Below are 115,343 nucleotides of genomic sequence, written 5' to 3' on the forward strand. Positions count from 1 at the left end.
CGCAGATCAGGGCGGTCCGCTCCCCGATCGGCAGCACGATCATCTTCTTCAGCCAGTAGGCCACACCCCGGTCGAGCCGCCGCGACAGCGCCAGCACCGACCCGGTGCCCGAGGCCGCGGCCGCCGCCGGGGCCTCGTCCCAGGGCACCGCCATCGAACGCGGGGCCGCCGCCCGCAGGCCCGCCGCCCGCGCCCGGTCGGCCAGCGCCCCGGCGTACGCGAAGTCGACCATGTGCCGGATCGTCTGCAGGACCAGCGCGGCCACGGCCAGGGCCCAGATCCGCCAGGACTCCCCGGGGCCGGACGTGTACCCGAGCACCAGCCCGACGTAGACCACGTACTCCTTGATCCGGTCGCAGATGGCGTCGAGCCAGCCGCCGAGCGGGGAGAACCGGCGCGTGTACCGCGCGACCTGGCCGTCCAGGCAGTCGAGCACGAACGACAGGTAGAGCGCGACCGCCCCCACGACGAGCCCCGCCCGGTGCCCGTCGGAGAACCAGACGGCGGCGATGAGCGCGAACGCGACCGAGATGCCGGTCACCGAGTTGGGCGTCAGGCCGAGCCGTACGGCCGGCCGGATCAGATGGCGGGACCACGAGCTGACGCAGTAGGTCGTGAAGAAGCCGTCTCCGCTCTTCACGGCGGCCTCCAGCCGGGCCCGCGCCTCGTCGACGTCGGCGAGCTCGCGCACCGCCCGCTCGGCGGCCGGGCGGGTCGCGACCCGCCCGCAGTGCAGCGCGCCCAGCGCGACGGCGTGCACCGGGACGCCCGCCCGGGCGAGCCCGGTGAGCAGCAGCTCGGGCACCTCGGTGTCGCCCACCCGCCCGAGGTGGCGGCGCTGGGCGAGGTCGGCCAGCTCCTCGGCCAGGTCGGCGAGACCGGCCAGGTGCGCCTCCCCGACCTGCAGGACGCCGCGGAAGGTGCCGTTGGCCCACTCGACCTCGTGGAAGGAGGTGCCCGCCGACACGACGCGGCCCCACTCCGTACGCACGGGCGGCCGAAGCGGGGCGGGATCGCCGCCGGCGACGATGGCGCCGGTCGGGCGGGCGGGATGTTCGAGCAGCAGGGCCAGCGCGTCGGTGTGCGCGACGACGTCGGCGGCCAGCACGGCGACCGGGGAGGTCGAGGCGCGGGCGGTCTTGGCCACGATCCGCAGGTCCTCGGCGAGGCCGTCGCTCACGCAGATCTGGTGCCGTGGGCCGCTCTCGACCTCCCGCTCCCGCCCGCGCGCCGGATCGGGCGGCCGCCCGCCCGCCGTCTCCGGCCCGGGGCCGCGCGCCGCGATCTGTCTTCGCTCGCCGTCCCAGCCGTCCTGGCTCCGCACCACGATCAGCACCTCGCGAATCGGCAGGGTGAGAAGCTGGGCGACGAGCCGCTCCAGGAGGCTGCCCTCCGACCGGGCGCCGTCGGAGCAGGGCAGCCCGGCGGCCGGCGAGGTCGCGAGGACGACCGCCACCGTCTGTGTGTCCCGTACCGTACCGGGCTTGCTCGGATCCGCCCCCATATGGAAACCCGTTTCACGTCGGCCGCACGTGCTCACCTCGCAAAGTAACCGAGTGATCACTAGGTGGCAATCACCTTCTCCGGCTTCCGGCACGGGTATGGTCTGCTGTCGGGGAGGACATCATGATCGCGGAATCGCGTCTGCGCAGGGTGGGGGTCGTGCTGGCCGGCGGCGTCGGCCAGCGCGTGGGGCTGAACACCCCGAAACAGCTTCTGAAGATCGCCGGAAAGACGATCCTGGAGCACACCCTCGACGTGTTCGACGGCCATCCGGAGATCGACGAGGTGATCGTCCTGATGACCCCCGGCTTCGTCACGGACGCCGAGGAGCTCATCAGGCGGAACGGCTACACGAAGGTCTCCCGGGTGCTCGAAGGAGGCGCGAGCCGTACCGAGACGACCTGGCGGGCCCTGTCCGCGCTGGGCGAGCGGGAGTGCGACGTACTGCTGCACGACGCGGTCCGGCCGCTGATCGAGCCGCGCGTCATCAGCGAGTGCGTGGCCGCCCTCGACCGCTACGAGGCGGTGGAGGTGGCGATCCCGTCCTCTGACACGATCGTCGTGGCCGCGCCCGGCCCGCGCGGCGAGATCATCCGCGACATCCCCGACCGCTCGCGGCTGCGCCGCGGGCAGACCCCGCAGTGCTTCCGGCTGTCGGTGATCCGGGCGGCGTACGAGCGCGCCCTGGCCGACCCCGAGTTCCCCTCCCTTCCCACGACCGACGACTGCGGCGTCGTGCTGCGCTACCTGCCCGACGTGCCGATCTACATCGTGCCCGGCAGCGAGCGCAACATGAAGGTCACCCACCCGGTCGACGTCTACCTGGCCGACAAGCTCTTCCAGCTCGCCGAGAACACCGCGCCCGCGCTCACCGACGAGCAGTACCGCGCCGGGCTGGAGGGCCGCACCGTCGTGGTCTTCGGCGGCAGCTACGGCATCGGCGCGGACGTCGTCGCGCTCGCCCGGGGCTACGGCGCGAGCGTCCACTCCTTCTCCCGCAGCGAGAACGGCGTGCGCGTCGAGGACGCCGCCGCCGTGGAGGACGCCCTCGCCCGTGTGTACGCCGCGACCGGCCGGATCGACCACGTCGTCAACACGGCGGGCGTGCTCCACATGGGCAGGCTCGGCGAGGCCGGCCAGCACACGATCGAGGAGACCATCGGCGTCAACTACCTCGGCCCGGTCAACATCGCCCGCGCGGCGGTGAAGTACCTGATGGAGACCCACGGCCACCTGCTGCTCTACACGTCCTCGTCCCACACCCGCGGCCGGGCCGACTACAGCCTCTACTCCTCCACGAAGGCCGCCGTCGTCAACCTCACCCAGGCGCTCGCCGACGAGTGGGCCTGCCAGGGTGTCCGCGTCAACTGCGTCAACCCCGAGCGCACCGCCACCCCCATGCGGCTGCGCGCGTTCGGCGACGAACCCGCCGGAACGCTTCTCTCCCCCGCCGCCGTCGCCCGCACCAGCCTCGACGTGCTGCTGTCCCGCCTCACGGGACAGGTCGTGGACGTGCGGCTCACCCGATGACCGCAACCATGTACGGAGGGACGGGCGCTCGCCCATGGGGGGAAACATCACGGGGCGCACGGCCCCCGAGGCGCTGCTCACGCTGCTCGCACGGCGCCTGACTCTGATCGCAGGGAACGGCCGGGGCCTGCGGAGGCTGGCCGGGGGACGCCGAGGGGCGCTCGCCGCGCTGACGCTCGCGTCGTACCCGGCCCTGCTCTTGGCGGCCGTCTGGCCGCTGCCCGCGACCTTCGCGGTGCTCGCGCCGCTGTCGTACGCCGCGGAGACGGCGCTGCCCGGCCGGGCGGCGGCGGCGCTGAGCCGGGCCCATCTGGGCGCGACGGTCCGCTTCCTCGCGCGGGAGACCGCCACCGTGGTGCTGCTGGCACGGGTGGCGCCGGGGCGGCCGTGGTGGTACGCCGCGCTGGCGGCCGGGCTGTTCCTGTTCCACGGCGTGCGGGCCGCGCAGACCTGGCTCGCCTGCCGGCTCGACCGCGTCCACCACCAGACGCCGGTGGTGACCCGCAACATCCACCTGGCGGAGCCGCCGATCCCGCCCCCGCCGCCCCGCGCGCTGCTCGCCTGGCGCGGCACCCGCCTGCTCTACCTCGACGCGCTGGCGATCGTGCCGGCGGCGGCCCTGACGCCGTCCGGTCTCGGCTGGACGGGGGCCGCGGGCGCCGCCGCCGCCGTGCTGCTGGAGGTCGCCGCGGCCGCCGCGCTGCTGGTCCACACCCGGCGGGCCGTGCACCTGGGCGACCGGCGGCGCGTCCTGTCGGCCGTGGACGAGTGGGTCGCCGCCTACCGGCCCGAGGTCGTCATGTACTTCTCCGGCCCGGCCACGGCCGCCTACCAGGCCACGATGTGGCTCGGCACGCTGGAGCGGATCACGCCGAGGACGCTGGTGGTGCTGCGCGAGCGGTCGCTCGCCACTGCCCTCGGCCCGACGACGCTGCCGGTGGTGTGCATCCCCTCGTCGGTGGACCTCATGAACTTCCGCGCGCTGGACGGCGCCCGGGTCGCGCTGTTCCCCGCCAACGTCGGCAACAACATCCACATGCTGCGGGTGCCGGGCGTCCGCAGCGTGTTCATCGGCCACGGCGACAGCGACAAGGAGGCGTCGTTCAATCCGTACACGAAGGTGTACGACGAGGTGTGGGTGGCCGGGCCCGCCGGGCGCGACCGCTACCTGCGCGCCCAGGTGGGCGTCCGGGACGAGGCCGTCGAGGAGGTGGGCCGCCCCCAGCTCGCCGGGATCCGGCGCACCAGCCCGTACGCCGAGGGCGTGGCGCCGTACCGGACCATCCTGTACGCGCCGACGTGGGAGGGGTGGAGCGACGACGTGTTCCACAGCTCGCTCGTCGCGATGGGGCCCGCGATCGTGCGCGCCCTGCTGGAGCAGCCGGTGCGGCTGATCTACAAGCCCCACCCGCTGACCGGCCACCGCTCCCCGGCGGCCCGGGCGGCCCACCGGCGGATCATGGCGCTCCTGGACGAGCGGACCGGCATCCCGCACCTGGCCGTGACCGGCCCGGAGCCGTCCCTGTACGACTGCTTCAACGAGGCCGACGTGCTGATCTCCGACATCTCCAGCGTGGTGTCGGACTTCGTCGCCAGCGGCAAGCCGTACGTCGTGACGAACGTGGCCGCCCTGTCAGGGGACCGCTTCCGCGAGCGCTACCCGGCCGCCGGGGCGGCCTACCTGCTCGGCCCCGACCTGGCGGAGCTGCCGGACGTCCTGCGCCGTCTGGACGCCCCGGGAGAGGACGAGATGGCCGGCGCCCGCCGCGCCCTGCGGGGCTACCTGCTCGGCCCCGACCACCGGGACCCGCTGGCCCGCTTCGAGGAGGCCGTACGGCGGGCCGCCGCCCGCGCCGAGGAACGCGCCCGCCTCCTCGGCCTCGAAGCCCTCGCCCCCTCCGCCCGCGACTGAGATACTGGCGATGCCAACTCAGCGTATCGACGCGGACACGAAGGGATGCGAACCCATGGTCGCGACCTCACGCAAGCCACACGGTCCCGGTCTTGCACCCATACCGGACCGGCCGCTCCCCGGCACTCCCCGTGAGCTGTTCGATTCGCTGCCCCCACTTCCGGGTCTGCGGACCGAGATCATCGACGGGAGACTGATAGTGAGCCCCGTGGGCACCCCCGAACACGGCCAAGCCGCCATGCACCTGTTCCGCGCGTTCATCCCTCTGATGGACGAGCGCGGCTGGCGAGCCTGGGCGGGCAACGTCGATGTCTGCATCGACGGCAGCCGGGACCCGGTCGAGCCGGACTTCGTCCTCGCCCCCAGGGACTGCCCGCGCTGGGGGGAACGCGAACTGCTGTCCTCGGGGCTGGTGCTGGTGGCCGAGGTGGTGTCGAAGGGGAGCGCGGAGGACGACCGGGGCAAGAAGCCGGCGATCTACGCCAGGGGTGGGGTCCCGGTGTTCCTGCTCGTGGATCCGCTGACGACGCCGGCGTCGGTCACGGTCTACAGCGACCCGAAGGAGGGCCTTTACCAGGTGACCTCGACGGTGCCGTTCGGGCGGGAGATCCTCATCCCCCACCCGATCGGCTGCACGCTGGACACCTCAGTCTTCGAAGAGGTCGTCTAGGCTTGCCCGCTCGGCACGCGGCTGGGGCTTGCTGAGCTTCGGGGGGCTGGTCAGGAAGCCCGTCCCCCACGAGACGTGCATGGTGGCGTACACCACCGGAAGGCGTACGAGCGCGGCGCCGGGCAGCCCGCGGCCGGTGAGGACCGAGCCCGCGACGATCGCCGCGAGGTAGCCCCCGGGGACGAGCAGGCCGGGCCAGAAGACGGGCGAGACCACCAGGCCCAGCGCCATCGCCGCGACGGCGGCGGGCGGGGCGAGGTAACGCAGGTTGATCGTGCCCTGGTGGGTGCGGGAGACGACCCGCCGCCAGCGGCCGTAGTGGAAGTACTGCTTGGCGAGGGCGCGCACGTTGGGCCGGGGACGGTAGGTGACGCGCATCCTCGGCTGGAACCACACCAGCCCGCCGGTCTCCCGGATGCGGTGGTTCATCTCCCAGTCCTGCGCGCGCAGGAAGTGCTCGTCGTAGCCGCCGACCCGGTCGAGCGCGCTGCGGCGGAAGACGCCCAGGTAGACGGTGTCGGCCGGGCCGGCCTCCCCGCCCGTGTGGAACCGGGCGTTGCCCACGCCGATCTTCGAGGTCATGGCGCAGGCCACCGCCTGCTCGAACGGCGTGATCCCCTCGGCGGCCATGATGCCGCCGACGTTGTCGGCGCCGGTCTGCTCCAGCGTCTCGACCGCCGTACGGAGGTAGTCGCGGGGCAGGATCGCGTGCCCGTCCACCCGCGCGATGATCGGGTTGCGGGACGCGGCGATCGCGGCGTTCAGCGCGTTGGGCGTGCGGCCGGTGGGGTTCGGCACGACGACGACGCGGCGGTCCTCGGCCGCGATGGCGTCGGCCACCTCCTGGGTGCGGTCGTGGGACGGGCCCACGCTGATGACGACCTCGAGAGGGCCCTCGTAGTCCTGTTCGAGGACCTGCCGGACGGCGTCGCGCAGGTGCCGCTCCTCGTTCAGCACCGGCATGATCACCGATACCGGCGGCCAGTTCCGCGCGGGATTCTGGCTCGACTGTCGCGAGTCGGGAAAGGGCTTCATGGCGGCGCTCACGCTACTGTACGGAGGGGTGGAGACGGCAACCGGAGGACGGGAATGCCCGGCGACGATCAGGAGGACTCCGGCGTCCGTATAGGCGGCGACGGGTACGGCGGAGTGCGGCTGACGGCACAGCGCGCCCGCCGCCGCGGGAGCAACCTCCGATCCCTGGTCATCTCGGGCGCGCTCTCCGGGATCGTGCTGGTCGGCTCGGGTGTGCTGTGGGCGGTGCCCAACTTCGCCTCCGACCGCATCCAGTCGGTGGACGCGGGCACGAGCGAAACCTCGTCACGGGGCGCGATGAACATCCTGCTCGTCGGCGTGGACAGGCGCGACAACCTGAGCAGGCGCCAGCAGGTCCAGCTCCACCTCGGCCGCGACGTCGGCGAGCGCACCGACACGATGATGGTGCTCCACCTGTCGGAGGACCACAGCAGAGTGACCGTCGTCAGCCTGCCGAGGGACACCTGGACGACGATCCCCGGCAAGGGCGACCACAAGATCAACTCCGCGTACCAGTTCGGCGGGCCGAAGCTGACCGTCAAGACGGTGGAGCAGGTGACCGGCCTGCGCATCAACCACTACGTCGAGGTGAACGTCCTCGGGTTCATCGGCGTCGTGGAGTCGCTCGGCGGCGTCACCGTCTGCACGCCGGTGGCCATCGACGACTCCAAGACGAAGCTCAACCTGCGGCCGGGGACGTACACCCTGGACGGGGTCAACGCGCTCGCGTACGCCCGCACGAGGGCCACGGCCCGGTCCGACCTCGACCGCATCGACCGGCAGCAGCAGGTCGTCTCGGCGCTGCTCGACAAGGCGCTGAGCGGCGGCACGCTGGCCAACCCGGCCAAGCTCGCCGGGTTCCTCGACTCCACGTTCAAGACGCTCACGGTGGACCCGGCCCTGCAGAAGGACCTGCTCGGCATGGTCAGCCAGTTCAGGGACGTCTCCACCGACGACGTGTCGTTCGCGACCGTGCCGCTGGCCGACGTTAACTACCGCTCGCCCACGGGCGAGTCGGCGGTGCTGTGGGACAAGCCGGCCGCCCGTGAGCTGTTCCGGCGCCTCGACGCCGACCAGCCCCTCGTGGAGCCGTCGGCGAAGGCGTCCGCGTCCGCGAAGCCGTCGGCCTCCCCCACGGCCCCGGCGAGTCCCGCGGCCTCGCCGGGGGCGCTCACCATCCCGCCCGCGCGGATCTCGGTCAAGGTGCTCAACGGCACGCTCGTCACCGGCCTCGGCGCGGCCACGAAGGCCAAGCTCGTCGAGGCGGGGTTCATGGTGCCGTCGCCCCCCGGCGACACGGCCCGGCGCGACTTCGCGAACACGGTCGTGCGCTACCCGCCCGGCCGCGAGGACTCGGCCCGTACGGTGGCCGCCGCCATCCCGGGAGCCGAACTGCGCGAGCAGCCGGACGTGACCGGCATCGAGGTGGTCGTGGGCCAGAAGAACCACGACGTGAAGAAAGTGACCGTGACGGCGGCCCCCACCGCGTCCTCCACCGGGACCCCTGCCTCCACGCCCGTGGCGACCCCCTCGGCCCGCACCGCGACCCAGAACATCTGCAAGAAGTAATCCCCGCCGGCCACGGTGAAAGGCACATCGGAATACCGGTTCGTGGATAACTCATACACCAGACGGCACTGAACGCACCTCCGGGAATTCTCGGAACCCGCATAACGCTCCGCACGTTGAACCAGGCGACCGAACCATGAAGACGACGGAATCGGGGCCGATCGTCCGCATCGAAGGTGACGACCGACGAGTGCGCGGACAACAGATGTCGAACGGCGACGTGACCACGGAGCACTCCCATGTCAGACCCCCTGCGGCTGGCGGTGCGCGTCATCGCGGTACTGATGATCCTCGCGGCCCCCGCCGCCTGCACGGACGAGACCACTGAGATCACTTTTCAACCGACCGTCCTGCCCGTGAAACTGAAATGGTCGGACGGGGACGTCGGCGTGGAGGGCGACGTCGGCCTCGTCACGCCCGTCGGCAAAATCGAACTGAACGCCGGCCTTCCCCTGCCCGACACCGGCGGCAGATCCATCTATGTCATCTTCCGGGACAAGCGCGCCTCGGTCGACGACGTCTACCGGGTCAAGAGTGGCGCCGGAACGTTCCACGCAGTGGTCGACGGCACCGCCGACTTCTCGGTCGACGACCAGCGCGTGGTCATCGAAGTCCTCCGGGGGACCGCCAAGACGATCGAATTCAAGAAAGCGGAACGGGTGCCCGTCCAGAAGGGCACCGGTGTCATCCACAAGTGGACCGAGTACTGGCAGACGACCTTCCACCGCCCGTTCTCGTGGTCACGGTGGGCGTACGACGACTCCACCATGCACGACTGGCCTCCGCTGGGATTCGTGTGGTTCCTGGTCCGCCTCGTCGTCGCGATCGTCCTCGGCGTGATCGACCTGCTTCTGTTCGTCGTGCAGGTCCTGGCCGCGATCGCCTTCGCCCTCGCGGGGACCGTCGCGATGAACGTCGTGTACGGCGTGGCGGCCCTGGTCTTCCTCCTGGTCCTGCTCGGTTTCGTCTCACTGCTGTCCACATCCTTACCCTGAGATCACTGACAGCCGACGTGATCTCCGCACCGCAGCTCTCGACGAGTGGCGGCGCGAGCCCGTCCCGGCCGCCTCGGCGGCGCGGGCGCGGGGGTCCGGCGGGGCCGCGCGGGGCCACGGAGCACGGACAGGGCGAACCGGACCAGCAGGGGCGCGAGCAGCGCCATGAGGAAGAGCCTGAAGCTCTGCACGCCGGAGATCAGGGACACGTCGGCGTCGGTGACGACGGCTGTGGTCAGCACGGCGTTGATCCCGCCGGGCGTGGTGGCCAGGTAGGCGTCGGAGAACGGGATGTCCAGGATCCGCGCCAGGCCGGCCGCCAGCACGGCGCATCCCCCGCTCACCACCGCCGTCAGGGCCAGGAGCACCGGCAGCAGCGAGCGCACCCTGCGCAGCGTGTGCCGGGTGAAACGCAGGCCCACGTCGAGGCCCACCAGGGTGAACAGGGCCGTTCTCAGCGCGCCCGCCGGGGCGTACGCCGGCGGCGCGTCCATCGGGACGATCTCCGTCAGCGTGCCGGTCGACGTGACCAGCGCCGTGCCCACGGCGGTGAGGAGCATCGGGCCGAGCAGCGCCGGGCACGGCAGCCGCGTCTTCCTGCCCAGGAACACGCCGAGGGCCGCGACGGCCGCCAGGAGCAGGAGCCCCACCCCCTGATGGTCGCCCGCGACGAACCGCCCCCACTCACGAGTGGCGACCGGCGCCTCGCGCGCGCTCGTTCCGCCGGCGACCCAGTCGATGATCACCGGAGCGGTGGCCGCGACCAGGCCGACCCGTAAGTACTGCATGAACGCGACGAGCCGGGTGTCCGCGCCGAGCTCCTCGGCGGAGGCGACCACGGCGGTGGAACCCCCCGCCACCATGCCCAGGGTCGCGCTCGCCCGGTCGACCCCGGCGCGGCGGGCGAGGATCGCCGCCGCGCCGACGCCCATGACGACGGCGGCTCCTGTGACGGTGGTGAGCGGGACGACCGCACCGGCGGTGTCACCCAGGGCTTGCGGGTTCAGGTGCGTGCCCAGCAGGACCCCGAGGAGCGCCTGGGCCACCCGGTTCGCCCACCGCGGCGCCTTGTCGGGCATCACGCCGGTGAGGGCCAGGCAGAGGCCCAGCGCCATCGGCACGAGCAGGTGCGGCGCGGGGATCCGCTGTCCCATCGCCTCGGCCGCGAGACCCCCCGCCGCGAGCGCGGCCGGCCAGCGGAGCGCCCGTACGAGACGCGGGCAGGTCCGGACCGTACGGCTCGCCCTCGGGGAGCTCCTGGAGGACGCCCCGGTCGCCGGACAGGCCTGATCACGAGAGCCGTCTGTCCGAATTGGCATGGATTGAGAACCGCTGAGCACTCTCAACGATGCGGCATCGCGGGTAAAGCCACCGCATGACCCGGCAATGCCACGGTGAGAATTGCCCGTTCTTATCGTCATCAGCGGGAGCGGAGAAACGCCGGGGACGCGTGGGAAGGCCGATGGCCCGGACCCGCGAGGACATGGTCCGGTGCCGGACCGTCAGGTGGGGAGGACGTAGCCTCCCACGGAGGACGGGATCACGAAGGAGTCGATCCGCGTCAACCGGTGCGTCGACCGGTTCAACCGGTACCAGGTGTGGAGCCTGCGCTCCTCGCCGCCGACCCGGCGGTCGGAGCGGGTCAGGACGTCGATGTGACCGGCCTTGTCCCAGCGCGCCCGCAGAGCGTCCTCCCCCGTACGGAGCCGGATGGTGATCGTGCTCTTCTTGCCGGTGGCGAGGTTGCGGGTGACTACCATGTTCCGGACGGACTTGCCGGTCTTCGTCCACTTGGTGGCGGCCACGGTGACGCCGTCGGGGCCGAGGTCGCCCCGCATGTAGACGGAGCGCCGCAGCTTCACCGACCACGTGCCGGTCGAGTAGAGCACCGCCGTGCGGTTGTTCCCCGCCATCATCCGTCTGCCGTCGGGGCCGAAGTCCCAGGTCTGGTATCCCCTGGGCAGGGTGAAGACCTTCCCGGTGGTCGTGTCGGCGACCCGGTCGACCTCCCATTCGGAGGCGTCGACGCCGCGCATGCTGACGAACCGCCCACCCGGAGAGAGGGTCAGCGCGTTCATCTGGAGGTCGTCCGGCCAGGTCACCCGGGGGATCTCGCGCGCCCTGCCGGTGGCGGCCGTCCAGATCGTGAGCACGCCGTCCTTCCCCCCGAAGTACGCCGCCTGGGCGCCGTCCTGGGAGACCGCGACGACGGCGGCGGCGACGTACTCGTCGTCGCCCACCGTCCTGCGCGCGCCCGGGAGCGCGACGACGCGGCCGTTGCTCAGCCACAGCTTCAACGGCCCGCACGCGTGCCGGCCGCCGTCGCTCTGCAGGCAGGAACCGAGCCCGGCGTAGCGGATCACCGGCTTGGCCGCTGCGGCCTCGGCATGGGGAGTGATCGTGAGTGGGGCGGCGGTCACGACCGCGGCCAGGAGTACCCGGTACGGCATTCCGGCATCTTCGCACACCGTCACGGACGTTCGGTTGCAGAAAGCAAGAGATGGTTCAGCCGGGGAGAACCCGCACCTCTGCGGCGGGCAGGTCGGCCCACCAGCGGTCGTAGGCGCGGTAGAGCCGGGTGTCCCGGCCGGTCAGCAGCGCCACCAACGCCCGGGCCTCCTCGGCGAGCCCCTCCCACGCCTCGGCCGGCAACGGGTGGAAGGCGGTCGCCTCGATTCCGCCCTCGACCTGGCGCCACACCCCCGCGACGTACCCGTCGACCAGGAGCGTCGGCAGCACGTCACCGTTCGTCCGGATCACGAGCCTGCGGTACTCCGGCGGGAGGACGCGGCTCCGGTCGGCGTACGCCAGCAGGACGCTGTCCCACATGGCCATCAGCCGGGGAGGGGCGGGGGTGTCCGCGGCGGGCCGCGGCGCGCCCGGAACGTCGTACAACTCCGCGCCGCCGGGCCCCTCCACCCGCTCCAGTACGGCGGAGAGGGCGCCCAGCGCGTCGCGGACCCTGGACCGCTGCACCAGGGCGAACTGCGCCACGTCCGCCACGGACGCGGGACCGAAGCCCTCCAGGTAGCGGGTGACCAGCGTCTGCAGGTACTTGTCGGACAGGTCCCTGTCGTACGGCGCCGGCGGCGTCCCCGACGCGATGTACGACGGCCGTGGGCCGAACGACCACGGCCCGCCCATCGGAACGTGCAGCAGCGGCGCGAACGACCGCACCGCCCACCACACGCCCTGCGGCGGGACGGCGAGCCAGGCCTGGACCTCGGCGTTGGTGCGGGGGCGATCCGCGAACTCCAGCAGATCCGGGAGGAGCGCGTCGGCGTCGGCGGCCCCGAGACCGCTCTCCTTGAAGCGGCGGTCGCCGAGCCTCGCGCCGCGCAGCGTCGGCTGCATGGCCGTGTGGATGGCCGGGTGGTCGTCGGCGTGCACCACGTGCAGCGTGATCCGCATCAGCGTCGCCTTGACCAGCGCCCGCCCGGCGAACGCCACGTCGAGGTCGGCCGGGTCGAAGGCGGCGAGCCGGTTCCACAACGCGATGTACGGTGAGGCGGGCTGCTGCGCCTGTAGCGCGACCACACGCCGGACCGCGTCGACGACGCCGACCGGCTCCCGCCGCAGCAGCAGTTGCCGGGCGAGCGTGGCGCGGTTGAGGTCCTGTGCCGTGATTGTCATGGTGCACAAGGACTGTAACGGACCCCGCGCCTTCGCGGATCGGCGCTCTACGAGAGCGCCTCGGCCTCCTCCGGCCGTCCCAGCCTGCGCAGCACGATCGCGAGGTTGCCCCGGGTGATGAGGGTGTCGGGGTGCTCCTCACCCAGAACCCGGCGCTGCGCCTCCAGCACCGCCCGATTCTCGGCCTCGGCCTCCTCCAACCGCCCCCGCTCACACAGCACGGTGGCGAAATTGCCCCGGGCGGCGAGAGCGTCCGGATGCTCCTCACCCAGAACCCGGCGCTGCGCCTCCAGCACCACCCGGTTCTCCGCCTCGGCCTCCTCCAACCGCCCCTGCGTCGAAAGCACGTTCGCGAGGTTGCCCCGGCTCTTCAACGTGTCCGGATGCTCTTCGCCCAGAACCCGGCGGCAGATCTCCAGCTCCGCCCGTTGCTCGGCCTCGGCCTCCTCCAGTCGTCCCAGCCCCCGCAGCACGATCGCGAGAGAGCTCCGGCTGTCCAGCGTGTCCGGGTGCTCCTCGCCCAGAACGCGGCGCTGCGTCTCCAGCGCCGCCCGAAGCTCGGCCTCGGCCTCCTCCAGTCGCCCCAGCTTGCGCAGCACGGTCGCGAGGATGCCTCGGCTCTTCAACGTGTGCGGATGCTCCTCGCCGAGAACCCGGTGGTGTGCCTCCAGCACGGCCCGGCTCTCGGTCTCGGCCTCCTCCAGTCGCCCCAGGCTCATCAGCACCGTCGCGAGGTTGCCCCGGCTGCCCAGCGTGTACGGATGCTCCGCACCCAGGGTCGCCCTGTCGATCGCCAGAGCGTGGGACGCGAAGGTGCGAGCGCGCCGGTAGTTGCCCTCGTCGAGTTCGTGACGGGCGGCTTCGCGGAAGATCTGGTCGTGTTCCCGGGGTTCGCCTCCGATGGAGTGATGACGGACCAGGCTCTCCACGTGAGGGCTCAACACCCGCCGGCGAAGGCGCCTGGCGGAGGGGGACAGCCTCGCCGAAGCCGTCCAGGCGCCGGCCAGCCAGGCCAGCGCGAGGTCCGGGGCGGGCCCCTCCTCAGAGGCCGTCCTCGTCTGGTCCTCGCCCGCGACCACCGCCTGCACGAGCCGGTGGACGGAGACCGTGTCCTCGGTCAGCGTGACGAGGCTGTAGGAGTGCAGCAGCCGCAGCGCGTCCAGCACCATGGGCCTGTCGTCGTCGCCCAGGATGTCACGGGGTATGTCGTCGGGGGCGTAGCAGGCCAGCACCCGCAGCAGACGCACCGCGTAGGGATCGCGCTCGCCGATGGTGTCCAGGTGGACGCGCCAGAGCCGGGCGATGGTCCGCTCGGCCTCTCCTCCCTCGGGAAGTGCGGCGTACATGTGCGCGGGACGAGCCGTCAACAGGGACAGATACCCATCGGGGCTGATGCGGGACTCGCGGATGTATGCGCCGGCCTGTTCCAGCGCCAGCGGCAGATGCCCCAGCTCCGCGGCGATCGCCTCGATCGCGGGCCGATCGCCGGGCCGGTCCCGCTCGCCCACCGCCGCGATCAGCTCGGTCGCCGCGACCTTGTCGAGCACCTCCAGGCGGAGCGGCCGTACGCCGCCGGGCCAGCGCACCAGCCGCCGTGTGGTGACCAGGATGTGCCCGGTGTGGAGCTGGCCCAGCAGGTCTCGCACATGCGCCGGATCCTCGACGTTGTCGAGCACCAGCAGCCAGTCTTCATGGGCCTGCAGCCACCCCCGCGCCCAGTCGGCCGCCTGATCCCTGGTCAGGGCCGACGCCGTCGGCGGGTGCAGCCGTTCGGCCAGCTCGGTCAGACCGGCCTGGATCCGCTCGGGGTTCTCGGCGGTGATCCACCAGGCCAACCGGTAGCGCTCCCGGTTGGCGGCGGCGTACTGGCGGGCCAGTTCGGTCTTGCCGACACCACCCAGGCCGTGGATCACCTGACCGATGACCACCCGCGCCCGGTCCCCGGACAGCTCGTGGTCGAGCAGGGTCAGCGCGCTCTCCCGCCCGACGAACACCGCGGCGGGGCCGTCGGAGACGTTCGTCAGCTTCGCCGGCAGGTCCACCTCGGCCGGAGCGCGCAGCGTCCCCGGCTCCAGCTTGATCGTCCGGTTGTCGACGGGTGAATGATCGCCCGTGGTCACCACTCCGCAGATGTGCTCGGCGGCCACCGCCCTGTCGCCCGATGCCTCGATCTCGGTACGCGCGGGGAGGTCGTGTCCCCCGTGCTCGGCTGCCACGTGGTGGCGCGCGCCGTATCTGGTGGAGGCACTTGCGGCAGCGGTTCGCGCGCCGATCCGCGGCCCGGACGCGGTCACGCGCACTCCTGTGGCCTGACGGTCAGACCGCAGAGCGCGGCGGCTGAGCACCACGCCGTACCCGGAAAGGCCCAGGCCGAGCAGCCCCACGAACACACCGATGACGCTGGCCCATTTGTCGGCGTCGTCAAGACCGGCCCTGAACAGCAGCGCTCCCAGCGCCACCAGGGCGAGGCCCGCGACCGTTCCGCCCGCTATCCGCCACCCGCGCCTCATGGATTCATGATGAACCGCACTCTGAAAACGTGTGGCTACTCATGAGAAATCGCAACGGAGCGCCCTTCTCCGCAATCGGCGGGAATTACTTGCATAACCGCCCGAATCAGCCCGTGGTCACGTTGCGGGGGCTATATCAGGATTCGCGAAGAGGGCGGTGCTCACAGCGGGGCGGCCGGTCAGGCGATGGTGGCCTGCCACCGCCCGCGCTCCAGCCGGATCGCGCCATCAGGGCTGATGGTGGCCCATGCCCCGTACAGGGGCAGGCTGCCGTCGACGAGCCACTGATGGCGGATCTGGTCGAGAATGTCCCAAAGACGCCGCGGCCCGCCCTGGTGGACGAGCGGGGCCTCGTCGCGAACGCCCTCGGCACGCGCCCAGGAGCCGTCCGCGTGGACCATCCACGCCGTCCGCCGGCCGTCGTCACCCGCCTCGAACCAGTGCGAGATGCCGGGAGCGGTCACCTCCAGCATGGACCGGAGCTCCCACGCCTCGATCACCTCGACCATCGGGTACCGGCCGCGTCCGACGTCCTCGCCGTCCTGGTCGCGGATCTCCTCGAACCTAGCGCTGAGCCCGGGCGGGTAGTCCTCGCCGTGCCGGGTCGTCATGAACCCCGCCCGGTCCCACTGCACCCGCCCGAAGGCGCCGCCGTCGTCGGTCCTGTCCGCGACGATGATGATCATCGTGTTCGCGATCGTCGTGACCAGGCGCCCACCGGGACGCAGCGCCGCCAGCCAGCTCGCCGGGACCGGCCGTACGGACACCATGGCCGCGATGCGGTCGAACGTCCCCGGCAGGGGCCCGGTGGCGTCACAGGTGACGACCCGCGGGTGCAGGCCGATCCTGTCGAGCCGCTCGGTCGCGGCCTCGGTCAGGTAGGCGTCCAGGTCCACGCTCGTCACGTGCCGATCGCCGAGCCGCCGGGTGAGCAACGCGGCGCCGTACCCGGAGCCGACACCGACGTCGAGCACGTCGACGCCGTCCTGGATGTCGGCGTGCTGGTACATGCGCACGGCCAGGCCGGGCAGAGTCGAGGACGACGTCGGCAGTCCGGCCGGGTGATCCTCGCCCGTGGCGTGGTCGGCGTGTGACGACCCGACCCGGGTCACGAGCGACACGTCGGAGAAGGCCGCCTTCAGCCATTCCCGCTCGTCGGCCGGCCCGTCCCGCAGCGTCCAGAGTCCGCCGCGGTGTTCCCACCATCTCGGGACGAACAACTGGCGCGGCGTGGTGGCCACCGGGCCGCGCCAGCGCGAGGCGGGCCGGGTGACGTCGGCGGCGAGCCGTGCGGCGTGCTGTTCCCAGGTCATCGTTCCCTCGTCGTGTCCGGGTCGCGGAAGCGCGGGTCACAAGCGGGCCGGTCCGGCGTCACACGGTCCCCGCCCTCCTTCACCGGTCCGGCGCCCTCATTGTCCCTGGCTTGGAGGGGAGCCGTGCGTGAACCGCACGGTGATGGACAGGCCGCCTTCGGGGCGTGCGCGGGCGGCCAGGGTGGCGTGGTGAGCCTGGGTGACGGCGCTGACGATGGCGAGGCCGAGGCCGTACCCGTCGCGGCCGTGCCGTTCTGGCGCCAGTTTCTGGAAGGGTTGGAAAAGGCGCTGGATCTGGTCCTCAGGGACGACCGGCCCGCTGTTGACGACTGTGAGGGCCACCTGCGTGCCGGAGGTCCGCGTCGTGACCTTCACGTGCCCGCCTGCGTGGTTGTGGCGGATGGCGTTGTCGACGAGGTTGGCGACGAGGCTTTCGAGCAGTCCGGGGTCCCCGGCCGTCACCGCGGGCGTCAGGTGGCCGGCGAGGTCGACGCCTCTCCGCGTCGCCTGGTCACGGCGGGAGGCGAGCACTCCTCCGGCGACGTCGGCGAGGTCGAGGGTGTCCCATCGGGTGACACCGCGCTCGCTGGTGGCCAGGGCGAGCAGTGCTTCGACGAGCCGCTCCTGGTATCCGCCCAGAGCGAGGGCCTCCTGGCAGGCCGAGCGCAGGGCGTCGGCGTCGGCGTCGGGGTCGGCGAGGGCGACTTCGAGGAGGGTGCGCAGGCCGGCGAGAGGGGTGCGCAACTCGTGGGAGGCGTTGGCGACGAAGTGGCGCTGGGCGTCGAAGGAGGCTTCGAGCCGGGCGAAAAGGTCGTCCAGGGTGTGACCGAGTTCGGTCAGCTCGTCCGTGGGCTCGCCGAGGTCCAGGCGCCGGTGGAGGTTCCCGGCAGAGATGATCTTGGCCGTGGCGGTGATGGCGCGCAGCGGGTCCAGGAACCGGCCGGCGACGTACCAGCCGAGGGCCAGGGCGACGGGAACCAGGACGACCAGGGCGACGGCGGACCCGGTGAGGAGTTGGGGCAGGCCGATCCCGGACTCCGTCTCGGTGACGGTGCCCGGTTCGGGCAGGCCCGCGGGTCTGGTCTCCTGGATGCCGGCGAGCGGGAGGTCGACGAAGACGAGCACCAGGACTCCGGCGGCGTAGACGCCCGCCGCGTAGACGAGTGCGAGCCGCTTCCGCAGGGACCTTCTGGTGAGTCGCCGGGAGGTCATGCCGGTCCGATGCGGTAGCCGCCTTCGCGGATGGTCTCGATCACGGGCGGGTCGCCGAGCTTGACCCTCAACCGGTGCATGGTGTGCTTGACGGCGCTGCTGAAGGGGTCGGCGGCCTCGTCCCACACGCGTTCGAGCAGTTCCTCGGCAGAGATGACCAGGCCGGGTACGGCGAGCAGGCATTCGAGCAGGGCGAACTCCCTGGGGCTCAGGTCGAGGCGCCGACCGGCCCGGGACGCGACACGGCGGGCCGGATCGAGGGTGATGTCCCCGCATGCCAGGGTGGGCGGCAGCGGCGGGGTGGCGCGGCGGGCCAGGGCGCGGACGCGGGCGACCAGTTCGGCGAACGCGAACGGCTTGGGCAGGTAGTCGTCGGCGCCGAGGCCGAGCCCGTCGACGCGGTCCTCGATCGTGCCGGAGGCGGTGAGCATCAGTACGCGGGTCTCGCAGCGGCCGCCGGCGAGTCGCCGGCAGATCTCGTCCCCGTGGACACCGGGCAGGTCGCGGTCGAGGATCACCACGTCGTAGCGGGTGACGGTCAGGCGGTCGATGGCGGCGGTTCCGTCCAGGACGACGTCGACGGCCATGCCCTCGCGGCGCAGTCCGGTTCCGATGGAGCGGGCGAGGACCTCGAAGTCTTCGACGACGAGGACCCTCACCGCCGCTCACCGCCGGCCGTAGTGCGGGCGGGGCGGCCGGGTCGAGGTGCCATGTCTCCACGATGCCAGTTCCCCGGTCGCAGCCGGGTCGCGGCGGCCGCGACCCGGCTGGAACCGGGCGCCCCGTACAACCGTCGCCATGAATCCACTGAAGCCTCGCCGGCTCGGCCGGCAGGACGGTTTCCCCCGGGCGCTGTACGCGGAGTGGACCAGGTTCCGCACCAGGCGTGGCTGGGTGCTCGCCATGGCGGCCTCCGTGCTGGTCACCGTGTCGCTCGGACTGCTGATCGCCGGGGGCGTCCGCAGCACGTGCGTGACCGGGAAGGGCGAGGGCCCCTGCCCCGCGCCTCTGGTAGGCCCCGATGGCACGGCGGTCAGGGACAAGTACTACTTCGTGCACCAGCCGCTCAGGGGGAACGGCACCATCACCGCCCGAGTGTCGGACCTGACCGGGCAGATGCGGCTGCCGGACGCCGTCCCCGGAGTGCGCAACGTCAAGGAGGGGGTGGTGCCCTGGGCGAAGGCCGGGCTCCTGGTCAGGCAGAGCCTCACGCAGGGCACACCGTACGCCGCCGTGATGCTCACCGGAGAGCACGGCGTACGGATGCAGTACGACTACACCCACGACGTGGCCGGTGATCCTCACGACGGCCCGCGGTGGCTGCGGCTGACCAGGTCGGGCGAGACCGTCACCGGCTACGAGTCGGACGACGGCAGGACGTGGACCGAAATCGGCACGGTCACGCTGACCGGGCTCCCCGAGACGGTCGAGATCGGGCTGTTCGCCACCTCGCCAGGGGTGTTGTGGGAGACGGCAGAGGCCTTCGCCCAGGCCACCGCCACGTTCGACCAGATCACGCTGCGGGGCGCCGACGGTCCGTGGCGCCGCGACGACGTCGGCGTCGTCATGGAGCCCGACGGCAGGACCCCGCACCACCCGGGCGGGGCCGTCGAGTCCGGCGGCAGGTTCGTCGTGACCGGGGGCGGCGACATCGGGCCCGCCACGATGGAGGGCGGCGTACGCGCCGACCTCATGCTGACCGGCGGGGCCCTGGGGCTGATCCCGGTGCTCGTGGCGGCGGTCACGTTCCTCACGGCGGAGCACCGGCGCGCTCAGATCAGGACCCTGCAGCAGCCGGCGCGGCCGCTGGCGGCCAAGGCCATCGTGGTCGGCGCGGTCGCGTTCGCGGCGGGGCTGGTGGCCGCGGGGGTCGTGGTCCCCGTCGGCCTGGCGATACTGCGTGCCCACCAGAACCCGGTCCAGCCGATCCCCCTGAGCACCGAACTCCGGGTGATCGTCGGCTACGCGGCGCTGACCGCGGCCGCCGCCGTACTGGCTCTGGGTCTCGCCGCGCTGGTCAGACGGGCCGTCGTCGCCGTCGGGCTGGCCGTCGCGCTGGTCGTCGTGCCCTACCTGCTGGCCACCGTGGGCCTGCCGTCATGGCTGCTGGCGATCACCCCGGCCGCCGGTTTCGCGATCACGCAGAGCGTCCCCACGTTCGCGCACGTGGACGTGAGCCCTTTACTGCTCGGTGGCTACTACCCGCTTCCGCCATGGGCGGGCTTGGCCGTCACCTGCGGATACGCCGCCCTCGCCCTAGCGGCGGCGACAGCCGTACGCCGCGGAGAAGTGCCTCGTCAGGGCCCGCTCACCTGAGGATGCGAGAAGCGCCGCCACCGGACCGCGGAGCGGGAGAAGCCAGCCCGGAGAAGTCAGCCCAGAGAAGTCAGCTCAGCGCGGCCGCCTTGCGCAGCAGCACCGAGCGTTCGCGCTGGTTGGCGCACAGCCGGGCGGCCAGCTCCAGCTCGGCGCGCGCTTCCGGTCGCCGTCCTAGCCGGGCCAGCAGCTCACCGCGTACGGTCGGGACCAGATGCGAACCGGGGAGCCGGTCGGCGGCGATCAGCTCGTCCACGATGGCCAGGGCCTGCTCCGGGCCCGAGGCCATGGCGACGGCGACGGCCCGGTTGAGCTCGACCACCGGCGAGGGTGCGACCCGGCCGAGTGCCTCGTAGAGCACCACGATCCGGTCCCAGTCGGTCGCCTCCACCGAGGGCGCCGACGCGTGGACGGCGGCGATGGCAGCCTGCAGTCCGTAGGGGCCGAGGCCGCGAGCCGACGCCCTGGCCAGCGCGGCCAGCCCACGGCGGATCGCCGAGAAGTCCCACCGCCGCCGATCCTGCTCGTCGAGCAGGACCGGCGAACCGTCCGGGCCGGTCCGGGCCGGGAAACGCGCGGCCGTCAGCTCGCACAGCGCCAGCAGTCCGTGCACCTCCGGCTCGTCCGGCTGCAGCGCGGCCAGCGTGCGGGCGAGCCGGATCGCCTCGTACGCGACGTCGGGGCGCAGCAGCCGGTCGCCCGACGTGGCCGTCGACCCCTCTGTGAAGATCACGTAGAGGACGCTGAGCACGCCGCCCAGCCGCTCGCGGCGCTCGGCGGCCGGCGGCAGCTCGAACGGCACCCCGGCCGCCGCGATCGTCTTCTTGCCCCGGGTGATGCGGGCCTGCACGGTCGGCACGGATACGAGGAACGCGCGGGCGATCTCCTCGCTGGACAGGCCGCCGACCACGCGCAGGGTCAGCGCCACCCGGGCCTCTGGGGAGAGCACCGGGTGGCAGCTGACGAACATCAGCGCCAGCACGTCGTCGTCGATCCTGTCGGGATCGATCTCCTCGTAAAGCGCTGATTCAGCCGCCGAGTCGGCCGCCAGCAGGGCGTATCGGTCCTGGAGGGCGGTCCGGCGGCGGATCGCGTCGATCGCCCGCCGCCGGGCCGTGGCCATGAGCCAGCCGGCCGGATTCGCCGGAGCGGCGAGCGGCCACGACACCAGCGCCTCGGCCACCGCCTCCTGGGCCGCGTCCTCGGCCAGCCCGAAATCGCCGGTGAACCGGGTCAGCGCGGCGACGATCCGCGCCGACTCAATCCGCCAGACGGCCTCGACATCGGCCGTACCCATCAGATCCGGCCCCTGCTCTTGTTGATCACTCGCTGGCCTGCGGGACCTCGTCGCTCCCGGGCACCCGCCGAATCTCGATCTTGGACCCGGGGGCCGCCGGGACCCGCTTGGCCCACTCGACCGCCTCCTCTTTCGAGGCGACGTCGAGCAGGAAGAAGCCCCCGAACAGTTCCTTGGTCTCGCCGTACGGCCCGTCCGTGACCACCGGGGTCTCGCCGCTGAAGTCGACCACGACGCCCTGGGCCGGATCGTCCAGCCCTTCCGCCGCCAGGAGAACGCCGGCCTTCACCGTCTCCTCGATGAAGCGGTGGGTCCTGGCCATCAACTCCTCGATGTCGGCCATCAGGGCCGCGTTCGACTCGTCGGTGCCCCGCATGATCAACAGGTACTTCGACATCGCGTTCTCCTCGTGTGGCGGGGCCGCCTCTCGGCCCTCGCACCCCTACGTCGAACGAGCGGCCCGCGGATCGACACGACCCCGGAGAAATCTTCCACCCCATCGGCATCACTTCGCCATCTGCCGAGCACGAACGCCGAAACGACGCCGAAGAAGACCGGCACGCTGCCGCGTAGCCGCAAGCGCCGACCCGTCCACAACAACCGGGGCAACGTCAGCCGATAATCCGGCTGTTATGCCACACGAGCGAATCAATTTGTCGACGGCGGCCGAATCCGATAGTGAAATACCCTGCACTTCGGGGGGAACACATCCGCCCGATCGATCGAGTCGGAGCGGTATCGGCGAACCGGAACGGTCGAGTGCCTGTGCTCCACGATGACTCGCTGTGTCCGCGAATGCGAGGGATCTTCTGATCGCAGGAGTCGGCCGACCATCGAACCCCCTCGACGGGCCGGTTGAAAAATGTTCAGTGATGAGGAAATGTTCAGTAGTGACACTGGAGTTGCATGTGGTCGAAGCGGATGTAGGTTCTGACGCCGTTGTTGTTGCCGTAGATGACCTGCAGGTAGATTTCCCCGTAGGATTGTAGATTGAGTCCGGTTATGTAGACCTGCCTGTAGCCGCCTCCGGCGACCCACGGATAGGTTTCCGCGATGACGCGCCACCCGTTCGGGTCCCAGATCTGCAGGCCGACCTGCGCGCCGGAGGCCAGGACGTTGAACCAGACGGCCGCCGAGCAGTTGAAGCGGGGGCTCATACTGGCGAGGGGTTTGCGGATCCGGTTGGCGGCCCAACCGTTGCCCACGTAGAGCCAGCCGTCGTTCAGCCCCGAATAGGCCACCCCTCCGTTGATGTCGTAGCCGGCGACGCCGTCTCCTTGGCCGCCTCCCTCCCATGTGGCCCAGGGGGTCGGTCCTTCGAGGCTGTCGACCCAGTCGATGAGTCCTGCGTGGGCCGGGGAGGCGGTGCCCGCCACCGTTCCGGTCGAGGCGACCACGACGGCGATCAGCAAGGCCAGCGCCCGGCGTAATCGCGTTCTACGGATTAGCGTGTTCAAGATTCCTCCGGAAAGGGCGTTGGGGAGCCCGGACAAGCCGAGTATGAACGCGCCCACGACCGCCGTCTATTTAAGGTCGGGCGAACCATGATTGCGGGCGCCCGAATGTGCCGCCTGGATGAATTCTCGTATCCAGCGGAATGCGGCGGCGCGCGCTTTACCGGGGCACGCCCGGGACCGGCCACCGAGATATGCCCATTCCTCAGCATTTTTCATCCCCGTGCGAGGGCTGGCTGGTCACAGCATGATCGCGGGTTGAGTGTCTGGCCGTAGACGTAGCGAAGCCCCTGGTAGATGGGTTGAACGGCCAAGAACAACCATCTCCACCAAGGGCTTCAAATGCTTTTCCGCCGTGCCGCGGTCGCTTTGTCGCGTTCAACCCTGAACTACGTCGCCGGAGTGATCCGCCGGCACCGCAAGAGCATGGGGGTTCGATCAATGACGAGCGCCTACCGCTCGCGAGCGAGGCGGTTCGATGCGTTCACCGCGGTGGTCTGCCGGCCCGTACCGATGGGAGCGGAGACAAGGTACTCGGTGGTGGTCGCTTGCCGACGTTCGGAGTTGACATCTCCCCGCTACCCCTGGCCGCAGGGCGGAGCGGCCAGGGGTAGCGGTCGACGCCGCGGCAGCAGGCGAGAACCGGGTCGTCCGGTCAGGTCTGGTTAAATTGCCATTGCTGGTTGGCCCCGCCGTTGGCGGCCCACTGCACGACCGGTGCCCCGTCGTTCGTCGCCGCACCGGAGACGTCCGCCACCAGTCCGCTGTTGTGGCTGACGATGGTGTAGTAGCCGTTGCCGGTGGATCGCAGATACCACATCTGGTTGGTGCCGCCGTTGGCCGTCCACTGCTGCAGTTGCAGCCCGGCCGTGCTGCTGCCGGCGTTGACGTCGAGCATCTTTCCACTCGGGACGTACTTGAGGGTGTAGGAGCCGTCGGAGGTTGTGGCGATGGTCCAGGTGGCGGTGCCGCTCTGCTGGACCACCTTGGCACCGTCGGCGGTGGAGTTGCCCGCGACAGCGAGCGGCTTGCCGCTGTTGCGGTTGACGATGCGGTACGTGCCCGGTGCGGGTCCGCTTCCGCTGCTTCCGCCGAGGTTGAAGTACTCCACCGCGTCGGTGAAGACGGGGCTACCGGACTTCGTGGTCGACAGCTGCAGGTACACGCGGTTGCCGGTGGCCGGTGTGGTGAAGGTGACCGGCTGGGTGACCCGCGAGCCGAGCGGGACGGTCAGGGTCGTGCTTCCGGACGCGACGACCGCGCCGTCCGGCGCGTCGAGCCGCGCCGTCCAGGTGAAGCCCACCGAAGTGTCGGCGAAGTCGTCGTTGAAAACGGTGATGTTGCGGGTCACCGAGGCGTTCCGGGCGTAGGTGGGCACGGCCTGCGGCAGCGGGAAGCTGCCGTTCGAGTCCGAGGCGCCAGAGGCGGACCAGTACGGGAGGTCGACCGCTGCCACCGGGTTGAACGCCGCCTGCACGCGCTGGATCTGCGGGTTGCTCCAGGGGTTCGAGAGGTTGTCCTCGCCGTAGATAGGGTGACCGCCCTCCTCCGGGGTGAAGTCCGTGGAACGCACTCCGGGCACGACGCTGGCCCAGGCGGACAGCAGCGTGTACGGACGCAGGTCGGTGGCGTTCTTGCCGCGCTTGGCCAGGGTTGCCGTGGCGAACCACTCGAAGCCCTGCTTGTTGTTGCATGCCGGCCAGATGTACTCGCCCTCGCCGTCGGGCCGCCCGTTCACGGTGATCAGGCCCTCCCCGTACCTGCCGAAGCCATCGACGTAGTGCGAGATCACCGCGAAGTTGGCGTACGTCATCCCGGGATACATGTTGGGATTCGCGCCGACGCCCAGTTCGACAATGATCGGCCGGGTGCCGTCGGCGCCGTTCATCGCCGCGTACAGGTCCTTCTCGAACTGTTCGGAATCCTGGCCGCTCTGGTTCGGCTCGTTGTTCTGACTCCAGCGGATGACCGCGGGGTGGTTGCGGTCGCGCAGGACCAGCGCACGGGCGTGATTGACCATGTTGTCGTGCCCGGAGATCCAATCCTGCCCGGACTGGGAGCCGCGGATCGCGACCTCGTCGATGATCATCAGGCCCATCTCGTCGGCTACATCCAACATGTACGGGCTGGCCGGCTCCTGGTGGACGCGCACCACGTTGTAGTTGAGCCGCTGGTAGTTGTCCACGGCCTGCGGCCAGCCGCCGTTGCCCGACGAGGGCGGAAGGAATCCGGGCAGCGTGTCGTAGGCGTCGCCCTTGCCGCCGTTGTTGATCCGGTCGTAGTCGGCACCCTGGAGGTTGTCGCCGCGGAAGTTCACGCGCACGCCGTTAAGGTAGTAGTACTCGCCGTTCTGGGTGGCCTCCCGGAACCCGAACCGGTACGTGGCGTCGCTGGTCTGCCCGTCATCGGTGTCGGCATGCACCGTCAGCCGGTGCAGCTGCGCCCGGTACCCCGACCGGTACGGCACGTTGGGCCACCAGTACGAGGTGCTGTCGAGGTTCCACGCGACCGGCCCGACGGTCACGGTCCCGGTCGAGTGGGCCGCCACGGTGACCGTACGGCTGGGCAGTGCCGGGTAGCTGAAAGCCGTTCCGTTGTCAGACGACAGCGACCCGGTCAACGTCACCGACCGGGAACTGCCCGACGTGTTACGCACCGTCACGTCGTAGCTCAACGTCTTGTTGGCCACCGACGTACGCACGAATGTGTCGCTGACGTACACCGCCGGGTACACCCGCAGGAACGCCGAACGGTAGATCCCCTGGGGGACCGCCTCGGACCACTCGGCGGCGTCAGGCACCAGGTACCGGCCGTTGGATGCCTTCAACGCGCCGCGGCCCTTCACGTCGACGCTGATCGTATGAGTGGTGCCCGGGGCGGCGTAGGCGCTGATGTCGAACTTCGAGGGAGTGAAGGCCGTGGTCTGCGTCGCCACCACCCGGCCGTCCACCGACAAGGTCGCCTGGTGGTTCACGGCGCCGAACTCGATCCACGTCGACTGCGGCTGCCCCGAGTCCGGCACCGTTACCGTACGCGAGTACACCGCCTGGGACACATCGGTGAACCCCTGCTTGTACCAGCCGCCTCCGGGCACCTTGATCGACGTCGTCGACCGGCCCGCCGGCGTGAAGCTCCATGTCCCGGCCAGATCGACCGAGGCGACCGCGGCATTGCCCGCGGTGAAGCCGTCGATGTCCCCGGCGGCGGCGACCGAGGCGGCGGACTTCGACACGGTGGATTCCGACGATGCGGACTGCTGTGCCGCCACAGCCGGCTGAGCCCCGACCAACGCGATCAGCAAGGCCGCCACCACAGCCGGCCACCTGCTCGCCGGACGTCGAGGGCGGGAGGAGGGATCGCTCCGCTTCATCGGTAATCCTTTCGGGTGAATCCCGTGTGTGAGGTACTTCCCGGGTCCGGCCGGCCCTCCGCGGGCGCCACTGCCCGGCCGTTCAGGCCGTCGCCGTTCGTCGGCGAAAGCCGACGGCTTGAGGGGGCATTCTGTCTCCTCGTAATGGGAGCGTCGTATCGGTTCGACGGATGGCCGGACATCACACTTAAGGCCCAGGCTCCCACCTGTCAATGCTCAGGGTTCACAGAGATCGGATCACTTCGGCCGTCTGGCTCCCATCACGCCCGATGAGATCACGCGGTCCTAGACGCCGTGTAATTTTCAGGCTGCGTTGGACGCCTCGAACACGGTTCCAAGATCGAGAATCGGCATGCTCGGGACCATCCAGACCTGTGTCGAACTTTCACAGTTAAACGGATCGATTCGATGCCGTCGGGCGCCTGGTAGAGGAATGGGCCCACCTAGGGCCCTACGCCAGCAATGACGAACGCACCGATGCCCTCGGAGACTTCCTGCACCGCTACAACAGCGGCGACAGCGGTTGCGTCTTCACCGCCGAACTCGGGCGACCGTTGCGTCCACAACACGTCGGCGACCAGTTTTCCTGCTCGCCTGCCAGGCAGGGCTCCCGCCTACGGCATGCGGAGTTCGACCGCACGCCGGGCTATGCCGGTGAGGGACCGCCGAAGACGAGTTCGCCACCAAGCTGGCCGTACAGCTCCAGCTGGTCGTAGTAGATCCGATGAATGATGATCTTGTCGTTGCCGACGGAGCAGGGAGCGGCACGGTGATTGTTAGGTGTTGGCCTGCATCTTTCGGCACTGGGCCGCCTGACCGACGCCCTGCCCCCGGCCGAACAGGCCGTCATCCTCTACCGGGAGCCGGCCGAGCGCTACCCCGACCGCTACCGCCTCCACCTCGCCCGCTCGCTGTCCAACCTCGGCATCACCTTCTCGGAGCCGGGCCGCGCAGCTGAGGCTTCACAAGCTCATCAGGAAGCAAACCGTCTCATGCCACCTGGTGCGGCATCAGATCCGGAAGATTAGCAGGACCTTGCCCACGTTGCCCGATGGCAAGGCCCGACGCAGGAGGGCCGCGGCAGCCGATCGCCCTGGCCACCTATGGCGAGAAGCGAAGTGGGCGATCGTCACGGCGTTCAGTGGACTTCTGCTGACCTTTCGGGCGCGCGGGGCGGTGCGTGCCCGGACCGGCCGAAGAGCCGCAGCCGGGCACGCGGCCGTCCGGCGCCCCCGGCGGGCCGCGGAGCGGGCCGCCTGCCGCTGAGGCCATCAAGCGGCACGTCAAGGCGTATCCCCCGCTCGCTTGCTCGCTGCCTTGGGAGAAGCTCAACGGCCCCCTCCGTACACACAACCTGCTTTCCGCTGGACGGACGACAAGTTCATCCGGGCGCGCGGCTACAGCGAACTCGTCTGGAAGCCCTCCCTCGTCGCGGCCGGCGTCATCCCGGATGCCGAGAAGGACGCCCGAGCGCGGAAGCGCTTCACGACCTCACGGAAGGAAGGCCTTCACCAGCTCCGGCACTACTACGCCAGCGTCATGCTCGCGGGTGGCGTCTCCGTGAAGGAACTCGCCGAGTATCTCGGCCACGCCGACCACGGCTTCACACTCCGGGTGTACGCCCACATGATGCCCGGCTCCCACGACCGAGCCCGCAAGGCCATCGACGACCGCCTGTTCCGTCCCCGCGCCGTCTCCGGCGACCAGGTCGCCACGGGGTAGCGCCTCGAAAGTACACGAGCCACCGGCGACGAAACCCGCCCGGTGGCTCTTCGCTTTTCGTGACTACAGATGGTCACCCTGGGTGAGCGCGGGCGCGTCCCGCTGATGGACGTTGACGATCACAGCCAAACACGTTCGGCAGCTCTCACGGAACAGCCACGGAACAAGATCTCTTAGAGGCTCCGAATCGGACATGACGTATCCCGCCTCCCGAGTGCGGCAGGCGGGGTTTTCGCTGCTCAAGGGCTACTTAAGGAGCTGGCGGGCCATGACCATGCGCTGGATCTGGTTGGTGCCCTCGTAGATCTGGGTGATCTTGGCGTCGCGCATCATGCGCTCGACGGGGAAGTCGCGGGTGTAGCCGTACCCGCCGAGAAGCTGGACGGCGTCGGTGGTGATCTCCATGGCGGCGTCGGAGGCGGCGCACTTGGCGGCGCTGGAGAAGAACGTGAGGTCCTTGACCGGCGTGCCGTTCATGGCCAGTTCCGACTTGGCCGCGGCGGCGTAGGTGAGCTGGCGAGCGGCCTCCAGCTTCATCGCCATGTCGGCGACCATGAACTGCAGGCCCTGGAAGTCGGCGATCCGCTTGCCGAACTGCTTGCGCTCCTTGACGTACCCGATCGCGTGGTCCAGCGCGCCCTGGGCGATGCCGAGCGCCTGCGCGGCGATGGTGATGCGGGTGTGGTCCAGGGTGGCGAGGGCGGTCTTGAAGCCGGTCCCCGGCTCGCCGATCATCCGGGACTCGGGGATCCGCACGTTCTCCAGGATGACCTGGCGGGTGGGCGAGCCCTTGATGCCCAGTTTCTTCTCCTTGGGCCCGAACGAGACGCCCTCGTCGTCCTTCTCGACCACGAACGCGGAGATGCCGCGTGCGCCGGCCGACGGGTGGGTCACGGCCATGACCGTGTAGTACTCCGACACGCCCGCGTTGGTGATCCACATCTTGGTGCCGTTGAGCACGTAGTGGTCGCCGTCGCGCTCGGCCCTGGTCTTCATCGCGGCGGCGTCCGAGCCGGCCTCCGGCTCCGACAGGGCGTAGGAGAACATCGCCTCCCCCGCCGCGACCGGTCGCAGGTAGCGCTGCTTGAGGTCCTCGGACGCCGACAGCAGCAGCGGCACGGTGCCCAGCTTGTTGACGGCCGGGATGAGGGAGGACGAGGCGCAGGCGCGGGCGACCTCCTCGATCACGATCACGGTCGCCAGGGCGTCGGCCCCCGCACCGCCGTACGCCTCGGGGATGTGCACGGCCTGCAGGTCGGCCGCGACGAGGTCCTTGTAGACCTCCCAGGGGAACTCCTCGTTCTCGTCCGCCGCCGCGGCTCGCGGGGCGATCTTCTCGTCGGCGAGGGCCCGGACGGTCTCCCGGAGCATCTCGTGCTCCTCGGCGGGGGCGTAGAGAGGGAAGCTCATGACGCGATACTAGGACGTCCGACTGGAAAGTTACCAGTCGGTACAGCAGCCTTCCTGACAGAGTGCCCTGACAGAGGCCGTAATGCCCGAAGCGCCCGGGACGCATCGACCACCTGGGCATTTGGCCGTACCGTTGGGGCCAAGGCCGCGGTTTGCCCAGGTGGCTGCTCGGGCAGATGACAGGGCCGGTACCATGCCAGATCACGAAGAGTCGGCAAGAGGGGAGCCTGCCGTGCCGTACCGCCTCACCGTGCTGGGGACCGGCTACCTGGGTGCCACGCACGCGGCCTGCATGGCGGAGCTGGGCTTCGAGGTGCTCGGTCTGGACGTGGACGAGAGCAAGATCGAACGACTGCGGCGCGGCGAGCTGCCGATCCACGAGCCCGGGCTCGAGGAGGTCCTGCGCCGCAACCTCGACTCGGGCAGGCTGCGCTTCACCACCTCCTACGAGGAGGTCGCGAAGTTCGGCGACGTCCACTTCGTCTGCGTGGGCACGCCGCAGAAGAAGGGCGAGCGCGCCGCCGACGTCTCCTATCTCGACGCGGTCGTCGAGTCGCTGGCCCCCCACCTGGACCGCGAGTGCCTGGTCGTGGGCAAGTCGACGGTCCCCGTCGGCACCGCCGAGCGCCTGGCCGAGAAGCTCGTACGGCTCGCGCCCGCCGGCACGCAGGCCGAGCTGGCCTGGAACCCCGAGTTCCTGCGCGAGGGCTTCGCCGTGCAGGACACCCTCAAGCCGGACCGGATCGTGCTCGGAGTGGCCTCCGAACGGGCCGAGAAGATCCTGCGGGACGTCTACGCCCCGCTCGGCGAGGTGCCGATCGTGGTGACCGACTTCCCCACGGCCGAACTGGTCAAGTCGGCCGCGAACGCGTTCCTGGCCACCAAGATCTCGTTCATCAACGCGATGGCGGAGGTCTGCGAGGCCGCCGGCGGCGACGTCACGCAGTTGTCGGCGGCGTTGTCGTACGACGACCGGATCGGCGGCAGGTACCTCAACCCCGGCCTCGGCTTCGGCGGCGGATGCCTGCCCAAGGACATCAGGGCGTTCACCGCCCGGGCGGACGAACTAGGCGCCGGCCACGCGCTCGCCTTCCTGCGGGAGGTCGACGAGATCAACCTGCGGCGCCGCGCCCGGATGGTCGGCCTCGCCGCCGAGGCCCTCGGTGGCTCGTTCGACGGCCGGAGGGTGGCGGTGCTGGGCGCGGCCTTCAAGCCCGACTCCGACGACATCCGCGACTCGCCCGCCCTGTACGTCGCGGTGAAGATCGCCGAGCAGGGCGGGCTGGTGACGCTCTACGACCCCGCGGCCCTGGCCAACGCGCGGGCCGCCCATCCCCACCTCGGGTACGCCGGGTCGGCCCTGGAGGCCGCGAGCGGAGCCGAGGCCGTGCTGCTGCTCACCGAGTGGCGGGAGTTCGTCGCGCTCGACCCCGAGGACCTGGGAGCGGTCGTCGCCGCCCGGGTCATCGTCGACGGCCGCAACGCCCTCGACGCGGAGACGTGGCGGGGCGCGGGCTGGGACTACCGGGCGCTCGGCCGCCCCTGATCAGGCTCCCCGTACAGCGTCAGGCTCTCCGTACAGAGTCAGGCTCCCCGTGTGGGGTCGGACTCTCCGTGAAGGGCGGCGGCCTCGGCGCGGAGGCGCTCGCCCTTGGCGTGCGCCTGGTCGCGCAGGGCGACCTGGAACTCCTCCATCCGCCGCCGCAGTCCCTCGTCGGCCGCGGCCAGGATCCGTACGGCGAGCAGTCCCGCGTTCCGGGCGCCGCCGACGGCGACGGTCGCCACGGGCACCCCGGCCGGCATCTGGACGATCGACAGCAGCGAGTCCATCCCGTCGAGATACTTGAGCGGCACCGGGACGCCGATCACCGGCAGCGGGGTGACGGAGGCCAGCATCCCCGGCAGGTGGGCGGCGCCGCCCGCCCCGGCGATGATCACCTTCAGTCCGCGCCCGGCCGCGCGGGAGCCGTACTCGATCATCTCGGCCGGCATCCGGTGCGCGGAGACCACGTCGGCCTCGAAGGACACGCCGAACTCGGCGACCGCCTCGGCGGCCAGGCGCATCACCGGCCAGTCCGAGTCGCTCCCCATGACGATCCCGACGTCAGGCATCCACGGGTCCTCTCAGGCAGGTGACGGCGTGGTGGGCGCGGGCCCGCACCTCGTCGAGGTCGGTGCCGAGGGCCGTGACGTGCCCGATCTTGCGGCCGGGCCGCACGTCCTTGCCATAGAAATGGATCTTGATGCCCGGGTCGTTGGCCAGCACGTGCTCGTACCGGGAGTACACGTCCGGGTCGGGCCCGCCGAGAAGGTTGGCCATGACGACGACCGGCGCGGTCATCGACGGCGACCCGAGCGGCAGGTTCAGCACGGCCCGCAGGTGCTGCTCGAACTGGGACGTACGCGCGCCCTCGATCGTCCAGTGGCCGCTGTTGTGCGGGCGCATGGCCAGCTCGTTGACCACGAGGCCGGTCTTGGTGACGAACATCTCGACCGCGAGGAGCCCGGTCACGCCGAGGTCGCGCGCGATGGTGAGCGCGACGCGCTGGGCGTACGCCGCCTCCTCCTCACCGAGGCCCGGCGCGGGGGCGATGACCTCGACGCAGATCCCGTCCTGCTGGACCGTCTCCACGACGGGGTAGCTGACGCCCTGGCCGTGCGGCGACCGGGCGACCAGCACGGCGATCTCCCGCTCGAACGGGACGAACGCCTCGGCCATCAGGTCCACGCCGGTGGCGAGCGCCGCTCGCGCCTCTTCCGGAGACGAGCAGACCCACACGCCCCGGCCGTCGTACCCGCCGCGGACCGCCTTCAGCACCACCGGCCAGCCGTGCTCCGCGGCGAACGCCTCGACGCCGGCCAGGTCGTCGACGCGGGCCCAGGCGGGGCAGGGCGCGCCGATCGCGGTGAGCCGCTCGCGCATCACCGCCTTGTCCTGCGCGTGGACGAGCGCGTCGGCGCCGGGGTGTACGGCGTGCCCGTCGGCGGCCAGTGCCCGGATGTGCCCGGTCGGCACGTGCTCGTGGTCGAAGGTGACGGCGTCGCACCCCTTGGCGAACTCCCGCAGGTCGGCGAGGTCGCGGTAGTCGCCCAGGTGGGTGTCCACGATGACCTTGGCGGCGCTCTCGTCGCGGGCGTTCGCCAGCACGCGCAACTCGATGCCGAGCGCGATCGCGGCCTGCTGGGTCATCCGGGCGAGCTGACCCGCGCCGACCATGCCTACGACGGGGCCCGCAACAGGGTCTGCCACGGGCCGGGAAGGGGAATCCTTCGGGCTGTTCACGACAGGTCAGCCTACCTATTGCCCGCGCGTAAGCCCGCCACGGCCCAGGCGTCAGCCCGCCCGATCAGTCCGCGCCGCCGGCCCGCCCCGTCAGCCGGAGCCCTCGGTGATGTCGGCCAGGACCCGGCGCATGCCCACGGTCCTCATCCTGTTGTCCCCGGCCACCCTGGTGGCGAGCAGCACGATCTCCGCACCCGTCACGGTCTTCGGCGCGCCGCCGGTGAAGGCGCGCACGTCGGACGCGCCATAGCGCCGATGGGCGAGGGAGGAGCGCCCCGGGCCGGGCTTCTGGGTGAAGACGAGGCGCAGCGCGTGGAACACCAGGGCCCCGCCGTCCGGCAGGGCCAGCGCGCGGGCCGGCCCCTCGATGCGTACGTCGGTGGACAGGCGGTCGGGACGGACCCTGCCGGGCGCCCGGACCAGTTCGCCGAGCAGGGCGCGCATGGGGTCGCCGGAGACGAAGCGGACCCCGCTCACCCCCGCGGGATCGGTCAGGAAGGCGACGTGCCGGGTGGACACGAGCCGAGCCCCGACCCAGGCGGCGTCCACGATCTCGCCCTCGGCCTCGGGCGCGTCGCCCGCGAGCGGGATCGGCCCGGCGCCGAGCCGCCACGCGCCGTCCGTGCGTACGAAGACGAAGTAGGCCGGGGTGGGCTTGCGGGCCAGGACGGCGAACCAGGGGTCGTCCTCGCCGTCCTCATGCGCCGGGATCAGGAACTCCGGATCACCGTACGCGTCGAGGCCGGGCGCGGAGCGGTCCTTTCGGCCCGCCGCGCAGACTCGGCTCCCGATCGTCTTCTCCGCCCACGTCGTGAACCGCTCGATCCCGGCGCAGTCGCCGTCCTTCCAGGCCGCGGCGAGCTCGCCGAGCCCGCCGAAGGCCGCCTCGGCGTCGGCCCGGGCGATCTCGACCGTCGCCGGGGAGGTCTCCCCGGGATCGGCCGGGGTCTGCCGGGCGCCCTCGGTTCCGCACCCCGCGAGCAGGATCGCGAGCAGGACCGCAGGCAGGAGGCGGCGGAGGACGCGGCTCGGCAGCCGAGCCCCGAAGGTACGACGAACCACGTTGAAGGCCCCCTCTCCACAACGGCACGCCCCGCGCGAAGTGATCCAGTGGGGCGAGAGCGTAGTGCGAAGAGCGCCGTCAAATACCAGATGACGGGATTTTCCATGAAATGTTCTTCGGCGACCTGCGGCGGAGCGGGGAGAGGTTGTGCTACTACCCTTGTTTGTGCCACCGGCGGGTAGCCTGAGAGGACCTCGCCGCCGACCAGGCCGCAGATCAGGAAGGACCGAGCGGGACGTGCAGTTTCTACGACGCGCCTACGAGCGGTTCGCCACGCTCATCCATGAGTTGATCAAGTTCGGAGCGGTGGGCGCGATCGCGTTCGTCATCGACTTCTTCGGCGCCAACCTGCTGACCTTCGGCCTCGACGTCGGCCCGATGAAATCCAAGGTCATCTCCACGGTCGTCGCCACCACCTTCGCCTACGCGGGCAACCGCTTCTGGACCTACCGGCATCGCCAGCAGAGCGGCCTGAGGCGGGAGTACATCCTCTTCTTCCTGCTCAACGGCATCGCGCTGATTCCCCCGATGATCACCATCGGATTCCGGACCTACACGCTCGGCATGCACGACCTGCTGAGCTACAACGTCGCCCAGATCATCGGTGTGGTCATCGGCACGCTGTTCCGCTTCTGGTCGTACAAGAAGTGGGTGTTCCTCGCGGTCCCGGAGCCGGTCGAGAGCGAAGGGCCCGCCGTGGGCGCCGGGGCACTGGTCGCCTCCGGCACGAAGGCCGACTCTCAGAAGACCGGCCCCCAGAAGGCCGGATCCGAGAAGATCGGCCCTCTGAAGACCGGCCCGCAAAAGTCCGGAGCGAAGACCGGCAAGAAGGCCCGGGCGAAGGCGGGAGCGAGAGCGGCCGTCAAGGCGGACGTCCCGGCGCAGCCCGACCCGATCACCGCCCGCTGACCGGTCCCCCTTCTCCAGCTCGACCTGCCGCGCTCCGTCCTGCCGCGCTCCGGCCTGCCGCCGGCCGGCCGGGTCTGCCCTCCTCGGCTTCACACCGCTCCGGCTCAGCGCGCGTCCCGGGACCTCCCCGCGCTCCAGGCGTACGGCGGAGGCGGTCAGGCCGGGCCGGAGACCACGCGGCGACGGTCGTTGTCGCGGTCGTGACGCAGGAAAATGGCGAAGGTCGCCGGGCGGCGCTTGACGAGTTCGAGCCGGCCGCCGTCCGCGGCGACGAGGGCGCGGGCGAGAGTCAGCCCCAGGCCGGTGCCACCACTGCCGCTCACGTTCCGCTCGAAGACGCGCTGGCCGAGAGCCTCGGGGATGCCCGGACCCTCGTCGCCCACCTCGATCACCACGGACTTGCCCGTACTCGACGTGTTGATCGTCAGCACGCCGTCGCCGTGCTTCAGGGAGTTCTCCAGCAGGGTGGCCAGCACCTGGCTGAGCCCACCCGTCGTGCCGAGGGCGTGCAGGCCACGGTCCCCCGCCAGCACCAGCGACCGATGGGCCCGGCGGAACGCGGGCTCCCACTCGACGATCTGCTGGCCCACCACGTCGTCCACGTCGAGCGGCCCGGCCTGGGCGTGGCGCTGCCTGCGGGCCGCGGCCAGCAACTCGTCGATGACCGCCGTCAGCCGCTCGACCTGCACGATGGCGGCCTCGCCCTCCTCGCGGACCACCTCGGGCTGCCCGGCCGCGGCGACGATCTCCTCCAGGCGCATGGTCAGCCCGGTCAGCGGCGTACGCAACTGGTGGGAGGCGTCGGTGGCGAACTCGCGCTCGCGGGCGAGCAGGTCGGAGATCCGCAGCGCGCTGCGGTCCAGCACCTCCGCCACGAGGTCGAGCTCCGGAACGCCGTAGCGGTGCCTGCTGGGCCTCGCGTCGCCCGAGCCGAGCCGCTCCGCGATCCTGGTGAGATCTTGGAGCGGCAGGCTCAGGCGGCGCGAGGTCACGGTGGCCAGGGCGATCGCGGCGCCGAGCGCCACGATCGCGAGCGCGATGATCAGCACCAGCCGCGCCCGGGTCTCCCGCTGGACCTGGGCCGAGTCGCGGCTGACACGCACGTAACCGTTCTCGGAGCGAGCCTCCTCGGTCAGGTCACGGGCCTCCGGCGGAGGCGTGCCGGCGATGATCGGCGGGTTCCCGCGGACGTACACCTGGAGGTATCTGTCCGGGTAGTTCCGTGCGAGTTGCTCCGGACTGATCGGCTGCTGCTGGCTGACCGAGTACTCCACCCCGATCAGCAGCCGGTTCGCCTCCGCATGCAGCTCCTGGGCGGCCTCGTCGTTGATCAACCGTACGACGACCACGCCCAGGGGCACGCCTAACAGCAGGACCGCGATCACCGCGACGAGCAGCATGGAGGCAAGCAGGCGCCGGCGCATGCGGCTAGCTCCTCCCCCGAAACCGCCCCACGGCCGCTACTCGCGCTCGAAGCGGAAGCCGACCCCACGAACGGTGGTGATGTAGCGCGGCTTGGCCGCGTCGTCGCCCAGCTTCCGGCGCAGCCAGGAGATGTGCATGTCCAGTGTCTTGGTCGAACCCCACCAGTTGGTGTCCCACACCTCGCGCATGATCTGCTCGCGGGTGACGACCTTGCCGGCGTCCCGTACGAGCACGCGCAGCAGGTCGAACTCCTTGGTGGTGAGATGCAGCTCCTTGTCCCCCATCCAGGCCCGGCGGGAGTCGGCGTCGATGCGGACGCCCTGCACCACCGGGGTCTCCGACGTTCCGCGCCGGAGCAGCGCCCGCACGCGGGCGAGCAGCTCCGCCAGCCGGAACGGCTTGGTCACGTAGTCGTCGGCCCCCGCGTCGAGGCCGACAACGGTGTCGACTTCGTCGACACGTGCGGTGAGGATCAGGACCGGAGTCCCGTGTCCCTCCGCGCGAATGCGGCGCGCGACCTCCAGCCCGTCCATTTCCGGCAGGCCGAGGTCGAGAACAATCAGGTCGACGCCCCCCGACAAGGCCCTCTCCAGGGCCTGCGGGCCATCCGGGCTCACCTCCACCTGATAGCCCTCCCGGCGCAGTGCGCGCGCCAGTGGCTCGGATATCGAGGTGTCATCCTCGGCGAGAAGTACGCAGGTCATGGTGCGATCGTAGGACCTTAAGCGATCGTTTCCCGGCTACAGCTCGCAGTTTGACTTGTCGTTGACTCATCAATTGACCTGGGCAAACACTGATAAATCCGGGATAGTCAGTACGGAAGGGCCGTGATCTTTCATGTCATTCTCCGCCAATTCGAACAGCCTCGGATCAAGGCGGATAACGACATGAAAAACGCCCGCCGAACCGATGTCGACGGGCGTTGTCCATCTGAATTCGCGAGTTTCGGCCGAGTCGCCGGCCGGGCTTCGGGCGGCCTCAGGCGGGCGACGGCGGCTCCGCGTACCGCTGGAGGTAGAGCTGCTCGCCCAGACTCTCCAGGAGGCCGAGCTCGGTCTCCAGGTAGTCGATGTGGTGCTCCTCGTCGGCGAGGATCCGCTCGAACAACGTGGCGGAGGTGATGTCCCCCCGCTCCCGCATGAGGGCGATCCCCGGCCGCAGCCGCTTGACCACCTCCACCTCCAGCTCCAGGTCAGCCTGGAGCTGCTCCCTAACGGTCTGGCCGATGTGGAGGGTATTGAGCTTCTGATAGTTCGGCAGTCCCTCTAAGAAGAGGATCCGGTCGGTGAGCTCCTCCGCGTGCCGCATCTCGTCTATCGACTCCGCCCTCGTCAGGGCGGCGAGCTTGGTGTATCCCCAGTTCTCCTGCAGCTTGGCGTGCAGGAAGTATTGGTTGATGGCGGTGAGCTCGGAGGTGAGCTGCTCGTTGAGCAGCGCGATGATCTCCTTGTCGCCCTGCATCGCGTACCTCGATCTATGCGCTGGTGACCAGGTCGTCTGACCGTTTCAGGATGGCACAGATCTTCCGGACGCATGACGCGCAGTCCCCCCCTGCGCCGGTGGCGTCCCGCACCTGACGCGCCGTCCGCGCCCCCGCGGCGATGCAGTCGTGCACCTCGTTCTCGGTGACCGCGCGGCAGATGCACACGTACATGGGTCGCCCTCTCAGGGATCATCAGCAAGGTAAGGCATACCTAACATAACTCACTTTGGTAAGGCTTGCCTACTTGGCTTCATCCCCGCCTAAGAACAGGGGAGGGGACTCCCACCCTCACAGGCCGGGCTTCCTGCTTCACAGCCGACCGCATCCGGGAGGACCCGGAGTGACTTACGTCAGCTCCACAGGCAGACACCGCTCGACCAGCGGCCAGAATGTTCTTGGCGGCGTTGACGTCCCGGTCGTGCCGGGTGCCGCAGCCCGGACACGTCCAGTGCCGGGTGGAAAGGGACAGCGCGGTGAGCAGGTGCCCGCACACGCTGCACGTCTTCGAGCTCGGGTACCAGCGGTCGATCACGATCAGCTGGCGGCCGTATCGTACGGACTTGTATTCAAGTTGACGGCGGAACTCGCCCCATCCGGCATCGGAGATCGCCCGCGCCAGGGATCGGTTCCGCACCATGCCTCTGACGTTGAGATCCTCAATCACGATCAGTTCGTGCTCGCGGACCAGACGGGTGCTGGTCTTGTGCAGGAAGTCGGTGCGGGCGTCACGCACCTTGGCATGGGCGCGGGCGACCTTCGCCCTGGCCTTGGCCCGGTTGGCCGATCCGCGCTGTTTCCGGGCCATACGCCTCTGGTAGCGGGCCAGGTTTTCAACTTTCCGTTCCAGGTGACGCGGGTTGGGAATCTTCTCACCGGTGGACAGGACGGCGAAGTCTGTCACACCCAAGTCGATCCCGGCGTGGCCACCGGTGGCGGGCAGTGGCCCTGCTCCGGTCTCTGCCGTGCTTTCCACGGTCAGCGAGGCGTACCAGCGTCCGTCGGGGTCGCGAGAGACGATCACCGTGGCCGGGTCGATCGTGGCCGGGTCGATGCCGGGCCAGGACCACAGGAACTCCAGCGGGCCGTCCATCTTCGCCAGGTAAAGCCGCCCGTCACGCCAGCGGAAGGCCGAGCGGGTGTAGGTGGCGGACTGGCGGCCGTGGCGGGACTTGAATCGCGGGTGCTTGGCGTGTCCGGCGAAGTAGTTCACGAACGCCGTGTACTGGTGGCGCAGCACCTGCTGCAGCGGAACGCTGGACACCTCGTACAGGAAGTCGTGGACGCCGTCGCGCTTCAGCTCGGTCAGATACCGGTCGGTCTGCGCGTACGAGGTCTTCACACCCTCGGCGTAGCGGGCCTTCCGCCAGGCCAGGACCGTGTTCCAAACCAGGCGTGCGCAGCCGAAAGTACGGTTCAGCACCGCTGCCTGTGCGGTGGTGGGGTAGACCCGCACCTTGTAAGCCGTACGCACGTTCGCATCGTGCCAGCTCCTTGCCCGACAGGTGGGCGAAAGGAGAAAGCGATGAGCGCTTGGCGCTCTGGGGCACGCCGGCTTCGCCGGGCCGACCCTTGCGGCGTTCGGTTCCTTGCGTTGCGGAAAGACCTGGCCTTCTCCGAGACTTCGGTGATCCAGGGCCCAAAGGGGGCGGCGTCCCGGGGAGCCGGAACGCCGCCCCTGTTGCCGAGGCGGCCCGTCGTACGGAGAGGTCAGAGCACCACGACGGAGCGCAACACCTCCCCGCGGTGCATCTTGCCGAACGCCTCCTCGACCTGGTCGAGGGCGATGGTCTCGGAGACGAACCCGTCGAGGTCGAGCCGTCCCTGCAGGTAGAGGTCGATCAGCATCGGGAAGTCGCGGCTGGGCAGGCAGTCGCCGTACCAGGAGGACTTGAGCGCCCCGCCGCGGCCGAACACGTCGAGCAGGGGGAGTTCGAGGGTCATCTCGGGCGTCGGCACGCCGACGAGCACGACGGTCCCGGCCAGGTCGCGGGCGTAGAAGGCCTGCTTGTAGGTCTCCGGGCGGCCCACCGCCTCGATCACCACGTCGGCGCCGAAACCACCGGTCAGGTCGCGGATCGCCGCCACCGCGTCGGCCTCCCGCGAGTTCACCGTGTGGGTGGCGCCGAAGCGGCGGGCCCAGTCGAGCTTGCGGTCGTCGACGTCCACCGCGATGATCGTGCGCGCCCCGGCGAGGTTCGACCCGAGGATCGCCGCGTTGCCCACGCCGCCGCAGCCGATCACCGCCACCGAGTCGCCGCGCGTGACGCCCCCGGTGTTGATCGCGGCGCCGAGGCCCGCCATCACGCCGCAGCCGAGGAGACCGGCGACGGCCGGGGCGGCCGCCTGGTCGACCTTCGTGCACTGGCCCGCGGCCACCAGGGTCTTCTCCGCGAACGCCCCGATGCCGAGCGCCGGGCTGAGCACGGTGCCGTCGGCCAGGCTCATCTTCTGGACGGCGTTGTGGGTGTTGAAGCAGTACCACGGCCGGCCCCGCAGGCACGCCCGGCACTGCCCGCAGACCGCCCGCCAGTTGAGGATGACGTAGTCGCCGGGCGCGACCTCGGTCACGCCCTCCCCGACCGCCTCGACGACGCCCGCGGCCTCGTGGCCCAGCAGGAACGGGAACTCGTCGTTGATGCCGCCCTCGCGGTAGTGGAGATCGGTGTGGCAGACGCCGCAGGCCTGCACGTTCACGACCGCCTCGCCGGGCCCCGGGTCCGGGACGACGACCGTCTCCAGTGTCACCGCCTCTCCCTTGCCCCGTGCCACCACGCCCTGGACTTCGTACGGCATGCCCCGCACCTCAACTCTCTCTGCTGGATCTCCTCAGAACATACGGCTCCACGACGCCGAGCCCGCGTGCGGGGCGGCGGCGCAGTTTCACGAGATCGACACCTGCCGCGCCGGTGAGCGCGGCCGCCATCTCGCTGTCGGCGAGGATCGTGCCCGGCCGGGCGATGGAGGTGAGCCGCGCCGCCAGGTTCACCGTCGTGCCGAAGACGTCGCCCATCGCGGGCAGCACCGGGCCGTACGCCACCCCGACCCGCACGTCCGGCCCCTCGGCGTCCCGCTTGAGCTCGTCGAGCAGGTCGAGCGCGATCAGGGCCGCGGTGCGCGGGCCCGGGGCCGTGAAGAGCACCTCGTCGCCGAGCGTCTTCACCAGCCGCCCGTCGTGGGCGGCGATCACGTCGGAGGCCCGCGACTCGAACCCCTCGACCAGGTCGGCCAGCGCCAGCTCGTCCAGCTCCCGGGACACCCGGGTGAAGGCGACGAGGTCGGCGAACCCGACCGCGAGCCTCGGGCGGGTCGGGGAGGCGTCCCCTCCCGGCTCGCCGGGCTCGGCGAGACTGACCAGCCGGCTCGCGGTCGCGGCGAGCTGCGAGCGCCAGACGTGCACCAGCGTCCGCTCGAAGTCGGGCAGCAGGCGGCTGACCGTGTCCATCACCTGCCGGAGCCGCTCCTCGCCCGGCCGCGCCCCTGGCTCGATCAGCGCGTCCACCATGATCTCGGCCTGCCACTGCGCGAGCCGCGCGGTGTTGCGGCCGAGCGCGCGGGCCATCCGGATCACGGACCGCTCGTCGAGCATCTCCGCGTCCAGCAGGTCGCGGATGCGGTACAGGGCCTCCAGGTCGGCGTCCGTGAACGCCACCGCGTCGTCGGCGAATGTCGCGAAGCCCAGAGCCCGCCAGATCCGGGCGGCGAGGTCCTGCGGAATCCCCGCCGCCTCGGCGACCTGCCGCCGCGTGTACACCGGCGGCGGCCCCAGGAACAGCCGCCGCATGTCGTCGGCGCCGGGCCGCCCGCTTGTCTCCACGTCTCCCTCCCCCGTACGGCACGTGGTCCGCACCGTGCTAGTCCCCGTCGATGTTCCCGTCGGCGGCGTCCTCCACCAGCCGGAACAGCTCGTGCCGTACGCGCTGGATCTGGGGGATGTCGCGGTAGTCGATGTCGCCCTTCTCCGAGGCCGACTCGACCCGGAGCGTGCCACAGCCCAGGATGCGCTCCACGAACCGCTGGTCGGAGCTCACGCTGCTGACCTTGGCCAGCGGGATGTCGTCCTCCGACTTGTTCAGCACTCCGGTGCTGATGGCGAAGCGGTGCGAGGTGAGCGTGTAGGAGGTCGTCACCCAGCGCAGGTAGGGGACGAGCGTCCACAGGACCAGCGCCACGAAGGCGACCACGGCCACCGCGCCGCGGGCGAGCCCCGCGTACTCGTAGTCGCCGGGAATGAAGATGAAGGCCGCGACGGCGGCGGCGAGGACGACGACGAAGGCGAGAACCGGCAGGATGAGCCGCTTCCAGTGCGGATGGAACGATAGAACGACCCGCTCGCCTTCGGCCAGATAGTGATCCGGGAGACCCATGGCGCAAATCGTGACACGATCCCGGGTCGTTCGCATGCGTTCGCCAGGCTAGTGCCGCGACTCCCGAGAACTGCCCGGGCGGCGGGGGCAAAGATCGGCGGGAGGGGCACTAGGAAGATCCGGGCCTGACGTGGACGACGTCGCCGGCGCTGAGGGAGTGCTCCCCGTCCTCGCCGCGGACGAGCAGGTGGCCCGCGGGGTCGATGCCGGCGGCCCGGCCGGTGATCACCCGCTCGCCGGGCAGTTCGACCCGAACGTCCTGGCCCACGGTCGCCGACCAGGCGAGATAGGCCGCGCGCAGGCCCGAGGCGTCCGGGTCGCCGTCCGCCGCCACCCAGTCGCGGTAGTGCGACTCCACCTCCCGCAGGATCGCGCGCAGCAGCGGATCGCGGTCGGTGCAGGCGGCGTTCTCCACCACGAGGGACGTGGCCCGTTCGACGGGCAGCTCCTCCCGGCGCAGCGAGACGTTGAGGCCCATACCGATGACGATCACCTGGTCCACCCGCTCGGCCAGGATGCCGGCCAGCTTGCGCTCCCCGATCATGAGGTCGTTGGGCCACTTCAGCCGTACGTCGACCTCCGCGATCCGCCGTACGGCCGAGGCGGCGGCGAGGCCCACCAGCAGGGCCAGCCAGCCCTGCCGGGCGAGCGGCACCTCCGGCCGCAGCAGCATCGAGAAGGTCAGCCCCGAGCGCGGCGGCGCGCTCCAGGGGCGGCCGAGCCGTCCACGGCCCGCGAACTGCGCCTCCGCGACCAGCACGGCGCCCTCGCCGGGGGTGTCCCGCACGGTCTTGGCGAGGTCGGCGTTGGTGGAACCGGTCCGCTCGACCACGCGTACGGACGACCAGAGCGAGCCGGGGCGCACCAGCGCCCTGGTCAGCGCGGCCTCGGACAGCGGGGGCCGATCGAGGTCGGCGTACGGCGAGTCGGGCACGCGTCCAGGCTATCGGCCGGAGGGCCGCCTCCGCCGCCGGGAAGCCACATCGGCGGCCCACGGCCCCGATCGGCCTCAGCGCGGGGCACCGGGAGGCTTCATCGGGTCCCCAGGCGAGCTGAGAGCGGGTCCGGGCGGGGTCCCAGGCGGCCTCAGCGCGGACCCTCGGCGGCCGTAGGGGCATGCCGCCGGAGCCCGTCGCGCCCGTACGGCGGGTCCGGCGCCCGGCCGTGACCTGCGTTGATGGGGGTTTGCCGGGGAGAGGCGCCGGGCACCGTGACGGCAGCGCCGCCCGGGGAGGTGAGCATGGCGAGGAGGATCCGCGTGGCCGTGGTCCACGGCCCCGGGCCCGCGCACCGCGACGGCGTCGGCGACTACGTCGAGCGCCTCGTCGGCGCGCTGGGCGGGGCCGGAGTCGACGCGGTGGGGGTGCCGGTGGGCACGCCGGACGCCCGCTCTCCCCGGCAGTGGCTGCCGGCGACGCTGGCGGCGGCCCGGCGGGTGCGGCGGCTGCGCCCCGACGTGGTCCACGTGCAGTTCGCCCCCTCGGCCTACCGGTTCTCCGGGCTGCCGGGACTGCTCCCGCCCCTGCTGCCGGCCGGGACGCCGCTGGTGACGACCCTGCACGAGTACGGCTGGTGGGCGACCCCCGGATGGGTGCCCGACGCCGTCTGGTGGCCGCTGGAGCGGACCCGCCTGTGGGACCGGGAGACCGGGCGGCTCGTGCCCGCCAGCGCCCTCGTGGTCGTGACGAACGCCGCCCACGCCCGGCAGGTCCACGGCCGCCTCGGGACACCGGCGGTGGAGGTGCCGCTGGCGCCCAACGTGGTCGACCACGGCGGCGGCGCGCGGGCCCGCGCGCGGGTGCGGCGCGAACTCGGCGTGCGGCCCGGCGACCCACTGCTCGCGTTCTTCGGGTTCGTCCACCCGGTGAAGGGCGTGCGCCATCTGGTCGAGGCCCTGCCCGCGCTCCGCACCGGCCGTCCGGGGCTCCGCCTGCTGGTCGTGGGCGGCTTCACGTCCCAGGCGCTGCCCGAGGCGGAGGCGCGGGCCTTCCGCGCGGAACTGGAGGCGCTGGCCGCGCGGCACGGCGTGGCGGACACGGTGACGTTCACCGGGCACCTGCCCGCCTCCCGGGTGTCGGAGCTCCTGCACGCGGCCGACGCGGGCGTGCTGCCCTTCCCCGCCGGGGTCACGACCAAGAGCGGCGCGCTGCTGACGATGCTGGCGCACGGCCTGCCGGTCGCGGTCACCGTGCCGGACGAGCCCGACCCGGCGCTTCCCCTCGGGGAGGCCGTCGCCGTGATCCGGGCCCGCCGCGACGCCGCCGCCGTCGCGCGTGCCGTCGGCGCGCTGCTGGACGATCCGGACCTGCGGCGGCGGATGGGCGGGGCCGCCCGGCGGCTCGCCGCCCGCCACTCCTGGCCGGAGGTCGCCACCGCTCACCGCGCCCTCTACGAGACCCTGACGGGCCCGCGTCCAGACCTCCCCCGCCGCCTCCGGACCCTGTGCGAATCCCTGTCCGGCCCGCGCGGAGATCTCTCCCGCCGCCTCCGGTCCTCGTACGCAGACCCGCGCCGAGATCTCCCCGGCCGCGATGGGTGAGCCGTACCGGGAGATCCTGGTGGTCGACCTCCTCGGCGGCATCGGCGACCTGATCATGGTGCTGCCCGCCGTGCACGCCCTGGCCCGCCGCAACCCCGGGGCGTCTCTGCGGGTGCTCACCCACGAGCCCGGCGCCGCCCTGCTGCGTGAGGACCCCGCCGTCACCCGGGTGCTCACCCCGCGCCACGGCGAAGCGGGCGCCGAGCGGGAGGCCGTGGCCGAGGCCCTCGCGGCCCGCCGCCCGGACCTGGCCGTCACGACCACCCGCTACGACGGCATCCCCGATCTCCTCGCCGCCTCGGGCGCCCGGTGCGTCACCGATCTGTGGCGTCGCCCGCCCGCCGATGAGCGGGTCGGCGAGCGCTACCTGCGGATCCTGCTCGCCGAAGGGCTGGTGCGGCCGGACGACCTCCGTACGCGGCCCGTCGTGCGGCTGACGGCGGACGAGATCGCGGACGGCGAGAGCACGGTCGGGCGGTGTCTCCCGCCCGCCGCGGCCCGCCCGCCGGTCGTGCTGGTCACCGACGCGGGCATGGACGTGAAGCGCTGGCCCGCCGCGCACTGGCGGGCACTCGCCGCGCTGCTGGCCCGCCGGGGCCATCCCCTGCTCGCGCTCCACGCGCCGCGTGAGCACCCGCCCACGGCCCGCGGTCCGGTGCTCGATCCTCCGTGCCCGGAGGTGGCGGTGCTGCCGCCACGCGACCTGCGTGGGCTCGCCGCGTGCTTCGCCGCGGCGGCGCGAAGGGGCGCCGTGGTCGTGGGCGGCGACACCGGCCCGCTGCGCCTCGCCGCCGCGTCCGGCGCGGCCACGGTCGGACTGTTCGGCCCGACCTGGGCCGAGAGGTACGGCGTCGCCGGAACCCGCGCGGCGGACCTTCAGGGGCTGCCGGGGTGCCCGCACCGGAGACCGGTCGCGATCACGGAACAGCCGTGCTGGTGGACCGCCGCGTGCCCGTTGTCCGCGGCGGGGTCACCGGCGGGACCCGCCTGCATGGCCGACGTCTCCGTGGCGTCCGTCGCCCGCGCCGTGACCCGCCTGTGCGGCGGCACGCCCGCGCCCCACCCGGCGGGCGACGCCTGAGACGAGGCGTGGCAGGCTGCGTACGGGAAAGAGCGGCAGCCATGCCGGCAAGGAGGAAGCAGATGCGACGGGACGGCGGGGAGGGGCTGTCTGCCCGTCCGGGGCCGGTCACGCGGTTCCGCGTCCGGAGGGTGTCGGGATCGGCCGTACGCGACCGGCGGGACGATCTCGCCACCGAGGAACCGCTGGAGATCCGGCTGCTGGCCGCGGGCGGCGACGCCCGTACGGTGGCGATCACGATGCGGACGCCGGGCGCCGACTTCGAACTCGCGGCGGGGTTCCTGCACGGCGAGGGGATCGTCGGCCCGGGCGGCATCGCCGCCATCGGTTACTGCACGGACGAGGACCTGGACCCCGAGGCGCGCTACAACACCGTGACCGTGCGGCTCACCGCGCCCGAACTGCCCGACATGACCGCTGTCCAGCGGAACTTCCTGACGTCGAGCGCGTGCGGCGTCTGCGGCACGGCCAGTCTGGACGCCCTGCGCGACCGCTGCCCGGCGCCGGCCCTCCGCCCGCCGGTCGCCGTGTCCGCCGCGACCCTTTACGCCCTGCCGGACCGGCTGCGCGAGGCCCAGGGGGTGTTCGGCAGGACGGGCGGGCTGCACGCCGCCGGGCTGTTCACGCCTGAGGGCGCCCCCGTGGCCGTACGGGAGGACGTGGGGCGGCACAACGCGGTCGACAAGCTGGTCGGCTGGGCACTGATGGGCGGCACGCTGCCCCTCGACCGGCACGTCCTGCTGGTCAGCGGCCGCGTCAGCTACGAGATCATGCAGAAGGCCGCGAGCGCCGGGATCCAGATCGTCTGCGCCGTCTCCGCGCCCTCCTCGCTCGCCGTCGACCTCGCCCGCGAGTTCGGCGTCACGCTCGTGGGGTTCCTGCGCGACGAGCGCTTCAACGTCTACGCCTGCCCGGAGAGGATCGACGTCGAGCGGGAGCCGTCTATCTCGGTCGCTCCCCCGCCGTGACACCCCGCGGCCGAAGCCGCGGCAGGCCGACCGGCGCGCGGGCGTCCGTTCACCACGCCCGCGCGCCGGACCGGCCGGTCAGCCGGTGTTCTGGAGGCCGGCGGCGACGCCGTTCACGCTCAGCAGCAGCAGCGTGGAGAGGCGCTCGCGCTCCTCCTCCGACAGGTCGCCGGACGCCCGCAGCGCCGACAGCGCGCGCAGTTGCAGGTGGCTGAGCGCGTCCACGTACGGATCGCGGAGCTGCACGGCCCGCGAGAGGACCCGCCGGTTCTCCAGCAGGCGGTCGTGGCCGGTCACCTCCAGCACCAGCCGCCTCGTCAGGTCGTACTCCTCCAGGACCTGCTCGGCGAAGTCGCTCCGCCCGCCCAGCCCCAGGTAGCGCGACGCGATGGCCCGGTCGGTCTTGGCCAGCGACATCTCCGCGTTGTCCAGCATCGCGGCGAACAGCGGCCACTCCTGGTACGCCGCGCGCAGTTCGGCCATCCCGCCGTCGGTGACCACGGCGGCCAGGCCGCTGCCCAGGCCGTACCAGCCGGGGAGGTTGACCCGGGTCTGGGCCCACGAGAAGACCCAGGGGATGGCCCGCAGGTCGTCGAGCGAGCGGGGCGCGCCGAGACCGCGCCGCGCGGGCCGGGAGCCGAGCCGCAGCGAGCCCAGCTCCTCCAGCGGACTGACCAGCGCGAACCACTCGGGGAAGCCCGGGGCCTCGGTCAGCGCCCGGTACGCGCGTTCGGAGGCCGAGGCGACGAGGTCGGCGAGCCGGCGGAACTTGGCCGCCGCCTCGGCCGTGCTCGACTCCACCGCCGAGGTGGACGCCAGCAGCACGGCGTTGGTGACCTGCTCGATGTGGCGCTTGGCGATGGCCGAGTGGCCGTACCGGGCGAAGATGACCTCGCCCTGCTCGGTGACCTTGAACCGTCCGGCCACCGACCCCGGGGCCTGGGCGAGCACGGCGCGGTTGGCCGGGCCGCCGCCGCGGCCGAGCGCGCCGCCGCGGCCGTGGAAGAGCGTGAGCCGGACGTCGTTGGCCGCCGCCCACGCGGTCAGCGCCGCCTGCGCGTCGTAGAGGCGCAGGGTGGCCGCCGCCGGGCCGAGTTCCTTGGCCGAGTCGGAGTAGCCGAGCATGACCTCCATGCGCCGCCCGTTGGCGGCGAGCCGCTTACGCACCGGCTCCAGCGCGGCCATGCCCTCCAGGACCCTGGTGGAGTTGTCGAGGTCCTCGCCCGACTCGAACAGCGGAACCACGTCGAGCACCGGGGCGCGGTCGCCCAGGGCGTGCCGGGCGAGCTCGTACACGGCGGCGATGTCGTCGGCCGAGCGGGTGAACGAGACGACGTACCGGGAGCAGGCGGTCACGCCGAAGCGCTCCTGGATCCAGCCGATCACCCGGATCGTGGCCAGGACCTCCTCGGTGCGCTCGGACAGCGTGCCGGAGGCGATCTCCTGCAGCGCCGCCGCGTGGACGGCCGAGTGCTGGCGCACCTCCAGCTCCGCCAGGTGGAACCCGAACGTCTCCACCTGCCAGACGAGGTGCTGCAACTCGCCGTACGCCTGCCGTACGGCGCCCGCGCCGCGCAGGGAGTCCTGGGCGAGCCGCAGGTCGGCGAGCAGCTCCGCCGGCGCGCGGTAGGCGAGATCGAGGTCGCGGCGGCGGGTCGCGGCGATCCTGGCCGCCACGAACATCAGCCACTGGCGGTGCGGCTCCATCGGCGAGCGGGTGGCCATCTCCGACACCAGGTCGGGGTGGTCGTCCTCGGCCTGGGCGAGCGCGGCGCGCAGGTCGGCGGACGGCGGCGTGTAGGCGGCGGCCAGGGTCAGCGACCTGCCGATCCTGGTGGTGGCGTTCTCCAGCGCGATGAGCACGTGCTCGGCCTGGATCTGCATGGCCTCCCTGGTCACCTTGGCGGTGACGTTGGGGTTGCCGTCGCGGTCGCCGCCGATCCAGCTGCCGTAGCGGATGTACGCCTTGGCCTGCGGCTCCCGCGTCCCGGTGCCCGGGCCGAGCGCCGCGTCGAGCGACCGGTAGATCAGCGGCACCGTACGGAAGAGCGTCTCGTCGAACGCCGCCATCGCGGTACGGACCTCGTCCAGGGGGTCGAGCTTGGTGTGCCGCAGCTGGGCGGTCCGCCAGAGGAGGTCGATCTCCTCCAGCAGCCGCCGGTGGGCCTCCTCGCGCTCGGCGGCGCCCCGTCCCGGCAGGTTGTACGCGTCGAGCTGCGCGCTGATCCGCTGGATGGCGGTGACGATCGCGCGCCGCCGCGCCTCGGTCGGGTGCGCGGTCAGCACCGGCCGGAACTCCAGCCCGTCGATCAGTCCCTGGAGGCGGTCGTCCCCGCGCAGCCGCTGGACGGCCTCGGCGAGCGACTCGCGCAGCGGCACGTCGTCCTTGTCGCGCTGCCGGAGCGTACGGACCCGGTAGTGCTCCTCGGCGAGGTTGGCGAGGTGGAAGTAGCAGGTGAAGGCGCGGGCGATCTGCACGGCGCGGTCGACGGGCCATTCGGCGACCAGGGCCGCGACCTCGTCGGCCGTCGTCTCCTGACGGCGCGCCGCGATCACCGCCTTCCGGAGCCGTTCCACGTCGGCGAGGAGGTCGGGGCCGCCGTGTTCGGCGATCACCTGACCCAGCAGTCCACCCAGGAGGCGCACGTCGGCGCGGAGTTCATCCGGCATCTCCGCTACGGCGTTGTGTCGTTCGGCAGGAGCGATGGCGGCCATGGTTGGAAGGCTAGCGAATGACTCTTCGCGCCCCGAGGGCGGTCTCACTTATTGGACTAGACCACTGAAAAGGGACAGATCAGATTGTCCCGAGCGCCTCGGCGGGGGTGCTGTCGCCCGCCGGGAGCCGCCTGAAGCGGAGGGTGAGGTGCTGGGCGAGCAGGCCGTGGGCCACCACGGCGGCGGCGAAGGCGACGATCAGGACGGCGATCGTCGTCAACCGGCTCTCGTCGGCCAGCAGGATCGTCTTCGCGTCGCTGAGCCCCGTCCCCGCGGCCAGCATCCCGGTGACCACGGCGGTCACCCACCGGCCGGCGTGCCTGACCACCGGGCGCGCGGTCGCGGTCACCGCCGCGGGCACGGCCAGCACGACGAAGACGACGATGATCGCCAAAGTGCTCACCAGGGAGAAACCGGTCAGTCCGCCGATGGCCAGCGTGATCCCCCGCATCAGGAGGCGCGCCACCGCCCCGATGACCAGTCCGCTCAGCGCCGCCGCGACCAGCGGCGCCCAGATCACGCGGCCCAGCCGCCTGCGGTCGTGCATTGTTCATCCCCTTAGAACGGTCCAGACCGTTATAGGGACAGCCCATAACGCCCGCAACACCGCAAGGACTTCGCGACCGCTCTGTTACGTGACAGACAGGGCAGAAGACGCAGTCAGGTGGGGCGGGATACGGCGGCGAGGAGTTCGGGGAACCGGGCGAAGCCGATGCCGGACGCGAGCCGGCGGCCCGCCCAGGCGACCGCCACGCCGTACGGCACCGCGAGCACGGCGACCCAGGTCGTGCCGAGCAGGACCGGCAGCGCGACGGGCAGCGCGAGCGCGGCGACGGCGAGCATCGTGGCGAAGGACGAGACGAACGCCTGCCCGCCCTGCCCGGGTGCGGCGCCGCTGAAGGCGTTGAGCCGGTCGGGATAGGTGTACGGGACGGTCACGCTGGTGAGCGCGCCGACTCCCATGCCGACGCCGAGCACGCCCCACGCGGTGAGCGCGGCGGCGGGGGCCCAGGTGGCGTCGCCCGCCACCAGGGCGGCGGCCAGCGACGCCAGCGCCAGCAGCGGCACCGCGATGACCGCCATGGCGAGGTGCCGCCCGGCCAGGTCGGTGCGCAGGTCACGCGGGGTGCCGAAGGCCACCGCGTTCATCCACAGCGACCTGCCGTCGATGCCGAAGGAGTTGGCCGACTGCAGCCCGATCACCAGGGCGGCCAGGCAGGCGGGGCCGATCGCGGACGTGGGGCCCGCCGAGACGCCGGGCCCGTGCAGGGAGAACATGACGACCGCGCTCACGAAGATCGCGATGATCCAGTTCACCCGGCCGCGCGGCTCCCTCCGGGCGTACTTCAGCTCCTTGGCGACGACGGCGCCGATCATGCCGCCCGGCAGGAGTCCGCCGGCCCAGGACCGGCGCACCGACCCGCCGCCCTGGTTGGAGGAGTCTGGCCGCACCAGCGCGTGCCGCAGCGCCGTGATCCACAGCCATCCCAGCACGACCACCGTCACCGCGACGACGACCAGGTCGGCCACGCCGGCGAGCCCGCCGTCGGCGATCGCGTGCGCGGCCAGGCCGGGCGGCGTCCAGCGCAGGACGTCCGCCGCCGACGCCAGCAGCCCCGCGGGGTCGGCCGCGAGCCTCTGGTTGAGCAGCAGGTTAGGCAACTGGGCGAACAGCACGCCGAAGACGGCGGCGACCGCGAGCACGTCGCGTCCCCGCCGGGTGCGCAGTGCGCTGGACAACGCGGTGGTGACCAGGCGGGAGATCACTATGCAGAAGGCGAACTGGAGGACCACCGCGGGCACCCCGAGCAGCACGCCGCCCGGCCCGTGGGCGAGCGCGACCACGCCGCCGGAGAGCGCGACCAGCGAGGCGATCGGCCACGGCCCGGCGACGGACGCGGCGAACAGTCCGGTCGCGAGCTGCCGGGTGGTCAGCGGGAACAGGGCCAGCCGGGCCGGGTCGAGCGTCTCGTCCAGGCCGAAGGCCATCAGCGGCACGACGATCCACCCGGCGGCGAACATCGCGAACGCCACCGGCACGACGTCGAGGGCGATGTCGTGCGGCGCGAGCCGTACGAGTGCGAACAGCCCGAACCCCGCGACCGCCATGAGGACGGCGGCGAGCAGCGAGAAGACGAACCCGAGCTGCCTGGCCAGCTCGCCGCGCAGGCTCCCGCGGACGAGGCTGAGCTTCATCCGGACGAACAGCCACGTCATGACGCGCTCCCCCGTCCGACCGGCCGCGCGGTCAGGAGGCCCACGTGAGCGGCGGTCGGGATGCCGGTGGGCCGCTTGGTCAGGAGGCCCGCCTGCGGGGCGGTCGGGATGCCGGTGGACCGCGCGGTCAGGAGGCCCGCCTGCGGGGCGGTCGGGATGCCGGTGGACCGCGCGGTCAGGAGGCCGAGGTGCCCAGCCACGACAGGCCCTCCTCCCCGTTTCCGCGTGCGCCGACGAGGTCGAGGAACGCCTCGTTGAGGGTGCGGCCCCGCCGTACGTCGTCGAGCGGGCCCTGCGCGACGACGAGCCCGCCGTTCATCACCGACACCCAGTCGCACAGCCGCTCGACCAGGTCCATCACGTGGCTGGAGAAGACGACGGTGGAGCCCGAGGCGGTGTATCTGCGCAGCACCTCGGCCAGGGTGTTGGCCGAGACCGGGTCGACGCCCTCGAACGGCTCGTCGAGGAACAGCACGCGCGGGTTGTGCAGCAGCGCCGCGGCGAGGCCGATCTTCTTGCGCATGCCGGTCGAGTAGTCGACCACCAGCTTGTCCTGGGCCTCGACCAGGTCCATGACCCTGAGCAGCTCGTCGGCGCGCCTGCCGGCCTCGTCCAGGGGGATGCCGCGCAACTGGCCGCCGTACAGCAGCAACTCGCGGCCGGACAGCCGTTCGAACAGCCGCAGGCCCTCGGGCAGCACGCCGATCCGCGCCTTGGCGGCGACGGGATCGGCCCACACGTCGTGGCCGTCGATCTCGATCCGCCCGCCGTCGGGGCGCAGCAACCCGGTGATCATGCTCAGCGTCGTCGTCTTGCCCGCGCCGTTCGGGCCGACCAGGCCGGCGAAACCGCCCTTCGGCACCACCAGGTCGACCCCGCCGACCGCCACCTGCCGCCCGAAGCGCTTGTACAGGCCCTGCGTGCGTACGGCGTCACCCATTGCGCCCCCTTCTCCCGCCGATGGTCGTGCGGCCTGGTCGTGAAGGCCCGGTTCTGAAGGCCCGGTCGTATGGCCGAACGAACGACACGCGGCCTCCGTTCCTCCTGGGACTCCGCCCAGGACTCTCCCAGGACTCCTCCCCGGCTCTTTCCGGCCGCGCCCCGGCGCGACCTCGCGGTGCGAGTCTCGTTAACCTGTCGGCCATGGATTCGACGCGGCCCGGACCGGATCGCGGGACCCGCTGAGCATGCGAGGAACGGCGAGGTGACGATGAGCGCGGAACGCGCCCACGAGATCGATATCCACACCACCGCGGGCAAGATCGCCGACCTGGAGCGGCGCCTCGGCGAGGCGGCCCACGCGGGCTCCGCGCGGGCGGTGGAGAAACAGCACGCCAAGGGAAAGATGACGGCCCGCGAGCGGGTCGCGGCCTTCCTCGACGAGGGGTCGTTCGTGGAGTTCGACGAACTGGCCAGGCACCGGGCGACCGCCTTCGGCCTGGACCGCGAACGCCCGTACGGCGACGGGGTCGTGACCGGGTACGGCACGGTGGACGGCCGCCCGGTCGCCGTGTTCGCGCAGGACTTCACCGTGTTCGGCGGCTCGCTGGGCGAGGTCTTCGGCGAGAAGATCGTCAAGGTGATGGACCACGCGCTCAAGACCGGCTGCCCGGTGATCGGGATCAACGACTCGGGCGGCGCGCGCATCCAGGAGGGCGTGGTCTCCCTCGGCCTGTACGCGGAGATCTTCAAGCGCAACGTGCACGCTTCCGGGGTGATCCCGCAGATCTCGCTGATCATGGGTCCGTGCGCCGGTGGCGCGGTCTACTCCCCCGCGCTGACCGACTTCGTGCTGATGGTCCGGGAGAAGTCGCACATGTTCATCACCGGCCCGGACGTGATCAAGACCGTCACCGGCGAGGAGGTGACGTTCGAGGAGTTGGGCGGGGCCCACACGCACAACTCCCGGAGCGGCGTCGCCCACTATGAGGCGTCCGACGAGCAGGACTGCCTCGACTTCGCCAGGGCGCTGCTGTCGTTCCTGCCGTCCAACAACATGGACGACCCGCCGGCCTTCGAGGCGGATGCGGTCCTGGAGACGACCGAGGACGACCGCGTGCTCGACACGCTGATCCCCGACTCGGCCAACCAGCCGTACGACATGCACACGGTGATCGAGCACGTCCTCGACGACGGGGAGTTCCTGGAGATCCACGCGGGCTTCGCGCCGAACATCCTGGTCGGCTTCGGCCGGGTCGAGGGACGTTCGGTGGGCGTCGTCGCCAACCAGCCGATGAGCTACGCCGGGACGCTCGACATCGCCGCCTCCGAGAAGGCCGCCCGGTTCGTCCGCACCTGCGATGCCTTCAACATCCCGGTGCTGACCTTCGTCGACGTGCCGGGCTTCCTCCCGGGCACCGACCAGGAGTGGAACGGCATCATCCGGCGCGGCGCCAAGCTCCTCTACGCCTACGCCGAGGCGACCGTGCCGCTGGTCACCGTCATCACCCGCAAGGCGTACGGCGGGGCGTACGACGTCATGGGTTCCAAGCACCTCGGCGCGGACGTCAACCTGGCCTGGCCCACCGCCCAGATCGCGGTGATGGGGGCGCAGGGCGCCGTCAACATCCTCTACCGGCGTGAACTGGCCGCCGCCGACGACCCGGACACGGCGCGGGCGAACTTCGTCGCCGAGTACGAGGACGCGCTGGCGAACCCGTACCTGGCCGCCGAACGCGGCTACGTGGACGCGGTGATCCGGCCGTCGGACACCCGGGTCCAGATCGTCCGCGCGCTGCGGGCACTGCGCAACAAGCGGGCCGCCCTGCCGCCGAAGAAGCATGGGAACATCCCGCTGTGAGCCCTCGCGAGCCGTACCTGGAGATCATCCGGGGGGACGCCACCCCCGAGGAGACCGCCGCCCTGCTCGCCGCGCTGCTGGCCCGCGCGTCGGCACACGCCCCGCGGGAGGCCCCGCCCGCCACCAGCGGAAACTGGAGGTACGCGGGGCGCGGCATACGCCCGGCGCTGCGGCACGGCCCGGGGGCGTGGCGCTCCGCCTTCCTCCCCGGCACCCGGTGACCGGCAGCCGGGATCAGCCGGGGACCACAGCCTGATTACATCGACGGAACCGGGTGTCAACTGGCCCAAGAGTTGGGACTATCTAGAAAGCGGGGGAATATAGTCGCCTGATCATCTAGTGACGAGTCCTGGAGGACACCATGGCCATCCCGGACTTCAGCGCACATGGGATCGCCGCAAAGTATGCCGTTCTGGTGGACGTTGGTTACCTTTACGCCGCTGCCGGTGAAGTTCTCTTAGGCGCCAAGGAGCGTAAGGAGTACCGCGTCGCCGCGGACGAGTTGATCCAGTCGCTGCAGAAGCATGCTGTGGACCGCATCTCGGGTGAACTGCTGCGGGTGTACTGGTACGACGCCGCACGCGACCGGGTGCCCACCGTGGACCAGCGGGTGATCGCCCAGCTGCCCTGGGTCAAGGTGCGGCTCGGCAACCTGAACGCCCGTGGCCAGCAGAAGGGCGTGGACGCGCAGATCCGCAGCGACCTGGAGGCGCTCGCCCGGCATCACGCCGTGAACGACACCGTGCTGATCGCCGGTGACGAGGACATGGTGCCCGCCGTGGAGGCAGCCCAGGCGTACGGCGTTCGCGTCCACCTGTGGGGCGTCGAGCCGCCGTTCGGGACTAACCAGGCCGAACGGCTCGTCTGGGAGTCGGACACCGTCGAGATCCTGAGCGCCGACTTCCTGCGTCCGTTCTTCACCCGCGCTCCCGTGCCGGTGCCCGTCACGCCCGCGCCGTCGCCCGCCCAGGTCTTCGCGGGCCGCGCCAAGCCGATGCCGCCGAAGACGCCGGTCGGCCAGACCTCCAAGCTGGGCCCGGGCCGGCCCCACGTGGAGGAGGTCGGCGAGCACGTCGCGCAGAAATGGATACTGACCCGCGGCCGGGACAACATCCGCGACCTGCTGCCCGGCCCGATCCTGCCCACGGTGATCGACACCGAACTGCTCATCGAGGCCGAGAAGGAACTCGGCCATTCCCTGCGGCCCTATCCCGAGGCGCGCGTGTGGCTGCGCGACGGCTTCTGGGCCCGGGTGTACCGCGAGTTCGACCTCGGGGTCGGCATCTCCAGCAAGTGACGCCGACCTCCCGTCCCACGCGAGAGCATGGCCCGGCGCCGCACCGCCCGGCCTCGCGCGAGTGCGACCACGCCTTGGCATCCGGCCTTGATGATTCGGTGTGACGTCCACGTCCGATTTCCGCGAGCCCGCATCGGTGGCCTGGGCATAACGTCGTGTGCGTGACCACCACACGACAGCTCGACTTCGACGCGTGCTACCTGGCCGTGTCCGCCCGGGACTCCCGCTTCGACGGGCGTTTCTACACGGCTGTCACGACCACCGGCATCTACTGCCGCCCGATCTGCCCGGCCCGCACGCCCGGACGGGGAAACGTCCGCTTCTACCGGCACGCCGCCGCGGCCGAGGCCGCCGGATTCCGGCCCTGCCGCCGCTGCCGCCCGGAGCTCAGCCCGGGTGACCCCGGCTGGGACGTACGCGCCGACCTGGTGGGACGCGCGCTGCGGCTGATCGACGACGGCGTCGCCGACGACTCCGGCGTCGCCGGGCTGGCCCGGCGCCTGCATGTGACCGAGCGCCATCTCCATCGCCTGTTCGCCGCCGAGCTCGGCGCCGGACCCCTCGCCGTCGCCCGCACCCGGCGGCTGCTGCTCGCCAAGCAACTGCTCACCGAGACCGCTCTGCCGATCACTGACGTCGCGTTCGCCGCCGGGTTCGGGAGCGTACGGCAGTTCAACGCGGCCATGAAGGAGTCATACGGCTTCGCGCCGGGCGAGCTGCGCAAAGGCAACGGACCGGTCGGCGGCGGGGGCCTCTGCTCCCCCGCGAGCGGCCTGACCCTGCGGCTCGGCCACCGGCAGCCGTACGACGCGCAGTCGGTGCTGCGCTTCCTCGCCGCCCGGGCGATCCCGGGGGTGGAGGCGGTCCGCTGGTCCGGCACGGACGTCGCGGCGTACACCCGAGCCGTCCCTGGCGGCTCGATCACCCTGCGGCCCGCCGCGGACCATGTCAGGCTCACCGTGCGGACCACCGAGGCCCACCGCCTGTCGCCGCTGGTGGCGCGGTGCCGCCGGCTGCTCGACCTGGACGCCGACCCGGGGGCGGTGCGGGAGATCCTCGGCCGCACGTCGCTCGCGCCACTGGTCGAGGCCCGGCCGGGCCTGCGGGTGCCGGGGGCGTACGACGGGTTCGAGGCGGCCGTCCGCGCCGTCGTGGGACAGCAGATCTCGGTGGCCGGGGCCCGCACGCTGCTCGGCCGCATCGCCACCCGCGCCGGAACCCCCGCCGTCACGGACCCGAACTCCGCCGGCTCGGGCGGAAAAGCCCCCGGCCCGGAGCAGAATCCTCCGCCCGCCACCCGGAACACCACCACTGCGGACCGGGACCGCGCCGACGAGGAGCAGGACCTTTCCACCGCTCACCGGAAGTCCTCCCTCGCGGATCGGGAGCCCACCCCGGAGGCGGTGAACGAGATCCCGCTGCTGTTTCCCACCGCTGACCGGCTGGCGGACGCCGATCTGGACGGCCTCGGGCTCACCACCCGCAGGACCGCCACGATCAGGGCGCTGGCCGAGGGGGTCGCCTCCGGCGAGATCGACCTCGACGGCGCCGGGGACCCCGCCGACACCACGGCCCGGCTGCTGGCGATCCCCGGCATCGGCCCGTGGACGGCGAGCTACATCGCGCTGCGCGCGCTGCGCGACCCGGACGCCTGGCCCGAGGGCGACCTCGTGTTGCGCAGGACCATGGACCGGCTCGGCATCACGACCGGCGAGACCGAGGGGTGGCGGCCCTGGCGCGCGTACGCGGCGGTCCACCTGTGGAGCCACGCCGCGCAGCAGGCCCCGGCCTCGGCCGCCACCTTGGACACCCACCCGGACACAGCCTCAGCTCAAGATTCGGACCCATGGACGTGACGCAACCGATGATCCTCACGCAGATCGTGCCCACCCCGGTGGGCCCTCTCGCCCTGCTGGCCCACGACGGCGCGCTCGTCGCCGCGGGCTTCACCGCCGATCCCCGCGAGATGTACGCGCGGCTCTCGCCGTCGCTGCGGGCCCTCCCCCTGCGGGAGGACGACCTCGGCGACGCGGCGCTGGCCGTCCGCGAATACCTCGACGGGAAGATCGACGCCCTCGACCGGGTCCCGGCCCGGCAGCCGGGCACGCCCACCAGGCAGCGCCTGTACGAGGCGCTGCGCGCCGTGCCCGCCGGCACCACCGTGTCGTACGCCGTGCTGGCCGAGCGGGCGGGACTGCCGCGGACCGCAGCGCGGGCCGCCGGGTCGGCCTGCGCGCAGAATCTCGTCGCGCCGTTCGTGCCGTGCCACCGTGTGCTGCCCTCGACCGGCGGCTACGGCGGCTACTACTACGGCACGCCGGTCAAGGAATGGCTGCTCGCCCACGAGTCCGGCGTGGCCTGACGAGCGAGTGGCCTGACCAGCGAATGGCCTGACGAGCCGCCCGGCGAGCCGGGCGGCCGGTCACTTCTGGACGACGCTCTGGACCTCCCCCACAGGCACGTCGCGCTGGGCGTTCACCTGGACCGGCGCGTAGTTGAGCGGCGCGTAGATGAACGGGTCGACCGCACCGCCGCCGAGGTTCTGGCCGTTGCCGACGACGTTCCAGGTGGTCGTCACGGTGAGGGTGTAGACCTTGCGCGGCTGGTCGATCGACGCTCGCTTGTAGCGGACCCCGCAGGTGAAATCGCCACCCTTGACGTACGGATGGCCGGTCTGGCCGCAGCCGGTGGTGATGACCTCGGCCCGGTCGGGCGACGTCCCCGGCTCGATCGTCATGCCCTTCTTGTCCGGCGTGGCCGTGACGGTGGCGGACATGACCCCGGGCAGCGTGGCGGTGACGGATCTGGGGGCCTGGTTGGCTTGGTCCAGCCAGACCCATGTCTCCAGGTTCACGTAGCTCTTGGCGTCCGGGCTCAGCTTGATGGTCGGCTGGGGGACGGTCAGCGCGGCCCGGGCGAGCTGCGCGAGCTGCTCGAACGTGATGCCTCCTGCGGGTGTGTCCCCCTCCGGCACCCACACGAGCGGATCGCGCCCGGACGCGCACGCCTCCCCCTTGGGATCGCCCGCGTTGTAGCCGACTCCCCACCACGAGCCCTTCTCGTCGAGTTTGCTCGAGAACTCGCCGAGGTCCGGCCGGTAGTCGCCGCCCGTCTCCACCGACTCCTTCTTCTCCCGCACCTTGAGGTCACGCGCCTCCTGCGCCGACATGCTCGGCTCGTACCAGCACGGATTGGGCATCTTGTAGCCGTCGCTCTTGCCCCTGAGCCCGCTGCCGGACAGCGTGATCTTCGAGTTGGTGAGCTTGACGCCGGCCTTCCTGCCGTGCTGGAAGGCCTCGCCGTGCGGCCCGGCGCCCGGGTCCGCCGAGGCGGGCGGCGTGGCAAGCGGCGTGAGCACCGCGAGCATGCCTCCCGCCAGCAGGGACGTCACCGCGATTGTCGGTCTTGTAGTCAACGGAGGCACTCCTTAGCGCGCTCGTCCGGATAGTCCGCGTGGTGATACATGGCGATTCGCCAGGCGCCGTCGTCCCCGCGGCGCAACCCGGCGGTCTGCAGGAAGACCGCACGCGGGCGTTTCAGCCAGGCGGGCTGACCTGCCAGCGGGGTGCCCTCCTGGTCGGTCAGCCGGACGCCGGTCAGATCGACGCAGGCGTCCGCCTCGGCCCCTCGCCCCATGATCGCGGGCACGGTCAGGGAGTAGACCTTGGCGACGCCCCGGGCCGACTGCCTGTCCTTGAGGAATCCGTGAACCCAATGGTCGGCGTCCCGGTAGGCCGACGACTCCGGGTCGATCCCCTTGGTGTACGACCGGTCCTCGCCGAGGGTGCCGACGGCCCGCCACTGGGCCGTGAAGTCGTCGGCGAACGCCTTGACCACGGCCGACCGCACCGGGTCGAGCCCCTGCGGCCATTCGATCTCGATCCGCAGGCCGGGCGCTGCCGTGATCACGTCGTCGCCCGTCCCGTCACCGGTCTCGTCGCCTGTCACACCGGTCGCCGCACCGGCCGCGGCGGGCGCGGCCGCGCCGCCACCGGGGGTGAAGCCGTGGTCCGCGTCCGGCGCCGCGCAGGCCGACGTGAGCAGCGCGCAGGCCGACACGAGCAGTGTGGCCGCCGCCGTGGCGAGTCCCGGACGCGTCAAGGGGGTCCTCCGCAGTACGCGATCCCCCGCCGGTCCCACCCTAGAAAGGGTCGCCGGTGATGATCCAGCGTCATGCTCGAATCGGCATGGGTCGGGCATCAGGCGCTCCGCTCAGGCGAGACGTTGGGTTCGGAGATCGGGTGAGAGGGTGCGGCGCCAGTCGGGCAGCAACTCGTCGATGAGCGCCTCGGTCTCCGGGGCCATCCCGCCGCCGTAGGGGTGGGAGGCCGCGCGGCGCACCAGGCCGTCGACGACCGCCCGCAGCCGGACCGGCTCCCCGGTGGCGTGCGAGGCGCGGAGCAGGTCACGCCACAACCCCTCGTCGTCGGCCGCGAGCAGCAACCCGGCGCGGGCCGCCGCGACCGCGCCGTACGGGTCGTCGCGCCGCAGCCTGATCTCGCACAGTTGGTGCGCCGCGTCCGCCACCCAGGCCGTCACGTCGTATTCCAGCGGGTCGGCCGCCAGCCAGGCGTACCGGTCCGGCGGCCTGCCGCTCAGCAGCGGCCCGCGCACCAGCCGCAACGCCCGGTTCAGCAGGTCCTCCTCGACCTCGCCCGAGGAGGACGTCCCGGCCCATTCGCTCGCCTGCCGTACGAGGTCCTGGAACAACCGCCAGTCCGTACGGATCTCCGGCCCGAGCCGCAACCGCCCGGACCGGTCGGCGAAGAGGTGGGGACGCCCCTCGGAGTCGCGGCCGAGCCATTCGGCGACCCGGGCGATGGTGGCGTCGCGGACCGCGGTCTGCACGCCGCGCGGCCACAGCACCCCGGCCAGGACGACCGGATGCACGCCGTCGGGATGCGTGGCGAGGTAGACGACGAGTTCGTGGGCGAGGGCGGCCCGGCCCTCTTCGAGCGGATTCACCGGGCTGATCTCGATCGGGCCGAGGACGCGCACCTCGATGGCCGGCGGCTCCTCGCTGAGCCGCTCCGTCACGGGGGTGAGCGGCTCGCTCTCCTGCCGCAGCGCGGTCCGGAACAGGCCGACCACGGCGTCGTAGTGCCTGCGCGGCAGCAGGTGCGCCTCGATGTCCAGGCCCAGGGCGTCGACGCGGGTCCGCCCGCCGTCGGTGATGTCCCACTTCCAGGTGGCGTGCGGCACCGCGCCCGCGATCACGAAGCCGCTCGCCGTACGGGTGCCCTTGCCGAGCAGGGCCAGCCGGCGCGCCTCGTCCTCGTCGGGCCGGATGGCCGACAGCAGGTAGTGCGGGGTGTAGGCGGGATCGGCCACCCGGCTGTGCACACGGCCGGTGAGCACGTCGCCGTCGTGCCGGCCGCGCTCCTCGAACTCGGGCAGCACCTCGGCCAGGCTGCCCGCCGTCCTGATCCGCTCGGGCGCGAGCAGGGCGAGTTCCTCGCCGAAGCCGACGAGCGTGAGGCGCATGTCGTCGGACCAGCGGTTGGTGGCGAGCTCCACGGCGAGCGCGGACAGGGCGGCGACGGTGTGCGCGCCGGTGATCGCGATGATTCCGTGGGCGGCCTCCAGGTCGACCAGGACCCGGCCGCCCTGACCGGTGCCGAGCGAGACCAGTCCGGGGTACGGCGCGGGCACCCCGGCGAGCGCGTGCTCGTCGATGCGGCGCCCCTCGTGGGCCGGGAGCCGCCAGACCTGCCCGCCGTCGCAGGCCTCCCACGGCTCGGGCGCGTCCTGCTCGGCCGGGTGGATCCACAGGTCGAGGCCCCGGCTGGACAGGTGGACGGCGTAGATGGTGGGTGGCCGCCTGCCGGAGTCGGCCAGCAGGCGGCCGAGCAGCCGCAGACCGATGTCGAGCATCCGGCTGCCGGGGGCGTCGGCGCCGAGGCGGATGGCGACCTCGGCCTCGGCGGCGTCTCCGCGTGGCCGTGCGATCCGCCGCCCGAACGCCCTGCGCCACAGTTGCTCCCGCCGCCTGCGGCCGAGCAGGGCCAGCAGCCCGGCCGCCGCCAGTGAGGACGCCGCGAGGTAGTCGGCGAGCACCGGCCCGCCACGCTGCCCCTCCTCACCCCGCCCGTCCTCACCGGGCCCGTCCTTCTCGGGCCCGCTTCCGTCGTGGTCGCCGGCCGCTGCGGCGGGTGCGCCGTGGGCATCGGCCGTAGCACCCGGCGAGAGGGCGGACGACGAGGCGGACGGGGACGCGGTGGCGTGGTGACCGGGTGCGGTGGCCTCGGCGACGGGCCGGACATGCGTCCGAGGCTGCCCCTCCTCCCGCGCGGACCCCGCGCCGGGCTGGTCGGCCGCTCGCCCGGATGCCTGCTCGCTCGGCTGCTCGGTGGGTCGTGCCTCTCCCACGGCGGCCGGCTGGGCGGTGGTGGTCGTGATCGGCCGTGGCGTCCGTGACCCCTCGCCCGTCGCGTGCGCGTCCGGCGTCGTGGCCTTGCCGGTGGCGTGCGCGTCCGGCGTGGTGGCCTTACCGGTGTGTCCCGGCGAGTGCGCGCCGGTGGGATCCTGCGGCATCGCGGGCGGTGGCAGCACGACCCCCGGCTTGCCCGGCTGAGGGGTCACCCTGCCGGGCTCGTGCCGTGCGTCGCCCTGATGCTGAGTGCCCTCCGGCCTCGGGGTGGCGGGCCCGGCCGCCGGCGGAGTGTGCCGCACATTCCCGCCCGGCCCGGCCGGGGCGTCTCCCGAGCCCTGGTCGGGCAGCGTCGTGTCCCTTTCGCCACCGGCCGTGCCGCCGTGGGAACCGGTTCCGCCGGCGGAGGCGCGCGGGTCGGGCGTGGCGTGCGAGCGCTCCTGGGCGCCGCCGGCCGTGTGGTGGGGAGTGGGGCGGGGATGCGCGCGGACGTCGCCCTTGGTGTCCGCCTCCCCGGCACCGCCGCCGTAACGGGTGGTGCCGTCGAGTTCGGCGGGGGCGTTCCGGTGCTCCCCGAGGATCTCCGGCCGGTCCTCGTCGACGGGCACGACGTGGACGTTCCTCGCGTCGTCCGGCATGTCGAGCACCCAGCCGGGGCGGATGAGGTCGGCCATGTGGAGGCGACTGCCGTCGGGCTGCTCCTTGTGCTGGTTCAGCTGATAGATCTCTGGATAGCGGCGCCCGTCACCCAGGCACTTGTCCGCGATCTCCCAGAGGCTCTCGTGGTGACGCCCGTGCGGGGGCTGCACCACGTAGACCTTCTTGACCTCCCTGGCGTGCAGGGCCGGCCGGTCCGCTTCGGTCTGGGGCACCGGCGCGGACAACACGGCGGCGGCGGCGACCGTCTGCGGCTTGATCACGACGGGCGCGCCCGCGCGGGCGATGGGCACCACCGCGGCGGTGGCCGTGAACAGCAGCAGGACGGCGCCGACGAGGCGGTTCGCGAGCGCCTGGGTGCCGCCCGACAGCGGCACCCGGGCCGGCATGCCGACCCGGCGCAGTCCCGCGTACACCTCGACGATCACGCACAGGAACAACTGCAACCAGGCCAGCCACACCAGGAGGACCAGGATCGCGATGACCGTTTCCGGGCCGACGTGATCGGTGAACAGGTCGAGGTTCAGCAGGTCGCCGCTGATCGGCGGCCCGGCCAGCCTGAGCAGCGCGTACGGCACGCCGCCCACCAGGCCCACGAGCGCGATGAACGCCCCGATGCCGGCGAACACGTCCTTCGCCCCGCGCCTGGGCCGCGGCCGCGCCGTCCGGTCGTCGCGCCAGTGCTCAGGCGCCCGCTGCGGTGCCAGCACGGACGGCATGCCCTCGGGACGCGGTCGCGGTCCCCGGCCCGGGTCCTGACGGACGGCCTGGTAATAGTCCTGGCCGGGAACGTGGCCGGACGACTGGCCGGGAACGTGGCCGGGAGCGTGGCCGGGAGCCTGGCCGGACAACGGACCGGGAGCCTGCCCGGACAACGGACCGGGAGCCTGCCCGGACGACGGACCGGGAACGTGGCCGGACAACTGGCCGGGAGCCTGGCCGGACGACGGGCCGGGTATGTGGCCCGCACGGCCGGGCACGCCGCGCGACGGCGCGGCGGCGCGGTCCGGCCACTGCGTCTGCCCCTGCACCTGCGCCTGGGTCTGCCCCTGCACCTGCGCCTGGGTCTGCCCTGCGGCTTCGCGGGCGGAGTGCCGGCCCTGCGGTGTGGACCTGTCCGTCATTCCTCCCCCGGATCCGGTGCGGCCGTGGCCTCGGCCTCCATGTCGGAGCCGGCGAAGCCGAGCGCGGACAGGAAGAAGGCGTCCCAGTGGACCGCCACCCCCACCGTCACCTCCGCCTGGCCACCACCCACCGTGCAGTCGGTCATGCGTACGCCCTCCGCGTCGCGGTCCGTGGTGATCTCCTCGGCCCGGCCGCACACCGCGCCGTCGTCCGCGAGCAGGCGCACCTGACCGGAGGCCCGCAGGGTCTCCTCGTCGATCTGGTCGGCGGCGGCTCGGGCGGCCTGCTCGGCGATGTCGGCCGCCTTCAGCCGGGCGTTGATGGCCGCCCCGCCGTCAACGAGCAACCCGGCCAGCAGGAACACCGCCCCTGAGAACAGGACCACGAACACCGACATGGAGCCCCGCTCCGCCGCTCTCCGCCGTACGGTCCGGTGTGCACGCTGTGCCCGGTGTGCCCGACGCGCGCCTCCACCCGGTGATCCCGGCCGCAGGGCGGCGCCCGGCGCCGGGCCGGAAGCCGGTGCCGAAGCGAAGCACGATGCCGGGGCATGGCCCGATGCCGAGGCGACGGCCGGTGCGGGGACGACAGCCAGCGCCGACGCGGCATTCGGCACCGGAACAACGCCTGGCGCGGGGGCGGCGGCCGGCGGGGCGGCGGGGCGGGAAAGAGGGATCATTCCTGCACCCTCCGGAACCGCTCCAGCGGCACGACCGAGGTGCCCGACATCTGCTTGGCCGCGCCGAACCCGAGTACGGCCAGATCGAGCTCGCAGGTCACGGTGGCCCGGACGACCGCGAGATGGTCGTCGGTGCTCATCTCCCACTCGGTGCCCGACATGTCGACCTCCGGGGAGCACTCGCCGGAGAGGGCCGATTCGGCGGCCTCCTTGGCGGCCGACTCGGCCTCCGACCGCGTGCGCTGCACCGAGGCGGCCCGCGCGGCGTCACGCGCCGCCCCGTTGACCTCTCCCTGCGCCTCCACGATCCGGCCCGCCGCGACCAGGAACAGCAGGAACAGCAGGAAGAGGGGGGCGAGCATGACCGTCTCGGCCGTCATCGAGCCCCTGTCTCCTTTCCTGGCGAGATGTGGAGCCCGGGCGAGTCCTGGGGCCGGGGTGGAGCGGGAAGCCCGAGCGGAGCGGAGAGACAGGGCAGAGCGGGGAGTCAGGGCGGAGCGGGGAGTCAGGGCGGAGCGGGGAGCCGAGGCACGGTTGGAGGCCGGGGCGGAGCGGAGCGTCATTCGCACCCCTCCGAGCCGTCGTCCGGGCGGAAGCACTCGACGGGCCCGCCGAAGCGCGAGGTGATGTGGATGGCCATCTCGGGCAGCAGCGGCACCACCAGTACGGCGTCGCCGGTGACCTCGATGCCCCGCTGGTCGCCCTGCTCCCAGGCCTTCGCCTCGGCGTCGCGCAGCAGTTGCGGACCGATCGCCTGCACGATCTGCCGGGCCTTGCCCTCCGCGGCGTCCTGCCAGCCGTCGGAGGAGCCCGCCGTCCTGGCGACGCGCGCACCCTCCCGCGCGGCGGCGTCGGCGACCTGACGGCCGTGGAACCAGAGCGCGACCTGGACTATCAGGAAGACGACCGCCAGCACGATCGGCATCAGGATGGCGAGCTCGATCACCGTCGCGCCCCGCTCACCACGCCGCCCACCACGCCGCTCACCACGCCGCTCAGCACGCCGGTCGCCGCCCCGCTCACCCTGCCGCCATGGCATGGAGCCGTGGGGTCCTTCGGCACGCGACCAGGGAACGGAGCCGCATGGCCGGCCGCCACGCCGCCCGGGTACGGACCCGCACGACCCGCCACCGCACAACCCGCCACCGCACAACCCGCCACAGTGCCGCCCGGGTACGGACCCGCACAGCCCGCCACCGCACAACTCGATGCCACACAACTCGATGCCACTCCGTCCGGGATCGGAGCCGCACGACGCGTCGACGAGCCGTCCGGGACCGAGCCCGCACGGCTCAGTGGCACGCCGGGGACAGGGGCCGCGTGGCACGCGGCCGCGTCCGCCCTGCACCCTGGTCACCCGCCGCCGCCGGCACCACCACCGCCGCCACCGCCGCCGCCACCCCCGCCGCCGCCGAAGCTGTTCTGGATGTCGGCCTGCCGTCCCTCGACCACCGACTTGATCAGCGTGGCCAGACCGAGCGCGACCCCGGCGATGATGGCGGTGATGATCACCCATTCGACCGCCGAGGCTCCTCTGGACGGAGCGGTCCTGGCGCGGTCGAGCCGTACGTGGAGCACGGCCACCAGATAGTGAAACCAGAGCATCAGGCCCCCAACATCTTCATGGCTGCCGGAAAGGTAAGGAAGATCACAAAACCCGCGCACAGCAGGAGCTGGGCGACGAGCATCGACTGGGACCGCTCGCCCGCCTTGCCCTCGACCTCCGCGAGCTCGCGGCGGCGCAGGGTGGCGGCCCGTGCGGTGAGTGACGAGCGCACCTTGGCGCCGTCGTCGGCGACCAGCCCGAGGGCGGCCGAGAGGTCGCGCAGCTCGTCGACGTTGATCTCGTCGCCGAGCTGGCCGAGCGCCTGCCACGGGGTGATGCCGACGATCCGGGCGTTCGCCAGTGCCTCGCGGATGCGCTCCATGGCCCAGTTCGCGCCGGGGGCGGGCCCGGCCGCGTTCCCGGCACCGCTCGCCCCACCGCTCACGGTGCCGGTCGAGGCGCCGGCGACCGCGCCGCTCGAAGCGCCGTTCAGCGTCCCGTTGAGCGCGCCGGGCGCGGCGGCGGGGCTGCCGACGGAGACCGCCATCATCAGCGCCTCCGGGACGCCCCGGCCACCCGCGAGGTTCATCGCCACGAGGTCGAGGAAGGCCCCGACCGCGTGCCGGAAGTCCCGGCGCCGTACGGCGGCGTCCCGCTTGAGCTGCACGTCGGGCAGCAGGAAGAAGACCACGCAGACGATCAGGGCCGACCACAGCGGCACCTGCAGCGAGACCCCCCACTCCATCAGCGCCAGCCAGCCGACGAGCAGCGGGAACGCCAGCAGGCCGGAGACGCCCAGCAGCAGCTTCGTCGCCAGGAAGCCCTCGAACGACCTGCCGAGCAGCGCGAGGTCGGCCTTGACCGAGCGCGCCTCCCAGCCGCGGCTCTCGTAGAACCGGGCGAGCCGGACGCCGAGCGTACGGCGGAACTCGCTGACGTCCTCCTCCGGCGCGATCAGGGGGGCCCTCGGCACGCCCGTGCCGTCGCGGGCCTGGTCGAGCGCGGCGAGCCGGGCGAGCAGGCCGGGCCGGGGCGGGAACAGCGCCCGCAGCAGCAGGAAGATCCCGAGCCCGAGCACCACCCCGGCGAGCACGGTGTTGATCACGGCGTCCTCCCTTCGGCCGCGAGACCACCGACGGTTCCTCCGGTGGGGACCGGCCGCGTCTGGGAGCGGGTCTGCGGCGGAGAGATCTCGGCCCGAGGGTGCGGGGCGAGGATCCGGGCGGGCTTGTCGAAGCGGGCGAGCCGCCGCATCCACGCGAAGCCCGCGCCGAACAGGCCGGCCACGATGACCAGCACGGCCTGGCCGAGCACGGAGTTGTACTCCTCCACGTAGGACCGGTTGAACACGACGAGCGCGCCGGCAAAAACAAGGGCGGTGCCGACGACGATCTGCACGCTCTTGCGGGTGGACCTGCGCTCGGCCTCCACCCGGCGGCGCATGTCCAGCTCCTCGCGGGCGGAGACCGCCAGGGCCGACAGCACGTCGCGCAGGCCCGGCCCGCGCAGCCGGGAGTTGAGGATCAGCGCCGCCACGACGAGGTCGGCCGAGGTGTCGTCCAGCTCGTCGGCGAAGATCCGCAGCGCGTCGGAGAGCGGCATCCTCATGTGCAGGCGGTCGACCATCGACCGCAGATGGGGTTGCAGCGTCGGCGACGCGGCCCGGATCGACGAGGGAATGGCCTGCTCCAGGCCGGCCGCGCCGGCGATCGTGTCCCGCAGCGACTCGGTCCAGGCCGCCAGGCCCTCCAGCCGCCGCATCGCGGCCCGCTCCTCCGCCGCGCCGCCGGTGAGTCCGCGCCAGGCGATGACCAGCAGTACGGCGCCTGCCGCGATGACCGGCCACCCCGTCACCACCAGGACCAGCACCCCCGTGATCAGGGCGACCGCCAGCCTGGTGGACAGCGTGCGCAGCAGCGCCGTCCGCTTCGCCCTGCCGTCGGGGGCGGCGGGCCGGCGACGCACGCCGTACAGGGCCAGGGCGAGCAGGAAGATCCCGCCGCCGGCCATGGCGCCGGGCAGCAGCACCAGCGGGTCGAGCAGGTCCGGGGGCACGGGCAGCAGGCCGCTCATCGCCACGCTCCCATCGCCGGGTCGTAGCCGTGGGCGGCCAGTTCGTCCGCGCAGGAGATCGGGGCGTGCGGCACCACGTAGCCGCCCGCCATCGCGAACACCTCCGAGGACAGCACCCGCCCGTCGCAGCCGGTGACCTCGCGCACGCTGGACACGTAGCGGCGCAGCGTGCCGCCCCGGTGGTAGTCGTTGCGCTTCTCGATGAACACCACGAAGTCGATGGCCCCGGCGATGAGCATGTGGGTGGCCTCGATGGGCAGCCGCTCCACGGCCTGCAGCGCGTAGGTCGCGATGCGGTTGAACACCTCCATGCTGGAGTTGGCGTGGATCGTCGACAGCGACCCGTCGTTGCCCTGGGTCATCGCGTTCAGCATCGTGACGATCTCGTCGCCGAGCACCTCGCCCACGATCACGCGGGAGGGGTTCATGCGCAGCGAGCGGCGCACCAGCTCGGCCATCGTGATCTCCCCCTGCCCCTCGGAGTTGGGCAGGCGGTGCTCGAAGGCCACCACGTTCGGGTGCAGCTCGGGGAACTGGTCCAGCCCCAGCTCAAGGGCGCGTTCCACGGTGATGAGCCGCTCGGTCGGCGGGATCTCGTTGGCCAGCGCCCGCAGCAGCGTCGTCTTCCCGGCGTTCGTCGACCCGGCGAGCATGATGTTCTTGCGCGCCGCGACAGCGGCCGTGAGGAACCTGCCCACCTCGGGGGTGAGCGTGCCGTTCCCGACGAGGTCGGAGAGGAAGACCTTGCCGAGGCGGGACCGGCGGATCGACAGCGCGGGCCGCACGGTGACGTCCATGACCGCCGAGAGCCGCGAGCCGTCCGGCAGGCGCAGGTCGAGCTGCGGGTTCGCGGTGTCGAAGGGCCGCGACGAGAGGCCCGAGTAGGCCGCGAGGATCTGGATCAGCTCGACCAGTTCCTCGTCGGACTCCGCGACGGGATCGTGCATGATCTCCTGGCCGTCGGCGTAGCTGACGAACACCCGGTCGCACCCGTTGATGTCGATGTTCTCGACCTCGGGGTCGTCCAGCAGCGGCTGGAGGCGGCCGACGCCGAAGAGCGCGGCGTGGATGCCCGCCGCGAGCGCCTCCTCCTCCTCGGCGGTCGGCGGCGTGCGCCCCACGCCGATCTCGCCGCGCGCGAACTCCTCCAGCACCTGGGCGATCAGCGCCCGGGCGAACTGCCGTTCGTCCTCCCCCGACATGGGCGGCAGGCCGCTCGCCTGGTCCAGCCGCCGCTGGTGCGCCAGGCGGTCGCCGACCTCCTGCCGGAACCGCTTCACCAGGCCGTGGTCCACGGTCCGCCGCTGGGCGTTCATGCCGCCCCCTCGCCCGGCCGCCCGCGGGAGCGTCCGGTCCGCCCGGCGTGCCCGGCGGTCCGCGCGGTCATGACCGCACCTCCGGGGCCCGTCGCGTGAACCGGCCGCCCGGCTGCCGCCGCGCCGACTGCGAGTCGTCCTCGCCGCCCGCGAGGTGCGTGGCGAGGCGGGTGGCCAGCTCCCGCGCCGTACGGATCAGCATGCTGCGGTCGAGTTTGCCGCCCCACTGGCCGCGCAGCAGTTCGGCGCCCTTCGGGTCGTGCGCCAGGCCGCCGACGAAGGCGACGTCCCAGCCGGACACGATGCGTCGGATCTCCTCCAGCGAGGTGCGGTACGACCGGGGGTCGGCGATGACGACGACGCCGGCCTTGCGGCCGAGCAGCGACAGCCGCTCACGCAGGTGGGCGACGTGGTCGAGGCTGGCCCGCGTGAACAGCACCACCAGGTCGGCCTCGGCCATCAGGTCGTTGATGGGGGCGTGCAGTCCGAGGCGGCCGCAGTCGGCGAGCACGTCGGCCTGCGGCAGGGCGGCGAACGCCCGGCCGAGCGGCCCCCACAGCCAGGTGAGGCCCGCCGCCTGCTCCCCACTGGTCAGCCCGGCCAGCACGTCGAGACCGCCGACGAGCTTCTGCGTGTGCTCGTACACGAGATCGGTGTGGAGCCCGCGCCGCGCGACCGCGCCGAGGCTGAGCAGGCCGCGGCCGGGGTTGAGCACGCTCCCGTCGGCCCCGGGCAGGCGGTAGGCGAGGTCGCCGCCGGACGGGTCGCACTCGGCCAGCAGCACCGGGCGGGGCCACACCGCGCCGAGGGCCGTCGCCGCGGTGGTCACGCCGGGCGCCCCCTTGTCGGCCGCGAGCACGATCAGCGCCACGTCACTTGACCCCCGGAAGCGAGATGAGGGCGATTTCCCCACTGGAGGCGTACTGGGCGATGGTCGGCGCGATCGTGGTGTCGACGACGATCGTGACCAGCCCGCCGCCGGACCGTCCGGAGGAGATGCTCTCCACGCGGGCGGCGGTGGTCAGCACCTTCTGCTGGGCGGCGACGGAGCCGCGACCGGCAGTGGGCACGTAGACCACCTGGACGATCTCGCTCCACCTGAGGTCGCCGGGCATCTGTCCCGCCTTGAGCGAGAGGCCGACCTTGGCCTTGCCCGGCCCGACCTGGTCGCTCGAATTCGAAGTCATCTGCTGGGTGAGCAGCGTGCCCGGCAACAGCGTCACCGCGGCGTACGTCTTGGCCACCTCGTCCTTGTAGCGGTAGGCGACGTAGTCGATGCCGGTGTCGGCGATCTGCACCTCTCTGAGGGCCGATGCCGGGATGCGCTGCCCGGCGCCCACCTGCTGGGTGATCTGCACGGCGGAGACGCGGTCGCCGCTGCGCATGACCAGAAGGGTGGTGGCCAGCGCGCCGCCCAGGATGAGGAGGACGGCGAGCGCGGCGAGGGCGGGCTTGCGCTCCCTCGGCGGGACGGGCAGTTTGCGGGAGGCCGGTCCGGACAGGCCGGGCCGGGCCGCCGCGCGAGCGTCCTGCGGCGTCTTCTCGCTGATCCTCATGGGTGGGGGACCCCCAGGATGACGGCGCCCCTTCTGTTTTCGGGCCGCTTGAATGTAATTACGGTCTTACCGTTGCTCCGAATTCACTCCATTATGGCCAGCTCCCGCCGCCATAAGTGGCGCGAAGTGGCGACCCATGCTTATCCGTTAGGAATACGCCTGTCAACGGGAGTCGATCTATCGCCATATCGACACAAGGCTTTACTATCCCGACATTTCGTGATAGTAACTGACCACTTCTGCCCCACTTGTCACATGGCTCACAGCGGCATCTCGGGAAGCGCGGGCCGGGTCCGCGCCGGGCATGTCTCCCGGTCCGTCACACGTCGCCGGATGACAGACGCTTTTACCTATTCCGGGAAACGCCCAGATGAGCGGCGGGCGCGCGGCTACGGTGTCCCGCGGGAGAGCGCCCGGACCCGAGGCGGCACCGGAGCGGACCTCGGGAAAGATCTTCACGGGACCGCCCCGGGATGAAACGCTTTCCGGAGTTCTCCGCCGCACCACCGCCGTCTGGGAGTCTGCGCATGCGGGTTACGCTCACCGTGGTCACCGAGCACGGCCGCCGGGACGTGCTGGTCGAGGGAGAAGGGACCGCCACGGTCGCCGCCCTCACCGGCGCGCTCACCGCCATGCTGGAGGGCGCGTCCGCCCGGCCGGCCAACGTCGTACGGCTGCCGCGCGCCCGCGCGCCGTACGACATGGACCGGGACCGGCCCGCCAGGCCCGCCGCCGGCCAGGAGACGAGGCTCTGGGTGGACGGCCGGCCGCTCGACCCCGACGCGGTCGTGTTCGGCCTGCTGCGCGACGGCGACCTGGTAGCCCTGGACGGTCACGCCGCGGCCGCCACGGTGACCGAGGAGCCCGGCGGCCCGGCGGAGTTGCGCGTGGTGGGCGGGCCCGGCGCGGGGGTGGTCCACCGGATCGGGCTCGGCGCGCACACGGTCGGCGCCGATCCCGCCTGCGCGATCTCCGTGCCCGACCCCGGGATGCCGCCGGTCGCGCTGGTCGTCAGGCTCGCCCTCGGAACGGCCACCGTGGAGCCCGCCGGACCGGCGTCCGCCCCCGGCGGCGAACCGGTCGCGCGACTGGAGGGCGAACCGGTCACCGGGGCGGTCGAGTGGCCCGCGGGCGGCATGCTCTCCTGCGGCGGTTCCGTGCTGTCCCTGGGCCCCGTGCGGCCCCCGGACGCCCACCTCGACGCGCTGCAGGACGGCGGGCTCGCCTACAACCGGCCGCCGCGCCTGCAGCGGCCCGAGCGGCAGCGGCGGTTCACGGTCCCGGCCGAGCCGAAGCGCGGCGAGGGCATGCGGCTGCAGCTGCTGGCCGCGATGCTGCCGGCCGTCCTCGGGGTGGTCATGGCCCTCGTCACGCACACGTGGTACTACCTGCTGATCGCGTTCATGACGCCGCTCATCATGATCGGCCAGTGGGTGAGCGACCGCAGGCACGGCAGGAAGAAGCACCGCCAGGCGATCAAGACGTACCGCGAGCGGATGGCCGCCTTCGAGGCGGAGGTGGCCCGCGCGGTGCGGCAGGACGAGGAGGCCCGCCGCCAGGGCGCTCCCGACCCCGCCGAGGTGCTGCTCACCGCGACCGGGCCGCGCCGCCGCCTCTGGGAGCGCCGCGTGCACGACCAGGACGCGCTGCGGCTGCGGATAGGGCTGGCCGACCTGCCCGCCGACCTGGAGTTCGAGCCGGAGACCGGCACTCCCCCCGACGCGGCCCGGCGGGAGCCGCCCGTCTGCCACGACGTGCCGGTCGCGCTCGTCATGCGCCGCCTCGGCGTCGCGGGCCTGACCGGGCCGCGGGAGGTGGCCCTCGGCTGCGCCCGGTGGCTCGTCGGCCAGGCCGCCGCCCTGCACAGCCCCCGCGACCTGGCCGTCGTGGTGCTGTCGGCCAACGCCGACGGCGCCGAGCAGTGGAGCTGGGTCCGCTGGCTGCCGCACTGCGCCCCGGACGCCGCCCGCGGGGGCGCCCTGTCGTCCGACTGCGCCGTGCTCGTCGGCGCCGACCCCGAGGCCGCCGCGCGCCGCGTCGCCGAACTCACCGCCCTGGTCGCCGAACGCCTCGACAGCGAGAACGGCTCCGGCCCCTACCCGGGAGCGCCACGCGGCGCCCGCCTGTCGGGCGGCCCGGCCGGCTGGGACGACCTGGGGCGCGGAGGCGGGAACCGGTCGGCCGAGCCGGCCTTCACGACCTACGACGAGCGGCCGTTCGACGTGCTCGTCGTGCTCGACGGCGCGCAGGTGCTGCGCGGCCTGCCCGGCATGCCGCAGGTGCTGCGGCAGGGACCCCGGGCGGGGGTCTACACGATCGCGATCGACGACGACGAGCGGCTGCTCCCCGAGGAGTGCGCGACGGTCGTGTCCTGCGACCCCGCCGGTGGCGTACGGCTCCACGGCGGCGGCCTCGACCCGATCACGGGCATCCGCGCCGACCGGGTCTCGCCGTCCTGGGCCGAGCGCCTGGCCCGCGCGCTCGCCCCGCTGCGCGACGTGAGCCGCGAGGACCCCTCGGCCGCCCTGCCCGACGCGGTCCGCCTGCTCGACCTGCTGGACGTCGCACCCGATCCCGCCGCCCTCGCGGAGCGGCAGGGCCGTACGACCCGGGCCCTGATCGGCGTGGGGCCGGAGGGGCCGTTCGAGGTCGACCTGAGCAGGGACGGCCCGCACGCCCTGGTCGCGGGCACGACCGGCGCGGGCAAGTCGGAGCTGCTGCAGACCCTGATCTGCTCGCTCGCCGTGGTCAACCGGCCCGACGAGATGACGTTCGTACTGATCGACTACAAGGGCGGCGCCGCCTTCAAGGAGTGCGTACGGCTCCCGCACACGGTCGGCATGGTGAGCGACCTCGACGGCCACCTGACCCAGCGGGCCCTGTCGTCGCTGGCCGCCGAGATCCGGCGCAGAGAGCGCCTGCTGCTCGACGCGGGGGCCAAGGACATCGAGGACTACCAGCGGTCGCGCGGGGCCACCTGGGTCCTCGGCAGCGGCGGCGTCCGGCGGACGCGCGGCGGCGGGATCTTCGCCGCGCCGGTGCCGGAGAGCGCCGGCAGCAAGAGGGACCTGCCGCCGCTGCCCCGGCTCGTCCTGATCATCGACGAGTTCGCCGCGCTGGTGGCGGAGCTGCCCGACTTCGTGGACGGCCTGGTCGACATCGCCCGCCGGGGCCGATCCCTCGGCATCCACCTGATCCTCGCCACCCAGCGGCCGGGCGGCGTGGTCACCGCCGACATCCAGGCCAACACCTCGCTCAGGATCGCGCTGCGGGTGACCGACGCCCGTGAGTCCGGGGACGTCATCGACGTGCCGGACGCCGCGCACATCTCGCGGGCGACGCCGGGCCGCTGCTACGTGCGGGCGGGCTCGGCCACGCCGGTCGCCGTGCAGACGGCCAGGATCGGCGGGCGGACCCCCCATGCCCGGGTCCGCGGCAACGGCGCGGCCGACGGCGGCGCCGAGGACGTGCGGGTGCTCGACCTGCCCTGGCCCGCGCTCGGCCATCCCCTGCCCGCCCCGCCCGCCCAGGCGGGGAGCGGCACCGACCTGGCCCTGCTCGTGGACGCGCTGCTGGAGGCCGGGAACGGGCTGCCCCGCCAGCCCAGTCCCTGGCTGCCGCCTCTTCCGGACCGGGTCGTCCTCGACGTCGAGGCCGCGGCCGCCGGACGGTCGGGGTCGTCGGTGAGGTCGTCCGTGAGGTACGAGGGGGGTGCCGGGGAGACCGGCTCCGGGAGCGACCCGCTCGACGGCGGGGCGCTGGCGGCGGCGCCGCCGTACCGGCCGGGGATCGAGGAGGTGCCGCCGCTGCCGTTCGGCGTGACGGACCTGCCCTGGCGGCAGGGCCGGCGGGCGCTCGCGCTCGACCCGCGCCACGGCGGCCACCTGCTCATCGCGGGCGGCGCGCGCAGCGGCAGGTCCAGCGCGCTGCGGACGATCGCGGGGTCGATCGCGGCCGGCGCCTCCCCCGAGGACGTGCACGTCCACGCCGTCGACTGCGGGTCGGGCGCGCTGCTGCCGCTCGTCGCGCTGCCGCACTGCGGCGCCGTGGTCACGCGCGACCAGATGGACCGGGTGGAGCGCCTGCTCACCCGGCTGCGCGCGGAGGTCGGGCGCCGTCAGCACCTGCTGGCCGAGGCGGGGTACGCCTCGCTCGCCGAGGCGCGGGCCGCCGCCAGGTCCCGGACCGACACCAGGCCGCTGGCGGCCCGGGACCGTTCGGGCGTGGGGGCGCTGCCCTGGATGGTGCTGCTGCTGGACCGCTGGGAGGGGTACGTCGCGGCGTTCGAGAACTACGACTACGGGCGGCTGGTCGACGCGTTGTTGCAACTGCTGCGGGAGGGACCGGCCGTGGGGCTGCGCGCCGTGGTCACCGCCGACCGGTCGGGCCTGATCGGGCAGATCTCCACCGTCTTCGACGACCGGCTGGTGCTCCGGCTCGCCGATCCCGCCGACTACGGGCTCGCCGGGCTGCCCGTACGCAACCTGCCGACCTCCATGCCGCCGGGCCGGGCCCTGTCGGTCGGCGACCACGGCCTGGTGGAGAGCCAGGTCGCGCTGCTGGGCGACGACCCCTCCGGCCCCGCGCAGGTGGCGGTCCTGCAGGACCTCGCCCGTACGACCGCGGCCAGATTCGGGAGCACGGCCGGGGGCACGACCGGGGGCACGACGAGCGGCGTGACCGGCGGCGGGACGGACGACGGGGAGGCGGGCCGCGCCTGGGTCTGGCCGTCGGAGCCCCCGCTGCGGGTGGACGCCCTGCCGATGCGCATAACGGCGGAGCAGGCGATGGACCTCGCTCCGGCGTTCGAGCCGCCGTCGGCGCTGTGGGCGCTGCTCGGCGCGGGAGGCGACGCGCTCACGCCGCTGGGCGTGGACCTGCAGGGCCAGGGCCCGGCGGCGGTGATCGCCGGACCGCCCCGCTCGGGCAGGTCGTCCACGCTGGTCACGGCGGCACGCTCACTGCTTGCCCGGGGCACGCCGGTGCTCGTCGTGACCCCGCGCCGCAGCCCGCTGCGCGACCTCGCCGGGGCGTCCGGAGTGCTCGCCGTGCTGGACGGCAACGCCAGAAGCGTGACCGGGGGCGGCGCCGACGAGTTCGGCGGCCTGCCCGGCGCGCTCGATCCGCTGGCCCTGGTCGCCGGGCACGAGCGTTACGTGGTGGTCGTGGACGACGCGGAACTGATCTCGCCCGACTCGCCGCTCGGGCTGGCCCTGGACGAGATCCTGCGCACCGGCCGGGACGGTGAGCACGGCCTGCTCGTCGCGGGGGCCACCGGCGACCTGGCGACGGCCTACCGGGGCTTCGCGGCCGAGGCGCGCAAGGGCAGGACCGGGCTGCTGCTCAACGTGCAGAGCCCGGCCGACGGGGACCTGTTCACCGTGCGGCTGCCGCGTGGCGCCGTGGGCGGGCCTCCCGGGCGGGGCCTGCTGGTCATCTCGGGCACCGCGACCCCTATCCAGTGCGCCGTCCCCCAGTGACCCCGTGCCGTGCGTGACCCTGCGCCGGACCCTGTGCCGGACGCCGCGTGGGCGGCGTCCGGCGGTGTGACGAGGACGGCATTTCAGGTCTTTTCTGGCCTGAAGGCCGTCCCTTTTTCGCGAATCGCCGGGCGCCTCGTCAGCCGAGGCGCCCGGCGAGAGATCGTGCGGATTTCGTCAGCGGGTGGCGGACTCGATGTTGCCGCGGTAGGTGGTGATGACCCGGGAGGCCTCGTTGAGCTCTTCCGCCATTCGCTGGAACGCCGTGCGGTAGCTCTGCCAGGCGTCGTGGAAGCGCTGCGCGCCGGGGCCGGTCCAGGCGGTGCCGACCTTGGCCGCCTCGCGGTCGAGGGCGGCCATCGTGGTGCGAACCTGGTCCGCCTGCTGGCTGAACTGCGCGGCCATGCCCTGCATCTCCGCGGGGTCGCCGCCGAGCAAGCTGTTACTCATTCAGTCACTCCTCCATCGACAAAGGGGCCGCCCTCACCGTAAAACGCATGTCAATCCTGTGAAGACCTTATGCCGAGCGGCTATATCGGAAGGCCAGGAGAATGTGGCTTTTCTGGTAGTTATTCCTCTTGGGCCGGGCCTTGCCAGGAGGTCTGCCGGGAGCCTGAGCGGCCGCGCGCCCTCCGGAGGGGGGCGACTCCGGCGCCCCCTGAAAATCCCTGCCCGGCGTAGGTCAGGGGTGCCCCTGGGGCCCCCGGCGACGAGGCGGCACCTCTACACTCCCAGGCAGGGTTCGCGAGCGCTGAAGGGAAGGGACATCCCGGTGCAAAAGGTCCTGATCGCCAATCGTGGCGAAATCGCCGTACGGATCGCCCGGGCCTGCCGGGACGCCGGCCTGGCCAGCGTGGCCGTGTACGCCGACCAGGATCTGGACGCGTTGCACGTGCGGGTGGCCGACGAGGCGCACGCGCTCGGCGGGCAGAGCCCCGCGGAGACGTACCTCGACATCGCCAAGATCCTGGCGGTGGCGGCGAAGACCGGCGCGGACGCCGTCCATCCCGGCTACGGCTTCCTCGCCGAGAACGCGGGCTTCGCCCAGGCCGTGCTCGACGCCGGTCTGATCTGGATCGGCCCGCCGCCCTCGGCGATCGACGCGCTCGGCGACAAGGTCCAGGCCCGGCACATCGCGCAGCGCGTCGGCGCCCCGCTCGTGGCGGGCACCCCCGACCCGGTGTCCGGTGTGGACGAGGTGGTCGAGTTCGCCGGGCGGCACGGCCTGCCGATCGCCATCAAGGCCGCCTTCGGCGGCGGCGGCCGCGGGCTCAAGGTCGCCCGGACGATGGAGGAGATCCCCGACCTCTACGAGTCGGCCGTACGTGAGGCGGTGACCGCCTTCGGGCGCGGCGAGTGCTTCGTCGAGCGCTACCTCGACCGGCCGCGCCACGTCGAGACCCAGTGCCTGGCCGACCGGCACGGCAACGTGGTCGTCGTCAGCACCCGCGACTGCTCGCTCCAGCGCCGTCACCAGAAGCTCGTGGAGGAGGCCCCGGCGCCGTTCCTCACCGACGAGCAGCTCGACCTCCTCTACTCGTCGTCGAAGGCCATCCTGCGCGAGGCGGGGTACGTCGGCGCCGGCACCTGCGAGTTCCTCGTCGGCCAGGACGGCACGATCTCCTTCCTGGAGGTCAACACCCGGCTCCAGGTCGAGCACCCGGTGACCGAGGAGGTCTCCGGCATCGACCTCGTCCGCGAGATGTTCCGCATCGCCGACGGCGAGCCGCTGGGGTACGACGACCCGGTGCTGCGCGGCCACTCGATCGAGTTCCGGATCAACGCGGAGGACGCGGGCCGCAACTTCCTGCCCGCGCCGGGCACGCTGACCTCGATGCGCGTCCCGTCCGGGCCGGGCGTACGCCTGGACGGCGGCTACGAGACCGGGATGAGCGTCCCGCAGGCGTTCGACTCGCTCGTGGCCAAGCTGATCGTGACCGGGGCCACCCGCCGGCAGGCCTTGGAGCGGGCGCGGCGGGCGCTGGCCGAGTACGAGATCGGCGGCATGCCGACCGTGCTGCCGTTCCACCGGGCCGTGGTGGAGGACCCCGCCTTCGTCGGCGAGCCCTTCTCCGTCCACACCCGGTGGATCGAGACCGAGTTCGTCAACGACATCCCGCCGTACGAGGCGACGGCGGAGGCCTCCGGCGAGCCGGCGGGACGCGAGCGGATCACGGTCGAGGTCGGCGGCAAGCGACTGGAGGTCGTGCTGCCCGCGGGGCTGGGTTCGTCCGGCCTCGGGGCGGACCGGCCCGAGCCCAGGAAGGCGGCGCCCAGGCGGTCCGGCGGGAGCAGCGCGAAGAAGGCCGCGGCGAGCGGCGACGCGCTCGTCAGCCCGATGCAGGGCACGATCGTGAAGGTCGTCGTAGCCGACGGGGACACCGTCGAGCCCGGCGACACGGTCATCGTCCTGGAGGCGATGAAGATGGAGCAGCCGCTGACCGCGCACAAGGGCGGCACGGTCACCGGCCTGGCGGCCGCCGTCGGCCAGACGGTCACCGCCGGGACCGCGCTCTGCGAGATCAAGGACGCCTGACCCGGCCCGCGATCACGGCGCGGAGCCGGGTGACGACCGCACGGTGACCGTGCGGTGTGGTGCGGCGATGGGGAACGATAGTTTCCTGTGGAGGAACCATCGCGCCCTGCCGTTCGTCCAGTAGGGCGAAGGAGGCTTAAGCCGTGACCATGAAATCACCGCTCGGACGGGCAGGGGCCGCCCTGGCGGCTCTGTTCGCCGGGCTCTTCATCTCGCTCGCGCTCGCTCCGGCCGCGAACGCGGCGGCTCCGCCGGACCCGGCCACGGTCGTGGCGTCATGGAAGAACAGCAGTAATCCGCTCTTCGTCCAGCCCGGGTCGCCGCTCTCGTCCGACCAGCAGAGCAAGATCCGCAAGGAGCTGGAGGACTCGAAGGCCAAGATCTACATGGTCGCGCTCCCGGACGGCACCGTGACCACGGCCCAGGTGAGCACGTACATCCCGCAGCTGATGACCGAGCTCGACAAGGCCGGTCGGTCGCGGGCGACCGTGGTCCTGCTGGACGGCATGAGCCTGTTCGCCGGCTCCAACGACCTGCCGAAGAACGCCGCGGGAGCGCTGGCGCGGCTGTCCACCAACGCCAACAGCGACGTGGTCAGCGGCATGCAGGACTTCGTCAACCGGGTGAACCTGGTGCACGAGGGTGATGTGAAGGGCGCCCGGGGCACTGGTTCCACCGTCGGTGGCGGAGGCGGCTCGGGCGTGCTCGTCGGCATCCTGGGCGTGGCCGTAGTGGGAGGTGCCGGTTTGTGGATCATCGGACGCCGCAACAAGCGCAAGCGTGAGGAGCGCGAGGCCGCCGAGCTGGCCGCCGTCAAGCAGACGGTCGAGGAGGACGTCACCAAGTTCGGTGAGGAGATCACCGCACTCGACGTCGACGTCAAGATGCTCCCGCAGGCGGAGACGACGAGCGACTGGCAGCGCGCGCTCGACTCCTACGAGCGGGCCAAGACCGAGCTGGACGGGATCAAGCGGCCCGAGGACCTGCGTACGGTGACCTCGACGCTGGAGGACGGCCGTTACGCGCTGGCGTGCGTCAAGGCGCGGGTGAACAACCAGCCGCTGCCCGAGCGGCTCCCGCCGTGCTTCTTCAACCCCCAGCACGGCCCGTCGGTGCGCAACGTCCGCTGGGCGCCCCCCGGCGGCGCGGTGCGCGACGTCCCCGCCTGCGCGGCCGACGCCGAGGCGGTGGAGCGCGGCTTCGACCCGCAGATGCGCGAGGTCATGGTGAACGGCCACCGCAGGCCCTACTGGGACGCCGGGCCCGCCTACCAGCCCTACGCGTACGGCTACTACGGCGGCTTCGGCGGCGACCTGCTGACCGGCATGCTCGTCGGCACCATGCTCGGCAACGCCTTCGGCGGCTGGGGCTACGGCGGCTACGGCGCCGGCTACGACTCCGGATACGCCGCGGGCGTCGAGTCCGGCGGCGGCAACGACTGGGGCGGCGGCGACTGGGGCGGCGGCGGTGGCGGCGACTTCGGTGGCGGCGGCGACTGGGGCGGCGGCAGCGACTTCGGCGGAGGAGACTTCGGCGGCGGCGGCGACTGGTAACGCCTGACGCGACATCGGACACGACCTCGGAAGGGGGCGGACCACGACGGTCCGCCCCCTTCGTCGTCGGAGACATCCACGGGAAGCGAGCCGTGACGGGTCAGGGATGCATGAGGAGCAACGGGTCGCAGGTGTCGGTCCCCGTCAGGTGGGGGTTGTTCGGGTCGACCAGGCCCTTCTCGCTGTTGACGATGTAGTAGCCCCCGGCGGGCCGGGGAATCACGATCAGCGTCTGGTACTGCATGAGCGGCTGGGCCTTGGCGGTCGTCCCGCCGTGGCCCAGAGAAGCGACCAGCATGGCCCTGAGCATGGCGAAGAGGTTGTCGTGGTTGAATCCCGACCAGATGAGCACCCGGTAGGTGTGCGGGATGATCCCGAGCTTCTCACTCAGACCGCGTACCGACACGCGCGAGTCCGCCCAGTTCGCCACGGTCCAGGCGGCCAGGTTGTCCTGCGCGGCGAGGTCGTTCCAGGACTCCCGGCGTGCCCGTGCCATATGGATGTGCAACTGGTCGAAATTCCTGATCGCCTTCGAGAGTCCGAGTCGGAGGTCTTGCCGCACTCCTTGGGATCGGGCCCCTTCACCAGGCTCGGCGGAGGCACCGCCAGGGCGTGCCCGCCATCGGCGAGAAGGCCCGCACCCGCCAGCACGCCGGCGCCCGCCAGGCCGGAGAACTGGATGAACCGGCGCCGAGTCAGCTCGCTCGCCGCGTCGCCCGCCCGGTTTTCACACATTTCTACCCCCGATGACCCGCACCTTCACTCGGCCGGGTTGATCCCCGCCGGGCCGGCCGGTAAAAGCCCCTGGAACAGCCTTGGATTTCCACGGGAGACATCGGGAAACTGCGGCGCGGCCGAGCGTGCGCTCATTAGGAATGAACCGTCACGAAATACCATGCGATATAGGGCGAAAACGACAGAAGCGAATAGTGCGGCAATTTCCGTGGTACGAGCCCGCGTCCCGCCCGAGTCGAAGCGGCCGTGGTCGCCCATGAGACACCGTCAGCGACTTGCAAGCGGACGTAAAGAGCGCGTGGGAGACTCGGGGCGTTCCCCCAGGAGGCCCCCCTTGCGCCGTTTCGCCCCCCTCTTCGTCGCCGTCCAGGTCCTGTCGCTCGCCTTCCTGCTCGCGGCCCTCTTCCCGTCCCCGGCGGACGCCGCACCCGTTCCGTACGCGGCTGGTGCGACGTGGGCGGCGGGTGCGCCGTGCACGCCGGGCAGCGGCGTCAAGCTCCGGGGCAGGGACCTCACCGAGGGCGGCACCCTCCCCGCCAACCTGCGGTGCGCCGACCTCACCGGAGCCAAGCTCGACGGGGTGGATCTCACCGCCAAGGACCTGACCGGAGCCGTCCTCCGCAAGGCGTCGCTGAAGGAGGCCGACCTCGGCCAGGTCCATCTCGACTACGCCGACCTGCGCGGGGCCGACCTGTCCGACGCGGACCTCGGTCAGTTGCGGGCGAGGAAGGCGGACCTGCGCGGAGCGATCCTCACCGACGCGGACGCCGTCCAGGCCGAGTTCCCGCACGCCGACCTGACCGGCGCCGTCCTCACCCGGGCCGTGCTCACGCAGGCCGACCTCACCGACGCCACGCTCGTGGACGCGGACCTCAGAGACGTGACGCTCGGCCAGGCCAAGGCCCGCAAGGCCGACCTCACCCGGGCCAAGGCCGGCGGGGCCAAGCTCGGCCAGGCCCACCTGGAGCACGCCGTGCTCAGGAACGCGGACCTGTCGGAGGCGGAGTTCACCCAGGCTGAACTGGACGGCGCCGACTTCCGGGGAGCCGACGTCGGCAAGGCGTCCTTCATCCAGGCGAGCGACGTGAACCTCACCGGCGCCCGCGGCACGCCCGTGAACCTGCCGGACGACGCCGTGGCGCCCGGCCTGACCGGCGGTGCGGACGAGGACACCGAAGCCGGTGTGGACGACGTCGTACGCGACGACACCGGCGACGATCCCACCGTGCGCCCGGGCGGCACGCGGGGCCCGTCACCGGCGGTGATCCTGGTCGTCGTGAGCGGGCTCGGGCTCATCCTGACGCTGGGCATGTGGGGCGTCGCGCACCGGCGCAGGCAGCGCTTCGCGGCGGAGATGGCGGTGGTCAGGCACGCGGCCGAGGAGGACGTGACCCGCTTCGGCGAGGAGATCGACGCCCTCGACTTCGAGATGAAGATCAACCAGATCAGCGGCCCGTCGCAGGAGTGGCGGGCGGCACTCGACGCCTACGAGGCGGCCAAGCAGGCGCTCGGCCTCGCCCGCACGCCGTACGAGCTGCGGGCGGCGGGCGTGACCGTGGCGCGGGGACGGGAGGCCCTGCGGCAGGTGCGGTCCCGGCTGCCCCACACGGGCGGAAGCCACTGAGCCTCGACGCGCTCAGACGCCGGGCAGCTCAGACGCCCGGCCGGTCAGGTGCCGGGCCGGTCAGATGCCGGGCCGGTCAGATGCCGGCGGTCAGGGGCGACATGAGGCGGCGGGCCGCCTCGGTGATCGAGCCGGACAGCGACGGATAGACGGCGAAGGTGTGGGCGAGCTGGTCCACGGTCAGGCGGTGCTGCACGGCCACCGACACCGCGAGGATCAGCTCCGAGGCGCGCGGGGCGACCACGACGCCGCCGAGCACGATGCCGGTGTTGGGCCGGCAGAACAGCTTGACGAAACCGTCGTTGAAGCCCTGCATCTTGGCCCGGGCGTTGGTGGCGAGCGGCAGCTTGACCACGTTCGCCTCGATCTCGCCTGACTCGATCTGCCGCTGCGAGACACCCACCGCCGCGATCTCGGGGTCGGTGAAGATGTTCGCGGCGACCGTGGCCAGCCGGATCGGCTGCACGGCCTCGCCGAGCGCGTGCCAGACCGCGATCCTGCCCTGCATGGCGGCGACCGAGGCGAGCATCAGGACGCCCGTGCAGTCGCCCGCGGCGTACACGCCCGGGGCGGATGTCCTGGAGACCTTGTCGACCTCGATGAAGCCGCCCCGGTCGAGCCGCACGCCGTTGTCCTCCAGCCCGAGCCCGGAGGTGTTGGGCACCATGCCGACGGTCATCAGACAGTGGGTGCCCTCGGCCGTGCGGCCGTCCTCCAGCGTGACGACGACCCCGTGCTCGGTGCGCTTGACCGAGGCGGCCCGCGAACGGCCCATGACGTTCATGCCACGCCGCCGGTAGACCTCTTCGAGCACCTCGGCCGCGTCGGCGTCCTCGTTGGGCATCATCCGGTCGCGGGAGGAGACCAGCGTGACCTCCGACCCCAGCGACTGGTAGGCGCCGGCGAACTCCGCGCCGGTGACGCCGGAGCCGACCACGATCAGGTGCCCCGGCAGCTCCTCCAGGTCGTAGAGCTGCCGCCAGCTGAGGATGCGCTCGCCGTCCGGCTCTGCCCCGGGCAGCACCCGGGGGTGGGCGCCGGTGGCCACGATGACCACGTCGGCCCGGATCGTACGGTCGCCCGCGCGGACCACCTGGGGATCGACCAGCCGGCCGCGGGCGCGGATGACCTCGACGCCCTCGGCGGCCAGCCGGGCGGCGATGTCGCCGGACTGCGCCAGCGCCAGTTCCTTGACGCGCTTGTTCACGTCGATCATGTCCACGGCGACGCCGCCCGCGTCACCGTCGAGGCCGCCGTCGAAGCGGACCCCCACGGAGGCCGCGTCGAGGAGCGCCTGCTTGCGGACGGAGGTGGCGATCAGGGTCTTGGACGGCACGCAGTCGGTGAGAACGCACGCCCCGCCGGGCCCTTCCTCCTCCACCACGGTGACCCGCGCCCCCAGTTGCGCGGCGACCAGGGCCGCCTCGTATCCGCCGGGGCCGCCACCGATGATCACGATCCTTGTCACATGCTCCATTGTCCCGCATCCTGGCTACGTATTCCCGGCGAGGGCCGCGTAACGGGTCAACTACTCGTATTTCTCTCGCCACACCCCATGCGCGCGCTACCCGTCCAACTTCGGCGATCTTGGATTAGGCTTGGGTGCCGTGCCTGTTTACGCGGCCTACGGCAGCAACATGGACCCCAAGCAGATGGCGGAGTGGGCGCCCCACTCGCCCATGCGAGGAACGGGGTGGCTCCCGGGCTGGCGGCTCACCTTCGGCGGCGAGGACGTCAGCTGGGAGGGCGCTCTCGCCACGATAGTCGAGGATGCCGACGAGCAGGTATTCGTGGTCCTGTACGACGTGCCGGAGTGGGACGAGCCGTCCCTCGACCGGTGGACGGGCACCGACCTCGGCCTCTACCGCAAGGTGCGGCTCCGCGTCGCGACCCTGGAGGGCGACGTGCTCGCCTGGTCGCACGTGCTCGACTCCTACGAGGGCGGCCTGCCCTCGGCGCGCTACATCGGCATCCTCGCCGACGCCGCGGAGAAGGCGGGGGCTCCCGACGACTACGTCACGGGGCTGCGCAACCGCCCCTGCAAGTCCCTCGGCGACTGATTCCGCCCGCGGCGGCGCCCCGAGCGACAGAACGGCAGGTGGAGCCGCCGGACTTCGTCATGCCCTTCTGTACGCTCAGCAAAGTGACCCCTTATGACCTGGCGGCCGAGGCCGCGACCACGTTGAGGAACCTCACCGGCATCCCCTCCTTCGACGCCGCCCTCGTCATGGGCTCGGGATGGGTGCCGGCCGCGGACGCGATCGGCGAGACGGTCGCCGAACTTCCGGTGACGAAGCTGCCCGGGTTCACCCCGCCCGCGGTCGCCGGGCACGCCGGCACGGTACGCGCGGTGCGGACGGCGGCCGGGCTCAACGGGCTGATCTTCCTGGGGCGCACGCACCTCTACGAGGGGCGCGGCGTGGACCCGGTGGTGCACGGCGTCCGTACGGCCGTCGCGGCCGGGGTGCGCACGGTCGTGCTGACCAACGCGGCGGGCGGGTTGCGCCCGGAGACCCAGAAGGTCGGCGACCCCGTGCTCATCGCCGACCACATCAACCTGACCGGGAGCAACCCGCTCGTCGGCGCGACGTTCGTGGACCTGACCCAGGTGTACTCGAGGCGGCTGCGGGACCTCGCCCGCGAGGTGGACCCCTCGCTGGCCGAGGGTGTGTACGTGGCCTTCCGCGGCCCGACGTACGAGACGCCCGCGGAGATCCGCATGCTGCGCACGCTCGGCGGCGACCTGGTGGGCATGTCGACCGTGCTGGAGGCGATCGCCGCCCGGGAGGCCGGGGCCGAGGTGCTCGGGATCTCCCTGGTCACCAACCCCGGCGCGGGCCTGGCGGACGAGCCGCTCAACCACGAGGAGGTCCTGGAGGTCGGCCGCGCCACCGCCGCCCGGATGGGCGTCCTGCTCGCCCAGGTCGTCGACAAGCTGTAGGGAGCACCCGTGACCGATCTCGTACGGCTCGCCCGCGAATGGCGTGACCAGGACCCCGACCCCGACACGCGGGCGGAACTCGACGCGATCCTGGACCGGCAGGATCTCGACGCGCTGGAGGACCGCTTCGGCGCCAAGCTGGAGTTCGGCACGGCGGGCCTGCGCGGCGCGCTGGGAGCCGGACCGAACCGGATGAACCGGGTGACCGTGATGCGGGCCGCCGCCGGCCTGGCCCGCGTGCTCGGACCGGGACGCCACGTCGTTATCGGCTACGACGGGCGGCACAAGTCCGACGTGTTCGCCGCCGACACGGCCCGCGTGCTGACGGGGGCCGGGCTGCGCGCGTCGGTCATGGCCGGGAGGTGGCCGACGCCGGTGCTGGCGTTCGCCGTCCGCCACCTCGGCGCGGACGCGGGCGTGATGGTCACCGCCTCGCACAACCCTCCCCAGGACAACGGCTACAAGGTCTACTGGGGCGACGGCGCGCAGATCGTCCCGCCGATTGACCAGGACATCTCGGCCGCCATCGACGCGACCGGCCCGGTGGACGCCCTCCCGCTGGGCGACGCCTGGACGACCCTCGGCCACGACGACATCGTCACGCCGTACCTGCGGGCGCTGACGGCGCTGCCGCTGGGCGACGCCCGCGCGATCTCGGTCGCGTACACCCCGCTGCACGGCGTCGGCGGCGCGACCGTGTCCGAGGCGTTCCGCGCGGCGGGCTTCGAGGTGCCGGTCATGGTCGGCCGGCAGGCCATGCCCGACCCGAACTTCCCCACCGTGGCGTTCCCGAACCCGGAGGAGCCGGGCGCGATGGACCTCGCGCTCGAACTCGCCGCCGCCACCCGCGCCGACCTCGTCCTGGCGAACGACCCGGACGCCGACCGGTGCGCGGTCGGCACGCCGCTGCCCGGCGGCGGCTACCGGATGCTGACCGGCGACGAGGTGGGCGGGCTGCTCGCCGAGCACGTGCTGCGGCACACCTCGGGCGGCGACCGGCTGGTCGCCACGTCGATCGTGTCGTCCTCGCTGCTCGCGAAGATCGCCGCCGATCACGGCGTGCGGCACGCCGAGACGCTGACGGGCTTCAAATGGATCATGAAGACTGGGCCGGGGCTCGTCTTCGGGTACGAGGAGGCGCTGGGCTACAGCGTCGGGTCGGACGCGGGCCTGCCGGTCCATGACAAGGACGGCGTCGGGGCCGCCCTCGCCGTCGCCGGGATGGCCGCCGCGGCCAGGCGGGAGGGCCGCTCGCTGCTCGACCTGCTGGACGACCAGGCCCGCCGGTACGGCCTGCACGCGACCACCCAGCTGTCGGTCCGGGTCGAGGACCTGTCGCTGATCGCGAAGGCGATGGAGCGCCTGCGGGCCAATCCTCCGGCGCGGCTGGCGGGCCGGGCGGTGGAGTCGGCCGAGGACCTGTCGCGAGGGGTGGCCGGACTGCCGCCGACCGACGGCCTGCGCTACCGCCTCTCCGGCGACGCCCGGGTCATCGTCCGGCCCAGCGGCACCGAGCCCAAGCTCAAGTGCTACCTGGAGGTCGTCGTGCCGGTCGGGGACGAGGACGTCGCGGAGGCGAGGGCACGGGCCGCCGCGGACCTGGAGGCCCTGAAACAGGATCTCGCCACCGCCCTGGCCCTCTGAAAGGCCCCGCGCCACTCGTGTCCCGGGCCGGCCGCGCACCGGTGACGGCCGCGCGGGTTCCGCACGAGCACGTTGGACGGCCCAGGCCCCTGCGACGTGACCCCCACCGGCGCCTCCGCCGGTGGGGCCGGTAGGCGCAGGGGCCTGGGTTGACGGCGGCCCGGCTACTGGCGGGCGCCGATGGTCTCGGCCGGGCGGGCGCGCAGGGCGAGACGCGCGGGGAGGCTCGTGGCGATCAGGGCGAGCGCGGCCACAGCGGCGATCACCAGCGCGTAGCCGGCCGGGGGGACGTACGGCACGGCCGACCCGGTCATCCCCCTGCCAAAGGCCGACAGCGTGACCAGCGCGATGCCGGTCCCGGCGAGCACCGAGACGACCAGCGCGGTCAGGGTCTCCAGGCGGAGCATGCGCAGCACCTGCCGCCGCGTCGCGCCGACCAGGCGGAGCAGGGCCAGCTCCCGCGACCGGTCCATGGTGGACATGGCCAGCGTGTTGACCACGGCGATCGCGCCGAACGCGATGATCAGGCCCATGGCCACGTAGTCGACCTCGGCGTTCGGCGCCTGCGTCCCGGTCCCTTCCGTCGGCGACACCACCGGCGCCACGGCCGCCAGGGCCTCACGCCGGACCGAGGGCGCCTCGACGAGCAGGGTGCCCGAGGGATCGTCGACATGACCGGCCACCAGCGCGTACGGAAGGGTCAGGTCGCCGAACCCGAGGCCGCGCGAGTAGATCGCCACGACCTTCAGCTCCGCCGGGGTGCCGTCGCCCAGGGTGAGCCTGACCGTCTCGCCGGTCGACAGCCCGAGCCTGGACGCCGCCGACTCGCTCAGCGCGGCCGACCTGGCGTCGAATCCGTCGAGCGAGCCGGTCACGACTCCCAGGTCCACGGCCTGACCGATCGGCCGCTCGCCGCCGTCGACGCCCTGCGCGCCGTATCTGTCCAGACCGACGCGCACGGAGGTGCGCACCACCGAGGTGACAGCAGTCACGCCCGGCACGCGGCGCACCGCGTCCGCCGTCGCGCCGCTCACCGTGTAGTCGGCGTGGGAACCGGCGGCGGCCTGCGCGGCCGACGCGTGTCCCATCGTGGTCTGGGTGAACAGGATGGTGCAGGTCAAGGCCACCAGAAGGGTGAGCGGCGCCATCACGGAGGCCATCCGTCCCGGATCCGTCCGCAGGTTGCGCGCCGCCAGGTGCCCGGCGCGGGAGGCGCGCAGCGCGACGCCGAGCAGGGCGGTCGCGGCGCGGGCGAGCACCGGCCCGAGCAGGGTGACGGCCGTCGTCCAGACGAGCGCGGTCAGCATGGTCACGGGGCTCGACGCCGCCTCGGTCTCCAGTCCCGACAGCACCAGCGCCAGCGCGATCCCGCCGGCGACGCACAGGACGCCCGCGAGCGAGCGGCCGAGGGGCAGGCCACCTCCGCCCATGGCGGCCTCGCCGAGCGCCTCGACGGGACGGATCCGCGCGATCCGGCGGACCGACAGGCGGGTCGCGGCCCAGGCCGCCGCCACGGCGGCGAGCAGGGCGGCCGCCGCCGGGAACGGGCCGACCACCAGGCGCAGATTCTCCGGCATGGCGCCCAGCTCGACGAACCGGCCGCGCAGCCAGAACCCGAGGCCGATGCCGGCCGCCGATCCGACGACGCCGGCGACCAGGCCGACCAGCAGCGCCTCGCCGCCCAGCAGCCTGCGTACCTGCCCGGGCGTTGCGGCGACCGCGCGGAGGAGGGCGATCTCGCGCCGTCGCTGCTGGACCGCGAGGGCGGAGGTGCCGGTCACGACGAGGATCGCCACCAGCAGGGACGTGCCGCCGAGGGCGCCGCCCAGGCTGATCAGCCGCACCCGTGCCTGCTCCGCGTCGAGGAACTCCACGGTGCCGCGCCCGTCCCCGGCGTAGGCCACGAGACGGTCGGTCAGCACCGGCGAGACGTCCACGCGGGGGAACACGCCGATCGCGGTCACCAGCCCTGGGCGCCCGGCCAGCCGGCGCGCCTCGGCCGTCGAGAAGAACACCGTTTCCTGGCTCGGCAGGGCCTGCGCCGTGACCCCCACGACCCGGTACGCCTCGCCTCGGACGTCGAGAGCAGCGCCCACGGACAGGCCGGAGCGGGCGTCCACGACCACCTCGCGGTTCTCTCGCGGCGGGCGTCCGCGCGCGACGGTGAACGGCGTGAGCCCCGCAGACTCCCACCCGTGCCCGAGAGCGTGCCCGTTCAGGGGGAACGTCACCTCGGTCAGCACCTCGGAGACGCCCGGCAGGCCGCGCAGCCGCGCGGCCGTCGCCTCGGGGATCCAGACCCGCTCCGACAGCGGCTTGGCCTTCGTCTTGACTTTCCCGGAGGACGTGGCCACGGTCTCGTGGACGTTCTGGTCGCCCGCGACGATCAGCGGCGCGCCCGCGTAGCGCTCCGGCGCGACCCCGCCCCGCAGGCCGGTTTCCAGCAGCATCAGGCACGCGCAGACCAGCGCGGCGGCGCACACCAGCGCCACGAACGCCCCCGCGAACGCCGCCCCGCGGTGCCGCAGGGTCTTCAGTGCGAGTCCGGTGATCATGCCGCGTACGCCCCAAGCCTCGTCATGCGCTCGGCGACCTTCTCGGAGCTCGGCGCGGTCATCGCGTCCACGATCCGGCCGTCGGCGAGGAACAGGACGGTGTCGGCGTAGGAGGCCGCCACCGGGTCGTGGGTGACCATCACCACGGTCTGGCCGAGGCCGTCCACCACCTCCCGCAGCAGCCGGAGCACGTCACGGGCCGTCATCGTGTCGAGCGCGCCGGTCGGCTCGTCGCCGAAGACCACCTGCGGCCGGGTCACCAGCGCCCTGGCGATGGCCACCCGCTGCTGCTGCCCGCCGGACAGCTGGGCGGGGCGGTGCCCGGTCCGGCCCGCCAGCCCCACCCGCCCGACGATCTCCTCAAGCCAGGCCCGGTCGGCCCGCACCCCGGCCAGCCGCATCGGGAGTGTGATGTTCTCCAGCACGGTCAGGGACGAGACCAGGTTGAACGCCTGGAACACGAAGCCGATCCGCTGCCTGCGCAGCTCCGTCAGCCGGGTCTCGTCCATGCCGGACAGCTCCGTGCCGCCCAGCCGCACCGAGCCGGAGGAGGGCGTGTCCAGCCCCGCCGCGCAGTGCAGGAACGTGCTCTTGCCCGAACCCGACGGCCCCATCACGGCGGTGAAGCTCCCGCCGGGGATGTTCACCGAGACCTCACGCAGGGCCGCCACCGCGCCCTGTCCCTTCCCGTACACCTTGCTGACCGCGTCAAGGCGGAGCACCTCTGTCATGTGCTCAAGCCTGCTGATCAGCGGTCACGCGTCCCAGAGACGGCCTCACCTCCTGCCCATGACCTCATCATGATCCGGACACTGGTAGACATATCCGCGTGATTCGCGTACTCCTTGCCGAGGACCAGCACGTCATCAGGAGCGCCCTCGCCGCCCTGCTCGGGCTGGAGGAGGACCTGGAGATCGTCGCGACCGTGGAGTCCGGAGAGGCCGCCCTGGCCGCCGCGCTGGTCCACCGCCCCGACGTCGCCGTCCTCGACATCGACATGCCCGGCAGGCTGGACGGCCTGGCGGCCGCGGCCGAGCTCCGCACGCGCCTGCCCGCCTGCCGCGCTCTGATGCTGACGGCGTACGGCAAGCCGGGACACCTGCGCCGTGCCCTCGGCTCGGGTGTCGCCGGATTCATACTCAAGACGGCACCGCCGGACGAACTGGTGGCCGCCATCCGCAAGGTCGCGGCCGGGGAACGGGTGCTCGACCCCTCGCTCGCGGTCACCGCCTGGGACCTGGCGGACAACCCGCTCACCCCACGCGAGGCCGACGTGCTCCGCCTGGCCGCCGCCGGCGCGGACGCCACGGACATCGCCGCGCGGCTCCACCTGGCCGCGGGCACGGTGCGCAACTACCTCACCGTGATCGTGACCAAGCTCAACGCCCGCAACCGGACCGACGCCGTGCGTATCGCCACCGAAGCCGGCTGGATCTAGGCTCGATCTAAGGGGCCGGCTCGATCTAAGGGCGCGGCTCGATCCGGATTCGCGCGGGCAGCGGCGCCCGGTGGGGCACGCAGGCGTCCAGCGTGAACCGGTCGCCGTCGGCGTGCGAGGTCAGCCGGCCGTCCAGGGCCGCGAGGCGGGTGGTCAGGTTGCCGATGCCCGACGACCCCCGCCGCGTCTCCCCCGGCCGCGCGCCGTCGTTGCGCACCCGCAGCCGCAGCCCGCTCTCGTCGGCGCGCATCGTGATCGCGCAGTGGCGGGCCTCGCTGTGCCTGAGCACATTCGTCACGGCCTCCCTGAGCACGGTGCCCAGCACGGTCTCGACCTCGGCGGGCAGGTCCGGCTCGACCGGCTCCACGGTCACCCGGATCCCGGCGGCCGACAGCACCGTGCGCGCCGACTCCACCTCGGCGGCCAGGGACAGCTCCCGCTGCTCGCCCGACACCGAACGCAGGTCCGCCCGCGCGCCCTCCGCCATGGCGACGATCTCCTCGATCCGCTCCCGCGGGCTCTCCAGGCGGCGGGCCAGCTCACAGGTCAGCAGGATCGCGGCCAGGGAGTGCCCGAGCAGGTCGTGCAGGTCGCGGGCGGCGCGCAGACGCTCCTCGACGATCGCGGAGCGGGCCAGGCTCTCCCTCGCGGCCTGGAGCTCCTTCACGATCTGGGCCAGGCGGAGCAGGGCGTAGACCACCAGCCCGGTGACGAGCGCGCTGATCGTGCTGTTGGCGAGGACGGGGGCGGGCAGGCCGAACAGCATCCCGGCCCCGGCGACACTCGCCACGATCGCCGCCGCCGTCGGCCACGCGGCCCGCCGGGGGAACGCGAGCAGGACCGGCCCGGCGAGGAAGCCCGCCGCTCCGAGCCAGACGGGTCCGAAGACCGGAACAGGCGCGTACGTGAGGACCGCCATCACCCCGAGCGCCACCATGTGACGCCCGTTCACGGAGCGGAGCTGCATGACGACGATCACGGCGAGGCACGCCGCGGCCAGGACCACGAGGGCGCCGGAGAGCTGGAGCAGCGCCTTGACGCTGAAGCCCACGAGGACGGCCGCGAGCACCGTGACCGACACGGCGTACGACGCGTCGCCGGCGAACCTCGGCAGGAACCGGCGCCGCCCTCCCTCCGCCGACGATTCCGGAGCACGGGCGTCGCCGGCGCCCGTCTCGCCTGGCGGCGCCTCGATGGAAGGACTGCGGGGAAGCGTCGCCTCCACCACGAAGCGTCCCGTGGGGGACAGACCGGTGGCGAGGGTGCCGCCCGCCTCCTCCAGCCGGAGCCCGTCGAAGTCGGGGCCCTCGGCGGTGCGGTGGCCGTCGTCGACGACGCGCAGCCGCACCTTGTCTCCCTGCTCGCTCGTCTCGATGACGCACAGCCGGGCGGTGCCCCGCCTCAGCACGTCGGTGACGGCCTCGCGCAGCACACTCGCCAGCAGCGCTCCACCGGGGCCGAGGGGCTCGGTGTGGCCGCCACGCACCTCGACGGCGACTCCCGCGGCGTCGAGCATCGCCCTCGCCGTGACCAGCTCGGGAGCGAGGGACGTGGCGCGGTAGTTCGCGGAGGCGGCGCGGGCGTCGGCCAGTGCCGCACGCGCGGTGGCGGTCACCGAAGCCAGCACCTCGGCCGCGCCGTCGGGTTCCGCGAGCGCGCGGCGGCCGCCGTCGACGATCACCTCCAGGCTCCGCCCGAGGCCGTCGTTGAGCTCGGCCGCCAGGCGCAGCCGCTCGGCGCCCACGGCCGCGGCGGCCAGCGAGAGCCGGGCGGCGTGCATCTCGCCCGCGCGCTCCACGAGCCGGGTGAGACCGAAGACGACCAGCGCGACCAGCACCACGGTGATCGTCGCGTCGGCCGTCGCCCCGCCGCGGGTGGCGTCGATCAGCGCCGCGCTCGCCACCACCAGCGGCGCGAGCACGCGCGCGGTATCACGATGGGCACTGGTCAGCAGCAGCGCACCGGCCAGGAAGCCCAGGATCCCGGTGGAGACGCCGCCGATGACGCTCGCCGTGTAGACGAGGGCGGCCTGCGCGGCGAGCAGCCACCACTTCCTGAGCTTCAGCAGGTAGAGGACCTGCACGCCGAACACCGCCAGCGCGATCGGCGCACCCGCGACCACGTAGACGCTCGCGAGCGCGGCCAGCACAACGACGACGATCATCCGCGCCAGACGCACTCGGACCCCTTCGGCAAACGACGACCACCCCGGCGTCGCACGGGCATGACGCGCGGCGCGCGACAGGCCGCGGTGCGTGCTCCGCCCCCGCTCCCCGCCTCCTGATCAGGAGAGGACGACGGCGGCCACGACCAGCGCGAGCGCGGCGGCCAGGACGGCCAGGGCGGAGGGCGACCAGGTGACCCGGGCCTCGCCGGTGGACGTCTGCCGGCGCGACCTGCTCATCTCCTCAAGCTGCTGGGCCACCCAGTCGGCGTGGGTGCGTCCGCCCACGGCCGCCGTGGCCCGCTCGACACGGTCCTTCGACGAGGCCGCCTTGACGGCCTGCCCGGCGGCCCTGGCCCGCTCCCGCGCCGTGGCCTGCGGTGTCCAGCAGCGTACGGCCGTCCCGCCCGACTCGATCACGATGGCGCTGGTGACCGAGAGGTCGTCGACGGCGTTCCAGGGGATGTAGGCGTTCCTGAGCACGTTGCGGACGCGGACCCCGCCCTCCTCGGCGAGGATGGCGGGCCGCAGCGCCATGACGAAGACCAGGGCCGTGATGACGCCGAGCACCGCCCCCGCGATCAGCGCGCTGGGCATCCGGCCGTGGGCGATCAGGTCCCAGGTGTTCCAGGCGGCGAACACCAGCCAGGCCCACCCGAAGATCCAGGCCAGCTTGGACCGGTAGACCTGCGGCTTCACGCGCCCTGCCGCATCCGTGCGAAGGCGGGCTTGATCACGCCGTTGATCAGCGCGAGCCGCTCGTCGAACGGGATGAACGCCGACTTCATCGCGTTGACGGTGAACCACTGCAGGTCGTCCCAGCCGTAGCCGAAGGCGTCCACCAGCTCCGCGAACTCCCGCGACACGCTGGTGCCGCTCATCAGCCGGTTGTCGGTGTTGACCGTCACGCGGAAGTACAGGCGGCGCAGCAGGCCGATCGGGTGTTCGGCGATCGACGGGGCGGCCCCGGTCTGCAGGTTGGAGGTCGGGCACATCTCCAGCGGGATGCGCTTGTCACGGACGTAGGCCGCGAGCCTGCCGAGCTTGGCCTCGCCGTCCGCCGGCACCGTGATGTCGTCGATGATCCGCACCCCGTGGCCCAGCCGGTCGGCGCCGCACCACTGGATGGCCTGCCAGATCGACGGCAGTCCGAAGGCCTCCCCCGCGTGGATCGTGAAGTGGGCGTTCTCCCGCTGGAGGTACTCGAAGGCGTCGAGGTGCCGCGTGGGCGGATATCCGGCCTCCGCGCCCGCGATGTCGAACCCGACCACGCCGAGGTCCCGGTAGCGTACGGCGAGCTCGGCGATCTCCATCGAGCGCGCCTGGTGGCGCATCGCGGTGAGCAGCGTGCCGACCCTGATGCGCGTGCCGCCGTCGGGTGCGGCCGAGCCGAGCCGGAACCCCTCCAGCACGGCCTCCACGACCTCGTCCAGCGACAGGCCCTGTGAGGTGTGCTGTTCCGGCGCGAAACGGACCTCGGCGTAGATCACGCCGTCGTCCGCCAGGTCCTCGGCACACTCGGCGGCCACCCTGACCAGCCCGTCACGGGTCTGCATGACCCCGACCGTGTGGGTGAACGTCTCCAGGTAACGCTCCAGCGACCCCGAGTCCGCCGCCTCCCTGAACCAGGCCCCCAGCTTGTCGGGGTCGTACGTGGGCAGTTCGTGTCCGCACTCCCGGGCGAGCTCCACGATCGTCCCGGCCCGCAGCCCGCCGTCGAGATGGTCGTGCAGGAGCACCTTGGGCACCCTGCGGATCTCCTCCAGAGTGGGCAACTCGTTCATTCGCCCTCCTCACCGCGGTCGTACATCCGGCAATCCTATCCACGGACCCGGATCGGGCGGTCTGGCGAGATCCGCCGTCGCTCAGTCCTCGCGGTTGGCGGTGTCCGGGGAGAACGCGGGCAGGCAGACCGCCACGTACTCGGCGCCGGACGGACCGGCACTGTAGCGGATCTTCTCTCCCGGCTCGCTGGCGAACGCCTGGCCCGCCTCCACGACGGTCGTCCCGCCCTCGTGCTCCACGACGACCGAACCCTTGAGGACGAGCGTGTACTCGGCGAACGCGGGGGCCTGCGCGGGCTCGCTCCAGCCCGCGGGCGCCACCATGTGGGCGATGGAGACCTGTTCGTCGCCGCTGTTGACGCGGCCGACGTACTCGTCGATGACCTTGCCGCCCGGCACCGGCACCCGGGTGGGTCCCTCGATCTTCCTGACCATGCCGACCAGTGTCGCAGTGGGCGGCGCCCGCCACGAGCCCGGGGGCCCACGCTCCCCCGGGCTCGCACCACCGAGGTGGTCAGACGAGTTCCGGCACCGGTTGTTCCTCCCTGGCCTCGACCGGCCGCCGGAACCGGAGCCCCGAGACGGCGACCGCCAGGCCGGCGAGGGCGAACCCGGCCGAGACCAGGATCGCGGCGCGGAACCGGACGATCGGGTCACCGCCGTCCGCCCCCGCGGTGAGGACGGCCGTGACGATCGCCAGCACCACCGCGCCGCCGACCTGCCCGGAGGTGTTCAGCAGCCCGGAGGCGAGCCCCTGCTCCTCGTCGTCGACCCCGGCGGTCGCCTGGATGTTGAGCGAGGGGAAGGACAGCGCGAACGCGACGCCCAGCAGGAGCATGCCGGGCAGCACCATCGTGAACAGGCCGGGGTGCAGGTCCACCCGCAGGAACACCGCGTAGCCCGCGAGCAGCGCGACCGACCCCACCACGATGAGGCGCGCGGTGCCGAAGCGGTCGGCGAGCTTGCCCATCGTGGTCGAGCCGACCGCGACCAGCAGTCCGGCCGGAAGGAACGCCAGCGCGGTCGCCAGAGCGCTCCAGCCCAGGAGGTTCTGGAAGTACTGCATCGCCACGAACTGGAAGCCGACGTACGAGCCGAACAGGATGACCAGCCCGACGTTGGCCCGGACGAGCGGTGCGGAGCGCAGGATGCCGAGCCGGACCAGCGGGTGCCGCACCCTCCGCTCCAGCCGGACGAACAGGCCGACCAGGGCGGCGGACGCCGCCAGCGACACCACGGTGCGCACCACGCTCACCTTGGGCGCCTCGACCACGGCGAAGACCATGAGCAGCATCGCGGCCGTGATGGTCACGGCGCCGAGGAGGTCGTGGCCGCCCTCCCCGCGCTCATCGCTCCGCTCCAGCAGGCGCGCCCCGGCCACCAGCGCGATGATCGCCACCGGTACGGGCATGAGGAACGTCCAGCGCCATCCGATCTCGGTGAGCACGCCGGACAGCACCAGCCCGAGCGAGAAGCCGCTGGCGCCGGAGGCGGTGAAGATGCTCAGCGCCCGGTTGCGGGCGGGCCCTTCGGCGAAGGTCGTGGTGATGATGGACAACGCGGCCGGCGCGGTGAACGCGGCGCTGACGCCCTTCGCGAAACGGGCCGCGATCAACAGCGTCCCGTCGCTCATGAGCCCGCCGAGCAGCGAGGCGACGGCGAAGAGGACCAGGGCCGACAGGAACACCCGGCGACGGCCGAGCAGGTCGGCGGTCCGGCCCCCGAGCAGCAGCAGACCGCCGTACCCCAGCACGTAACCGCTCACCACCCACTGCAGCGAGGAGGTGGTCATCCCGAGATCGGCCTGGATGGACGGAAGCGCCACCCCGACCATCGACACGTCGAGGGCGTCGAGGAACACGACGGCGCAGAGCACCGTGAGGGCACCCCACAGGCGGGCCCCCCAGCGCTCGTCCTTGGTGGAGGAAATCATGGGCCAGAACTTACATGCACGCGCATTCAATGCACAAGCATTTAATGTTGTTGCATGTAGTTTGCACCGGTGGTATGGTCGCGCGCAGAAAGGCGGTCTCGCATGAACGACACCGACACCGATTTCGTGGTCATGGCCTGGCGCGCGCTGCTCGCCCGTCACGCCGAGGTGTCATGCGTCCTGGAGCGCGAGCTCAGCGACAAGCACGGGCTCGGAGTGAGCGAGTTCGAGGTGCTGGAGCGCCTCGCGGAGGGCCGGTCGTCCTGCCAGGAGCCCGGCGAGGTCAAGTTCCGCGTGCAGGGCCTCGCCGACCAGGTCCACCTGAGCCAGAGCGCGCTCTCCCGCCTCATCGCACGGCTGGAACGCGAGGGACTGGTCGCCCGCGCCCTGTGCGAGGCGGACCGGCGCGGAGTGTTCGTGCATATCACCGAGGAGGGCCGCCGCCGGCACGCCGAGGCGACCCCCACCCACAGAGCCGTTCTGTCCGCGCACCTGTTCCCGCACCTCGTCGACGCCGGCTGCGCGAAACCGGCCGAGGACGCCGCTCCGGAGGACGCGACCTCCCGCCACGCCTGACCGCCACGGGCGGGTCGGTCAGGCGGTGCCCGCGAGGGCCAACGGGACGCCGTCCGGGTCGACGAGCAGTCCGTCCGCCGCGACCCGGGCGCCGGACGCGACCAGCCTCCCGGCCTCCCTCCCGGGGTCGTCCACGGCGAGGGCGACGTGCCGGAAGCCGCGCCGGCCGGGGTCGGCCGTCCACGGGCTCGGCGTCGTCGCCGCGGTGAACGTGAACACCTCCAGTACGGCAGGCCCCGCCAGCAGGTAGGTGATCAGGAAGCCCCGGGGATCCTGGTCCTGGGTGATCTGCCCGATCACCTCGTACCCGAGCGTGTCGCGGTAGAAGGCCAGCGCGGCGTCGAGCCCTCCCGACGTGACCGCCACGTGGTCGAAGACCGGCGGCGCCGTACGCGGCCTGCTCAGGGTGGCCAGCCGTTCGCGTTCGGCGAGTTCGGGCGAGGCGACGCGGTGATACCGCAGGTAGTTGTCGGTGATCTCCAGGTGCGTGCCGTCCGGGTCCTGGAAGAACGCGATGCGCACGCCGCCGACCGCGTCGAGCGGCGGGAGCGTGAAGGGCACCCCGGCGTCGCGGACGCGCTCGGCCCGCAGGTCGACGTCCCCGACCTTGAAGCCGATGTGCCGGATGCCGCGCTGGAGGTCGTCGTTCACCCAGCCGCCGAGGTCGCCGTCGCCCGTCTCGACGAGCTTGAGCAGCACGGGGCCCGCCGTCAGCCAGGCCACCCCCGCCCCTCCGCCGGGGCCCTCCACCTCGGCGAGGTCCAGCAGGCTCCGGTAGAAGTCGAGCGAACGGGCCAGATCGGCGACGCCGATCTCGACATGCCGGATGTCCCTGGACACGTGCCTCCCTCCGTCGCGGCCCGCCCCGGCACCGCCGGTCACGAAGCCCTGATCTCTACGCACATGAGACTTTCCCATATCTCTCCGGACGCAGGCCGGGCGCCAGGGCCAGCGTGACCGCGACGGAGACCGCGGCCATCGCGGCCATGGCGGCCGAGGCCGAGGTGAGCTGGGCGACGGAACCGGCGATCGCGGCGCCGACCCCCTGCATGGTCATCGTGCCGGACGACTGCAGCCCCAGCGCCTGCCCGCTCATCTCCTCGGGCGTGACGGCCATGAGGCGTTCCTGGAGAAGCAGGCCGGCCGAGTATCCGGCCGAGGCGAGCACCACGGCCGCGACCGCGAGCGGCAGGGCAGGGCGCAGGAGGAAGACCAGGTACGGCACGGCCAGCAGCAGCCGCAGCGGAGCGCTCAGCCGCTCGCGCCACCACTTCGGGACGAACCGCCCCAGCAGGGTGTCTCCCGCGAGCATCCCCGCGGCGGCGGAGGCGAACAGCGTCCCTGCGTGCCGCGGATCATAGGCGACGTACAGCGACTCGCAGCCGACGATCAGTCCGTTGGGCACCCACAGGGCCAGGTAGAGACGACGGCGCGCCGGCGACGACCACAGCCTTCGATTGGTCCGCCACGTCTCAGCCGGCGAGGGCCGTCCCTGTGCCCGGGGCGGACGGGCGGCGAGACCCCATCGGGCGACGAGGGCGGCGACGAGGTCCAGCCCCGCCCCCACGAGCAGGGTGCCGCGCGGGGAGAGGGCGGTCACGAGCACGCCCCCGGCGGCGAAACCCACGATCTGCTGGACGCCGGCCGACATGCTGAGCACCGAACGGCCCAGCAGGTATCCGTCCCTCGGCAGGATCTCGTTGAGCAGCCCGAACCTGACCCCGCTGCCGAGGGACGCGGCGAGCCCCATGCCGAGGACGACGGCGAACAGCGCCCACAGCGGCAGGCCGGGTACGGCGAGCACGACCGTGCCGCCGCAGAACACCAGCGCCAGGCCCGTCATCGCGGCGCGCGGGGGCAGCCGGTCGGCCGCCGACATCAGCGCCACCGCCCCGAGCACCTGGGAGAAGGACGCGCCGAACATGCTCAGCGCCGACAGCAGCGGCGACCGCGTCGTCCCGTACACGAGCGTGCCGAGCGCCAGGCCGCTCATGGTCGAGGCCGCCACCTGCGCGGAGGAGAAGACGAACAGGGGCGTGAACTCGGGCGTGCGGAAGAGGTCCCGATAAGTACGCATGGCAGGACCTTCCATCACCGCTTCGCGTCGCCGTTACTGTTTCGCGGGGAGGCGAAACGTGGGCTGGTGGCTGGTGAACGCCGACACTCTCGCGGAGAGCCGGTTCGTCGTGTCCCCGCTCGCCGAGGCCACCGCCTGCCTGCTCAGCTTGGAGAAGGCGTCGGCCCGGAACCCGGCGGAGCGCGCCTGGCTGGACACGCACCTGCCCGCGTACCGCGCACACCTGGCCGGTGATCCGGTCACCGCGCTGCTGCTGAAGGCCGCGCGGGGACGCGGCTGGATCGCCGACTTCCTCACGCCCGCACCGTCGGGCGAGGGCGACGCGGTCTTCGAGGAGGAGGTGGCCCGCGTCCGCGCGGCCCCGCCCGAGACCGCGCACGCCGACATCGAGGTGGCGCTGCGCGGGCCGCTGCCTGCTCCGCTGCGGCGTACGGACCTGCCCGAGCGCGCGGCGGACCTGCTGGAGTGGGTGTGGACCCGGATCGTGCTGCCCGACTGGCCACGGCGACGGCGGATCCTGGAGGCCGACGTCGTCGCCCGCGCGGACCGGCTGAGCCGGGACGGCTGGGCCGCCGCGCTCGACGACATGCGGCCGGGGATGCGGTGGCTCGGCGCCGACCGGCTGCAGATCAACACCTTCGACTACCCGCCGAGGCGGATCGGCGGGGCCAGGCTGATGTTCGTCCCGGTCACGCCGCGCGAGGCGTGGGCCACCTGGGCCGACCGCCGCTACGCCCTGGTCTACCCCTGCTCCGGCGCGTTGGCGGAGCCCGGCGGCCCGGCGGCGCCCGAGGCGCTGGGCAGGCTGCTCGGACCGGCGAGGGCGCGGGTGCTCGTGCTGCTCGCCGCGCCGAAGAGCACCACCCACCTCGTGGCGCTCACCGGCCGGCCGCTCGGGTCCGTCGGCCGCCATCTCAGGGTGCTGCTCGACGCCGGTCTCGTACGGCGCCGCCGCGCCGGGCGGTCCGTCCTGTACTACCGCACGCCCCTCGGCGACGCACTCGCGGAGACCGATACCGAATATCGTTCGTTATAATGAACGTATGGTTCTGTTCAGGATGACATCGTGAGCGGGGCGGCGGCGGCGATCGGTGCGCAGATCCGGCTGCGCCGGCAGCAGCGCGGGATGAGCGCGGCCGAGCTCGCCCGCCGGGCCGGTCTCGGCAAGGCGACGCTGTCCAGCCTGGAGGCGGGCACCGGCAATCCGACGATCGAGACGCTGGAAGCCGTCGCCCTGGCCCTGCACATTCCCCTGACCGACCTGCTGACCAGGGACACCGACGCCGGTCCCGTCCACCTGCCCTCGACGCTCGCGGCCTCCGACGGTCCGACACGCGAACTGCTGCGCCGCATCGGCAGCGGGCACAGCCTGGAGCTGTGGCGGCTGCGCATGCCCCCGCGCACCGACCTAGACGGCATCCCGCACGCCCCCGGCACCGTCGAACACCTGCTGGTCGCCGCGGGCGAGGTCACGGCCGGGCCGGCCGACGACCCCCGCCTCCTCACGCCGGGCGACCTGCTGGCCTTCGCCGGTGACCGCCCGCACCGTTACAGCACCGGCGACGGCCCGGCGGACGTCACGGTCGTCATCGCCTCGCCCGTGACCGGCTGAGCCGATCGAATCCCCACCACGGCCGGCCAGACCGGCCAGGAAGGACCAGCCCATGTCGTGGTTGCCGATACTCCCCCTGCTCGGCGTCTGGATCCTGGTTGTGATGAGCCCGGGCCCCGACTTCCTCATCGTGCTCAGACACTCGGCCGGCGGGTCACGGCGCAGCGGCGTACGCGTGGCCGCAGGCGTCGTCACCGGCATCGGGGTGTGGGCGGTCGCCGGTCTGTTCGGCGTCACCATGCTCGTCCAGCGGTTCGAGTGGCTCTACACCGCCGCCCGCGTCGCCGGCGCGCTGTTCCTCGTCGGGTTCGGCGTCGCGACCATCCGGGCCGCCCGCAAGCGGTCGCCCCAGGCCGACGACGAGCCGCCGGCCATCGCCGCGCGCCGTCCGGGCAGACTGCGTGAGTGGCGCGCCGGGCTGCTGACCAACCTCGCCAACCCGAAGGCTCTGGTCTTCTTCGGCGCCCTGTTCGCCAGCCTGCTCCCGCACCACGCGAACCTCGTCATGCGGGCGGTCACGCTCGGCGCGATGCTGGCCGTCGCGTTCGCCTGGTTCTCCGCCGTGGCCTTCCTGGCCGGCAGCCCGTGGATCACCAGGGGCTACGGGCGGCTGAGGAAGAGGCTCGACCTGCTCACCGGCGGGCTGTTCGTCGGCATGGGCGCGCTGCTCATCCCCCGCTGAACCGGGCCGGAACGCGCGGGAGGTCAGGCGGTGACGCGGTCGATGACCAGGGGCAGCAGGTCCGCGCCGCCGTCCACGCCGATCTCGTACGCGCCGTCGAGCGCCTGGAGGGCCCGGTCGAACCGGCCGGCCTCGTCGGCGTACAGGGTCATCAGCGGGGCGCCGGCCCGGACCTCGTCGCCGGGCTTGGCGTGCAGGACGACGCCCGCGCCCGCCGACACCGGGTCCTCCTTGCGGGCCCGTCCGGCGCCGAGCCGCCAGGCCGCCACGCCGACCTTGAGCGCGTCGAGCGTGACCAGCGTGCCCGAGGCGGGAGCGGTCACCACGGCCGACTCGGCGGCCTTCGGCAGCGGCGCGTCCGGGTCGCCGCCCTGGGCGGTGATCATTCGCCGCCAGGCGTCCATCGCCGAGCCGTCCTTGAGCGCCTCCTCGGGATCCCGGGCGCCCGGGACCGCGGCGGCCTCCAGCATCTCCCTGGCCAGCCGTACGGTGAGTTCGACCACGTCGGCGGGGCCGCCGCCGGCGAGCACCTCGACGGACTCCTCGACCTCGAGCGCGTTGCCCACCTTCAGGCCCAGCGGCCGGTCCATCGCGGTCAGCAGGGCGACCGTGCGCACCCCGGCGTCGGTGCCGAGCTCGACCATCGTCCGCGCCAGCTCCCGGGCGTCGTCCACGTTCTTCATGAACGCGCCCGAGCCGGCCTTCACGTCGAGCACGAGCGAGCCCGTGCCCTCGGCGATCTTCTTGGACATGATCGAGGAGGCGATCAGCGGGATCGACTCGACCGTGCCGGTGACGTCGCGCAGCGCGTAGAGCTTCTTGTCGGCCGGTGCGAGGCCCGCGCCCGCAGCGCACACGACCGCCCCGGCCGAGCGGATCACTGCCAGCATCTCGTCGTTCGACAGCGACGCCCGCCAGCCGGGGATCGACTCCAGCTTGTCCAGCGTGCCGCCGGTGTGCCCGAGACCCCGCCCGGAGAGCTGCGGCACGTACGCGCCGCAGGCGGCGACCAGCGGGGCCAGCGGCAGGGTGATCTTGTCGCCGACCCCGCCGGTGGAGTGCTTGTCGGCCGTGGGCCGGTCGAGGGCGGACCAGTCCATCCGCTCCCCCGACCTGATCATGGCCTGGGTCCAGTCCGCGATCTCCCTGCGGTTCATGCCGTTCAGCAGGATCGCCATCAGCAGCGCCGACATCTGCTCGTCGGCCACCTCGCCGCGCGTGTACGCGTCGATCACCCAGTCGATCTGGGCGGCCGACAGCTCGCCGCGGTCCCGCTTGGCGACGATGACCTCGATCGCGTCGAACCCCACGTTTCCCCCTTTATCGCGAAAGGTCGTCTGGCCCGAAGGCGAACGGCAGGAAGTCCGCCATCCGCATCGGCCCGTCGGGCGTCTCCACCAGCAGATCGGCGCCGCCGTGCTCGAACAGCAGCTGGCGGCAGCGCCCGCACGGCATCAGCAGCTCGCCGTGGCCGTCCACGCAGGTGAAGGCCACCAGCCGGCCGCCGCCACTCGCGTGCAGCGCCGAGACGAGCCCGCACTCGGCGCACAGCCCGATGCCGTACGACGCGTTCTCCACGTTGCAGCCGGTGACGGTGCGGCCGTCGTCGGCCAGCGCCGCCGCGCCCACCGGGAACTTCGAGTACGGCGCGTACGCGTGGGTCATGGCCTCGCGGGCCGCCTCGCGCAGCGCCTCCCAGTCGATGGTCATTTCGCCTGCCCCCTTCGGTACGGAACGCCGTCGGCCGCCGGCATCCGCAGCCGCTGTGACGCCAGCGACAAAACCAGCAGCGTGGTCAGGTGGGGGGTGAACGAGGTGAACTGCTCCGGAACGGTGTCCGTCAGGGCGAAGACCGCGAACACCGCGATCGCCACGATTCCGGTGACGAGCGCCGCGACCCCCCGCCGCTGCCGTACGAGCTGGTAGACCGCCACGGCGGCGAGCAGCAGCGCGACGACCAGCAGCAGCGCGTGCACTGAGATGCCGCCCTGGCGGAGCTGGAGCGCGTCGGTGTAGCCGAACAGCGCGGCGCCCCCGGCGAGCCCGCCCGGCCGCCAGTTGCCGAAGATCATGGCGGCGAGGCCGATGTAGCCGCGCCCGCCCGTCTGGCCGTCCCGGTAGATGCCGGCGGCCACCAGCGACAGGAACGCGCCGCCGAGACCGGCGAGCAGGCCGGAGACGAGCACCGCGGCCCACTTGTAGAGGTAGACGTTCACGCCCAGCGACTCGGCCGCGACCGGCCGCTCGCCGCACGCCCGCAGGCGCAGCCCGAAGGGCGTGCGCCACAGGATGTAGAGCGACAGCGGGACCAGCAGGATCGCCAGGATCGTGAACCAGGACACGCCCTGGGTGATGCCCCGCAGCACGCCCGCGAAGTCGGACAGCACGAACCAGTGGTTCGCCTCGACGGTACGCAGCGGGTCGTCGAGGAAGCCCAGGCTCACCGTGCCCATCTTCGGCAGCGGCGGGGAGTTCTTGGTGCCGCCGCCCGGCATGCCGTTGAAGACGAGCTGGGACAGGTACTGCGTGACGCCGACGCCGACGATGTTGATCGCCACACCGGAGATGATGTGGTCGACGCCGAAGGTCACGGTCGCGACCGCGTGGATCGCCGCGCCCAGCGCCCCGCCGATCGCGCCGGCGAGCACGCCCGCCCACGGACTGTGGAACTGGAGCGCGCCCCAGGCGCCGAACCACGTGCCGAGCACCATCATGCCTTCGAGGCCGATGTTGACCACGCCGGCCCGCTCCGACCACAGGCCGCCGAGCCCCGCGAGGCCGATCGGCACGGCGAGGCCGAGCGCGGCGCTGACCGTGCCCGCCGACGTGATGTCGTTCGCCCCGGTCACCAGGCGCGCGACCGACAGCAGCACCACCAGCCCGGCCAGCCCGAGCAGGAGCACCGGCGCCGACAGCCGGAACCGCCGCGCCGGAGGCGTCTCGACCGGGCGCTCGACCGGAAGGTCCGTCGCCGTCATGCCGTCTCCTCAGTTCCGTCCGCCGCGCCGCGTTCACCGATTCGCCCGCTCATACCGCCGCCTCCGCCTTGGGCGGCTCCGCCGGGGCGGCGAGCTGGCGGCTCACCCGGCGCTGCTCCGCCACGAGCCGGTACCGGTGGACCAGCTCGTACGCGATGATCACGGAGAGCACGACGACGCCCTGCATGATCTGGACGATCTCCTTGGAGATGTCGAGCAGCTGGAGCTGGTTCGACGAGTTGTCCAGGAAGCTCCACAGCAGCGCGCCGACCGCCATGCCGACCGGGCTGTTGCGGCCGAGCAGGGCGATCGCGATGCCGGTGAAGCCGAGACCGGCCGGGAAGTTGTTGCTGTACTTGTAGGAGGCGCCGAGCAGCTCCGGCATGCCGATCAGGCCCGCGATCGCCCCCGACATGACCATCGTGACGACGATCATCTTCTTCACGCCGACCCCGCTGGCCACCGCGGCCGACTCGGACTTGCCGGTCGCCCGCAGCTCGAAGCCGAACCGGGTGCGGTTGAGCACGACCCAGTACGCGGCGCCGAGCAGGATCGCGACCACGATGAACCCGTTGACCAGCACCGGCGTGCCCGCGACGAGCGGGATGCCGGGCACGTGCGCGTCGTCGGGGATCGGCCGGGTGCCGAGGTCGTTGCCGGTCAGCACGCCGAAGTGCTCGCTGACCAGCCAGGACCCGAGGCCCGTGGCGATCGCGTTCAGCATGATGGTCGAGATGACCTCGCTCACGCCCCGGTAGACCCGGAGCAGGCCGGCGATGGCGGCCCACAGCGCCCCGACGACCACCGCGGCGACGACCACGAGGACGATGTTCAGCACGCCCGGGACGACGGCGGCGCCGCCGAGCCCGGCCGCGATCACGGCCGCCAGGCGGTACTGGCCGTCCACGCCGATGTTGAAGAGGTTCATCCGGAAGCCGACGGCCACCGCGAGCGCGGAGATGTAGTACATGACCCCGGTGTTGAGGATCATGACCATCGACCGCGGCTGGGTGCCGTAGTCCGCGAGCGTGGTGAACGCCTCCACCGGCTCCTTGCCGGCGACGAGCAGGACCACCGAGGTGATCAGCACCGCGAAGACGATCGCGACGACCGGCGCGGCCACGGCGAGCCAGCCGCCCAGCCGGACCCGGCCGAGCACCCGGTCGAGGAAGCCGTTCATACGCCCTCCCCGGCGCCGGTCATCGCCGAGCCCAGTTGCTCGGGCGTCACGTTCGCGGGATCGACGTCGGCGACGATCCTGCCGCGCAGGATCACCTTGAGCGTGTCGGACAGCCCGATCAGCTCGTCCAGGTCCGCGGAGATCAGCAGCACGGCCAGCCCGGCGGCACGCGCGGTGCGCAGGTGGTCCCAGATCGCCGCCTGCGCGCCGATGTCGACGCCGCGGGTGGGATGGCTGGCGATGAGCAGCACGGGGTCACCGCTCATCTCGCGGCCGACGATCAGCTTCTGCTGGTTGCCGCCGGACAGCGCGGCGGCGTCCACGTCGATCCCGGGGGTGCGGACGTCGTAGTCCTCGACGATCCGCCGGGTGTCGGCCCGCGCGCCCGCGCGGTCGATCCAGGGCCCCCTGACGTTCGGCCTGCGCGTCTGGTGACCGAGGATGCGGTTCTCCCACAGTGGGGACTCCAGCAGCAGGCCGTGCCGGTGGCGGTCCTCAGGGATGTAGCCGATCCCGCCCGCGCGCCGTCTGAGCGTCGGCCACTGGGAGATGTCGGCGCCGCCGAGGGTGAGCGCGGCCACCTCGCAGGGGCGCATGCCCATGATCGCCTCGACCAGTTCCGCCTGGCCGTTGCCCTCGACGCCCGCGATGCCGAGCACCTCGCCCTTGCGGATGTCGAAGCTCACGTTCTCGACCACCGGCCGCCCGTCGCCGGTGCGCACGGTCAGGTCGCGTACGGACAGGGCGACGACGTCGGTGACGGTCGACTCGCGGGTCTCGGGGCTGGGCAGCGCGCTGCCGACCATGAGCTCGGCGAGCTTGCGGGAGGTCACGTCCTTCGGGTCCACGGTCGCGACCGTGGTGCCGCGCCGGATGACGGTGATGGCGTCGGCGACCCGCAGCACCTCGTCCAGCTTGTGGGAGATGAACAGGATCGTCAGTCCCTCGCGGACCAGGCCGCGCAGGTTGTCGAACAGCTCGTCCACCTCGTGCGGCACGAGCACGGCGGTCGGCTCGTCCAGGATCAGGATGCGGGCGCCCCGGTAGAGCACCTTCAGGATCTCCACCCGCTGGCGGTCGCCGACCCCCAGCTCCTCCACCGGCACGTCGGGGCGCACGCCCAGGCCGTACGCGTCGGAGATGTCCTTGATCTTCCTGCGCGCGGCGGCGAAGTCGAGGGCGACCCCGCCTCGGCGGGGCTCGCTGCCGAGCACCACGTTCTCCAGGACGGTCAGGTTGTCGGCCAGCATGAAGTGCTGGTGGACCATCCCGATGCCGGCGGAGATGGCGTCGGCGGGAGTGTGGAACCCCACGGGTGACCCGTCGACGCGGATCTCGCCCTCGTCGGGCCGCTGCATCCCGTAGAGGATCTTCATGAGCGTGGACTTGCCCGCGCCGTTCTCGCCGACGATGGCGTGGATGTGCCCTCGGGCGACGCGGAGGTGGATGTCGCTGTTGGCGACGACTCCCGGGAACCTCTTGGTGATCCCGGCGAGCTCTACTGCGGGTGCCGTAGCGGTGGCGACGGTAATGACGGCCTCCTCCTCGCGGAGTGCCCGATGACGGTCAAGTGGTAGTCAGAGTAGAACAAAAGGGCCCGGGGCGGGTGCCACCGGGCCCCTTGATTGCGCAGGTCAGGAGCTCGGGACCGAGATCTCGCCGCTGATGATCTTCTGCTTGTACTCGTCGATCTTCGGCTTGATGTCGTCGATCTTGCCGCCGGTTGTGGAGTAGTCGACGCCGCCGGCCTTGAGGTCGTAGATGGCCGGACCGGGCTTGACCGTGCCGGAGGTGAAGTTCTTCAGGAAGTCGAAGACGGCCACGTCGACCTTCTTGATCATTGACGTCATGATCACGTCCTTGAAGTCGGCGTACGCCGGGAGGGCCGCCTGGTCGGAGTCGACCCCGATCGCCATCGCCTTGGCGGCCTTGGCCGCCTCGAACACGCCCCCGCCGGAGCCGCCGGCCGCCTGGTAGACCACGTCCGCGCCGGCGTCGTACATGCCCGTCGCGGCGGTCTTGCCCTTGGCCGGGTCGCCGAAGCCGCCGAAGTCCGGGGGCTGGGTGAGGTACTTGGTCTGAATCTTGATGTCCGGCTTGACGGCCTTCGCACCGGCCTCGAAGCCCGCCTCGAACTTGTGGATCAGCGGCACGTCGACGCCGCCCACGAAGCCGATGTTGCCCTTCTCGGACTTCAGCGCCGCCGCGGCGCCGACGAGGAAGGACCCCTGCTCCTCGGCGAACATCAGGTTGGTGATGTTGTCGGCCTTGGCGGCGTCGTCGTCGACGATGGCGAACTTGACGTCGGGGAACTCCTTGGCGACCTTCACCAAGGGGCCCGAGTAGACGAAGCCCACCGCGATGACCGGGTTGTACCCGCCGTTGGCGAGCAGGCGCAGCCGCTCCTCCTTCTGGGCGTCGGTCTCCCCCGCCGTCGCCTCCAGTTCCTTCTTCTCGATCTTCAGCTCCGACTCGGCCTGGTCGAGGCCCCTGGCGGCGGCGTCGTTGAACGAACCGTCGCCGCGGCCGCCGATGTCGTACGCCATGCCCACCTTCGCGCCGGCGGCGGCGGGCGCGGAGGACGCGCCGGCCGTGGCTCCGGTGGTGGTGTCGTCGCCGCCCCCACACGCGGCGGCGGCCATGAGCAAGGCGCCACCCATGGTGGCGGCGGCCAGTCTGCTAACTCGATTGCGGAGCAAGGTGTTGACTCCCCTTCCGTTCCCCGCCGTCCCTCGTCGCACGCACGCAGGAACGCACGGCAACCCTGCACGGAAGATAGTTGTTTGACCTGCATAGACCAAACCCGCATACCACTCCGCAACATGTCCGTTATTGAGCCCAGTCCGGGCTGTGACCCGGGGACAGCCTGGGAAAACTCGGTCATACGGACCGGACGATCACGTGGGTGGGCGGTCTGCGCGGCGAGGGCGGCGCGGAGGCGTCAAGCGAGAACCCGGGCGGTGCGGCAGGTCGGGACCCGGCACGCACCGCCCCGACGTGTCAGCGGTTGCCGCCCCACAGGGCGGTGAGCGCGGTGGCGGCGAGCACCTTGACGCCGACGCCGATGGCGCGCTCGTCCACGTCGAACTGCGGCCGGTGGAGGTCGACCTCGTCCACGACACCCGGCGGCCGGGTGCCGAGCCGGGCGAGCGCGCCGGGCACCGATTCGAGGTACCAGGAGAAGTCCTCGCCGCCGAGGCTCTGCGGGGTGGGCACGGCCCTGCCCTCGCCGATGACCTGGATGACCGCGTCGTGCAGCATCTGGATGCTGGTGGCCTCGTTCACCGTGGGCGGCGTGCCGCGCCGGTAGTCGATCTCGGCGTCCACGCCGTACGCGCAGGCGACCGAGTCGAGCAGCGCCTTGACGAGGTCGGGGGCCTGGTGCCAGGCCTCCTCGTCCAGCGACCTGACCGTGCCCTGGGCCATCCCGACGTCCGGTATCGCGTTGGCCACGGACCCGGCCGAGATCTGGCCCCACACGAGGCTGAGGCTGGACCGGGGGTCCACGCGCCGCGACAGCGCGGCCGGCAGCTCGGTGACGATCTTGCTGAGCGCGTAGACGAGGTCCACGGTCAGGTGGGGCCGGGCGGTGTGCCCGCCGGGGCCGGCCACCCGGATGCGCAGGCTGTCGCACGACCCGGTGATCGGGCCGGTACGCAGGCCGACGTGGCCGGCGTCGAGGCGCGGGTCGCAGTGCAGCGCGAAGATGCGGTCGACGTCGTTCAGGCCGCCGTCGCGCATGACCTCCAGGGCGCCGCTCGCCACCTCCTCGGCGGGCTGGAAGATCAGCCGTACCCGGCCGGGAAGCGCGCCGGCGTCGGCCTGCGACGCCAGGAACAGCCCCGCGCCGAGGACCATGGTCGTGTGCACGTCGTGGCCGCAGGCGTGGCAGGCGTTCGGGTTCGTGGAGCGATAGGGGACGTCCTTCTCGTCCTCCATCGGCAGCGCGTCGATGTCGGCGCGCAGGGCGATCGTCGGCCCTTCGCCCCGGCCGAGGTCCACCCACAGGCCGGTCCCGCGGGACAGCGGGTGCGGCGTGAGACCGGCGTCGGTCATGCGCTCGGCGATCTTCTCCGTCGTGCGATGCTCGCTGAAGGCGATCTCCGGATGCGCGTGCAGATCGCGCCGGAACTCGATCAGCTCATCGTTGTGCTCGCGAAGGAAGTCCGCCAGTTGCCCGGCCAGGTCGGCACTTCCCGGCACGGCCGCGTCCGGCGTAGCGAGCTTCGATGAGGTGGCCACGGGTCTTCCCTTCTCCGGTGAGCCGTCCCGGCCACGGGTCATCGGATCGTCCATATGATCACTAAAAGTCATGAAAAAGCCCAGAAGGGTCGAGCGGGCGTGACTCGCCTCCACCGACCCTTCATTCACAATCCTTCCATGCCGCGACCCCTTGATACGGCGGATTGCCCAGTATTTACACCGGTCACCGCCTGTTGTCAGAACTGCGGCGAAGTTTCCCGGTACATGTCAGGCGTACCCCTTCAGGAGCCCGAATGTCCGGCGTCGCGGTTGGGGTTCGACGTCACGAACCTGTCCTCGGCGAGCTCGATGATCGTGGCATCGACCACGTCCTGGAGGCTCCCTCCGTCGGCGAGGATCGCCCGCTGGCGCTCGGAGGAGCTTCCCTGCTCCAGCACGTCGGTCACGACCGCCAGTTCCTCGGCACAGCCGAGCCGCTCGGCGACCGGTTCGAGTTCGCGCTGAAGTTCATACAATACGTCGCGCATCGGCGCCGTGGAGCCATGGTCGTCGGTGATCACGTCCGCGTCGAGACCATACCGCGTCGCGCGCCACTTGTTGTCACGCACCACCCACGCCGCCGGATGCGGCAGCGTGTAGCCCCGGTCGATCTGCTGGTCGAACTGCTGCACGAGGCACTGGGACAGCGCGGCGACCATGCCGACCTCGCGCGGCGTGGGGATGCCGTCGAACATCCGGATCTCGATCGTGCCGAAGTCGGGGTGCGGCCGGATGTCCCACCACACCTCCTTGATGCTGCGGATCGTGCCCGCCTTGATCAGCGTGTCCATGTACTCCTCGAACTCGGCCCAGTCGGCCAGCAGGTGCGGCGGCCCGGCGGTGGGCAGCGAGCCGAAGACGATGGCCCGGCTCGACGCCAGCCCGGTGTCCTGCCCGCCCCAGTAGGGACTGGAGGAGGTGAGCGCGAGGAAGTGCGGGAGGTACGCCGCGAGGGCGTTGACGATCGGGATGACCTTGTCCCGGTCCCGGACGCCCACGTGGACGTGCACGCCGAACGTCTGGATGCGCCAGGCGAGCCACTGCATCTCCTCGACCAGCTCGACGTACCGCTGGTTGGGGGCGTAGACGGCGTCCCGCCAGTCGCTGATCGCGTGGGTCCCGGTGCAGGCGAGCGCGATGCCGCGCGGCTCGACCGCCTCGGCCAGCCGGCCGATGCTCTTGCGCAGATCCTGTACGGCCTCCGCGACCGTGTGGCAGACGTCGGTGATGATCTCGACCTGCGACTGCATCAGCTCGTGCATCGCCTTGGGCCGCTGGCCCTCACTGAGGTCGGGGACCGCGGCGAGCACGTCCCTCGCGTCCTGGCGCAGATGCCGCGTGTGCGTGTCGACGAGCTGAAGCTCCCACTCCACCCCGAGCGTCGCACCCCGCGAGGGATTGAACTCGATCGTCACCGCTTGCCTCCATCACTTGGTCGTGCCTGGACAACGTCGTCAGAGGTCAGCCCTACCCCTCATCCATCCCCGCACGCCCACGGCCGCGAGCGTCAGCGCCAGGAGGATGTTCACCGCGATCAGCACCCCGTGGACGACGTAGAAGGACGTCTTGTGCCCGTCCGCGAGGTTGAAGCCCAGGTTGATCCACTCGAAGATCATGAACGCGGCGAGCGCCACGAGAAAGGCGGAGACACGTCTCGTCATGCTCACAGTATCGACGGCTCTCCGCGTGGCCCCGAGGTCTATGGGGCATATGTCGCTTCATGCGAAAACAGTCGAGGCTAGGCTGAGCCACCTATGGGGACGAACCTACGGGCCCTCACCGCGGCCGGGGCGACGGCGGGGCTGCTGACGACGGCGCTGCTCGGCGCCTCTCCCGCCGCCGGAGCGCGTGCCGTGCCGAGTCCGCCGGCCCCGCGGGCGAGCGGGACCGCGGCCGCCGGGACGACCGGAACGGCGGGGGCCGCCACCGTCGGCGGGGAACGGCTGGCCGGTCACGGCGTCATCGCGCCGGACGGTTTCAAGGCGCCGCCCAAGACCGAGTCCTCCGCCTACCTCGTCGCCGACGCGGACACCGGCGCGGTGCTCGCGGCGAAGGACCCGCACGGGCGCTATCTGCCGGCGAGCACCCTGAAGACGCTCACGGCCGTGACACTGATCCCCAGGCTGGACAAGAATCGCAAGATCAAGCCGAGCGAGAAGGCCTGCAACGTCGAGGGCAGCGCCGTCGGGATCGTCCCCGAACCGATCTACAAGATCGACGACCTCATGCGGGCCCTCCTCATGGTCTCCGCCAACGACGCCGCGGTCGCGCTCGCCGAGGCCAACGGCGGCCTGCCCAGGACGCTCGCCGACATGAACAGACAGGCGCGCAAACTCCAGGCGTACGACACGGTGGCCAAGACGCCGAACGGCCTGGACGCCCCCGGCCAGCGCAGCTCGGCGTACGACCTCGCCCTCATCGCCAGGGCCGGGCTGGCGATGCCGGCCTTCCGCGAGTACATCAGCACGAAGGTCGCCAAGTTCCCGGCGCCGAAGGACTACGGCAAGAAAAAGAAGAAGAAGCACCACGACGACTCCGACCCCAGTGAGTCTCCGGCGCCCGCCTACTACGAGATGGCCAACCACAACCGGCTGCTCGGGCGTTACAAGGGCATGCTCGGCGTCAAGAACGGCTGGACGTCGAAGGCGCTCGGCAGCTTCGTGGGCGCGGCCCGCCGCGACGGCCACACGATCATCGTCGTGATCATGCATCATCCCGGCGGCTTCTGGGAGGAGGTCTCCAAGCTGCTCGACTGGGGCTTCGCCGCGCGGAGCCGGGTCTCCCCCATCGGCGAGCTGGTGAGACCGGTGCCCGACCCCGCGCCCTCGTCGTCCGCCCTGGCCGTACGGCCAGGGCGGACGCCCGGCGCGGCGGACGGCTCGGGCGGTGACGCGCGCCGGGTGGCGGGCAAGGAGCCCGCCGCGGGCGGCTCGGGGATGGCCGTCCCCCTGCTCGCCGGTGGCGGGGCGCTGGCGGCGCTCGCCCTCGGCGGCGCTTACGCCCTGCGCCGCCGCCGGAGGACCCCCGGCGACACCGCCGGCTAGACGCCCCCTGCCGGACGGCGCCCGTCGAACAGCGCCCGTCAGACAGCGGGAGGGGCGGGGATGGCGTGCTCGGCGGCGCGGCTGACCTCCTCCCACTGGGCCCAGGTCTCCATCCGCCGGCGTGAGACGTCGAAGGCCAGGTCGTAGGCCGTGCCGCCCAGCAGCAGCCGCAGCGGCGGCTCGTCGCTGCCGACGAGCTTCAGCACGGCCTCGGCGGCCAGCCGGGGATCGCTGTCCACCGATCCCTCGGCCCACTGCTTCTCCAGCTCCGCCCGCAAGGGTGCGTAGTCAGGGATCGGCGTGGTCGCGGTCATGCCGCTGTAGAGGTTGGTCCAGTAGCCGCCGGGCTCGACGATGGTGACCCTGACCCCGAACCGCGCGGCCTCCATCGCCAGAGCCTCGCTCATCCCCTCCAGAGCGAACTTGCTCGCGCTGTACAGCCCCGTGGTGGGGAAGCCGCCGAGCGCTCCGATGCTGGAGATCTGCACGATGTGCCCGGACCCCTGGGCCCGCAGGCGGGGCATTACGGCCTGACCGACCCACAACGCGCCGAAGAAGTTGGTCTCCATCTGGGCCCGGGCCTCGGCCTCGGTGAACTCCTCGATCATCCCCATGGACATGATCCCGGCGTTGTTCACCACGACGTCGAGCCGGCCGAAGCGTTCGGCCGCCCGGGCGACTGCGGCGAAGACCGCCGCGCGGTCGGTGACGTCCAGGGGGTGCACGAGCAGCCTGTCCTCATGCCCGGCGGCCAGGTCCTCCAGCGGCGCCACGGTCCGGGTCGCGGCCACCACGCGGTCTCCGTTGTCGAGCGCGGCCCGGGTGAACGCCCGGCCGAGGCCCCGTCCCGCACCGGTGATGAACCAGACCCGGCCCGAATCGGCGGTCGTCGTACGCATGCGGCTCCAATCGGATTGTCGATACTGGACGAGACGTCTCGTCTCGTTCAAGCCATAGTGACGTCGCATTTGAAGCATGTCAAGACGGACCGTCTCGTCTCATTTTTGGTAGGTTCGGCGGCATGACGGCACAGCACGGCACGACTCCCGGCACGAGACGCCGCAGCGAGGCCTCGCGGCGGGCCATCCTCACCGCGGCGTTCGAACTCGTCGGCGAGGTCGGCTACGCGAAGCTGAGCATCGAGGGGATCGCCGCCCGGGCCGGGGTCGGCAAGCAGACCATCTACCGCTGGTGGCCCTCCAAGGGAGCGGTCCTCTTCGACGCGTTCCTGATGCTCAGCGAGGGCGAGGGCGATTCGCCGGCGCTGCCCGACACCGGCGACCTGGAGGCCGACCTGAAGTCGGTCCTGCGCGCCACGGTCGCCGAGCTGAACGACCCGCGGTACGACGAGCCCATGCGCGCGCTCAACACGGAGATCCCGCACGACCCCGCGCTCGCCGCGGCCTACGCCGAACGGCTCGACCGGCCGATGAAGGAGCTGAAGAAGCGGCGGCTGCGCAGCGCGCAGCGGGCCGGGCAGCTGTCCGGCGATCTGGACCTGGACGTCGCGATCGAGATGCTGTGGGGACCGCTGCTCAACCGGTGGCTCCAGCGCAGCGGCCCGCTCACTCCCGAGTACGCCGACACGGTCGTGGAGACCGCGCTCAAGGGGTTGCGCCCGCGTTAGAGGCGCGCGGTCACGCGGGAC

General features: G+C 72.2%; 99 protein-coding genes (2 of these 99 only partly in view). 32 read left to right on the plus strand and 67 right to left on the minus strand.

What is annotated here, in order from left to right; translation table 11 throughout:
* Positions 1-1,456, minus strand: the 5' portion of a protein-coding gene (locus tag FED44_RS09165; protein WP_262367135.1) for a CDP-alcohol phosphatidyltransferase family protein. 110 nt of this gene lie to the left of the window's left edge; the window shows 1,456 of its 1,566 coding nt (coding positions 1-1,456); its start codon is at positions 1,454-1,456; the stop codon falls past the left edge of the window.
* 170 nt (positions 1,457-1,626) lie between these two features.
* Between FED44_RS09165 and FED44_RS09170 the strand changes: the two genes are divergently transcribed.
* Genes FED44_RS09170 through FED44_RS09180 form a run of 3 tightly spaced genes read left to right on the plus strand, consistent with a single transcriptional unit; the run spans position 1,627 to position 5,615 of the window.
* Complete coding sequence (locus FED44_RS09170) at positions 1,627-3,033, plus strand: bifunctional cytidylyltransferase/SDR family oxidoreductase (RefSeq protein WP_111701702.1); 1,407 nt, start codon at positions 1,627-1,629, stop codon at positions 3,031-3,033.
* Between the two features lie 34 nt (positions 3,034-3,067).
* Positions 3,068-4,945 (plus strand): CDP-glycerol glycerophosphotransferase family protein, encoded by a 1,878-nt coding sequence (locus tag FED44_RS09175; RefSeq protein ID WP_138460392.1) that lies wholly within the window; start codon positions 3,068-3,070, stop codon positions 4,943-4,945.
* Between the two features lie 55 nt (positions 4,946-5,000).
* Positions 5,001-5,615, plus strand: a complete 615-nt coding sequence (locus FED44_RS09180) for a Uma2 family endonuclease (RefSeq protein ID WP_138460393.1) — start codon at positions 5,001-5,003, stop codon at positions 5,613-5,615.
* On the opposite strand, the gene FED44_RS09185 is transcribed toward FED44_RS09180, so the two are convergent.
* On the minus strand, positions 5,592-6,650 hold the full coding sequence (locus tag FED44_RS09185) for a glycosyltransferase family 2 protein (protein WP_111701696.1): 1,059 nt from the start codon (positions 6,648-6,650) through the stop codon (positions 5,592-5,594). The two genes, FED44_RS09180 and FED44_RS09185, sit on opposite strands and share 24 nt — an antisense overlap.
* A 54-nt stretch (positions 6,651-6,704) precedes the next feature.
* Between FED44_RS09185 and FED44_RS09190 the strand changes: the two genes are divergently transcribed.
* Both FED44_RS09190 and FED44_RS09195 read left to right on the plus strand, forming a co-directional pair.
* Positions 6,705-8,219 (plus strand): LCP family protein, encoded by a 1,515-nt coding sequence (locus FED44_RS09190; RefSeq protein WP_138460394.1) that lies wholly within the window; start codon positions 6,705-6,707, stop codon positions 8,217-8,219.
* A gap of 239 nt (positions 8,220-8,458) precedes the next feature.
* A complete protein-coding gene (locus FED44_RS09195) occupies positions 8,459-9,214 on the plus strand; it encodes a hypothetical protein (protein WP_138460395.1) in 756 nt (251 codons plus the stop codon).
* Positions 9,215-9,216: 2 nt separating this feature from the next.
* Here the strand turns inward: FED44_RS09195 and FED44_RS09200 are convergent, their stop codons facing one another.
* The 7 genes from FED44_RS09200 to FED44_RS09230 form a co-directional block, all read right to left on the minus strand.
* On the minus strand, positions 9,217-10,533 hold the full coding sequence (locus tag FED44_RS09200; protein WP_138460396.1) for an AbrB family transcriptional regulator: 1,317 nt from the start codon (positions 10,531-10,533) through the stop codon (positions 9,217-9,219).
* Positions 10,534-10,716: 183 nt separating this feature from the next.
* Positions 10,717-11,664 (minus strand): TolB-like translocation protein, encoded by a 948-nt coding sequence (locus FED44_RS09205; RefSeq protein ID WP_111701691.1) that lies wholly within the window; start codon positions 11,662-11,664, stop codon positions 10,717-10,719.
* 55 nt (positions 11,665-11,719) lie between these two features.
* The gene (locus FED44_RS09210) at positions 11,720-12,847 is read right to left on the minus strand and encodes a winged helix DNA-binding domain-containing protein (protein ID WP_138460397.1); all 1,128 of its coding nucleotides are present in this window, start codon (positions 12,845-12,847) and stop codon (positions 11,720-11,722) included.
* A gap of 47 nt (positions 12,848-12,894) precedes the next feature.
* Positions 12,895-15,357, minus strand: coding sequence for a tetratricopeptide repeat protein (locus tag FED44_RS09215; protein ID WP_138460398.1), 2,463 nt, complete (start codon positions 15,355-15,357; stop codon positions 12,895-12,897).
* Between the two features lie 179 nt (positions 15,358-15,536).
* Positions 15,537-16,670 (minus strand): methyltransferase domain-containing protein, encoded by a 1,134-nt coding sequence (locus tag FED44_RS09220; protein ID WP_138460399.1) that lies wholly within the window; start codon positions 16,668-16,670, stop codon positions 15,537-15,539.
* Between the two features lie 96 nt (positions 16,671-16,766).
* Complete coding sequence (locus tag FED44_RS09225) at positions 16,767-17,882, minus strand: sensor histidine kinase (RefSeq protein ID WP_138460400.1); 1,116 nt, start codon at positions 17,880-17,882, stop codon at positions 16,767-16,769.
* Positions 17,879-18,541, minus strand: coding sequence for a response regulator transcription factor (locus tag FED44_RS09230; protein WP_111701686.1), 663 nt, complete (start codon positions 18,539-18,541; stop codon positions 17,879-17,881). The genes FED44_RS09225 and FED44_RS09230 overlap by 4 nt, the downstream gene beginning before the upstream one ends.
* Positions 18,542-18,680: 139 nt before the next feature.
* On the opposite strand from FED44_RS09230, the gene FED44_RS09235 reads away from it, so the two are divergent.
* A complete protein-coding gene (locus FED44_RS09235; RefSeq protein ID WP_138460401.1) occupies positions 18,681-20,198 on the plus strand; it encodes a DUF1349 domain-containing protein in 1,518 nt (505 codons plus the stop codon).
* Positions 20,199-20,268: 70 nt separating this feature from the next.
* Here FED44_RS09235 and FED44_RS09240 read toward each other — a convergent pair whose 3' ends face one another.
* From FED44_RS09240 to FED44_RS09255, 4 genes are all read right to left on the minus strand, one after another.
* Complete coding sequence (locus tag FED44_RS09240) at positions 20,269-21,495, minus strand: RNA polymerase sigma factor (protein ID WP_138460402.1); 1,227 nt, start codon at positions 21,493-21,495, stop codon at positions 20,269-20,271.
* Between the two features lie 25 nt (positions 21,496-21,520).
* Entirely contained in the window at positions 21,521-21,892 is a 372-nt protein-coding gene (locus FED44_RS09245; protein WP_138460403.1) for a YciI family protein, read from the minus strand.
* A 487-nt stretch (positions 21,893-22,379) separates the two neighbouring features.
* The gene (locus FED44_RS09250; protein WP_138460404.1) at positions 22,380-22,907 is read right to left on the minus strand and encodes a hypothetical protein; all 528 of its coding nucleotides are present in this window, start codon (positions 22,905-22,907) and stop codon (positions 22,380-22,382) included.
* 697 nt (positions 22,908-23,604) lie between these two features.
* Complete coding sequence (locus FED44_RS09255) at positions 23,605-26,181, minus strand: RICIN domain-containing protein (RefSeq protein ID WP_208758898.1); 2,577 nt, start codon at positions 26,179-26,181, stop codon at positions 23,605-23,607.
* A 911-nt stretch (positions 26,182-27,092) separates the two neighbouring features.
* Here FED44_RS09255 and FED44_RS09260 point away from each other — a divergent pair.
* Both FED44_RS09260 and FED44_RS09265 read left to right on the plus strand, forming a co-directional pair.
* Positions 27,093-27,347 (plus strand): tetratricopeptide repeat protein, encoded by a 255-nt coding sequence (locus tag FED44_RS09260; protein ID WP_138460406.1) that lies wholly within the window; start codon positions 27,093-27,095, stop codon positions 27,345-27,347.
* A 289-nt stretch (positions 27,348-27,636) separates the two neighbouring features.
* Complete coding sequence (locus FED44_RS09265; protein ID WP_244301808.1) at positions 27,637-28,041, plus strand: tyrosine-type recombinase/integrase; 405 nt, start codon at positions 27,637-27,639, stop codon at positions 28,039-28,041.
* 246 nt (positions 28,042-28,287) lie between these two features.
* Here FED44_RS09265 and FED44_RS09270 read toward each other — a convergent pair whose 3' ends face one another.
* Positions 28,288-29,451 (minus strand): acyl-CoA dehydrogenase family protein, encoded by a 1,164-nt coding sequence (locus FED44_RS09270; protein WP_111698244.1) that lies wholly within the window; start codon positions 29,449-29,451, stop codon positions 28,288-28,290.
* Between the two features lie 232 nt (positions 29,452-29,683).
* On the opposite strand from FED44_RS09270, the gene FED44_RS09275 reads away from it, so the two are divergent.
* Complete coding sequence (locus tag FED44_RS09275) at positions 29,684-30,997, plus strand: UDP-glucose dehydrogenase family protein (RefSeq protein ID WP_111698246.1); 1,314 nt, start codon at positions 29,684-29,686, stop codon at positions 30,995-30,997.
* A 38-nt stretch (positions 30,998-31,035) separates the two neighbouring features.
* Here the strand turns inward: FED44_RS09275 and purE are convergent, their stop codons facing one another.
* The 3 genes from purE to FED44_RS09290 form a co-directional block, all read right to left on the minus strand.
* Entirely contained in the window at positions 31,036-31,563 is a 528-nt protein-coding gene (purE, locus tag FED44_RS09280; RefSeq protein ID WP_111698248.1) for a 5-(carboxyamino)imidazole ribonucleotide mutase, read from the minus strand.
* A complete protein-coding gene (locus tag FED44_RS09285) occupies positions 31,556-32,701 on the minus strand; it encodes a 5-(carboxyamino)imidazole ribonucleotide synthase (protein ID WP_111698250.1) in 1,146 nt (381 codons plus the stop codon). The genes purE and FED44_RS09285 overlap by 8 nt, the downstream gene beginning before the upstream one ends.
* Positions 32,702-32,824: 123 nt before the next feature.
* Positions 32,825-33,796 carry a hypothetical protein gene (locus tag FED44_RS09290; protein ID WP_138460407.1) on the minus strand — a complete coding sequence of 324 codons (972 nt, stop codon included), beginning with the start codon at positions 33,794-33,796 and terminating at the stop codon, positions 32,825-32,827.
* A gap of 238 nt (positions 33,797-34,034) precedes the next feature.
* Between FED44_RS09290 and FED44_RS09295 the strand changes: the two genes are divergently transcribed.
* Positions 34,035-34,706 (plus strand): GtrA family protein, encoded by a 672-nt coding sequence (locus tag FED44_RS09295; RefSeq protein WP_138460408.1) that lies wholly within the window; start codon positions 34,035-34,037, stop codon positions 34,704-34,706.
* Between the two features lie 155 nt (positions 34,707-34,861).
* Here FED44_RS09295 and FED44_RS09300 read toward each other — a convergent pair whose 3' ends face one another.
* The 9 genes from FED44_RS09300 to FED44_RS09340 all read right to left on the minus strand — a co-directional run bounded on the left by FED44_RS09300 (position 34,862) and on the right by FED44_RS09340 (position 42,912).
* Entirely contained in the window at positions 34,862-36,130 is a 1,269-nt protein-coding gene (locus FED44_RS09300) for an ATP-binding protein (RefSeq protein ID WP_111698254.1), read from the minus strand.
* A gap of 36 nt (positions 36,131-36,166) precedes the next feature.
* Positions 36,167-36,835, minus strand: a complete 669-nt coding sequence (locus FED44_RS09305) for a response regulator transcription factor (protein WP_030451323.1) — start codon at positions 36,833-36,835, stop codon at positions 36,167-36,169.
* A 274-nt stretch (positions 36,836-37,109) separates the two neighbouring features.
* Positions 37,110-37,592 carry a bacterioferritin gene (gene bfr / locus FED44_RS09310; protein ID WP_111698256.1) on the minus strand — a complete coding sequence of 161 codons (483 nt, stop codon included), beginning with the start codon at positions 37,590-37,592 and terminating at the stop codon, positions 37,110-37,112.
* Between the two features lie 13 nt (positions 37,593-37,605).
* Positions 37,606-37,785, minus strand: coding sequence for a (2Fe-2S)-binding protein (locus tag FED44_RS09315; RefSeq protein ID WP_111698258.1), 180 nt, complete (start codon positions 37,783-37,785; stop codon positions 37,606-37,608).
* Between the two features lie 79 nt (positions 37,786-37,864).
* Positions 37,865-39,085, minus strand: a complete 1,221-nt coding sequence (locus FED44_RS09320; RefSeq protein WP_138460409.1) for an RNA-guided endonuclease InsQ/TnpB family protein — start codon at positions 39,083-39,085, stop codon at positions 37,865-37,867.
* Positions 39,086-39,321: 236 nt separating this feature from the next.
* Positions 39,322-40,407 carry an S-(hydroxymethyl)mycothiol dehydrogenase gene (locus FED44_RS09325; protein ID WP_111698454.1) on the minus strand — a complete coding sequence of 362 codons (1,086 nt, stop codon included), beginning with the start codon at positions 40,405-40,407 and terminating at the stop codon, positions 39,322-39,324.
* A 10-nt stretch (positions 40,408-40,417) separates the two neighbouring features.
* On the minus strand, positions 40,418-41,428 hold the full coding sequence (locus FED44_RS09330) for an adenylate/guanylate cyclase domain-containing protein (RefSeq protein WP_244301810.1): 1,011 nt from the start codon (positions 41,426-41,428) through the stop codon (positions 40,418-40,420).
* A gap of 37 nt (positions 41,429-41,465) precedes the next feature.
* Complete coding sequence (locus FED44_RS09335) at positions 41,466-41,978, minus strand: PH domain-containing protein (protein ID WP_111698262.1); 513 nt, start codon at positions 41,976-41,978, stop codon at positions 41,466-41,468.
* A 109-nt stretch (positions 41,979-42,087) separates the two neighbouring features.
* Positions 42,088-42,912: a biotin--[acetyl-CoA-carboxylase] ligase gene (locus FED44_RS09340; RefSeq protein ID WP_138460410.1), complete on the minus strand. Its 825-nt coding sequence runs from the start codon at positions 42,910-42,912 to the stop codon at positions 42,088-42,090.
* A 306-nt stretch (positions 42,913-43,218) separates the two neighbouring features.
* On the opposite strand from FED44_RS09340, the gene FED44_RS09345 reads away from it, so the two are divergent.
* From FED44_RS09345 to fdhD, 3 genes are all read left to right on the plus strand, one after another.
* Positions 43,219-44,517, plus strand: coding sequence for a glycosyltransferase family 4 protein (locus tag FED44_RS09345; RefSeq protein WP_167521434.1), 1,299 nt, complete (start codon positions 43,219-43,221; stop codon positions 44,515-44,517).
* Complete coding sequence (locus tag FED44_RS09350) at positions 44,510-45,598, plus strand: glycosyltransferase family 9 protein (protein ID WP_138460412.1); 1,089 nt, start codon at positions 44,510-44,512, stop codon at positions 45,596-45,598. Before FED44_RS09345 ends, FED44_RS09350 begins: the two co-directional genes overlap by 8 nt.
* 62 nt (positions 45,599-45,660) lie before the next feature.
* Complete coding sequence (gene fdhD / locus FED44_RS09355; protein WP_138460413.1) at positions 45,661-46,566, plus strand: formate dehydrogenase accessory sulfurtransferase FdhD; 906 nt, start codon at positions 45,661-45,663, stop codon at positions 46,564-46,566.
* A gap of 78 nt (positions 46,567-46,644) precedes the next feature.
* Here fdhD and FED44_RS09360 read toward each other — a convergent pair whose 3' ends face one another.
* The 5 genes from FED44_RS09360 to FED44_RS09380 all read right to left on the minus strand — a co-directional run bounded on the left by FED44_RS09360 (position 46,645) and on the right by FED44_RS09380 (position 52,438).
* Complete coding sequence (locus FED44_RS09360; protein WP_111698272.1) at positions 46,645-49,281, minus strand: phosphoenolpyruvate carboxylase; 2,637 nt, start codon at positions 49,279-49,281, stop codon at positions 46,645-46,647.
* Between the two features lie 79 nt (positions 49,282-49,360).
* Positions 49,361-49,828 (minus strand): hypothetical protein, encoded by a 468-nt coding sequence (locus FED44_RS09365; RefSeq protein ID WP_138460414.1) that lies wholly within the window; start codon positions 49,826-49,828, stop codon positions 49,361-49,363.
* Between the two features lie 113 nt (positions 49,829-49,941).
* Positions 49,942-51,498, minus strand: coding sequence for a hypothetical protein (locus tag FED44_RS09370; protein WP_138460415.1), 1,557 nt, complete (start codon positions 51,496-51,498; stop codon positions 49,942-49,944).
* Complete coding sequence (locus FED44_RS09375) at positions 51,495-51,698, minus strand: hypothetical protein (protein ID WP_138460416.1); 204 nt, start codon at positions 51,696-51,698, stop codon at positions 51,495-51,497. The genes FED44_RS09370 and FED44_RS09375 overlap by 4 nt, the downstream gene beginning before the upstream one ends.
* On the minus strand, positions 51,674-52,438 hold the full coding sequence (locus FED44_RS09380) for an ABC transporter ATP-binding protein (RefSeq protein WP_138460417.1): 765 nt from the start codon (positions 52,436-52,438) through the stop codon (positions 51,674-51,676). Before FED44_RS09380 ends, FED44_RS09375 begins: the two co-directional genes overlap by 25 nt.
* Positions 52,439-52,708: 270 nt before the next feature.
* Here FED44_RS09380 and FED44_RS09385 point away from each other — a divergent pair, with 270 nt between their 5' ends.
* The 5 genes from FED44_RS09385 to FED44_RS09405 all read left to right on the plus strand — a co-directional run bounded on the left by FED44_RS09385 (position 52,709) and on the right by FED44_RS09405 (position 57,957).
* Positions 52,709-54,298 carry an acyl-CoA carboxylase subunit beta gene (locus FED44_RS09385; protein WP_138460418.1) on the plus strand — a complete coding sequence of 530 codons (1,590 nt, stop codon included), beginning with the start codon at positions 52,709-52,711 and terminating at the stop codon, positions 54,296-54,298.
* Positions 54,295-54,519, plus strand: a complete 225-nt coding sequence (locus tag FED44_RS09390) for an acyl-CoA carboxylase epsilon subunit (protein ID WP_138460419.1) — start codon at positions 54,295-54,297, stop codon at positions 54,517-54,519. The genes FED44_RS09385 and FED44_RS09390 overlap by 4 nt, the downstream gene beginning before the upstream one ends.
* A 194-nt stretch (positions 54,520-54,713) precedes the next feature.
* Positions 54,714-55,595, plus strand: a complete 882-nt coding sequence (locus FED44_RS09395; RefSeq protein ID WP_244301811.1) for an NYN domain-containing protein — start codon at positions 54,714-54,716, stop codon at positions 55,593-55,595.
* A 161-nt stretch (positions 55,596-55,756) separates the two neighbouring features.
* Entirely contained in the window at positions 55,757-57,451 is a 1,695-nt protein-coding gene (locus FED44_RS09400) for a DNA-3-methyladenine glycosylase 2 family protein (protein ID WP_138460420.1), read from the plus strand.
* Positions 57,442-57,957, plus strand: coding sequence for a methylated-DNA--[protein]-cysteine S-methyltransferase (locus FED44_RS09405; RefSeq protein WP_244301812.1), 516 nt, complete (start codon positions 57,442-57,444; stop codon positions 57,955-57,957). Before FED44_RS09400 ends, FED44_RS09405 begins: the two co-directional genes overlap by 10 nt.
* A gap of 60 nt (positions 57,958-58,017) precedes the next feature.
* On the opposite strand, the gene FED44_RS09410 is transcribed toward FED44_RS09405, so the two are convergent.
* From FED44_RS09410 to FED44_RS09475, 12 genes are all read right to left on the minus strand, one after another.
* Positions 58,018-59,019, minus strand: coding sequence for a hypothetical protein (locus FED44_RS09410; RefSeq protein WP_396697566.1), 1,002 nt, complete (start codon positions 59,017-59,019; stop codon positions 58,018-58,020).
* Positions 59,007-59,696, minus strand: a complete 690-nt coding sequence (locus tag FED44_RS09415; protein WP_138460422.1) for a hypothetical protein — start codon at positions 59,694-59,696, stop codon at positions 59,007-59,009. Before FED44_RS09415 ends, FED44_RS09410 begins: the two co-directional genes overlap by 13 nt.
* A gap of 111 nt (positions 59,697-59,807) precedes the next feature.
* On the minus strand, positions 59,808-63,746 hold the full coding sequence (locus FED44_RS09420; protein WP_138460423.1) for a hypothetical protein: 3,939 nt from the start codon (positions 63,744-63,746) through the stop codon (positions 59,808-59,810).
* The gene (locus FED44_RS09425; RefSeq protein WP_111698292.1) at positions 63,743-64,144 is read right to left on the minus strand and encodes a pilus assembly protein TadG-related protein; all 402 of its coding nucleotides are present in this window, start codon (positions 64,142-64,144) and stop codon (positions 63,743-63,745) included. The genes FED44_RS09420 and FED44_RS09425 overlap by 4 nt, the downstream gene beginning before the upstream one ends.
* Before the next feature lie 278 nt (positions 64,145-64,422).
* On the minus strand, positions 64,423-64,806 hold the full coding sequence (locus tag FED44_RS09430) for a TadE/TadG family type IV pilus assembly protein (protein WP_138460424.1): 384 nt from the start codon (positions 64,804-64,806) through the stop codon (positions 64,423-64,425).
* Positions 64,807-64,985: 179 nt separating this feature from the next.
* Positions 64,986-65,372: a TadE family protein gene (locus FED44_RS09440; protein WP_244301813.1), complete on the minus strand. Its 387-nt coding sequence runs from the start codon at positions 65,370-65,372 to the stop codon at positions 64,986-64,988.
* Positions 65,373-65,779: 407 nt separating this feature from the next.
* Positions 65,780-66,031, minus strand: a complete 252-nt coding sequence (locus tag FED44_RS09445; protein WP_138460427.1) for a hypothetical protein — start codon at positions 66,029-66,031, stop codon at positions 65,780-65,782.
* Positions 66,031-67,077, minus strand: coding sequence for a type II secretion system protein (locus FED44_RS37190; protein WP_244301814.1), 1,047 nt, complete (start codon positions 67,075-67,077; stop codon positions 66,031-66,033). The genes FED44_RS09445 and FED44_RS37190 overlap by 1 nt, the downstream gene beginning before the upstream one ends.
* Complete coding sequence (locus tag FED44_RS09460; protein WP_111698460.1) at positions 67,074-68,045, minus strand: type II secretion system F family protein; 972 nt, start codon at positions 68,043-68,045, stop codon at positions 67,074-67,076. The genes FED44_RS37190 and FED44_RS09460 overlap by 4 nt, the downstream gene beginning before the upstream one ends.
* Positions 68,042-69,361 (minus strand): CpaF family protein, encoded by a 1,320-nt coding sequence (locus tag FED44_RS09465; protein ID WP_111698300.1) that lies wholly within the window; start codon positions 69,359-69,361, stop codon positions 68,042-68,044. The genes FED44_RS09460 and FED44_RS09465 overlap by 4 nt, the downstream gene beginning before the upstream one ends.
* Positions 69,362-69,428: 67 nt before the next feature.
* Complete coding sequence (locus FED44_RS09470; protein WP_244301815.1) at positions 69,429-70,232, minus strand: MinD/ParA family ATP-binding protein; 804 nt, start codon at positions 70,230-70,232, stop codon at positions 69,429-69,431.
* Position 70,233: 1 nt separating this feature from the next.
* Complete coding sequence (locus FED44_RS09475; protein WP_111698302.1) at positions 70,234-70,917, minus strand: hypothetical protein; 684 nt, start codon at positions 70,915-70,917, stop codon at positions 70,234-70,236.
* 527 nt (positions 70,918-71,444) lie between these two features.
* Between FED44_RS09475 and FED44_RS09480 the strand changes: the two genes are divergently transcribed.
* Positions 71,445-76,397, plus strand: coding sequence for an FtsK/SpoIIIE domain-containing protein (locus tag FED44_RS09480; protein WP_138460428.1), 4,953 nt, complete (start codon positions 71,445-71,447; stop codon positions 76,395-76,397).
* A 177-nt stretch (positions 76,398-76,574) separates the two neighbouring features.
* Here FED44_RS09480 and FED44_RS09485 read toward each other — a convergent pair whose 3' ends face one another.
* Entirely contained in the window at positions 76,575-76,847 is a 273-nt protein-coding gene (locus tag FED44_RS09485) for a WXG100 family type VII secretion target (protein WP_111698308.1), read from the minus strand.
* 322 nt (positions 76,848-77,169) lie between these two features.
* Between FED44_RS09485 and FED44_RS09490 the strand changes: the two genes are divergently transcribed.
* Both FED44_RS09490 and FED44_RS35715 read left to right on the plus strand, forming a co-directional pair.
* Positions 77,170-78,933 (plus strand): ATP-binding protein, encoded by a 1,764-nt coding sequence (locus tag FED44_RS09490; protein ID WP_138460429.1) that lies wholly within the window; start codon positions 77,170-77,172, stop codon positions 78,931-78,933.
* A gap of 149 nt (positions 78,934-79,082) precedes the next feature.
* Entirely contained in the window at positions 79,083-80,486 is a 1,404-nt protein-coding gene (locus tag FED44_RS35715) for a hypothetical protein (RefSeq protein WP_187405978.1), read from the plus strand.
* Positions 80,487-80,586: 100 nt separating this feature from the next.
* Here the strand turns inward: FED44_RS35715 and FED44_RS09500 are convergent, their stop codons facing one another.
* Both FED44_RS09500 and FED44_RS38400 read right to left on the minus strand, forming a co-directional pair.
* A complete protein-coding gene (locus tag FED44_RS09500) occupies positions 80,587-80,982 on the minus strand; it encodes a hypothetical protein (RefSeq protein ID WP_167521435.1) in 396 nt (131 codons plus the stop codon).
* The gene (locus tag FED44_RS38400) at positions 80,874-81,221 is read right to left on the minus strand and encodes a twin-arginine translocation signal domain-containing protein (RefSeq protein WP_138460431.1); all 348 of its coding nucleotides are present in this window, start codon (positions 81,219-81,221) and stop codon (positions 80,874-80,876) included. Before FED44_RS38400 ends, FED44_RS09500 begins: the two co-directional genes overlap by 109 nt.
* Before the next feature lie 334 nt (positions 81,222-81,555).
* Here FED44_RS38400 and FED44_RS09510 point away from each other — a divergent pair, with 334 nt between their 5' ends.
* Positions 81,556-82,845: a pentapeptide repeat-containing protein gene (locus FED44_RS09510; RefSeq protein WP_165900498.1), complete on the plus strand. Its 1,290-nt coding sequence runs from the start codon at positions 81,556-81,558 to the stop codon at positions 82,843-82,845.
* 76 nt (positions 82,846-82,921) lie between these two features.
* On the opposite strand, the gene FED44_RS09515 is transcribed toward FED44_RS09510, so the two are convergent.
* The gene (locus FED44_RS09515) at positions 82,922-84,313 is read right to left on the minus strand and encodes an NAD(P)H-quinone dehydrogenase (protein WP_111698316.1); all 1,392 of its coding nucleotides are present in this window, start codon (positions 84,311-84,313) and stop codon (positions 82,922-82,924) included.
* Positions 84,314-84,452: 139 nt separating this feature from the next.
* Between FED44_RS09515 and FED44_RS09520 the strand changes: the two genes are divergently transcribed.
* The 3 genes from FED44_RS09520 to FED44_RS09530 all read left to right on the plus strand — a co-directional run bounded on the left by FED44_RS09520 (position 84,453) and on the right by FED44_RS09530 (position 87,430).
* A complete protein-coding gene (locus FED44_RS09520; protein WP_138460432.1) occupies positions 84,453-84,905 on the plus strand; it encodes a gamma-glutamylcyclotransferase family protein in 453 nt (150 codons plus the stop codon).
* A gap of 83 nt (positions 84,906-84,988) precedes the next feature.
* Entirely contained in the window at positions 84,989-85,786 is a 798-nt protein-coding gene (locus FED44_RS09525; RefSeq protein WP_396697581.1) for a purine-nucleoside phosphorylase, read from the plus strand.
* A gap of 9 nt (positions 85,787-85,795) precedes the next feature.
* A complete protein-coding gene (locus FED44_RS09530) occupies positions 85,796-87,430 on the plus strand; it encodes a phospho-sugar mutase (protein WP_138460434.1) in 1,635 nt (544 codons plus the stop codon).
* A 164-nt stretch (positions 87,431-87,594) separates the two neighbouring features.
* On the opposite strand, the gene FED44_RS09535 is transcribed toward FED44_RS09530, so the two are convergent.
* Together FED44_RS09535 and FED44_RS09540 are read right to left on the minus strand one after the other, a co-directional pair.
* A complete protein-coding gene (locus tag FED44_RS09535) occupies positions 87,595-89,985 on the minus strand; it encodes an ABC transporter permease (RefSeq protein WP_138460435.1) in 2,391 nt (796 codons plus the stop codon).
* The gene (locus FED44_RS09540) at positions 89,982-90,716 is read right to left on the minus strand and encodes an ABC transporter ATP-binding protein (protein WP_138460436.1); all 735 of its coding nucleotides are present in this window, start codon (positions 90,714-90,716) and stop codon (positions 89,982-89,984) included. Before FED44_RS09540 ends, FED44_RS09535 begins: the two co-directional genes overlap by 4 nt.
* A gap of 98 nt (positions 90,717-90,814) precedes the next feature.
* On the opposite strand from FED44_RS09540, the gene FED44_RS09545 reads away from it, so the two are divergent.
* Positions 90,815-91,423 (plus strand): response regulator transcription factor, encoded by a 609-nt coding sequence (locus FED44_RS09545; protein WP_138460437.1) that lies wholly within the window; start codon positions 90,815-90,817, stop codon positions 91,421-91,423.
* Between the two features lie 25 nt (positions 91,424-91,448).
* Here FED44_RS09545 and FED44_RS09550 read toward each other — a convergent pair whose 3' ends face one another.
* The 5 genes from FED44_RS09550 to FED44_RS09570 all read right to left on the minus strand — a co-directional run bounded on the left by FED44_RS09550 (position 91,449) and on the right by FED44_RS09570 (position 97,304).
* The gene (locus FED44_RS09550; RefSeq protein ID WP_208758899.1) at positions 91,449-93,587 is read right to left on the minus strand and encodes a sensor histidine kinase; all 2,139 of its coding nucleotides are present in this window, start codon (positions 93,585-93,587) and stop codon (positions 91,449-91,451) included.
* A gap of 120 nt (positions 93,588-93,707) precedes the next feature.
* Positions 93,708-94,286, minus strand: a complete 579-nt coding sequence (locus FED44_RS09555; RefSeq protein ID WP_111698328.1) for a PH domain-containing protein — start codon at positions 94,284-94,286, stop codon at positions 93,708-93,710.
* On the minus strand, positions 94,283-95,371 hold the full coding sequence (locus FED44_RS09560; RefSeq protein WP_138460438.1) for an adenosine deaminase: 1,089 nt from the start codon (positions 95,369-95,371) through the stop codon (positions 94,283-94,285). The genes FED44_RS09555 and FED44_RS09560 overlap by 4 nt, the downstream gene beginning before the upstream one ends.
* 81 nt (positions 95,372-95,452) lie before the next feature.
* Complete coding sequence (locus FED44_RS09565) at positions 95,453-95,806, minus strand: cupin domain-containing protein (RefSeq protein ID WP_111698332.1); 354 nt, start codon at positions 95,804-95,806, stop codon at positions 95,453-95,455.
* Positions 95,807-95,885: 79 nt separating this feature from the next.
* The gene (locus FED44_RS09570) at positions 95,886-97,304 is read right to left on the minus strand and encodes an MFS transporter (RefSeq protein WP_111698334.1); all 1,419 of its coding nucleotides are present in this window, start codon (positions 97,302-97,304) and stop codon (positions 95,886-95,888) included.
* Positions 97,305-97,406: 102 nt separating this feature from the next.
* Between FED44_RS09570 and FED44_RS09575 the strand changes: the two genes are divergently transcribed.
* Positions 97,407-97,880 carry a MarR family winged helix-turn-helix transcriptional regulator gene (locus FED44_RS09575; protein ID WP_111698336.1) on the plus strand — a complete coding sequence of 158 codons (474 nt, stop codon included), beginning with the start codon at positions 97,407-97,409 and terminating at the stop codon, positions 97,878-97,880.
* 18 nt (positions 97,881-97,898) lie between these two features.
* Here FED44_RS09575 and FED44_RS09580 read toward each other — a convergent pair whose 3' ends face one another.
* Both FED44_RS09580 and FED44_RS09585 read right to left on the minus strand, forming a co-directional pair.
* Positions 97,899-98,720, minus strand: coding sequence for a VOC family protein (locus FED44_RS09580; RefSeq protein ID WP_165900499.1), 822 nt, complete (start codon positions 98,718-98,720; stop codon positions 97,899-97,901).
* A 55-nt stretch (positions 98,721-98,775) separates the two neighbouring features.
* On the minus strand, positions 98,776-99,957 hold the full coding sequence (locus FED44_RS09585; protein ID WP_111698340.1) for an MFS transporter: 1,182 nt from the start codon (positions 99,955-99,957) through the stop codon (positions 98,776-98,778).
* Between the two features lie 58 nt (positions 99,958-100,015).
* Here FED44_RS09585 and FED44_RS09590 point away from each other — a divergent pair, with 58 nt between their 5' ends.
* Genes FED44_RS09590 through FED44_RS09600 form a run of 3 tightly spaced genes read left to right on the plus strand, consistent with a single transcriptional unit; the run spans position 100,016 to position 102,251 of the window.
* Positions 100,016-100,993 (plus strand): ArsR/SmtB family transcription factor, encoded by a 978-nt coding sequence (locus FED44_RS09590; protein ID WP_138460439.1) that lies wholly within the window; start codon positions 100,016-100,018, stop codon positions 100,991-100,993.
* A 30-nt stretch (positions 100,994-101,023) separates the two neighbouring features.
* The gene (locus FED44_RS09595) at positions 101,024-101,569 is read left to right on the plus strand and encodes a helix-turn-helix domain-containing protein (RefSeq protein ID WP_222867873.1); all 546 of its coding nucleotides are present in this window, start codon (positions 101,024-101,026) and stop codon (positions 101,567-101,569) included.
* 52 nt (positions 101,570-101,621) lie between these two features.
* Complete coding sequence (locus tag FED44_RS09600; RefSeq protein WP_138460440.1) at positions 101,622-102,251, plus strand: LysE family translocator; 630 nt, start codon at positions 101,622-101,624, stop codon at positions 102,249-102,251.
* A gap of 23 nt (positions 102,252-102,274) precedes the next feature.
* Here the strand turns inward: FED44_RS09600 and FED44_RS09605 are convergent, their stop codons facing one another.
* From FED44_RS09605 to FED44_RS09645, 9 genes are all read right to left on the minus strand, one after another.
* Positions 102,275-103,561, minus strand: coding sequence for a thymidine phosphorylase (locus FED44_RS09605; RefSeq protein ID WP_138460441.1), 1,287 nt, complete (start codon positions 103,559-103,561; stop codon positions 102,275-102,277).
* A gap of 10 nt (positions 103,562-103,571) precedes the next feature.
* Complete coding sequence (locus FED44_RS09610) at positions 103,572-103,961, minus strand: cytidine deaminase (protein WP_111698348.1); 390 nt, start codon at positions 103,959-103,961, stop codon at positions 103,572-103,574.
* On the minus strand, positions 103,958-105,229 hold the full coding sequence (locus tag FED44_RS09615) for an ABC transporter permease (RefSeq protein ID WP_111698350.1): 1,272 nt from the start codon (positions 105,227-105,229) through the stop codon (positions 103,958-103,960). The genes FED44_RS09610 and FED44_RS09615 overlap by 4 nt, the downstream gene beginning before the upstream one ends.
* A 49-nt stretch (positions 105,230-105,278) precedes the next feature.
* Positions 105,279-106,409 (minus strand): ABC transporter permease, encoded by a 1,131-nt coding sequence (locus FED44_RS09620; protein ID WP_111698352.1) that lies wholly within the window; start codon positions 106,407-106,409, stop codon positions 105,279-105,281.
* On the minus strand, positions 106,406-107,941 hold the full coding sequence (locus FED44_RS09625) for an ABC transporter ATP-binding protein (RefSeq protein WP_111698354.1): 1,536 nt from the start codon (positions 107,939-107,941) through the stop codon (positions 106,406-106,408). The genes FED44_RS09620 and FED44_RS09625 overlap by 4 nt, the downstream gene beginning before the upstream one ends.
* Positions 107,942-108,043: 102 nt before the next feature.
* Positions 108,044-109,069, minus strand: coding sequence for a BMP family lipoprotein (locus FED44_RS09630; RefSeq protein WP_167521436.1), 1,026 nt, complete (start codon positions 109,067-109,069; stop codon positions 108,044-108,046).
* Between the two features lie 340 nt (positions 109,070-109,409).
* The gene (locus FED44_RS09635; RefSeq protein ID WP_396697598.1) at positions 109,410-110,651 is read right to left on the minus strand and encodes an amidohydrolase; all 1,242 of its coding nucleotides are present in this window, start codon (positions 110,649-110,651) and stop codon (positions 109,410-109,412) included.
* Between the two features lie 242 nt (positions 110,652-110,893).
* On the minus strand, positions 110,894-112,066 hold the full coding sequence (locus tag FED44_RS09640; protein WP_111698358.1) for a glutamate--cysteine ligase: 1,173 nt from the start codon (positions 112,064-112,066) through the stop codon (positions 110,894-110,896).
* A gap of 39 nt (positions 112,067-112,105) precedes the next feature.
* Positions 112,106-112,312, minus strand: coding sequence for an SCO4848 family membrane protein (locus FED44_RS09645; protein WP_220498736.1), 207 nt, complete (start codon positions 112,310-112,312; stop codon positions 112,106-112,108).
* Positions 112,313-112,405: 93 nt separating this feature from the next.
* On the opposite strand from FED44_RS09645, the gene FED44_RS09650 reads away from it, so the two are divergent.
* Entirely contained in the window at positions 112,406-113,695 is a 1,290-nt protein-coding gene (locus FED44_RS09650; protein WP_138460442.1) for a D-alanyl-D-alanine carboxypeptidase family protein, read from the plus strand.
* A 38-nt stretch (positions 113,696-113,733) separates the two neighbouring features.
* Here FED44_RS09650 and FED44_RS09655 read toward each other — a convergent pair whose 3' ends face one another.
* On the minus strand, positions 113,734-114,594 hold the full coding sequence (locus FED44_RS09655; protein WP_138460443.1) for an SDR family NAD(P)-dependent oxidoreductase: 861 nt from the start codon (positions 114,592-114,594) through the stop codon (positions 113,734-113,736).
* 122 nt (positions 114,595-114,716) lie between these two features.
* Between FED44_RS09655 and FED44_RS09660 the strand changes: the two genes are divergently transcribed.
* Positions 114,717-115,322 carry a TetR/AcrR family transcriptional regulator gene (locus tag FED44_RS09660; protein ID WP_138460444.1) on the plus strand — a complete coding sequence of 202 codons (606 nt, stop codon included), beginning with the start codon at positions 114,717-114,719 and terminating at the stop codon, positions 115,320-115,322.
* A gap of 10 nt (positions 115,323-115,332) precedes the next feature.
* Here FED44_RS09660 and FED44_RS09665 read toward each other — a convergent pair whose 3' ends face one another.
* Positions 115,333-115,343, minus strand: the 3' end of a protein-coding gene (locus tag FED44_RS09665) for a YihY/virulence factor BrkB family protein (protein ID WP_111698367.1). Its footprint extends 952 nt past the window's final position; 11 of the gene's 963 nt are visible here — the last part of the coding sequence; its start codon lies beyond the right edge, outside the window; the stop codon is at positions 115,333-115,335.

Origin of the sequence: Microbispora triticiradicis (assembly GCF_005864065.1) — a bacterium.
Taxonomy (GTDB): domain Bacteria; phylum Actinomycetota; class Actinomycetes; order Streptosporangiales; family Streptosporangiaceae; genus Microbispora; species Microbispora triticiradicis.

Bases quoted from the DNA above. Each gene is read 5' to 3' on its own strand.
- FED44_RS09175 (WP_138460392.1), top strand. From the start codon at position 3,068: ATGGGGGGAAACATCACGGGGCGCACGGCCCCCGAGGCGCTGCTCACG.
- FED44_RS09345 (WP_167521434.1), top strand. From the start codon at position 43,219: ATGGCGAGGAGGATCCGCGTGGCCGTGGTCCACGGCCCCGGGCCCGCG.
- FED44_RS09240 (WP_138460402.1), bottom strand. From the start codon at position 21,495: ATGGGTACGGCCGATGTCGAGGCCGTCTGGCGGATTGAGTCGGCGCGG.
- FED44_RS09445 (WP_138460427.1), bottom strand. From the start codon at position 66,031: ATGCTCTGGTTTCACTATCTGGTGGCCGTGCTCCACGTACGGCTCGAC.
- FED44_RS09535 (WP_138460435.1), bottom strand. From the start codon at position 89,985: ATGATCACCGGACTCGCACTGAAGACCCTGCGGCACCGCGGGGCGGCG.
- FED44_RS09465 (WP_111698300.1), bottom strand. From the start codon at position 69,361: ATGAACGCCCAGCGGCGGACCGTGGACCACGGCCTGGTGAAGCGGTTC.
- FED44_RS09335 (WP_111698262.1), bottom strand. From the start codon at position 41,978: ATGGGTCTCCCGGATCACTATCTGGCCGAAGGCGAGCGGGTCGTTCTA.
- FED44_RS09385 (WP_138460418.1), top strand. From the start codon at position 52,709: ATGAGCGCGGAACGCGCCCACGAGATCGATATCCACACCACCGCGGGC.
- FED44_RS09185 (WP_111701696.1), bottom strand. From the start codon at position 6,650: ATGAAGCCCTTTCCCGACTCGCGACAGTCGAGCCAGAATCCCGCGCGG.
- FED44_RS09235 (WP_138460401.1), top strand. From the start codon at position 18,681: ATGAATCCACTGAAGCCTCGCCGGCTCGGCCGGCAGGACGGTTTCCCC.
- FED44_RS09650 (WP_138460442.1), top strand. From the start codon at position 112,406: ATGGGGACGAACCTACGGGCCCTCACCGCGGCCGGGGCGACGGCGGGG.
- FED44_RS38400 (WP_138460431.1), bottom strand. From the start codon at position 81,221: ATGTGTGAAAACCGGGCGGGCGACGCGGCGAGCGAGCTGACTCGGCGC.
- FED44_RS09620 (WP_111698352.1), bottom strand. From the start codon at position 106,409: ATGAACGGCTTCCTCGACCGGGTGCTCGGCCGGGTCCGGCTGGGCGGC.
- FED44_RS09220 (WP_138460399.1), bottom strand. From the start codon at position 16,670: ATGACCTGGGAACAGCACGCCGCACGGCTCGCCGCCGACGTCACCCGG.
- FED44_RS09370 (WP_138460415.1), bottom strand. From the start codon at position 51,498: ATGACGTGGCTGTTCGTCCGGATGAAGCTCAGCCTCGTCCGCGGGAGC.
- FED44_RS09270 (WP_111698244.1), bottom strand. From the start codon at position 29,451: ATGAGCTTCCCTCTCTACGCCCCCGCCGAGGAGCACGAGATGCTCCGG.
- FED44_RS09430 (WP_138460424.1), bottom strand. From the start codon at position 64,806: ATGACGGCCGAGACGGTCATGCTCGCCCCCCTCTTCCTGCTGTTCCTG.
- FED44_RS09190 (WP_138460394.1), top strand. From the start codon at position 6,705: ATGCCCGGCGACGATCAGGAGGACTCCGGCGTCCGTATAGGCGGCGAC.
- FED44_RS09365 (WP_138460414.1), bottom strand. From the start codon at position 49,828: ATGCACGACCGCAGGCGGCTGGGCCGCGTGATCTGGGCGCCGCTGGTC.
- FED44_RS09325 (WP_111698454.1), bottom strand. From the start codon at position 40,407: ATGCCGTACGAAGTCCAGGGCGTGGTGGCACGGGGCAAGGGAGAGGCG.
- FED44_RS09585 (WP_111698340.1), bottom strand. From the start codon at position 99,957: ATGCGTACTTATCGGGACCTCTTCCGCACGCCCGAGTTCACGCCCCTG.
- FED44_RS09460 (WP_111698460.1), bottom strand. From the start codon at position 68,045: ATGAGCGGCCTGCTGCCCGTGCCCCCGGACCTGCTCGACCCGCTGGTG.
- FED44_RS09600 (WP_138460440.1), top strand. From the start codon at position 101,622: ATGTCGTGGTTGCCGATACTCCCCCTGCTCGGCGTCTGGATCCTGGTT.
- FED44_RS09610 (WP_111698348.1), bottom strand. From the start codon at position 103,961: ATGACCATCGACTGGGAGGCGCTGCGCGAGGCGGCCCGCGAGGCCATG.
- FED44_RS09485 (WP_111698308.1), bottom strand. From the start codon at position 76,847: ATGAGTAACAGCTTGCTCGGCGGCGACCCCGCGGAGATGCAGGGCATG.
- FED44_RS09380 (WP_138460417.1), bottom strand. From the start codon at position 52,438: ATGGGTGACGCCGTACGCACGCAGGGCCTGTACAAGCGCTTCGGGCGG.
- FED44_RS09180 (WP_138460393.1), top strand. From the start codon at position 5,001: ATGGTCGCGACCTCACGCAAGCCACACGGTCCCGGTCTTGCACCCATA.
- FED44_RS09205 (WP_111701691.1), bottom strand. From the start codon at position 11,664: ATGCCGTACCGGGTACTCCTGGCCGCGGTCGTGACCGCCGCCCCACTC.
- FED44_RS09615 (WP_111698350.1), bottom strand. From the start codon at position 105,229: ATGACGGCGACGGACCTTCCGGTCGAGCGCCCGGTCGAGACGCCTCCG.
- FED44_RS09315 (WP_111698258.1), bottom strand. From the start codon at position 37,785: ATGTACGTGTGCATCTGCCGCGCGGTCACCGAGAACGAGGTGCACGAC.
- FED44_RS09170 (WP_111701702.1), top strand. From the start codon at position 1,627: ATGATCGCGGAATCGCGTCTGCGCAGGGTGGGGGTCGTGCTGGCCGGC.
- FED44_RS09200 (WP_138460396.1), bottom strand. From the start codon at position 10,533: ATGCCAATTCGGACAGACGGCTCTCGTGATCAGGCCTGTCCGGCGACC.
- FED44_RS09565 (WP_111698332.1), bottom strand. From the start codon at position 95,806: ATGGTCAGGAAGATCGAGGGACCCACCCGGGTGCCGGTGCCGGGCGGC.
- FED44_RS09195 (WP_138460395.1), top strand. From the start codon at position 8,459: ATGTCAGACCCCCTGCGGCTGGCGGTGCGCGTCATCGCGGTACTGATG.
- bfr (WP_111698256.1), bottom strand. From the start codon at position 37,592: ATGCAGGGCGACAAGGAGATCATCGCGCTGCTCAACGAGCAGCTCACC.
- fdhD (WP_138460413.1), top strand. From the start codon at position 45,661: ATGCGACGGGACGGCGGGGAGGGGCTGTCTGCCCGTCCGGGGCCGGTC.
- FED44_RS09655 (WP_138460443.1), bottom strand. From the start codon at position 114,594: ATGCGTACGACGACCGCCGATTCGGGCCGGGTCTGGTTCATCACCGGT.
- FED44_RS09360 (WP_111698272.1), bottom strand. From the start codon at position 49,281: ATGGCCGCCATCGCTCCTGCCGAACGACACAACGCCGTAGCGGAGATG.
- FED44_RS09425 (WP_111698292.1), bottom strand. From the start codon at position 64,144: ATGTCGGTGTTCGTGGTCCTGTTCTCAGGGGCGGTGTTCCTGCTGGCC.
- FED44_RS09560 (WP_138460438.1), bottom strand. From the start codon at position 95,371: ATGAACGAGTTGCCCACTCTGGAGGAGATCCGCAGGGTGCCCAAGGTG.
- FED44_RS09225 (WP_138460400.1), bottom strand. From the start codon at position 17,882: ATGACCTCCCGGCGACTCACCAGAAGGTCCCTGCGGAAGCGGCTCGCA.
- FED44_RS09550 (WP_208758899.1), bottom strand. From the start codon at position 93,587: ATGATCGTCGTCGTTGTGCTGGCCGCGCTCGCGAGCGTCTACGTGGTC.
- FED44_RS09630 (WP_167521436.1), bottom strand. From the start codon at position 109,069: ATGGGTGGCGCCTTGCTCATGGCCGCCGCCGCGTGTGGGGGCGGCGAC.
- FED44_RS09475 (WP_111698302.1), bottom strand. From the start codon at position 70,917: ATGAGGATCAGCGAGAAGACGCCGCAGGACGCTCGCGCGGCGGCCCGG.
- FED44_RS09300 (WP_111698254.1), bottom strand. From the start codon at position 36,130: ATGCGCCGGCGCCTGCTTGCCTCCATGCTGCTCGTCGCGGTGATCGCG.
- FED44_RS09420 (WP_138460423.1), bottom strand. From the start codon at position 63,746: ATGACGGACAGGTCCACACCGCAGGGCCGGCACTCCGCCCGCGAAGCC.
- FED44_RS09570 (WP_111698334.1), bottom strand. From the start codon at position 97,304: ATGATTTCCTCCACCAAGGACGAGCGCTGGGGGGCCCGCCTGTGGGGT.
- FED44_RS09350 (WP_138460412.1), top strand. From the start codon at position 44,510: ATGGGTGAGCCGTACCGGGAGATCCTGGTGGTCGACCTCCTCGGCGGC.
- FED44_RS09540 (WP_138460436.1), bottom strand. From the start codon at position 90,716: ATGACAGAGGTGCTCCGCCTTGACGCGGTCAGCAAGGTGTACGGGAAG.
- FED44_RS09245 (WP_138460403.1), bottom strand. From the start codon at position 21,892: ATGTCGAAGTACCTGTTGATCATGCGGGGCACCGACGAGTCGAACGCG.
- FED44_RS09405 (WP_244301812.1), top strand. From the start codon at position 57,442: ATGGACGTGACGCAACCGATGATCCTCACGCAGATCGTGCCCACCCCG.
- FED44_RS09500 (WP_167521435.1), bottom strand. From the start codon at position 80,982: ATGGCACGGGCACGCCGGGAGTCCTGGAACGACCTCGCCGCGCAGGAC.
- FED44_RS09215 (WP_138460398.1), bottom strand. From the start codon at position 15,357: ATGAGGCGCGGGTGGCGGATAGCGGGCGGAACGGTCGCGGGCCTCGCC.
- FED44_RS09305 (WP_030451323.1), bottom strand. From the start codon at position 36,835: ATGACCTGCGTACTTCTCGCCGAGGATGACACCTCGATATCCGAGCCA.
- FED44_RS09575 (WP_111698336.1), top strand. From the start codon at position 97,407: ATGAACGACACCGACACCGATTTCGTGGTCATGGCCTGGCGCGCGCTG.
- FED44_RS09210 (WP_138460397.1), bottom strand. From the start codon at position 12,847: ATGACAATCACGGCACAGGACCTCAACCGCGCCACGCTCGCCCGGCAA.
- purE (WP_111698248.1), bottom strand. From the start codon at position 31,563: ATGCCTGACGTCGGGATCGTCATGGGGAGCGACTCGGACTGGCCGGTG.
- FED44_RS09480 (WP_138460428.1), top strand. From the start codon at position 71,445: ATGCGGGTTACGCTCACCGTGGTCACCGAGCACGGCCGCCGGGACGTG.
- FED44_RS09645 (WP_220498736.1), bottom strand. From the start codon at position 112,312: ATGACGAGACGTGTCTCCGCCTTTCTCGTGGCGCTCGCCGCGTTCATG.
- FED44_RS09660 (WP_138460444.1), top strand. From the start codon at position 114,717: ATGACGGCACAGCACGGCACGACTCCCGGCACGAGACGCCGCAGCGAG.
- FED44_RS35715 (WP_187405978.1), top strand. From the start codon at position 79,083: ATGAAATCACCGCTCGGACGGGCAGGGGCCGCCCTGGCGGCTCTGTTC.